Source organism: Rhodanobacter soli, assembly GCF_040548735.1.
Lineage (GTDB): Bacteria > Pseudomonadota > Gammaproteobacteria > Xanthomonadales > Rhodanobacteraceae > Rhodanobacter > Rhodanobacter soli_A.
Genome location: NZ_JBEPSD010000001.1, coordinates 955,774 through 1,067,126, shown reverse-complemented (window position 1 = coordinate 1,067,126; position 111,353 = coordinate 955,774). Strand labels below are relative to the sequence as shown.

The window sequence follows — 111,353 nt, the reverse complement described above, 5'->3', positions numbered from 1 at the left end:
AGCAGGTTGCCGGTCCACGACTCGGTTTCCTGCAGCGGCTTGTGGATCAGGCCGGCGATCTCCTGGATCATGAAGCGGCCCACGCGGGTGCCGGCGTCCACCGTGGTGAGGATGAACAGCGCCTCGAACAGGATCGCGTAGTGGTACCAGAACGCCATCATGCCGCCGCCGGGAAGGATGTTGTGCAGCAGCTGGGCCATGCCCACCGCCAGCGTCGGCGCGCCGCCGGCGCGGCCGAGGATGCTGCCCTCGCCAATGTCCTTCGCGGTCTGCAGCAGTTCGTCCGGGGTCACCACGAAGCCCCACTGGCTGATCGTGGTGGCCGCTTCCTGCACGGTGGTGCCGATGATCGCGCCCGGCGAATTCATCGCGAAGTACACGCCCGGGTGCAGCGAGGCGGCGGCGACCAGCGCCATGATCGCCACGAACGCCTCCATCAGCATGCCGCCGTAGCCGACCATGCGCGCCTGGCCTTCGTTGGCGAGCAGCTTCGGCGTGGTGCCGGAGGCGATGATCGAGTGCCAGCCTGATACCGCGCCGCAGGCGATGGTGATGAACAGGAACGGGAACAGGTTGCCGGCGAACACCGGGCCGGTACCGTCGATGAACTTGGTCACCGCCGGCAATTGCAAGGTCGGCGCGGCCAGGAAGATCGCCAGCGCCAGCAGCGCGATGGTGCCGATCTTGAGGAAGGTGGACAGGTAATCGCGCGGCGCCAGCAGCAGCCACACCGGCAGCACCGAGGCGCAGGAGCCGTAGGCGATCAGTAGCCAGGCCAGCGCCTTGGCGTCGAAGTCGAACAGCGGGGCCAGCGTGGCGGAGTCGGCCACGTGCTTGCCGAACCAGATCGAGGCCAGCAGCAGCACCAGGCCGATGAGCGACACTTCCAGGATGCGGCCCGGGCGGAACCAGCGCAGATAGCCGCCCATCAGCAGCGCGATCGGGATGGTGGCGGCCACGGTGAAGGTGCCCCACGGACTGTGCGTGAGCGCCTTGACCACCACCAGCGCCAGCACCGCCAGCACGATCATCATCAGCACCAGCACGCCGATCATGGCCACGATGCCGGGCACGGGCCCCAGTTCCTCGCGCAGCATGTGGCCGAGCGAGCGGGCGTCACGGCGCAGCGAGAGGCCGAGGATCATGAAATCCTGCACCGCGCCGGCAAACACCACGCCGAACAGGATCCAGATCGTGCCGGGCAGGTAACCCATCTGCGCGGCCAGCACCGGGCCGACCAGCGGACCGGCGCCGGCGATCGCGGCGAAGTGGTGGCCGAATACCACCCACTTGTCGGTGGGCACGTAGTCCAGGCCGTCGTTGCGCAGCACGGAGGGCGGTGCGCGGGTCGGGTCCAGCTTCAGCACGGAGTGTTCGATGAACTTGCCGTAGAAGCGGTAGCCGATCACGAAGACGGCGATCGACGCGGCGACCAGCCAGATCGCATTGATCGGCTCGCCGCGGCGCAGGGCCACCACGCCCAGGCAGAACGCGCCGACGATGGCGATGGCGACCCACAATATCTTGCTGGCCGGACTGGGCTTGGGCATGACGGCGGCTTGCATGGGCGGGTTCTCCTCGACAGTGCCGCAAGAGTCGTCCCGCCGGCCGCGGCGGTCAATCCCAAAACCGGCCAATCGGCATTAGCCTTTGGTCGAATAGTGAAGTCCGCGTCGTCACGCCGTGACGAGGCGGCAGCGCTACACTGGCCGCCTTGCCGACCACAAGGAATTCGTCATGCGCATCGCAGTTCGCTACGGTTTGCTGAGCCTTGCCCTCACGGTTGCCGCGCTGCCGCTGACCGCCGCCGGCTCGGGCCAGTTCAAGGATCTGCTGAACAAGGTCAAGCAGTCGACGCATGCGTCCAATGCCTCGCAGCTCGGCAGCAACCTGCCGAACAGCGACATCGCCGCCGGGCTCAAGGAGGCGCTGGCCAAGGGCACCACCAACGCGATCAACAGCCTGGGCCGCGACGGCGGCTTCTGGAACAACAGCAAGGTGCGCATTCCGCTGCCGGGCAAGCTCGAGCAGGCGGGCAAGCTGGCGCGCCAGCTCGGCCAGGGCGCCAAGGTCGACGCGTTCGAGCTGAGCATGAACCGAGCCGCCGAGAAGGCGGTGCCGCAGGTGGCCGAGATCTTCGGCGACGCGATCCGCAAGATGACCCTGGACGACGCACGCGGCATCCTTGCCGGCGGCGACCATGCGGCCACCGACTTCTTCCGTCGCGTCGCTGGCGATGCATTGACTGCGCGTATCCACCCGATCGTGGCCAAGGCCACCGACAGCGTCGGCGTCACCCAGAAGTACAAGTCGTTCACCGCCGGTGGCATGGGCGGCGAACTGGGCAGCGCGCTGGGCGCATTCGGCGGCAAGTCGGGCAAGTCGAACAAGGGCGCCAGTCCGCTGGACCTGGACGACTACGTGACGTCGAAGACCCTGGATGGCCTGTTCACCACCATCGGCGAGCAGGAGCAGTCGATCCGCCACAACCCGGGCGCCCGCACCACCGACCTACTGAAGAAGGTGTTCGGCGGTCGTTGAAGCCGCTTGCGGCTTCGACAAATCGGTACGAGGCTTTGCCCGGCTTTTTTGCTGTTGAAGCACGGGGCATCGCCGCTTGTACCCGCATCGCATCGACCACAGATCATTCGGTAACAGTGTTCAAGGCGAGGTCCTCATGATCCGTGAAATCCTCAAGATGGGCGATCCGCGCCTGCTGCGCATCGCGCCGCTGGTGCCCACCGCGATGCTGGGCAGCGCGGAACTCGATGCGCTGATCGCCGACATGTTCGAGACCATGCAGGCTGCCGATGGGGTCGGCCTGGCCGCCCCGCAGATCGGCGTCGACCTGCAGCTGGTGATCTTCGGCTTCGAGCACTCCGAGCGCTATCCCGACGCTCCCGAAGTGCCGCGCACGATCCTGCTCAACCCGGTGATCACGCCGCTGTCGCAGGACATGGAGGAAGGCTGGGAAGGCTGCCTGTCCGTGCCCGGCCTGCGCGGCGCGGTGAACCGCTACACGCTGATCCGCTACGAAGGCGTCGATCCCGGCGGCGCCCGCATCGAACGCACCGCCGAAGGCTTCCATGCCCGCGTGGTGCAACACGAGTGCGACCACCTGATCGGCCGGCTGTATCCCTCGCGCATCACCGACTTCAGCAAGTTCGGCTATACCGACGTGCTGTTTCCGGGCCAGGACAGGGGAGACGACTGATGCGCGCGATGTGGAATGACACCGTCCTCGCAGAGAGCGACGATACGGTGGTGGTCGAGGGGAATCACTATTTTCCTGCCGACTCGCTCCGACGCGAGCATTTCCGCGACAGCGATCATCACAGTGTGTGTCCGTGGAAGGGTACGGCGAGTTACTACGACCTGGTTGTCGGCGACGCGATCAATCCGCAAGCTGCCTGGTATTACCCGCAACCGAACGATGCCGCCGCGCAGATCAAGGATCGAGTGGCGTTCTGGCACGGTGTTGAGGTGGTGGGCTGACCACACAGGTTGCCGTGGGCGCAACGCTCGCGGATGATGCGGCACGCCCGAGAGAACGCCACCCGAGATGCCGCCAGCGGAATCAACACGGACCGGGATTCATCCCGACGCCAGCGTCCGCAACGCTGGCATCGACCTGTTGCGCGGGCTGGCGATCGTGCTGGTGGTGTTCAACCATCTCGGCCTGCGCATTCCGCTGAAAAAGACCGCATTGGCCGACGTGCTGCCGACGTGGCTGCTGAGTCGGCTGAACTACAACGGCTACGAGGCGGTCTTCGTGTTCTTCGTGATCTCGGGCTTCCTGATCGCGGGCAATGCGCTGCGCCGCTGGGGCAGCCTGGAGCGAATCGACATGCGCGCATTCTATGCGCGGCGTTTCGCCCGCATCGTGCCGTGCCTGCTGGCGCTGGTGGTGGTGCTGAGCGTGCTGCACCTGGCCGGCGTGCGCGACTACACGATCATCCACGCCAACCAGTCGCTGCCGCGCGCGATCGTTGCCGCGCTCGGCCTGCACCTGAACTGGTACGAGGGGCAGACCGGTTATCTGCCCGGCAACTGGGACGTGCTGTGGTCGCTGTCGATCGAGGAAGTGTTCTACATCGGCTTTCCGCTGGTGTGCCTGCTGACGCGGCGCCGCGCGGTGCTCTTGACGATGCTGGTGCTGCTGGCGTTGTCGTTGCCGTTCACGCGGGCCGTGCTGGACGGCAACGAGATCTGGCAGGAGAAGGCCTACCTGCCCGGCATGGCGGCGATCGCCACCGGGGTGATCGGCGCGTTGCTGGCGGCGCGCTGGCCGGCGCCGTCCGCGGGGCAGGTCAGGGCCCTGTACGCTTTCGGCGTGATCGGCCTGCTGGCCTCGATGCTCGGTGGCCGCTGGCTGTGGCCGCTGCTGCACGACGGCGTGATGCTGTTGCTGACGGCGTCCGCGATGTCGTTGCTGATCGCCTGCCAGGCGCGCCCGCCGCGCCCGCCGCGCGGCTTCGGTTGGCTGCGCGCATGGGGTCGCCTGAGCTACGAGATCTACCTCAGCCACATGTTCGTGGTGTTTTCCGTAGTCCGCTTGTACCGCGTGGCCGACGGCGACCCGCGTTGGGGTTTCCTGTGGTACCTGCTGGCGCTGCCGCTGTGCTGGCTGCTTGGCATGGCAGTGGAGCGCTGGCTGTCGCTGCCATGCGAACGCTGGTTGCGTGCGAGGTTGCTGCGTGCGCCACAGGTCGCGGGAAATCCTTTGCCGGCGACGGTGGTGACGGATTGATGCCCATGCGCAGACGTCGGTTGCGCATGGGCGGTACGGCTATTGCGGTCAGTGGCCTCGGGGCTGCGCGGCCTTCGATGCCGATTCGGTGTCGTCGAACTGCCAGGCGGGCTTGTTCGCCCCGTCCAGGCTCAGCTTCGCGCGGGCATGGCCGTCCTTGCCCTTGAGCTCGATGCTGGCGTGGTCGGTATCGGTGCCCAACTCGATCGCGGAGTCGCGCGCCTTGGGGTCGCCGTAATTGATGTACATCCCGGCGAAGTTCTCCGAATCGTCGATCATCAAGCCGATCGCTTCGTACGGTGGAGTGGCCCGGTCCAGCGCGAGCCCGACGCGACCGCCGCCCATGGAAGCCAGGCCGCCGCGTTCGCTGCCCTTGGTGTCGTAGAGCGTCATGCCGTAGTTGTCGTCGTCGCCGCGGCGCTTGTAGGTCTTGCCGTCAATGTGCAGCGTGGGCAGTTGGCCGACGGCGAGGCGATCCGCGCCGGTCTTGCCGAGGAAGATGATGCCGTCCGAGGCATCGTCCTTGCGCGTGCGGTCCTTGCTGGCCGGTACCGGTGCGCCGATCAGGATGCGGTCGTGCCCCTGCGCATCGGTGATCACCAGGCCCTGTGCCCGGAGAATCGTGTCTGGCTTGGTTGGCGTTTCCGGCTTGCGCAGCAACGACACGGCCGCCAATGCGATTACCGCCAACAGGGCGATGATCACCAGGGTGCGCAAACGCGCTACTTCCCGCTGCAAGCGGTTCCAGTCTTCCACGCGGACATCGGTCTGTTCGGACATGCGTTGTCTTCCTTTTCGGGTTGGGGAGTGCTGCGCCGAGCAACCGCGATCTGACATGCCGCGGACACGCAGCTCCCAAAGGTTACAACGGCCGTACAGGTGCCGAGACACGCGGAAACACCGCCTGAACTTGCGGTGGCGTAAGCTGCATGAGGGCGGATGTCTGCCCGGGAGAGGTTTGGTGAAGAAAGAAGATGAAACCCACATGCAGATCGTCTCTGCGGATATCAGCTCGGAATCGCTGACCGGCATGGTGATCTTCCGGCCGCATTGCGTGTCCCGTGCGGGGCGCAAGCTGGCCGAGGCCAGCAAGAGCGGCAACTGGTATGCCTTGCGCCCCGCCGAGGTACGCAGCTTTGCGCGGGCGCTGCTGGATGCGGCCGATACGCTGGATCTGAAGACGAAGACGCTGCAGGCGGCGAAGACGGCGACGGGCTGACCGCAGTGCCGGCGCGCGACCCCCTCAGCCGCGCCGGCAGCGATTGATGGTGTCGCGCAATCCGCTGGCGGCGGCGCGGGCAGCCGCGGCGAAGTCCTCGCCGTGGCCGGCGTAGAGTATCGCGCGCGACGAACTGATCAGCAGGCCCGTGCCGGCGGCCGTACGGCCGTGGCGCAGCACCGCTTCCACGTCACCGCCCTGGGCACCGATGCCGGGTACCAGCAGCGGCATGTCGCCGACCACCGCGCGCACCTTGCCCAGTTCCTCCGGCCAGGTGGCGCCGGTGACCAGGGCGCAGTTGCCATGGGCGTTCCAGTCGCGGGCGATGGTTTCAGCCACGCGCAGGTATAGCGGCTGGCCACTGCAATCGAGCGCCTGGAAATCCGCGCCGCCGGGATTGGACGTGCGGCAAAGCAGGATCACGCCCTTGTCGGCGCGATCGAGGAACGGCTGGATCGAATCGCGGCCGAGATACGGGTTCAGCGTCACCGCATCCGCCTGGTAACGCTCGAACGCCTCGCTGGCGTAGTGCTGCGCCGTGCTGCCGATGTCGCCGCGCTTGGCGTCGAGGATCACCGGTACGCCAGGATGCTTCGCGTGGATGTGCGCGATCAGCCGTTCCAGCGTGTCTTCGGCACGCAGCGCGGCGAAGTGCGCGATCTGCGGCTTGAACGCGCAGACCAGGTCGGCGGTGGCGTCGACGATGGCACGGCAGAAATCGAACACTGCGTCGGGTGCGTCACGCAGATGTGCGGGAAATTTCGCCGGTTCCGGATCGAGGCCGACGCAGACCAGCGAGTCGTTGCGGGTCCATGCCTGTTGCAGGGATTGCATGAAGTGCATCGGGGTCTCCATCGAGTCGATCGTTGCTGCTGTGCAGTGCTCCTCCCCCTGCCTGCAGGGGGAGGTTGGGAGGGGGTAAAGCTTTTGACTTTGAGATCAAGAGCGACCCCTCACCTGAAGGACTCCCTTCGGTCGCCCAACCCTCCCCTGCTTGCAGGGGAGGGAGCAGGAAGCATTTACGCCAGCTTCTTGTACTTCACGCGGTGCGGCCGCGCGCCTTCCTCGCCGAGGCGACGCTTCTTGTCGGCCTCGTACTCGTTGTAGTTGCCGGGGAAGAACTCCACGTGCGAGTCGCCCTCGAACGCGATGATGTGGGTGGCGATGCGGTCGAGGAACCAGCGGTCATGCGAGATCACGATGGCCGAGCCGGGGAACTCCAGCAGGGCATCTTCCAGCGCACGCAGGGTTTCCACGTCCAGGTCGTTGGACGGCTCGTCGAGCAGCAGCACGTTGCCGCCCTGCAGCAGGGTCTTGGCCATGTGCAGGCGGCCGCGCTCACCACCGGACAGGTTGCCGACGATCTTCTGCTGGTCGGTGCCCTTGAAGTTGAAGCGGCCGATGTAGGCGCGCGACTGGATCTCGAAGTTGCCGATGGTGATGATGTCCGAACCGCCGGACACTTCCTGCCACACGTTGTTTTTCGGATCGAGCGCGTCGCGCGACTGGTCGACATAGGCCAGCTTGGTGGTGAGGCCCAGCTTCACCTCGCCCGAGTCCGGCGTTTCCTTGCCCATGATCATCTTCATCATGGTGGATTTGCCGGCGCCGTTCGGGCCGATCACGCCGATGATGGCGCCCGGCGGTACCTTGAATGACAGGTCCTCGATCAGCACGCGGTCGCCGAACGACTTGGTCACGTTCTTGAACTCGATCACTTCCTGGCCCAGGCGCTCGCCCGGCGGGATGAAGATCTCGTTGGTCTCGTTGCGGCGCTGGTAGTCGACCGAGTTCAGTTCCTCGAAGCGGGCCAGGCGGGCCTTGCCCTTGGACTGGCGGCCCTTGGCGGCCGAACGCACCCACTCCAGCTCCTTCGCGATCGCCTTCTGGCGCGACTTCTCCTGGTTCGCTTCCTGCTTCAGGCGGGCGTCCTTCTGCTCCAGCCATTCGGTGTAGTTGCCCTTCCACGGAATGCCGCGGCCGCGGTCGAGTTCGAGGATCCACTCGGCGGCGTTGTCGAGGAAGTAGCGGTCATGGGTGACCGCCACCACGGTGCCGGGATAGTCGTGCAGGAATTTTTCCAGCCAGTCGACCGATTCGGCGTCCAGATGGTTGGTCGGTTCGTCCAGCAGCAGCATGTCCGGTTTGGACAGCAGCAGGCGGCACAGCGCCACGCGGCGCTTCTCGCCACCGGAAAGCGGCCCGATGACCGCGTCCCACGCCGGCAGGCGCAGCGCGTCGGCGGCCACTTCCAGCTGGCGCTCCAGCGCGTGCGCATCGTTGGCGGCCAGCAGATTTTCCAGTTTCTCCTGCTCCTTGGCGAGCTTGTCGAAATCGGCGCCGTCCTCGGCGTAGGCGGTGTAGACCTCTTCCAGCCGCTTCTGCGCATCGAGGATTTCCGCCACGCCTTCCTCGACCACTTCGCGTACGGTCTTGGCCGGGTTCAGGTCCGGCTCCTGCGCCAGGTAGCCGATCTTGGTGCCTGGCTGCGCGCGTGCCTCGCCCTGGAAGTCGGTATCCACGCCAGCCATGATTCTCAGCACGGTGGACTTGCCCGCGCCGTTGACGCCAAGCAGGCCGATCTTGGCGCCGGGGAAGAACGACAGCGAAATGTCCTTGATGATCTGGCGCTTCGGCGGGACGGTCTTGCTGACCCCGTTCATGGTGAAAATGTACTGCGAGCTCATGCAACCTCCGAAGGCGTGCGCCGCGCCACCTGCTGCTGGGTCGGCACGGAAAGGGAATTCGTCAAACCGCGCATTATAGCGGCTTGTGCCGGCATTCCGCGGGTCAGCCTGCCGATTTGCGGCGCCGGGGCGGCGCGGTTGTCGGCGCCAGGCCGGCCAGCAGCAGGTCGACCAGTTGCGCGAAGGCGGCATCCTCGCCCGGGGTGCCCCACAGGTGGGCCATGCCGGGGTAGTGGAAGCGCGAGGTGGCGTCGAAGATCGCCAGCGCGGTGGCCCTGGCGTCCACCTTGCGGAAGTCGCCGCTGGCCACACCCGCGGCAACGATCGAGGCGAGTTGTTCGCGCAGATGCTCGACGTGCTCGCCGATGACCTCGCGCGCGTCCGCGGCCAGGGCGCCGTAGGTGGCGAACAGTTCCGGTTCGCCCAGCGCCTTGTCGCGCTTGATCTCGCGCAGCGTGGCCAGCCACAGGCGCAACCGCGCCGGCGGTGCGGCGCGGCTGGCGGCGATCGTGCGCAACGGCGCCATCATCCGCTCCAGCCAGCCCCGCAGCACCGCGTCGCGCAGTGCCGCCTTGCTGGCGAAATGGCGGTACACGCTGCCGTGACTGACCCCCAGCGCCTGCGCCACGTCGACCACGGTGGCCTTGCCGGGACCGTAGCGGCGCAGCACGTCCTCGGCGGCGGCAAGGATGCGTTCGGGGGTCAGTACGGAGTCGTTCATGCCGCCGATTCAACCATGCCAAGGCTGGCGCTGACGAGTTCGTCGGCCACGTAGCCCAGTGGAATGTGGCCGCGCACGTGCTCCGTGGTGCCGTTTTCGAAGCCGATCCAGCCGCTGTTGAAGCCGTCCAGCATGGCGATGCGCGGGCCGGTGCGGCCGGCCGGCATGCCTTCGTCGTCGAAGCGCGCCACCCATTGTTCGCGCGGCACCGCGGTCGCCTCGACATCATGCTCGAGCACCGCGGCCAGTGCCTGCGCCATGTCGAGCGGGCTGTAGCGCCGCGGGCCCTCCAGCTCGATCACGCGGCGACCGAACCAGGTTTCGATGAGCGTGCCGGCGATGGTGCGGCCGATGTCGTCGGTGGCGACCATCGGTATCGCGCGATCGAGCGGTTGCAGGTAGCTGACGAGGCGCCCTTCGAACTGCGCCAGCGCCACATCCCAACGCATGTTCTCCATGAACCACGCGGCGCGGACGTGGGCGCGCGGCATGGGCAGCGTGTCGAGTGCGCTTTCCAGCAGGTGCAATTGGGTGATCAGGCCCAGGTCGCGATCGTGCTGGGCGCCGATCGACGACAGCGCGACGACCTTCGGCGGCCGGGCCTGACGCAACGCAGCGGTCAGCGTCCGCACCAGGGCGCGCGGTTCGGCGAAATCGGGGCTGGGCGCGAAGTTGGCCGGCAACATGACGAACGCGCCGTCGACGTTGCTGAATGCGGCGGCCAGTGCATCGACGTCGGACCAGTCGGCGATGGCGATCTCGGCGCCGCGCGCGGCCCACACCGCGGCTTTTGCCTTGTCGCGCACGATCGCGCGGATGCGCTGGCCGTTGTCCAGCAGATGCCTGGCGGTGGCGCTGCCGACCTGGCCGGTGATTCCCATGATGGCGTACATGCGGTTTTCCTCTGGCGAAGCGGGAAGGGAGTGGCGGCGCGCTTCAGCGCGCGCCACGTTCGCTGTCGAGCATGGCCATCTGCGCGGCGGCGTAGCGATCGCCGGCCGCTGCATCGGGTGGCACGGCGCGCTCGATCGCGGCGAGGTCGTCGGCGGAGAGCGTTACCTGCAGCGCGCCCAGTGCTTCATGCAAGCGCTCGCGCGTGCGCGCGCCGACCAGCGGCACGATGTCGTCGCCGCACGACAGCACCCAGGCGATCGCCAGCTGCGCCACGCTGCAGCCGCGTGCGTCGGCGAGTTGGCGCAGCAAGTCGACCAGGGCCAGGTTGCGCTCGAGGTTGTCGCCCTGGAAGCGCGGGCTATGCTGGCGGAAGTCGCGTGCGTCGGTGCCGCGGTCCTTCGACCAGTGGCCGCTGATCAGGCCGCGCGACAGCACGCCGTAGGCGGTGACGGCGATGCCCAGTTCGCGGCAGGCCGGCAGGATCGCCGCCTCGATGCCGCGCGAGATCAGCGAATACTCGATCTGCAGGTCGGCCACCGGCAACACGCTGTGCGCGCGGCGGATCGTCTCCACACCCACCTCGGATAGGCCGAGCTGCCGCACGTAGCCGGCCTGGACCAGCTCGGCGATCGCGCCGACGGTGTCCTCGATCGGCACGTTCGGGTCCAGTCGGGCCGGGCGATAGACGTCGATGTAGTCGGTGCGCAGGCGCTTGAGCGAATACGCCAGGGCGGTCTTCACCGCTGCGGGACGCGCGTCGTAACCCAGCCACGCGCCGTCCGGGCCGCGTTGCGCGCCGAACTTCACGCTGAGCTGGTAGCTGTCGCGCGGGCGGCCGGCCAGCGCCTCGCCCAGCAGCAGCTCGTTGTCGCCCATGCCGTAGAAGTCGCCGGTGTCGAGCAGGGTGATGCCGGCGTCCAGCGCGGCATGCACGGTGGCGATGCCTTCGCCGCGATCGGCCTTGCCGTAGAGGTCGGACATGCCCATGCAGCCGAGGCCGAGGGCGGAAACCTGCAGGCCGTTACGGCCAAGGATTCGATGTTCCATCGTGGTGTCCTGTGCGCGGGGTTGAGTGCGCAGTATGTTGTATTGAATGACAGATTTCAAATATTGTCATTTCGTGATTGAGTGCGAGTTGACGAGTGCCCGTCTTTTGCCCTGCCGCCGCACGGCCCTTGCCATATGGGCGTTCGATCTTCGGCTGTCATCCGACAAGGGGACAGGCACATGGAAACGGGTATGGCGACGATGCGCTGGCGGCGTTTGGCCATACTCGATCGCTGGCTGGCCAGGCGGCTGCGGCCACACGGCTCTGGCTGCTGTTCGTCGCGCTCGCGTGGCTGTTCGGGCCGTGCCAGGTGCATTACCGGATCCGCCGCGTGCATCGGCGCATGCCGCTGCTGCTGGGTTTCGTGCTGGTGGCGGCGTTCATCTGGCTGGCCGAGAACGCCGGCACGCTGGGGAGGGCCTGGCTGTATCCGGCCCAGCGCCATGGCTGGCACATGGTGCCGCTGGGCAAGCTGGGGGCGTGGCTGCTGCTGATGGTGATCAGCTACGTGATGGTGTCGGCGTTGCACCGGCGGGCGGCGGTTGCCCGGGCGGGCGCTGGCCGGTGGCCGCAAGCGCCCGGCAGCGCTACACTTTCCGGCTAATCCCGCCATCACCCGCCGAGGCCAGAATGTTCCCCAAGGATTGCACGATTGCCGGTTACGACGACGAACTGGCCCAGGCCATCGCCGATGAAGGCCAGCGCCAGGAAGATCACGTCGAACTGATCGCCTCGGAGAACTACGCCAGCCCGCGGGTGATGGAAGCGCAGGGCTCCAAGCTCACCAACAAGTACGCCGAGGGTTATCCGGGCAAGCGCTACTACGGCGGCTGCGAGTACGTGGACGTCGCCGAGAAGCTGGCGATCGAGCGGCTCAAGCAGCTGTTCGACTGCGACTACGCCAACGTGCAACCGCACTCCGGTTCGCAGGCGAACCAGGCGGTGTATTTCGCGTTGCTGCAGCCGGGCGACAAGATCCTCGGCATGAGCCTGGCCCACGGCGGCCATCTCACCCACGGCGCCAAGGTGAACCTCTCCGGCAAGATCCTCGACGCGGTGCAGTACGGCGTCGACGAGAACGGCCTGGTCGACTACGACGAAGTCGAGCGCCTCGCCGTCGAGCACCAGCCGAAGATGATCGTGGCCGGATTCTCCGCCTACTCGCAGGTGATGGACTGGGCGCGTTTCCGCGCCATCGCCGACAAGGTCGGCGCCTACCTGTTCGTCGACATGGCCCATGTCGCCGGCCTCGTCGCCGCCGGCGTGTACCCGAGCCCGCTGCCGCATGCGCACGTGGTCACCTCGACCACCCACAAGACCCTGCGCGGCCCGCGCGGCGGCATCATCGTGAGCAAGGGCGCGGGCGAGGAGATCGAGAAGAAGCTGCAGTCGATCGTGTTCCCCGGCATCCAGGGCGGCCCGCTGATGCACGTGATCGCGGCGAAGGCGGTGGCGTTCAAGGAAGCGCTGGAACCCGGGTTCAAGGCCTACCAGGCCCAGGTGGTGAAGAACGCCAAGGCGATGGCGAAGACCTTCATCGCGCGCGGCTACAAGATCGTCTCCGGCGGCACCGAGAACCACCTGATGCTGGTCGACCTGATCGGCCGCGACGTCACCGGCAAGGCCGCCGAGGAAGCGCTGGGCAAGGCGCACATCACGGTCAACAAGAACGCCGTGCCGAACGACCCGCGCAAGCCCTTCGTCACCTCCGGCCTGCGCGTCGGTACCCCGGCCGTCACCACCCGCGGCTACATGGAAGCGGACGTGACCGAACTGGCGAACTGGATCTGCGACGTGCTGGACGCGCCAGCCGACGAGGCGGTGATCGCCCGCGTGCGCGGGAACGTCACGGCGCAGTGCAAGAAGTTCCCGGTTTACGGCTGAGCCACCGGCATGCATGCCCTGCAGGTCGGGTTGATCGGCGACCACAACGATGAAGTGGTCGCCCACCGCGCCATTCCGTTGGCGCTGGACATGGCGGCCGATGCCTGCGGCGTGACGGTCGAGCCGGTCTGGATACCGACCGACCAGGTCGGTGACGGCGCCGCGCTGGCGGAGTTCGACGGACTCTGGTGCGTCCCGGCCAGTCCGTATCGCAGCATGGAAGGCGCACTCACGGCGATCCAGGTGGCGCGCGAGCGGCACGTCCCGTTCCTGGGCACTTGCGGTGGTTTCCAGCATGCCGTGATCGAATATGCGCGCAACGTACTCGGCTGGGCGGACGCCGAGCATGCCGAAACGGCACCACACGCCCGGCGCCAGGTGATCGTGCCGCTGCTGTGCACGCTGGTCGAGGTGACCGATGCCGTGCATCTGGCCGAGGGCTCGCGGTTGGCGCGGGCCTATGGCGTCAATGCGATCGCCGAGGGTTATCACTGCAGCTACGGCTTGAGCCCCGATTTCCGTGAGGCGCTTGCGGATGGTCCGCTGCGGATCTGTGCGGTGGACGCCGCCGGCGACGTTCGCGGCATCGAACTGGAGGGCCACCCGTTCTTTGTCGCCACCCTGTTCCAGCATGAGCGAGGCGCCTTGCAGGGACGGGTGCCGCCCGCCGTGCGTGCTTTCGTGCAGGCAATGGTCGACACTTACTGAGCATGCATTGCCCCTTCTGCCAGCACGAAGACACCCGCGTGATCGACTCACGGCTCACCGAGGACGGCGCCAGCGTGCGTCGCCGGCGCGAGTGCGAGCAGTGTGGCGAGCGCTTCAACACCTACGAAACGGCCGAGCTGAAGCTGCCGACGATCGTGAAGAGCGGCGAGCGGCGCGAGGTGTTCGACGAGCGCAAGCTGCGGGTGAGTTTCGAGCGTGCGCTGCAGAAGCGGCCGGTGTCCAGCAACGACGTGGACAGCGCCATGCGCACCATCATCAACGACCTGCGCCGCAGCGGCGAACGCGAGGTGCCGTCGCGCCAGCTCGGCGAACTGGTGATGCGCGAGCTGAAGAACCTCGACCAGGTCGCCTACGTGCGTTTCGCCTCGGTCTACCGCAAGTTCGAGGACGTGCACGCGTTCCGCGAGGAGATCGAGAAGCTGGAGCGCGACCTGCCCGGACTGGCCGATTTGCAGTTGCCCTTGCTCGGCGGCGGCAAGCGCGAAGGCAAATGACGCGGTGCCTGTAAGAGCGCACCCCGTGCGCGAATGATGTCGCCGCAATGCAAGTTTTTAGCGCACAAGGTGCGCTCCCACAAAGGCGCGGCGTCGTGACCGACTCTTTTTCGGCTGTTGATCACACTCACATGGCGCACGCCCTGCACCTGGCCGAACGCGGCCTGTGCACCACCCAGCCGAACCCGCGCGTGGGTTGCGTGATCGCGCATGGCGACGACGTGGTCGGCACGGGTTTCCACCAGCGCGCCGGCGAACCGCATGCCGAGGTATATGCGCTGCGCGAAGCCGGCGAACGGGCGCGTGGCGCCACCGCCTACGTGACGCTGGAGCCCTGTGCGCACCACGGCCGCACGCCGCCTTGCGCCGATGCGCTGGTTGCCGCCGGCGTCAGGCGCGTGGTGATCGCCGCCGAGGATCCGTTCCCGCAGGTTGCCGGTCGCGGCATCGGCAAGCTGCGCGACGCCGGGGTCATGGTCGATGTCGGCCTGATGCGCGAGGCCGCGCGCGAACTCAACGTCGGCTTCTTCAGCCGGATCGAGCGCGGCCGTCCCTGGGTGCGGGTGAAGCTGGCGATGAGCCTGGACGGCCGCACCGCGCTGGCCAACGGCAAGTCGAAGTGGATCACCGGCGAGGCCGCGCGCGCCGACGTGCAGCGCTGGCGCGCACGCAGCTCGGCGATCCTCAGCGGCAGCGGTACGGTGCTGGCCGATGACCCGCGGCTCACCGTGCGCTTGCCCGAAGGCGAGGCATTCGCGCCGCCGTTGCGCGTGATCCTCGACCGCCAGCTGCGCACGCCGGCCGGCAGCCACGTGCTGGACGGCTCGGTGCCGACCCTGCTCCTGCATGGCGCAGCGGCGTCCGGCGCGGACGAACGCTTCGCGCGGGTCGAGCGGGTCGCGCTGGCCATGCAAGGCGATGTGCTGGACTTGCGCGCGGCGCTTGCCCTGCTGGCCGGCCGCGGTTGCAACGAAGTCCATGTCGAAGCCGGCCCGACCCTGTGCGGCGCGCTGTTCGCCGCCGGCCTGGTCGACGAATTGCTGCTCTACGTCGCGCCCCTGCTGCTGGGCGACGGCGCGCGCCCGCTGCTGCAACTGCCCACGCTCGACGACATGGCCCGACGCTGGCAGCTGCAGGTAGTCGATCAGCGCATGCTGGGCCAGGACATCCGTCTGCGAATGCGGCCGAACTGATTTTCAATGCAGGTAGGCGGGAAAGCGCGGCAGCAGCGCGATATCGCGCGGGTCATGCTGGATCACCACCCGCGCATGCATCCGCGCAGCGATCGCTTCGAACCGATCCATCGACGCCAGTGTGGCGGCACGGTCGATGTTGATCCGGGGCACGCGCCGTAGTTGGCGGGCTTCACGGCTGTGGTAGAGATCGCCACTGAGCAGCACCACGCCGGCGTGCGGCAGGCGCAGCTGCAGAGCCTGATGGCCGGGCGTGTGGCCAGGCAGCAACAGCAGTTGCACGCTGCCATCGCCGAAGACGTCCGTGTCGCCATCGGCGAGGCGGATCTTTGCATTCCGGTAGGCGCTGACCGGCGCCAGTGATTCGAACGGCGGTGGCGTGGGGCCGGTCGCGGCGGCCAGTTCCCGGCGCTGCAATATCCAGGTGGCGTCGCCGAACAGGTTGGCGTTGCCGGTGTGGTCGATGTGCCAGTGCGAGAACGCCAGGTAATCGATGTCGGACGGTCTCAGGCCGATCGCCTTGAGCTGGTCGACCAGCTTGATCCGCACGCTGCCATGGACGCCGGGGGCAAAGTCGATGCCGCCCGGGCGGTCGGCGATGGCGTCGCCCAGGCCGGTTTCCCATAGCAGGATGCCTTTCGGGTGGCGGATCAGGAAGCACGGCACCGACATCGTGCCCGGCTTGCCGTCCAGCGCGCCGCTGGCGTCGAACATGCCCATGTCGCGCACGTCGATCCGGCCGCAGTCGAGCACGTACAGGCGGACATCGGCCGGTGCGCCGGTGGCGTGGGCGAACGTGGCGAATGCCACCAGCAGCATGGACAGCAGGCCGCGCGTGACGCGGGGCAGGGAAGGGAAGACACGCATGGATAGCCCTCAGCGGTCGAAGTCGATGGCGAGCTTGCCGAAGTGGCGGCCGGCGACGAGTTGCTCGAACGCTTCGCGCAGCTGGGCGAAGCCGTAGACATGGTCGATCACCGGTTGCAGGCCGATGGCTTCGACGGCGGCTACCATCTGCTCGTGCGTTTCCAGCGATGCCACCGAAATACCTTGCAGGCGCACGCGCTTTAGCACCATCGGCGTGAGTGGCAATGTCGCCTCGCTGCCGCCGATCCAACCGAGCACGGCGATGAAACCGTGCATGCGCACGGCCTCCAGCGATCGCGCCAGGGTGGCCGCGCCGATCGTCTCCACGACCACATCCACGCCCCTGCCCCCGCTGGCCTCGCGCACCAGCGAACCCCACTGCGGGTGCGTCCTGTAATTGATGCCGACGTCGGCACCCAGCGCCTTGGCCCGTCCCAGCTTCTCGTCGCTGGAGGACAGCACGATCGCCCGCGCGCCACGCGCCTTGGCGAACTGCAGCGCGAACAGCGCCACCCCGCCGGTGCCCAGCAACAGCACGCTTTGCCCGGCGGTGACGTGTGCTGTTTCCAGGATCTGCCAGGCAGTGAGAGCGGCAATCGGGAGCGTGGCGGCTTGCACGCTGGACAGGTGCGCGGGTGCGCGTGCCAGCGAGTACTGGTCGAAGCAGGCCAGCTCGCGCATCACGCCCGGCTCGGGCCCGCCGATCTCGGCGCCTTCCCATTCCGGTCGCATGGCACCGGCGATCCAGCGCGACTTGTAGAACGTGGTGACGTGATCGCCCGGTTTGAAGCGGGTGACCTCTTCGCCGACCTCCAGCACCGTGCCCGCACCGTCGGACACCGGCACGATCGGCAACGGCACGCCGCGATAGAGGTCGCCATTGACCACCATGTGATCGCGGAAGTTGAGCGAGGCCGCCTCCATCCGCACCAGCACTTCGCGGGGACCGGGGCGTGGCGCAGGCAGGTCGACCGGATCGAGATGATCCAGGCCGAACGCGGAAAGCTGGATGGCACGCATGGCACGACTCCTTGAGGTTGGCATGCGGGCATGGTCGCGCCGCGGCGACTCGGTGATAATCCACACGAATGGGCAATCTTCTGTTCCTTCAATGAATCAATCTTTCGACCTCACGCCGACCCGCCTGCGCGAACTGCGCGCCTTCGCCGCCGCCGCGCGGCGCCTCAACTTCTCGCGGGCGGCGCTGGAGGTCGGCTGCACACCCTCGGTACTGAGCCGACGCATCGCGATGCTGGAGGGGGCCGTGGGCGCGCGGCTGTTCCTGCGCACCACGCGGCGCATGGCGCTGACCGCGCGCGGCGAGCAGTTGCTGGCGCAGTGGCAGCGCATGGAAACGGTGATGACCGAACTGGCCGCCGACCTGCGACCGGCGGATGGCGGACTATCCGGCCGCCTGTGCGTGCACCTGCCGGGCAGCTTCGGCCGTCATCGCGTGGCACCGCTGCTGGCCGACTTCATGCGCGAACACCCCGGCATACGCGTCGAGGCGACATACGAAGACACCTATGTCGACATGGTGACCGGCAGGGTCGACCTGGCCCTGCGACTGGGGCGGCTGGCGGATGTGCAACTGGTGGCGCGTAGGGTGGGCACGATGCGCGTGTTTCCCTGTGCCTCGCCCGATTACCTGGCCTCGGCGCCACCGCTGCGCGACCCGGCCGAACTGAAGGCGCACCGCTGCATCACCTTCAGCGGCTATCGCCGCGGCACGCTGTGGTCGTTCAGCCGACAGCGCCAGCGGCGCGCGGTGCGCATCGAGCCGGTGCTCACCTGCAACGACGCGGAGGCCATTCGCGACGCATTACTGGCGGGGGTGGGGGTTGGATTGCAGGGCGACTACATGGCCGACACGCTGGTCGCGGAGGGGCGGCTGGTCGACCTGTTCCCGGACTGGAACCTGCCGTCCTTCCCGATCCACCTGCTGTGGCTGCCCGGTGCAGAGCGCACGCCGGCACTGCGTGCGCTGATCGACCATCTGGCCCAGGGACTGGCGGCGTGACCGTTCGGCCGTGATCGTGCGCATGGGGAAACGCTGCTTCCCAGTGGCGTCGGCGGCTTCGTACTTCGATGGTGCTAGACTTCCGCCGCCGGTGATCCGGCATTGCACGACGTCTTCAGGGCGGGGCGAAATTCCCCACCGGCGGTAGGCCTTTCGAGGCGAGCCCGCGAGCGCTTCCGGCCATGCCGGAGGGTCAGCAGATCCGGTCCGATGCCGGAGCCGACGGTTGGAAGCGGGCGACCGCTTCCTCACAGTCCGGATAAAGAGAAGACGGCACGGCGGGTGCTTCACGCGCGCGCCTGGCCTCATGCCTTGAGGCGTACTCGCTCACACCATGCGGAGTACGTTTCATGAAAGTCATTCATTCGCCAAGCCGCATCGCCCTCCGTCCGGAGGTGCATTGATGTTCACCGGCATCATCCAGGCCGTGGGGCGCATCGCGCGGCTCGAACCGCGCGGCGGCGACGTGCGCCTGCACGTCGACACCGCCGACCTCGACCTTGCCGACGTGCAGCTGGGCGATTCGATCGCCGTGTCCGGCGTGTGCCTCACCGCGATCACGCTGGAGCCGCACGGCTTCAGCGCCGACGTCTCCAACGAGACGTTGTCGCTGACCTCGCTGGGCCAGCTCAAGCCGGGCGACCCGGTGAACCTGGAAAAGGCGCTGCGCCTGGCCGACCGGCTCGGCGGGCACCTGGTTTCCGGCCACGTCGACGGCCTCGGCAAAGTCGTGTCGATCACCCCGGACGGCCGCTCGCAGCGCTGGACGTTCGAGGTATCGGCGGCGATCTCGCGCTACATCGCGGCGAAAGGTTCGGTCTGCATCGACGGCACCAGCCTCACCGTCAACGAAGTCGCCGGGCATCGCTTCGGCGTCAACCTGATCCCGCACACGGTCGAGCACACCGCGTTCCATGCGCGCCGCGTGGGCGACGCGGTGAACATCGAGGTGGACGTGGTGGCACGTTACATCGAGCGGCTGCTGTCCAGCGGCGAGACGCCGCGGCTGGATGAGGCGTTCCTGAAACAGCACGGCTTCGCCTGAACTTTCAACTCCTCCCCCTGCTGGCAGGGGGAGGTCGGGAGGGGGTAACGCTTTTGATTTGACAGACCAGAACAAGAGCCACCCCTCCCCAGCCCTCCCCTGCTTTGCAGGGGAGGGAGAACAGCACTCAAGGAACACCCATGGCTTTCAACACCATTCCCGAAATCCTCGAAGACATCCGCGCCGGCCGCATGGTCGTCATCCTCGACGACGAGGACCGCGAGAACGAGGGCGACCTGATCATGGCTGCGCAGATGGTGCGGCCGGAGGACGTCAACTTCATGGTGCGCGAGGCGCGCGGCCTGCTGTGCCTCACGCTGACCGAGCAGCGCACGCGCCAGCTCGGCCTACGCCCGATGGTCAGCGACAACACCTCGGCCTACCACACCAACTTCACCGTCTCGATCGAGGCGGCCGAAGGCGTCACCACCGGCATCTCGGCGCACGACCGCGCGCGCACGATCCAGGTGGCGGTGAAGTCCGATGCGAAGCCGCAGGACCTGTCGCAGCCGGGCCACATCTTCCCGCTCACGGCGCAACCCGGCGGCGTGCTGACCCGTGCCGGTCACACCGAGGCCGGCTGCGACCTGGCCGCGTTGGCCGGGCTGGAGCCCTCGGCGGTGCTGATCGAGATCCTGCACGAGGACGGCTCGATGGCGCGGCGGCCGGAGCTGGAGATCTTCGCGCAGAAGCACGGCCTGAAGATCGGCACCATCGCCGATTTGATCCGCTACCGCCTCGAGACCGAGAAGACCGTGCAGCGCGTGCACGAGGAGGACGTGGACACCGAGTTTGGCCCGTTCCGCCTGGTGGCCTACCGCGACGCGATCCGCCGTGGCCTGCACTACGCGCTGGTGCGCGGCAAGGTCGGCGACGGCGCGCCGGTGCTGACCCGCGTGCACGTGCGCAACACGCTGTCCGACGTGCTGCATCTGAAGCGCGACGACCTCGGCCTCACCGTGACCTCGGCGCTGCGCCGCATCGCCGACGAGGATCGCGGCGTGCTGCTGGTGCTGTCCGGCGAGGATACCCCGGAGGCGCTGCTGGCCCGGCTCAACCGCCAGCCCAGCAAGCAGGCGCCGGAAGAGGCGCAGCAGCAGGAGTGGCGCCAACTCGGTCTCGGCGCGCAGATCCTGGTCGACCTCGGCGTGCACCATCTGCGCGTGCTGGGTACGCCGCGCAAGATGGTGGGGCTGGGCGGGTTCGGGCTGGAAGTGGTGGAGTACGTGTAATCTCGCGCAGGGCATGAACGCGCCATGCCGCGGCCATGTCCTGCAAACCATACTTGAGCTTTCCCGATCACGACGAGCATGTCCGAGACCGCCATCCGCCTGATTGCCCCTTCGGGTTACCCGCACGATCGCGCCGCGATGGCGCGCGGCGTGGCGCGGCTGCGCGAGGCCGGTTGCGAACTGGACGGGCTGGAGGTGCTCGATCGCAGCGAGCAGCGTTATGCCGGCAGCGATGCGGAGCGGGCCGCCGACCTCAATGCGCTGGCCACGCGGGACGCGTTGCCGGACATCGCGCTGGCGATCCGCGGCGGCTACGGCGCCACGCGCCTGCTGACGCAACTGCATTACGACGCCTTGCGCGAGCGCCTGGGTAGCAGCAGCACCGTGCTGGTCGGCCACAGCGATTTCACCGCGCTGCAGCTGGCGCTGCATGCGAAGAGCGGCCTGTGCACGTTCAGCGGCCCGATGCTGGGCGCCGATTTCGGCGCCGAGACGCTCAGCGAATTCACCTGGCGGCATTTCTGGGACACCGTGCGTGCGCCTGCAGCGCAGGTCGAGTGGGCAACCACCTCCGACGCCGATCATCTCGACGTGGAAGGACCGCTGTGGGGCGGCAACCTGGCCGTGCTGTGCAGCTTGCTCGGTACGCCGTATTTCCCGGCGATCGAGGGCGGCATCCTGTTCGTCGAGGACGTCGGCGAGCCGCCGTTCCGGATCGAGCGGATGCTGTACCAATTGCACCTGTCCGGCGTGCTGGGGCGCCAGCGTGCGCTGCTGCTGGGCGATTTCAGCCAGTGCCGGCCCAGCAGCTACGACAACGGCTACGGCCTGGTCGACAGCTTCGCGCAGATCCGCCGCGCCAGCGCGATGCCGGTGATCGACGGCCTGCCGATCGGCCACGAGCCGGACAAGTTCACCCTGCCATTCGGCGCGCCGGCACGGCTGCAGGTCGCGGGCGGCAGGGCGCAGCTGTCTTTCAGCGGCTACCCCCATTTGCCGCCCGGCGTCTGAGTGCTGCTCCTCCCCCTGTGCGCAGGGGGAGGTCGGGAGGGGGTAAAGCTCTTGCCGAAGATCAAGAGCGACCCCACCCGACCTCCCCTGCAAGCAGGGGAGGAGCTCAAGCGAGCAGGCGGGCCGGCAAACCCGTAAAATGGCCGATCTGCATGGGCCGCGCGTCCAACCAAGGAAATCCGCAATGAAGATCATCGAAGGCGATTTCGCCACGCCGAAAGGCCGCTTTGCCATCGTCGCCGGCCGTTTCAACGGTTTCGTCGTGGAGCCGCTGGTGGCGGGGGCGCGTGACGCGCTGGTGCGTCATGGCGTGAAGGACGACGCGATCGAGCTGGTCCGCGTGCCGGGCGCGTGGGAGATCGCGCTGGCCGCGCACAAGCTGGCCAACTCCGGCAAGTACGCCGCGGTGATCGCGCTGGGCGCGGTGATCCGCGGCGCCACCCCGCACTTCGACTACGTCGCCGGCGAGTGCGCCAAGGGCCTGGCCCAGGCCGCCTACAGCTCCGGCGTGCCGGTGGCGTTCGGCGTGCTGACCACCGACAGCATCGAGCAGGCGATCGAGCGCGCGGGCACCAAGGCCGGCAACAAGGGCGCCGACGCCGCGATCGCCGCGCTGGAAATGGTCAACCTGTACGGCAAGCTGGCATGACCCAGCATCCGCAGGGCCTCGACATGCAGGCGCGCTCGCGCGCCCGCCGCCGCGCGTTGCAGGCGCTGTACGCGTGGCAGTTGAGCGGCAGCCACATGAACGCGGTGATCGAGCAGTTCCGCCACGAGCAGGACATGGAAGTGGCCGACCTCGAATACTTCGAGGACCTGCTGCACGGCGTGGAGAAGAACGTCGACGCGCTGGACGAGGCCCTGCGCCCGCACATCGACCGCGAGGTGGCGCAGATCGATCCGATCGAGCGCGCCGCGCTGCGCCTGGCCGCGTACGAGCTGAAATTCCGTCCGGACGTGCCGTACCGGGTGGTCATCAACGAGGCGATCGAGGTCACCAAGCGCTTCGGCGCCGACCACGGCCACAGCTACGTCAACGGCGTGCTGGACAAGCTGGCCGGCGAACTGCGCGCGGTCGAGAAGCGCGGCTGATGCCGGGCACCGCGGGGTCGCCGGGCGGGCAGGTGCCGGAGATCGAGACCGTGCGGCTGCGCCTGCGCGCACACCAGGCCGGCGATCACGCCGCCTGCACCGCGATCTGGTCGGACCCCGAGGTCACCCGTTACATCGGCGGCCAGCCGTTCACCGCCGAGGAAGTGTGGAAGCGCCTGCTGCAGTACCGCGGTCTGTGGAGCCTGCTTGGCTACGGCTACTGGGCCATCGAGGAGAAGGCCAGCGGCCGCTATGTCGGCGACGTCGGTTTCGCCGACTTCGCGCGCGAACTGCAGCCCTCGCTGCGCGGCATGCTGGAGTGCGGCTGGGTGCTGGCGCCGCAGGCGCACGGCCAGGGCTATGCCAGCGAGGCGGTGGCGGCGATCGCGGCCTGGGCCGACGCACAGTTCCCCGGACGGCGCGTGGTGTGCATCATCGCGCCGGAAAACCAGGCGTCGATCCGGGTCGCGGAAAAAGCCGGCTTCCGCCTGTGGCAGCCGTCGACCTATCGAGACAGTCCCACCCTCGTGTTCAGCCGCTGACCTCGCATGGGGGTTTCCCGATGGAATTCGACCTGATCGAACTGATCCGCCGGCACACCGGGCAAGCGCGCGACGACGTGCGCGTCGGCATCGGCGACGACGCTGCGGTGCTGGCGCCGCCGCCGGGGAAAGACCTCGTGATGGCGATCGACACCCTGGTCGAAGGCGTGCATTTCCCGCGAGGCACCGCGCCGGCCGATATCGGCTGGAAGGCGCTGGCAGTGAATCTTTCCGACCTTGCCGCGATGGGCGCCAGCCCGGCGTGGGCGCTGCTGGCACTGACCTTGCCCAGCGCGGACGCGGCCTTCGTCGAGGGTTTTGCCGAAGGCTTCGCGAAGCTGGCGCAGCCGCACCGGCTGGCCCTGGTCGGTGGCGATACCACCCGCGGGCCGCTGACGATCAGCGTGGCCGTGCACGGCTTCGTGCCGCCGGGCCAGGCGCTTACCCGTGCCGGCGCACGGCTTGGCGATGCGGTGCTGGTGACCGGCACGCTGGGCGACGCGGCTGCCGGCCTGCATGCCTTGCAGCATCCGCCGCGCGAAGACGACGGCCGCACCGTGCTGCGCGGCTTCCTGGTCGAACGGTTGAGCCGGCCGACGCCGCGGCTGGCGGTCGGTACGGCATTGCGCGGGCAGGCCACGGCCTGCGTCGACGTCTCCGACGGTCTGCTCGCCGACCTGGGCCATATCTGCGTCGCCAGCGGCGTCGCGGCGGAGATCGAGACCGCCTTGCTGCCGCGCTCGTCGGCGCTGCTGGAGCTGTACGACGACACCACGGCGCTGCACTTCGCGTTGAGCGGTGGCGACGACTACGAATTGTGTTTCACCGTGCCGGCCGCTCGCCTGGCCGAAGTGCAGGCCGGCCTGGCCCGGCTCGGCTGTGGCGCCACGAAGATCGGCCGCATCGTGGAAGGCGAAGGCGTGCGCGTGCGTGCTGCCGATGGCTCGTCGCTGGCGACGGATCGACCGGGCTGGGAGCACTTCGCGTGAATGCCAGGAAGAGCCTCAGCGCCGTGCAACGCCGCGCCCTGCTGGCTACGCCGGCCGGCTGGCTGGCCTGCGGTTTCGGTTCGGGCCTGGCGCCGGTGGCGCAGGGCACGTCCGGTTCGCTGGCCGCGCTGCTGCCCTGGCTGCTGCTGCGCGAACTGCCGTTGCCGATCTATCTGGCGGTGTTGCTGATCGGTTTTGGCGCGGGCGTGTGGGCGTGCAACGTGGCCAGCCGCGCGCTGGGCGTGGCCGACCACCGCAGCCTGGTGTGGGACGAATTCATCGGCCAGTGGGTCGCCCTGCTGCCGTTGCTGGTGCTGCCCGCGCCGTGGTGGGCGATCGCGTTCGGCTTCGTATTGTTCCGCCTGTTCGACGTGTGGAAGCCGTGGCCGATCAGCTGGCTGGACCGCCGCGTCAAGGGCGGCATGGGCGTGATGATCGACGACGTGGTGGCCGGCGTTTTCGCCGCGGCCGTGCTGGCGCTGGGGCTGTACCTGCTCCGGTAATCGCCTCAGCCGCCGGCCTGCAGCACGATGCGGTAGCGCGCCTTGCCGTCGGCAAGATGCTGCAGCGCCTCGTTGACGTTCGCCATCGGAAACATCTCCACCTGTGGGCGGATGTCGTGGCGGGCGGCGAAGTCCAGCATGCGGGCGATGTCGACCGGCGAGCCGGTGGGCGAGCCGGAGACTTCGCGTTGGCCCATGATCAGCGCGAATGCGGGCACCGGGATCGGCTCCAGCACCGCGCCGACCACGTGCATGCGGCCCTTCGGCGCGAGGGTATTGAGCAACGCGTTCCAGTCCATCGGCACGTTGACGGTGACCAGCAGCAGGTCGAGCGAGCCGGCGATCGCCTCGATCGCGGCGCTGTCGCGGCTGGCGACCACGTGGTGCGCGCCGAAGCCGCGCGCCTCGTCGGCCTTGGCCATGGTGGAAGTGAATGCGGTGACCTCGCAGCCCCACGCGGCGGCGAACTTCACCGCCATGTGGCCGAGCCCGCCGATGCCGACCACGCCGACCCGCGCGGTCGGCTTGATGTCGTGGGCGAGGAAGGGCTTCAGCACGGTGATGCCGCCGCATAGCAGGGGGCCGGCGCTGGCCAGGTCGATGCCCTCGGGCAACGGAATCGTCCACGCCCAGTGCGCGCGCAGCTTGTCGGCGAAGCCGCCGTGGTGGCCGCCGATGGTCGCCACCGACTGTGCGCACAGGTTCTGGTCGCCGGACAGGCACGGGCGGCAGTGCATGCAGCTCTCCGCGGTCCAGCCGATGCCCACGCGCTGGCCCACGCTGAGCCCCTTGGCCTGCGCGTCCAGCGCGACGACCCGGCCGACCACTTCGTGCCCGGGGATGAACGGGTAGCGCGCATTGCCCCATTCGTTGTTGATCATGGACAGGTCGGAGTGACAGATGCCGCAGTAGTCGACGGCCACCTCGACTTCCTCGGCGCCCAGTGCGCCCACGTCGAACGTGGCCAGTTTCAGCGGTTGGCCGGCCGCGCCGGCGGCCCAGCCCGTGATCGAGGACATGGCGAACTCCTGTGGTGGGAAAGACACAAGATTACGCCGTTGTGTCGCGCGCGCGGATTGGACATGCTGGCGGTCTTTCCCGCCACAGGAGCGTCCCCATGCTTTACCGTCGCCTCGGCACCTCAGGCCTGCAACTTTCCGCGCTGTCGTTCGGCGCCTGGGTCACCTTCGGCAAGCAGGTGGGGCGCGCGCAGGCGCGCGAACTGCTGGCGCTGGCGCACGATCGCGGGGTGAACTTCTTCGACAACGCCGAGACCTACAACAACGGCGTGGCCGAGCAGGTGATGGGCGACGTGCTGGCCGACCTGCGTTTCCCGCGAGACAGCTATTGCGTCTCCAGCAAAGTGTTCTTCGGTGCCGTCGACAAGCCGCTGCCGACCCAGCGCGGGCTGTCGCGCAAGCACGTGATGGAAGCCTGCCACCAGGCGCTGCAGCGCCTGCGCGTCGACTACCTGGACCTGTACTTCTGCCATCGGCCCGATCCGGATACGCCGATCGCCGAAACCGTGGCGGCGATGGACACGCTGATCCGCCAGGGCAAGGTGCTGTACTGGGGCACCAGCGAATGGCCGGCCGAGGCGATCCACGAGGCGCACAGGATCGCCCGCGAGAATCATCTGTATGCGCCGGTGATGGAGCAGCCGCAGTACAACCTGCTGCACCGCGAGCGGGTGGAGGTGGAGTACGCGCCGCTGTACGAGGCCTACGGCATGGGCACCACGATCTGGTCGCCGCTGGCGTCCGGCCTGCTCAGCGGCAAGTACAACGACGGCGTGCCGGCCGACTCGCGGCTGGCCCAGCCTGGCTACGAGTGGCTGCGCGAGGGCGTGCTGGGCCACGGCGACGAACGCCTGGGCAAGGTGCGCGCATTGCAGCCGATCGCCGCCGAGCTGGGCACCAGCCTGGCGCAGCTGGCGATCGCCTGGTGCCTGCTCAATCCCCACGTTTCCACGGTGATGCTCGGCGCCAGCAAGCGCGAGCAGCTGGCGCAGAACCTGGATGCACTTGAACTGTTGCCGCGGCTGGATGCGGCGGTGGCGCAGCGGATCCGGCAGGCGGTCGAGGCGGATTGAGCGGGGCCGAGGCGAAATGGTTGACAGTCAAATGAGAATCATTATCATCAAAGGTATCGCCGCTGCCTCCGGATATTCCGATGCCTGTCCTGTCCCTGCGCCAACCGTTGCCGTCATGCCCGATCCCGCGGCCGGCTTTGCCGTCGCCGACTCCGGCAACGGCCAGACGTGTCTCCAGCCACGCGCTGCTGGAAGGTGAGCGCGAGCTGGTGATCCAGCACCAGGGCAGCGAGTACCACCTGCGCCTGACCCGCAACGACAAGCTGATCCTGACCAAGTAGCCACGACGGTCGGTTTCCCTGGCGCAGCGGGCGACAACAGCCCGCGCGTTTCCCCCGAGCCTGGGCGGTCTTCGCCGGCTCGTGTCGCTGGAGGCAGGCGATGTTCATTCCATGGTGGCGACAACGGCAGGCGTGGTACGCGCAAGCCTCCGGCGCGGGCATGTGCCGGCGCTGGCTGCGGATCGCACCGGCGCCACTGGTCGCGGCACTGCCGGCGCTCGACAGCGTGCTGTACATGCCGCTGGCGGCGTGCGGGCCGGAGTTGTCGGCGCTGCCGCGCGGCCTGCTGGTGGAAACGCCGCAGCTGGCCCTGCTGCTGCGGGTGCGCTGGTTGATGGCGGTCAGCGTGATCGCGGTGGACGGGCCGCGCGAATGGGTCGACGGCCTGGATCGAACCGGCCGCCCCCGCGTGCGCCTGCACCTGCTGCCGGACACCGATTATCTGGGCTGGGATCGTCTGCTGGCCGGCGGCGAGCCCGCGGCCGTCATGCCGGATACGCCGCATCTGCCGGCGGTCGACGCGTACGCGCTGCGTTTCCATCGACGCCAGTTGGCTGGCCTCGACGTGCTCCGCGGCGAAGCGGCCTGCGGGCTGTCGCCGCTGGGGCGGCAACTGGCCGGGCGGATCGTCCCTGCGCATACCGGGCAGCGCGATCGGCAGTTCCGCTAGTCGCGTCCGCCGACGGTCGTACCGGTTTTCAGGAAGGTTCCCGCGCCTGCGGCTCGCGCCGCAGGTCATCGGCGTGCGCGGTATGAAAATGCCGCTTGAACGCGACCTCGCCGGAGGCAGGTTCCTCCAGTTCGCGGGCGTAGCGATGGCCGGCGTAGACCGCGTGCGCGATCAGTCCGGGCGCCTCGGCGTCGCCGATGCAACGCAACGATCGCACGCCGGCGGCGGACCATTCCGCTTCGCGCCGCAGCAGCTCCTGGTACAGCGCGTCGTCGGGTACGCGGGCGGTCACCGCGACCACCGCGTCGCAGCCCAGCTCGCGGCGCCGATGGGTCCAGACGTCCTCGACGGCCAGCGTGGTGCCGTCGTAGCCGATGATGTCCTGCGACACCATCGCCTCGATGCCGAGTTCGGCCATCCGTTTGCGGATGTGCCGGTAGTCGAGCGTGTGCAGGCTCCACGGCGCGATGCCGTCGTCCGGGGTCAGGTGGATCACTTCGCAGCCGCGCAAGCGCAGCAGTTCGGCCGCGACGCTGCCGTAGTAGAAGCCGTCGTCGTCGAACACCACCACGCGGCCTTCCGGCAGGCGGCCGTCCATCAAATCGTCAGGCGTGAATACGCGGGGATTGTTGGCGAAGCCGGGAATGGCGAAGCCATGGCTGCGGCCGTAGCCGTCGCGGCGCCAGTGGCAGCCGGTGGCCAGCACCACGTGTTCGGCGCCGAAGTCGAGTACGTCCTGCGCGCTCAAGGCCGAATCGAGATAGACGGCTATATTCGCGAGCTTGTGGATCTGGCCGACGCGCCAGTCGCGCACGCGCGCCCATTCGGCCAGGCCGGGCAGGCGCGCCTCGCGGGTGACGCGGCCACCGAGTTCCTTGCGCGCCTCGGCCAGACTCACTTCGTAGCCGCGCTGACCGAGCGCGCGCGCGGCCTCCAGTCCGGCCGGCCCGGCGCCGACCACCAGCACGCGACTGGGAGAGCGCTTTGGCGCAATGCGTTCCGGATGCCAGCCCTTGCGCCACTCCTCGCCCATGGTCGGGTTCTGCGTGCAGCGGATCGGCGAGATGGTCATGTCGCCGGAGACGCAGATGTTGCAGCCGATGCATTCGCGGATGTCGTCGATGCGGCCTTCCTCGATCTTGCGCGGCAGAAAGGGATCCGCGATCGACGGGCGCGCGCAGCCGATCATGTCGAGCACGCCGCGCTTGAGCTGCGACACCATCGTGTCCGGCGAGGTGAAGCGGCCCACACCCACCACCGGCTTCGTGGTGGTCTTCTTGACGAAGTCGATGAAGGGTTCCTGCGCGCCTTCGCCGGCGAAGCGCGAGGGCACCGAGTCGTTGTACCAGGCGGCAAGATTCACGTCCCACAGGTCGGGCAGCTCGGCCAGCATGCCCACGATCTCCCTCGCCTCGGCCAGCTCCACGCCGCCGGGACCGAGCAGTTCCTCGGTGGCGAAGCGCAGCGCCACGGCGCAGGTGTCGCCGACCGCGTCCCTGGTGTCCTCCAGCACCTCGCGCAGCAGGCGCACGCGGTTCTCCAGCGAGCCGCCGTATTCGTCGCTGCGCTGGTTGCGCCGGCGCTGCAGGAAGTGCATCGCCAGCGACAGGTCGTGCGCCGCGTAGACGTAGATGATGTCCATGCCCGCGCGCTTGCCGCGGATCGCCGCCTCGCGATGCCAGCGCCGGTACTCGCGGATGTCGTGCAGGGTCATCGCACGCGCCTGCGACGGGTAGCCGTATTTGGACGGCTGGTGCGACGGCGCCAGCAGCACCTCGCGCGAATACAGGTTCGACGCGGTGGGGCCGTTGTGGGTCAACTCCAGCGCGGCCAGCGCGCCGTGCGCGTGCACCTTGTCGCACATCAGCGCCAGTGCTGGGATGTCGCGGTCGTCCCACAGCCGCGCCTCGACGTAGGGCGTGAGGTCGCCGCTGGGATGGATCTCGCACTCCTCGGTGGAGACCACCGCCCAGCCGCCCTCGGCCTTGGTCTCGCGCATTGCCGCATGCGCCAGCGGCATCGCATGGCCCATGCCATTGCAGTGCGGCACCTGGAAGAAGCGGTTCTTCGCGGTGACCGGGCCGATCTTGAGCGGGGTGAACAGGATGTCGTAGCGCGGATCTCTCATTCCGGGATGACCTCGACGGGCGGCGCGCTCCTGCGGAACAGGCGCATGGACACATATAGCGGCAATCCTGCCGCGATCAGTCCCAGCGCATACAGGAACGGTTCGTGGCCGATGCCGACGAAGGCGAACACCACGAACGCCACGCAGGTGACCGCGACCAGCAGCACCCGGCGCGTGGCGCACGTTGCGCTGCGCCGCCACCACAGCACGATCAGCGCGAGTGCGCAGCACAGGTAGAGCGGCAGGTTGGCGGCGGTCACCACTCGGGTGAGGAAGGTGAACGCCGACACCAGCGATTTGCTGTAGCTCATCCAGACCATCGCCGAGGCGAGCGCGCCGATCACCAGCAGCGCCACCACCGGTGCACCGTAACGGTTGTTGCGCGCCAGCACCGCCGGCAGCACGCCGTTGACGGCCATCGTGCGGGTCAGTTCGCCGGCGAGCAGGGTCCAGCCGTTGAGCGCGCCCAGCCCGCTGATCACCACGAACAGCGCCAGCCAGCGCCCGGAACCGGCGACGGCGAAGCGGTCCATCAGCAGCGCGAACGGCGCGCTTGCCTCGGCCAGCTCCTGCTGCCGGATCAGCAGCAGCGGCACGGTGGAAACGATGATGTAGATGATCGCGGTGAGCACGGTGCCGGTCATGGTCGAGCGCGGAATCGTGCGTCCGGGGTCGTCCACCCGCGCCGCCGGCACGCTCGCCGATTCGATGCCGAGCATCGCGAACAGGGCGATAGTGGAAGCGGCCATGACGTCGTGCAAAGTCAGCGGTGTCGTCGGTAACTGCGCGGTATAGCTTGCCGGCGAGGTCAGCAGCAGCCAGCCGCCGAGCAGCGCGATCGCCAGCATCGGCAGCAGCTTCAGTGCGGTGGTGACGATCTGCACGCCGCCGCCGGTGCGCACGCCGAACAGGTTGACCACCACCACCGACCACAGCAGGCACAGCGCGAACAGCACCGGCTGGATCGCGCCCAGCGGCGGGAATACCACCGTCATGTAACCGACCACGCCGGTGGCGAGTGCGGCATTGGTCAGCCACATCGACACCCAGTAGGCCCACAACGCCATGTACGCCGGCAGTTCGCCCAGCGTATGGCGGATGTAGCCGTACGGGCCGCCGGCGTCGGGCAGGGCGCGGGCCAGATGCGAGAACACCCGGGCCAGCACCAGGCAGCCGGCCAGCACGATGACCCAGCCGATCAGGGCATTGAATCCGAACGGCGCCAGCGACGCCGGCAGCACGAAGATGCCCATGCCGATGACGTTGCCCACGACCAGCGCGGTGCAGGTCCAGAAGCCGATCTTGTTGCCGTTGCGCATGTCGGCTTCTGCCTGGAGTTCAGTTCGAGAAGAGCGGAGGGCAGGAACGGCGCATGCTCACGCGGATTCGCCGGCGGGGCCGGCATAGGCCGCGCGCAGCAGGTTCTGGAAATGCCAGACGCCGCCCTCGCGTTTCGGATTCAACCGGCCGGGAACGTAGAAGCCGGACGCCAGCCCCTTCTGCACCGCTTCGCAGATCGCGATGTCCTCGTTCTGCACTTCGTCGCTGAAGGCCTGGTCGGCGGCGATGCGTGACTGGGCGCCTTCGTCTTGTGCGTAGTAATAGTCGAACACGATGCGGCAGCGGTCCGGTCCCAGCGGCAGGATGCGGTTGGTCTGCAGCCGTCCGGGCATGATGTTGAGCATCACGTTGGGATAGATGAAGTAGTAGAACGCCTGGCCGTCACCGTAGAGCTCGGTGCTGTCGCGCAGCGGCGAGGATTGCAGCGAATGCCACGCGAACAACTCAGTGTCGTAGGCGCGGTAGTCGAGCACCCGTGACAGGCCCGGGTGCACGTGTGGCAGGTGGTAGCCCTCGAGGAAATTGTCGACGTAGACCTTCCAGTTGCAGTCGATGTCGTAGTTGTCGCGGCGCAGGTAGCGCATGGCCGACAGGTCGATCGGCGCGATGCGCTCGGCGATCCCGGCATAGACCTCGTCGAACGGCGGCACATCCTGCGCCAGCGCCACGAACACTAGGCCCTGCCATTCGCGCACGTGCAGGGGCGGCAGGCGGATGTCCTCGACCTTGAAATCGCAGGCGTCCTGCATTTCCGGCGCACTGCGCAGCTGACCTTCGAGGGTGTAGGTCCAGCCGTGGTACTTGCAGTGCAGGGCACGCGCGCCCTTGCCGTCGCACAGCGCCAGCGGCCCCGCGCGGTGGCGGCAGACGTTGGGGAAGGCGCGCAGCACGCCGTCCGCGCCGCGGACCAGCAGGATGGGCACCCCGGCGATCTGCCCGACGGCATGATCGCCCGGCTCGGCCAGTTGCTCCTGGTGGGCCACCAGCTGCCAGCTGCGCGCGAATACCGCGCGCTGTTCCATCGCCAGCATCGCGTCGCCGGCGTAGTAGCGGGCGGGCAGGGCGTGTGCGCGGTTGAGTTCCTCGACCATGGTGTCGTCAGGCATGAGCAGGTGCGGTCCCCGGATGGATGGGCGCGGCGGGCAGTCGTCTTCCGGAGCTTCCATGTCCCGCCTGCCGTCTCGCCCGCAGCAGTGTTTGCCCGATCCAGCCTAGCGCCTCCGTTGAACCGTGGGCAACCGGTTCCGGCCTGCCATGGGGCGGGATGCCGAAGCCTGACGTGTTTGCCGGCACCTACTATCTACCGGCCGGGTTCAGTTGTAGATTGCAGCGATACCCGTGAGGAGCTGCTGCCGTCCATGCAATGCGCTGTGCCCAGGCTGTGTTGCCGCGCGAGACTCGACCCGCACGGGCAGGGAGCATTGTCACGGCGGGGTCGGCCGTGACGGGTGCGCCGGCCATCGGTACGCTGGAACAGGCACTGGCCCACGCGGCAAGCCTGCTGGAGCGGGACCCGGTACTGGCCGTCGAACAGCTCGAGGAAATTCTGCAGGTGGCCGCCGGTCATCCGCTCGCACTGCAGTTGCTGGCTGCCGCGCGCTCGCTGCAGGGAGACGCGCAAGGCGCGCTCGACATCCTCATTCCCCTGGCGCGGGCCCAGCCGAACTGGGCCATGATCCATTTCGAGCTGGGGCTGGCGCTGGGCCGCTGCGGGCGCGGGCAGGAAGCGATCCAGGCGTTGCACCGTGCGTTGGCGCTGAAGCCCGACTTGCCCCAAGCCTGGCGTGCACTTGGCGACCATCTGATGGCGGCCGGCGAACAGAATGCGGCGGACGCGGCCTACGCCAGCCACGTGCGTCATTCCACGCGCGATCCGCGCCTGTTGACGGCTGCCGTCGCCCTGGTCGAGAACCGCATCCCCGAGGCCGAAGCCTTGTTGCGCGAGCACCTGAAGCAAGCGCCGACCGACGTGGCGGCGATCCGCATGTTCGCCGAGGTCGCTGCCCGGCTGGGCCGCAACGAGGATGCCCTGCACCTGCTGGAACGCTGCCTGGAGCTGGCACCCAGCTTCCAGGAGGCGCGCCAGAACTACGCGCTGGTCCTGTATCGCAGCAACCAGCCGGAACGGGCGCTGGTCCAGATCGAACAACTGCTGGCGGCCGATCCGGGACATCTGGGCAACCGCAATCTCAAGGCGGTGGTGCTGTGCCGGATCGGCGACTACGAGCCCGCCATCCGCATCTATGCCGACCTGCTGGAACACTACCCGCGCCATGCGAAAGTGTGGGTGAGCTACGGCCATGCGCTGAAAACCGCCGGGCACACCGAGCGCGCCATCGCCGCCTATCGCCGCAGCCTGGAGCTTGAACCCTCATTCGGCGAAGTCTGGTGGAGCCTGGCCAACCTGAAGACCTTCCGCTTCAGCGCCGACGAGCTGGCCGCGATGCGCGCGCAGCTGGCGCGCGCGGATCTCGGCGAAGACGACCGCCTGCACCTGGAGTTCGCCGTCGGCAAGGCGCTGGAAGACGCCGGCGAGTACGAGCCGTCCTTCCGGCATTACGCGCGGGGCAATGCGATCCGGCGTACGCAGGTGCACTACAGCGCCGACGACACCAGCGCGCGGGTGCGCTACATCCGCGAGCACTACACACGCGACTTCTTCGCCGCGCGCGCCGGTGCCGGCAGCCCGTCGCATGATCCGATCTTCGTCGTCGGCCTGCCGCGTGCCGGCTCCACCCTGATCGAGCAGATCCTGTCCAGCCACAGCCAGGTCGAAGGCACGATGGAGCTGCCCGAAATCACCTCGATCACGCGCCTGTTGCGCCTGCAGGGCGACGCCGACGAGGCCATGCCGTATCACGGCGCACTGGCGGCACTCGATGCCGAGGCCCTGCGTGCGCTCGGCGAGCGCTACCTCGCGCACACACGGATCCAGCGCAAGACTACGGCGCCGCTGTTCATCGACAAGATGCCGAACAACTTCATGCACCTCGGCCTGATCCACCTGATGCTGCCGAACGCGAAGATCATCGATGCGCGCAGGCATCCGCTGGCCTGCGGCTTCTCGGCCTTCAAACAACACTTCGCACGCGGGCAGGGCTTCAGCTACGACCTTGGGGACGTGGGGCGCTACTACCGCGACTACGTGGCGCTGATGGCGCACTTCGATGCGGTGCTGCCCGGGCGCATCCACCGCGTGGTGTACGAGCGCATGGTCGACGATACCGAAGGGGAAGTGCGTCGCCTGCTCGAGTATTGCGGCCTGCCGTTCGAGGCATCGTGCCTGCAGTTTTTCCGGAATCCGCGGCCGGTACGCACGGCCAGTTCGGAACAGGTGCGCCAGCCGATCTACCGCGAAGGCGTGGATCACTGGCGCCACTACGAAACATGGTTGGGGCCTCTGGCGTCGGCGTTGGGGACGGTGCTGGAGAGCTACCCGGAAGTGCCGGTATTGGAGTAATGGCTGCAACCGATGGATTGTCGTCGACTTGGGAGGGGAGGACGTATGCACACGAATAAATTCAAAAAGGGCATGGGGCTGCAACGGGTCAGGTTGGCCAGGGTGCCGCTGGCGGCAGCGATCTGTCTGGCCATGGCCGCGCCGGCTTTCGCGCAGGATGCCGGGCAGACTGAAACATCGCCCGCGACACCGGCAACGAAACCGAAGACCACGACGCTGAGCGTGGTGAACGTGACGGCGCAGAAACGCACCGAGAACCTGCAGAAGGTACCGATCAGCATCAACGTGCTGGAGACGGACCAGCTCGAGGCGCTGCACGTGCAGAACTTCAACGACTACGTGAAGTACCTGCCCAGCGTCACCTTCCAGCAGGGCGGCGGCGGTATTGCCACCGGCCCGGGCTTCGCCAGCATCTACATGCGCGGCGTGGCCAGCGGCGGCAACACCAACCACTCCGGCTCGCAGCCCAGCGTGGGCGTGTATCTCGACGACCAGCCGGTCACCACGATCCAGGGCCCGCTCGACATCCACATGTACGACATCGCCCGCATCGAGGTGCTGGCCGGGCCGCAGGGCACGCTGTATGGCGCCAGTGCCGAAGCGGGTGCCTTGCGCATCATCACCAACAAGCCCGATCCGAGCGGCTACGCGGCGAGTTACAGCCTGGGCATGGATACGGTTGCGCACGGCGGCATCGGCTATACGGCCGAAGGCATGCTCAATCTGCCGATCAGCCCGAGTGCCGCGATTCGTCTGGTGGGCTGGCGCGAACACGATGCCGGCTACATCGACAACAAGGCCGGATCGCGCACGTTCCCCACGTCAGGCATCACCATCAGCAATGCCCCAGGTTGCACGCCGAGCGGGACCTCGCCGTCCTCGGCGTCCCAGTGCATCGGACATGCCCGGGACAATTACAACGACGTCAATACCAGCGGCGCGCGGGCCGCGCTGAAAGTCGATCTCAACGACAACTGGTCGATCACTCCGATGCTGATGGGGCAGCAAACGCGCTCACACGGCAACTTTGCCAGCGATCCCGTCGTTGGCGACCTGGCCGTCACCCACTTCTATCCCGAACGCGTCAATGACCGCTGGTGGCAGGGCGCGTTGACCGTACAGGGCAAGATTGGCAATTTCGATCTGACCTACGCCTATGCGCACCTCAAGCGCAATCAGGAAGAGCAGACCGACTACACCGATTACGGGTTCTGGTACGACAGCTTGTACGGTTCCGGGGCGTCCTTCTATGACAACAACGGCGCACTGGTCAATCCCTCGCAGCACATCAGCGACCGCGATCGCTACACCAACAACAGTCACGAATTGCGTCTGGTTTCACCGGCGGACGATCGGCTGCGCCTCGTCACGGGCTTGTTTTGGCAGAAGCAGAAGCACGACATCCTGCAGGATTACCAGGTCGATGGCCTGGCCGACGCGCTGTCCGTCACCGGCTGGAAAGACACGATCTGGTTGACCCGGCAAATGCGCTACGACCGCGACGAAGCCGTGTTCGGCGAACTGTCCTGGGACTTCATTCCCGATGTGCTCACCGGCACGGTCGGCGAGCGCTATTACCGCACCAGCAATCAGCTGTATGGCTTCTTCGGCTACGCCGCAGGTTTTTCGTCGAGTCAGGGTGAGGCGGCCTGCGTGTCGCCCGAGCCGTTCATGGGTGCGCCGTGTTCCGACTTCAACAAAAAAGTGAAAGAAAGCGGGAATCTCACCAAGTACAACCTGACGTGGAACATCAACGACACCAAGATGATCTACGCCACCCGGTCCGAGGGCTTCCGCCCCGGCGGTGTCAATCGGCGCGGCACTCTGTTGCCGTATCAGGCCGATTTCCTGATCAACGAAGAACTGGGCTGGAAGACTTCGTGGCTGGGCAATCGGGTGTCGTTCAACGGCGCGGTGTTCCGTGAGACATGGAACGACTTCCAGTTCCCGATCCTCGGCGCGAACGGCCTGACTGAAATCAAGAACGCGAACTCGGCGCGTATCGAAGGTCTGGAGTCGCAACTGAACTGGCAGGCCACGTACAACCTGCAGCTGACCGCGGGGTTTGCGGTGTATCGCGCCAGGCTGAGCGCCAACTATTGCGGGTTCACCGATGCCAGCGGTCATCCGATCACGGATTGCCCGGCCGGCTCGCTCAATCCGCAGGACGGCAGCGTCGTGACCGGGCCGCTCGCACCGAAGGGAACCCAGCTGCCGATAACGCCCAAGTTCAAAGGCAACCTCATCGCGCACTACAGCTTCAACCTGGGTGGCAGCGACGCGTTCGTCCAAGCGGCGCTGGTCCATGTCGGCAGGCGCACGACCGACTTGCGCTTGAGCGAGCGTGCACTGCTCGGCGACCTGCCTGCCTACAATTCGGTCGATCTGTCCGCCGGCGTGCAAAGAGGCAGTTGGTCGGCCGACGTTTACGTCAACAATGCGTTCGACAAACGCGCGGCGCAGTACAAGTACACCGAGTGCGGCGTCGATGTCTGTGGGGCACACGGTGTCGTAGCGCAATATCCGAACGGTCAGGTCTACACCGGTTTCAACCAGCCGCGCACGATCGGCATCCGCTTCAAGCAAGAGTTCTAGCGGGATCGCCCATCCGGCATGGAGAGCCACCAAAGGCCCCGGCGCGAACCGGGGCCTTTCGCGTTTTCCAAGGTTGCGGCAGCTGGCCTAGCCGCGGTCGTCCGGCTGTCCGCACAGTGTCCGCGGACACTGCGCCGACGCAGCGCATGCGCCCCAAGTAGTTGAACAGCATGTGATTATTTTGTTCCTTTCGAGTGGCACGCGGATTGCAAACGTATCCATGCAACCGCGCTGTCCGCGGTCAGGAACGGCATAGATGATCCGCGACACTTCCGCACAAGACCGACTGGTCGAGGTCAAACCCAACCGCAAGCGCCAGCTGATCCTGCTGGGCGCCGGCGTACTCGTGCTGGCGCTGCTGGCCTGGCTGGCGCCGGGCATCGGCCGGCTGTTCTCAGCGTCCGAATCGGTCAGCAGTTCGCGGCTGGCCTTCGCCACCGTCGAACGCGGCCCGTTCGTGCGCGACATTGCTGCCGAGGGCAAGGTGGTGGCGGCGGTCAGTCCGACCCTGTACGCCACCTCCGGCGGCGCGGTGACGCTTAAGGTGCATGCCGGCGACACGGTGAAGATCGGCCAGGTGCTGGCCACCATCGTCAGCCCGGAACTGACCAACAAGCTGGCGCAGGAACAGAGCAACGCCGACGCGATGGAAGTGGAATACCGGCGCGCGCAGATCGACGCGCGCAAGCAGCGTTCCGCGCTGCAGGAAACCTACGACAACGCCACCATCGACCAGACCACCGCCGAGCGCAATCTCGATCGTTACCAGAAGGCATATGCGAAGGGCGCGGTGTCCAACATGGATGTGGACAAGGCCAAGGACGCGCTGGACAAGGCGAAAATCGCCACCACGCATGCCAAGGCCAACCTCGGCCTCGACAACGACAGCCTCAGCTTCGACATCCAGTCGAAGAAGCTCGCGCACGAGCGCCAATTGCTGCTGGTGAAGGACCTGCAGCGCCAGGTCGACGACCTCAACGTGAAGTCGCCGGTGGACGGCCAGGTCGGCCAGCTGTTCATCGCCGAGCGCGCCACCGTGGCCAAGGATGCGCAACTGCTCAGCGTGATCGACCTGTCCGCGCTGCAGGTGGAGATGCAGGTGCCGGAAAGCTTCGCCCGCGACCTCGGCATCGGCATGTCCGGCGAGATCAGCGGCAACGGCCATACCTGGAAGGGCCTGGTCAGCGCGATCTCGCCGGAAGTGGTCAACGGCCAGGTTGCCGCGCGGCTGCGCTTCGAGGGCGAGACGCCGAAGCAGCTGCGGCAGAACCAGCGGCTGTCGGTGCGCGTGCTGCTGGACAAGCGCGACAACGTGCTGACCGTGCAGCGTGGTTCGTTCGTCGACGAATCCGGCGGCAGCTATGCCTACCTGGTGCGCGACGGCATCGCCAAGAAAACCCCGATCCGCGTCGGCGCCTCCAGCATCGACAAGGTGGAGATCCTCGATGGCCTGAAGGAAGGCGACCGCATCGTGATCTCCGGCACCGACAGCTTCAAGGGCGCGGCCACGGTCGCGATCAGCAACTGACGATTTTCTCCCTCCCCTGCTCGCAGGGGAGGGCTGGGGAGGGGTGAAGCTCTTGCTCCCAAATCAAAAGCCTCACCCCTCCCGACCTCCCCCTGCAAGCAGGGGGAGGAGCAAAGCCATCACCACCACCGAGGAACAACCATGCTGAAGATGACCCACCTGTCCAAGGTCTACCGCACCGAAGTGGTGGAGACCTATGCGCTGCGCGATTTCAACATCGACGTGAAGGAGGGCGAGTTCGTCGCCGTCACCGGTCCGTCCGGCTCCGGCAAGACGACCTTCCTGACCATCGCCGGCCTGCTGGAGACCTTCAGCGGTGGCGAATACCACCTCGACGGCATCGAGGTGAGCAACCTCAACGACAACGCGCGCTCGAAGATCCGCAACGAGAAGATCGGCTTCATCTTCCAGGCATTCAACCTGATCCCCGACCTCAACGTGTTCGACAACATCGAGGTGCCGCTGCGCTATCGCGGCATGAAGGCGGCCGAGCGCAAGCAGCGCATCATGGAGTCGCTGGAGCGCGTCGGCCTGGCTTCGCGCGCCAAGCACTACCCGGCCGAGCTCTCCGGCGGTCAGCAGCAGCGCGTGGCGATCGCCCGCGCACTGGCCGGTTCGCCGCGCCTGCTGCTGGCGGACGAACCGACCGGCAACCTGGACACGCAGATGGCGCGCAGCGTGCTCGAACTGCTCGAGGACATCCATCGCGAAGGCGCCACCATCGTGATGGTCACGCATGATCCGGAGCTGGCCGCGCGCGCCCAGCGCAACGTGCACATCATCGACGGCCAGGTGGTGGACCTGTCGGAAGACCCGCGCTTCCACACCGTGCACGTCGCTGACGAAGCCCACGGCTGAGCCCATGCAGGACGCACCCTGCGCGCGATAGCTCTTCGCTTCGGTCTGCATCGGAGCATCGCGCACCCGGTGCGCTCCTGCGGGGTCAATACGGTTACGTCATACACAGGAACCATGCATGTTCGCCTACTATGTCCGACTCGGTCTTCGCAGCCTGCGCCGTCATCCGGCGCTGACCGCGTTGATGGTGATGGCGATCGGTTTTGGCGTGGCGGCGTCGATGATCACCTGGTCGGTGTTCCGCGCAGTGTCGGGCGACCCGATTCCCGGCAAGTCCTCGCAGTTGTACACGGTGCTGGTCGACAACCGCGGCCCGCAATACAACGACGAGGGCGAGCCGCCGGAAGCGCTCACCTACACCGACGCCACAGCGCTGGTCGCAGCGCACAAGGCCACGCGCCAGACGCTGCTTTACGACGTGGCGCCGTCGGTGTTGCCCGAGGGCAACCAGAGCCTGCCGTTCATCGCCGACGGCTACGCCACCAATGCGGATTTCTTCGGCATGTTCGACGTGCCGTTCGAGTACGGCGGCCCCTGGCATGCGAGTGACGACGAAGGGCGCGCCGCCGTGGCGGTGATCAGCCACGAGCTCAACCAGCAGCTTTTCAACGGCGCCGACAGCGTGGGCCGCGAGATCACCATGGACCGGCACACCTACCGCATCGTCGGCGTGACCGCGCACTGGGATCCGAAACCGCGCTTCTACGACCTGTTCAGCGGCAACGCCTTCGGCGACCCGGTGCAGTTGTACCTGCCATTCACTCGCGCGGTCGACGTGCAGATGGATACCGCCGGACGCAACAATTGCGGCAGCAACGTGGATTTCGGCGCCGGCCGCGAGGCCTGGCTGCATGGCGAATGCGTGTGGGTGCCGGTGTGGGTGGAACTGGCCGATCAGGCTGCCGCGAAAAGCTATCGCGAATTCCTGACCCACTACGCCGCCGAGCAGCAACGTGCAGGCCGCTTCCACTGGGCGCCGAACGTGCGCCTGCGCGACGTCAACGACTGGCTCGACCACATGCATGTGGTGCCGCCGGAAAGCCGCATCTCGCTGATGGTGGCGCTGGGTTTCTTCGTGATCTGCCTGGTCAACACCATCGGCCTGTTGCTGGCCAAATTCATGCGCCGCGCCGCCGAAATCGGCGTGCGCCGCGCGCTCGGCGCACCGCGGCGCGAGATCTACCACCAGTTCCTGGTCGAGGCGGGGGCGGTGGGTCTGGCCGGTGGCGTGCTGGGCCTGTTGCTCACCGCGCTTGGCATGCTCGGTGTCGGCCTGCTGTTCGAGCCGGAGATCGCCCGGCTCGCGCATCTCGATCTCTCGCTGGTGGCGATGACCTTGCTGGTGGCGATCGTGGCCACCGTGCTGGCCGCGTTCTATCCCACCTGGCGCGCCGCGCGGGTGCAGCCGGCGTGGCAACTGAAGAGTAATTGAGGGCGATGACGATGCAGATCAAACCCATCCTCACCGCGATGCGCCACCACAAGGCCGGCACCGTGCTGATCGCGCTGCAGATCGCGCTGACCCTGGCGATCGTGTGCAATGCGCTGTTCATCATCCAGCAGCGTACGGCGCGGATGTCGCGCCCCAGCGGCGTGGATGAAGCGAACCTGTTCGTGATCCGCAGCGACTGGGCCGACAAGTCCGACGCGCAGCGCATCGACGTGCAGATGCAGGCCGACCTGATCGCGCTGCGCCAGCTCGGCAGCGTGCAGGACGCCGCGCCGACCAACAGCTTTCCGCTGCGCGGCAATGGCTGGGACAACTACATCAAGCTGCAGCCCGGCCAGATCAAGATGACCACCGACGCGGCGATGTTCTTTTCCGACGAGCACACCCTGGCCGCGCTGGGCACGCACCTGATCGCCGGGCGCAATTTCACCGCCAGCGAAATCGGTGCGCAGCGACCGCGCGACGCGATGCATGCCGCGCAGGTGATCATCAGCAAGGATCTGGCGCAGCGGCTGTATCCCGATGGCTCGGCCTTGGGCAAGACCATCTATGTGTCGATGGGCCAAGTGCCGTCCACCATCATCGGCATCACCGACACCTTGCAGGCGCACATGATCAGCAGCTGGGCCGATGCGTACGCGTACAACGCGGTGCTGGTGCCGGCGCGGCTGCTGAACGACTACACGTATTACCTGGTGCGCGCGCGACCGGGCCAGCTTGACGCCGCCATGCGCGATGCGCCGAAGGCTCTGTATGCGCAAAGCCGCATGCGCATCATCGACCGCAAGGATGGCGTGATGAGTTTTGCCCAGGTGCGCCAGCGCGCCTACGAGCGCGACCGCGGCATGGCGATCCTGATGGGCATCGTCAGCGTGGTGCTGCTGGCGATCACCGCCGCCGGCATCGTCGGCCTGACCAGCTTCTGGGTCGGCCAGCGGCGCAAGCAGATCGGCGTGCGCCGTGCGTTGGGCGCCACCCGCGGCGACATCCTGCATTACTTCCTCACCGAGAACCTGCTGATCGGCCTCGGCGGGGTGCTCGTCGGGGCGGTGCTGGCGATCGGCATCAACCTGTGGATGGTCACCCAGTTCGAAATGGCGCGACTGTCGCTGGCCTATGTAGTGGCCGGCGTGGTGGTGCTGTTGTTGCTCGGCCAGGGCGCGGTGCTGGCGCCGGCGCTGCGCGCTTCGCGCGTGTCGCCGGTGGAGGCGACACGCTCGGTGTGACGAATACCGCCTCTCCCGTCGGGGAAAGGCCAACTCTGGAGATGCGCATGTTCAGCTACTACCTCGAATTGGCGTTGCGCAGCCTCAGGCGCAGTCCGGGCCTGACCGCGCTGATGGTGCTGGCGATCGGCTTCGGCGTGGCCGCGTCGATGACGACCTGGTCGGTGTTCCGCGCGGTGTCGGGCGATCCGATCCCGTGGAAGTCGTCGCAGCTGTTCGTGCCGCAGATCGACAACTGGGGGCCGAACGGCCGCAGCGACGACGGCGAGCCGCCGAACGCGATGGGTTACACCGACGCGATGGCGCTGATGCGCGACCATCGCGCGAAGCGGCAATCGGCGATGTATCAGATCTCGCCGTCGGTGGTGCCGGCGGAGGCCGGCAAGCACCCGCTCAACGTCAGCGGCCATGCGGTCTACGGCGAGTTCTTCCCGATGCTGGACGTGCCGTTCAAGTACGGCAGCGGCTGGAGCGCGAGCGACGACACCAATCGCGCGATGGTGGCGGTGATCAGCGGCAAGCTCAACCAGAAGCTGTTCGGCGGCGCCAGCAGCGTGGGCAAGACGGTCAACATCGAGGGCAAGGATTACCGCGTGGTCGGCGTCCTCGACGACTGGAACCCGCAGCCGCGCTTCTACGACGTGGTCAACACCGGCGGTTTCTCCACCAACGGCGACGACGTGTTCCTGCCGTTCCTCACGGCCATCCAGGCGTCCATGCCGAACGACGGCAACACGAACTGCAATGCGGTACCGGAGGAATCGGGTTTCGTCGGCCTGCAGCATTCCGAGTGCGTCTGGATCGCCTACATGGCGGAGCTGGACAGTGCGGCGGCGGCGACTTCCTACCGCAATTACCTCAACGACTATGCGCGCGAGCAGCAGCAGGCAGGGCGTTTCCGCTGGGCGCCGAACGGCCGTCTGCGCAACCTGCCGGAGTGGCTGGACAACCAGCACGTGGTGCCCAGCGATACCAAGGTGTCGCTGCTGGTGGCGCTGGGGCTGCTGCTGGTGTGCCTGGTGAACACGGTAGGCCTGCTGCTGGCGAAGTTCCTGCGCCGCAGCGGCGAGATCGGCGTGCGCCGCGCACTGGGCGCGCAGCGTGCCGCGATCTACGCGCAGTTCCTCACCGAGGCCGGCATCGTCGGCCTGGCCGGTGGCGTACTGGGCCTGTTGCTCACCGGCGCGGGTGTGGCCAGCGTGGGCTGGGTGCTGCCCAGGGACATCGCCGCGCTGGCGCGGGTGGATGTATCGCTGCTGCTGCTCACCCTGCTGGTGGCCGTGGTCGCGACCATGCTGGCCGGTCTGTATCCCACGTTCCGTGCCTCGCGCGTGCAGCCCGCATGGCAACTGAAGAGCAATTAGTGCGCTGTCCCTGCGCAGGAAAGCGGCCATCCATGGCCGCACTTCTCAGGAAAAGCCGGTCCCTTGGATAGCGAAAGGAAAACCTCATGAAACTGCATCCCATCCTCGCGGCACTGCGCAAGCACAAGGCCGGCACCGTACTGATCGCATTGCAGATCGCGCTGACGCTGGCGATCGTGTGCAATGCGGTCTTCATCATCGGCCAGCGCATCGACCGGGTGAACCGCACCACCGGCCTGGACGAGAGCGACCTGTTCCTGGTCAGCCAGCAATGGGTGGGCGCACCCAACGCCGACAGCGTCGATGGCGTGGAAAAACTGGACGCCATGCAGCGCGAGGATCTCGCCGCACTGCGCCAGCTGCCGGACGTGGCTTCGGTGGCGCCGATCAACTCGCTGCCGCTGCTCAATTCCTCCTGGACCGGTTCGGTTTCGCACAAGCCGGGCGCCCAGCTGGGCGGCAAGGACAATACCCGCACGGCGTACTACTTCACCGACGAGCAGATGCTGTCCACGCTGGGGGCACGCCTGGTGGCCGGCCGCGCCTTCAATGCCGGCGACGTGCAGCACCAGGGTTTCCGCGACCGGCGCGACCGCCCGATCGCCATCATTACCCAGCAGCTGGCGGACAAGCTGTTCACGAAGGGCGATGCGGTCGGCAAGGTGATGTACACCGACGGCAGCAATGCACCCACCACCATCATCGGCGTGGTGGCACGCCTGCAGATTCCCGCCAGCGGCAGCTTTGGCAACGACTTTGCGTGGCACTCGACGCTGATACCGACCCGACTGGACGCGAACTTCGCACGCTATGCCGTGCGCGCCAAGCCTGGCCGGCTGGATGCCGCGATGCGCGCGGTAGCGCCCACGCTGTACAAGGTGAACCCGATGCGTGTACTTGACGACGACAGCGTCAAGCCATTCTCCGACATCCGCGCCAGGGCCTATCGGGCCGACGTGGGCATGGCGATCCTGATGGGCGTGATCTGCCTGATCCTGCTCTGCGTCACCGCCGCCGGCATCGTCGGACTCACCAGCTTCTGGGTCGGCCAGCGGCATCGGCAGATCGGCGTGCGGCGCGCGCTGGGCGCCCGCAAGATCGACATCCTGCACTACTTCCAGATCGAAAACCTGCTGATCGCCGGCGTCGGCGTGGTGATCGGGGTATTGCTGGCGCTGGGCCTGAACCTGTGGCTGATGAGCCACTACGAGATGACCCGCATCCCGCTGCCGTACGTATTGACCGGCGTGCTGGCGATGCTGGCGATCGGCCAGGCCGCGGTGTTCGCGCCGGCGCGGCGCGCGTCCAACGTGCCGCCGGTCGTGGCGACGCGGGCGGCGTGACGGACACATACCCGTGGGAGCGCACCCTGCGCGCGATTGCTCGCGGCATGAAAAGCATCGCGTACAGGGTGCGCTCCTACGGTCGCGAAGGTGATTGATCCTTACGGAGTGGTACCGATGTTCACCTATTACCTCGACCTGGCTCTGCGCAGCCTCAGGCGCAACAAGGCGCTCACCGCGCTCATGGTGGTGGCGATCGCGCTGGGCATCGGCGCCAGCATGACCACGCTTACGGTGCTGCATGTGCTGTCGGGCGATCCGTTGCCGGGGAAGAGCGGCAAGCTGTTCTATCCGCAGCTGGATCCGCAGGATATGGACGGCTACAAGCCGCAGGACGATCCGCCGGAGCAGGTCAGCTGGATCGACGGCATGGCGCTGCTGCACGCCAAGCGCGCCCGCCACCAGGCATTGATGACCGGCGGCGCCGTGCCGATCCAGCCGGCGCAGTCCTCGATCGATCCGTTCTTCGAGGACGCGCGCTACACCACGGCCGATTTCTTTCCGATGTTCGAGGTGCCGTTCCTTTACGGACAGGGCTGGAACGCGGCCGACGATGAGGCCGGCGCGCGCGTGGCCGTGCTCACCCGCGAGCTCAACGACAAGCTGTTCGGCGGCAAGGACAGCACGGGACAGACGCTGCGCATGGACGACGTGGCATTCCGCATCGTCGGCGTGCTGGACAGCTGGCGGCCGACCCCGCACTTCTACGATCTCAACACCGGCAGCTACTCCTCCAGCGAGGGAGTGTTCGTGCCGCTGACCACGGCGACGGACCTGAAGTTCGCCCGCAACGGCTCGACCGATTGCTGGGGCAAGGGCTCGGGCGACAACATGAAAATCGCCACCTGCACCTGGCTGCAGTTCTGGGTGCAGCTGGACACGCCGGCCGAGGCCGCCGCGTACAAGCAGTACCTGGTCCATTACTCGCAGGAGCAGAAGGCGATGGGCCGCTTCCAGCGTCCGCCGAACGTGCGCCTGGACGACCTGATGGGTTGGCTCGACTACAACAAGGTGGTGCCCAGCGACGTGCATCTGCAGGTATGGCTGGCGTTCGGCTTCCTGCTGGTGTGCCTGGTCAACACGGTCGGACTGATGCTGGCCAAGTTCCTGCGCCGCTCGGGCGAACTTGGCGTGCGGCGCGCGCTTGGCGCTTCGCGCCGTTCGCTGTTTGCGCAGCTTCTGGTCGAAGCCGGTGCGGTCGGCCTGGTCGGTGGTACCGGTGGCCTGCTGCTGGCGCTGCTTGGCCTGTGGCTGGTGCGCAGGCAGCCCTCGGACTATGCCGCGCTGGCGCATCTGGATCTGCCGATGCTGCTGGCGACCTTCGTCTCTGCCGTCGTGGCCAGCCTGCTGGCCGGCCTGCTGCCTGCCTGGCGGGCCTGCCTGATTCCCCCCGCGCTGCAACTGAAGAGCAATTGACATGGACATCCTGCCCATTTTCTCGACCTTGCGCCGGCACAAGATCACCGCACTGCTGCTGATCCTGGAGATCGCGCTGACCTGCGCCATCGTCTGCAATGCCGTGTTCCTGATCAGCCAGCGACTGGAACGCAACGAGATGGTCAGCGGCGTGGTCGAGCACGAACTGGTGCAGGTCCAGGTCGCCAACATCGGCAAGCCGACCGACGCCAAGGCACGCGCGCAGGAAGACCTGGCGGTGCTGCGGCAGATTCCCGGCGTGACCGCCGCGGCGCTGGTCAACCAGGTGCCGTTCACCAACAGCTCGTCGAACACCAGCATCAAGCTCGACCCGGCGCAGAAGCTGCCCACGCTCAACGCCACCATGTACATGGGCGAAGGCCTGATCAGAACCTATGGCGCCACGCTGGTGGCGGGGCGCGATTTCAACGCCGACGAGTACCTGGACTTCGACGCCATGCGAAGCGATCCCGACCTGCAGAACAAGGTGGGCTCGGTGATCATCACGCAGGCGATGGCGGAGCGGCTGTGGCCCGGCGAGCAGGCCCTGGGCAAGAACATCTATCTCGGTGAGACCTCGGTGCGCGTGATCGGCGTGGTGCAGGCGCTGATCCGGCCGTCGCTGTTCAACGGCGACGGCACGGCGCAGTGGACGATGATCTTCCCGCTGCGCATGAGCACCGCCAGCGCGTCGCGCTATGTGCTGCGCACGGCATCCGGACAGCGCGAACGCGTGCTGGAGGACGCGGCCAAGGCGCTGCGCAAGGCTGACCCGCACCGCATCATCCTCAAAAAGAAGACACTCGACGACATCCGCAGCAACTTCTTCCAGAACGACCGCGCCATGGCCGGCATCCTGGTCGGCGTCATCATCGCGTTGCTGGTCGTGACCGCGCTGGGCATCGTCGGCCTGGCCAGCTTCTGGGTGGCGCAGCGGCGCCGCACCATCGGCGTGCGCCGCGCGCTGGGCGCGACCCGCCGCAACATCCTCAACTACTTCCAGACCGAGAACTTCCTGCTCGCCACCATCGGCATCGCGCTGGGCATGGTGCTCACCTACGGCATCAACCTGTTCCTGATGACCCGCTACGAATTGCCGCGCTTGCCGGCCATCTATTTCCCGGTCGGTGCGGTCGTGCTGTGGCTGATTGGGCAGCTGGCGGTGCTTGGTCCGGCCATGCGGGCGGCTGCCGTGCCGCCGGTGGTGGCGACGAGGTCGGTGTGATGCAACCCATGATTGGAGTCTGACGGATGCTTGCCTATTACCTCGACCTGGCCTTGCGCAGTCTCAGACGCAACAAGGTGCTCACTACGCTGATGGTACTGGCGCTGGCGCTGGGCATCGGTGCCACGATCACTACGCTGACCGTGCTGCGGCTGCTATCCGGCGACCCGCTGCCGCAGAAGAGCGCGCATCTGTTCTACCCGCAACTCGATCCGAATGCGAAGGATGGCTACATCGCCGGACAGACCAAGCCGGCGCCGACGATGACCTACGTCGACGCGATGAACCTGCTGCACGAGCATCGCGCCACGCGCCAGGCGGCGATGGCGCTGAGCCAGGCGAAGATCCTGCCAGAGCAGGGCGGAAAGCATCCGTTCTTCAGCGACGCGGTGATGACCACGGCGGATTTCTTTGCGATGTTCGATGCGCCGTTCCAGTACGGCGGTGGCTGGACCGCCGCGGACGACGACAGCGGTGCGCAACTGGTGGTGATCGCGAGCTTTCTCAACGACAAGCTGTTCGGCGGTGCCAACAGCGTGGGCAGGACCATCCGCCTGAACGATCGTGACTTCCGCATCGTGGGCGTGCTGAAACCATGGGCGCCGCAGCCGCGCTTCTACGCGCAGGACCTGGGGGGGCGCAGTTACGGCGATGGCGATGCGGCGTTCCTGCCGCTGAGGACGGCGCGCGCGACCGACATGGGCCCGCAGGACACCGAATGCTACGCCGCCGTCACCGACATCAAGCATCTGGAAACGGCGCCCTGCATGTGGCTCGGCGTGTGGGTGGAACTGGCCGATGACGCCGCCGTGGCCAACTACAAATCCTTCCTGTCCAGCTATGCGCAGCAGCAGATTGCGCAGGGCCGCTTCCAGCGCCCCGAGACGGCATTGCTCGATCTGATGGGATGGCTGCGCGACCAGCAGGTGGTGCCCGACGACGTGCGCCTGCAGGCCGGGCTGGCATTCGGTTTCCTGCTGATCTGCGTGGTCAATACGGTCGGCCTGCTGCTGGCCAAATGCCTGCGGCGCTCGCAGGAGATCGGCGTGCGTCGTGCGCTCGGTGCCACCCGGCGCGAGATCTTCACGCAGTTCATGGTCGAGGCGGCCATCGTCGGCATGGCCGGTGGCGTGCTGGGGTTGCTGTTCGCCGAGCTCGGCCTGCTGGGCATCCGTCACCAGCCGGCGGAATACGCCAGCCTCGCGCATCTCGACCTGGGCATGTTCTTTTTCACCTTCGTCGTCGCCCTGGTCGCCAGCCTGATCGCCGGCATCCTGCCGGCCTGGCGCGCCTGCGTGCTGGCGCCGGCCCCGCAACTGAAAGCTGCCTGAGGTGGCCATGGAAATCCGTCCGATCTTCGCCAGCCTGCGCAAGCACCGCATTCCCGCCTGCCTGATCGTGCTGGAAATCGCGCTGGCCTGCGCGGTGCTGTGCAACGCCGTATTCATGATCAGCCAGCGCGTGTCCGACATCCACCTGGGCAACGCGATCGACGAACAGGGTATCGCCACGGTGGTCCTGCGCGGCACCGACGACAAGCTGGTCGGCAGCGACATTCCGCGCAATCTCGCTGCGTTGCGCGGCATCGCCGGCGTGAATGCGGTGGCGGTGACCAGCACGCTGCCGCTCAGCCACAACAACTGGGGCTGGAGTTTCGGCCTCGATCCCGACGCCACCATCAGCGACCAGAAGAGCCACAACGTTTCGCTGTACTTCGTCGGCGAAGGCGCCGACCAGGCGCTGGGTCTGCGCCTGCTGCAGGGGCGTTTCTTCAACGGCGACGAATACGCCGGCAGCAAGTTCGACACGGCACCCCTGCCGGAAACCCATGTGGTCGTCATCACCCAGAGCCTGGCCAAAAAGCTGTGGCCGGGACAGTCGGCGTTGGGCAAGACGCTGTATTCGATGCCGCATTACTACACCGTGGTCGGTGTGGTGGCCGACGTGCTGCGCCCGGCATTTGGCAACCAGGCCGGGCCATACATCTACGACAGCACGTATTACCCGCTCAGTGCCGGCGGCTCCAAGGGCGTGCTGGCCTACTACGTGATCCGCAGTGCGCCGCAGGACCGCGAGCGCATCATGCGCGAGGCCGAGCAGAAGCTGGCGGACCTCAATCCCGGCGCGGTCACCAAGGCCCAGACGTACAGCGACATCCGCGAGAAATATTTCGCCGACATGAGCAGCATGGCCTGGATGCTGGTGCTGGTGTGCGTGGTGATGCTGGCGGTGACGGCCTTCGGCATCGTCGGCCTGACCAGCTTCTGGGTCGGCCAGCGGCGCCGGCAGATCGGCATCCGCCGCGCGGTGGGCGCCACGCGCGGCCACATCATGCAGTACTTCCAGACCGAGAACCTGTTGCTCACCAGCGTCGGCGTGGCCATCGGCATGGGATTGGCCTTCGGCATCAATATCTATCTGATGCAGCACTACGAAATGTCGCGCATGCCCTGGTACTACTTGCCGGGCGGTGCGCTGTCGCTGTGGCTGCTGGGCCAGGCGTCGGTATTCGGGCCGGCGCAGAAAGCGGCTTCCGTGCCACCGGTGGTGGCGACGCGGTCGGTGTGATGCAAATCGTTATTGGAGCCTGAAAGATGTTTGCCTACTACCTCGACCTAGCCTTGCGCAGCCTCAAGCGCAACAAGGTGCTCACCGCGCTGATGGTGCTGGCCATTGCCGTAGGCATCGGCGCCAGCATGACCACGCTGACGGTGGTGCACCTGTTGTCCGGCGACCCGATACCCGGCAAGAGCGGCGTGCTGTTTTTCCCGCAAGTCGATCCGGAGAACCCCGCCAGGGCGGACCACACGGAACCCTATCCCGCCATGGACTATCGCTCGGCGACGGACCTGTGGAACGCACACCGCGCCGACCGTCAGGCTCTCGTCACCAGCAGTCCCGTGAAAGTGCGGGCGCCGGGAACGGGGCGCCCGCCGCTGATCCTGAGCATGCTTTCTACCACCACGGATTTCTTCCCGATGTTCGAGGTGCCGTTCCAGTACGGCGCCGGCTGGAGTGCTCAGGACGATGCGAATCGCGCTCGCGTGGCCGTGATCTCGGCCGATCTGAATGCCAAGCTGTTCGGCGGCGCCAACAGCGTCGGCCGCAGCCTGCGGGTGCGCGACACCGACGTCCGCATTGTCGGCGTGCTCAAACCGTGGCGGCCCACACCGCTGTTCTACGACCCGTGGAGCCAGAACTTCAGCAAGACGGAAGACGTATTCGTACCTTTCACTAGCAGTATGGAAATCAACGAGGGCAACTTCCAGGCCTATACCTGCTGGCATGTGCCGGACGACACGCACCACCTGCAGAACTCGGATTGCGTGTGGGTGTGGCTGTGGGCGGAACTGGACAGCCCAGCGAAGGCCAGCTCCTACGCGCGCTTCGTGGCTGATTACGCGGAGCAGCAGAAGGCGATGGGGCGTTTTGCGATAGGCAAGGAGCACGTCCGGGTGCGCGATGTGATGACGATGCTGACTGCCCGCGGCATGGTGCCGGACGACGTGCGCCTGCAGGCGTGGCTGGCATCCGCATTTCTCGCCATTTGCCTGTTCAACGCGGTGGGTCTGCTGCTGGCGAAATTCCTGCGCCGCAGCGGCGAGATCGGCGTGCGCCGCGCGCTTGGTGCAAGCCGCCGCGCGATTTTCTCGCAGTGTCTGGTCGAAGCTGGCGTGATCGGTCTGCTGGGTGGCTTTTTCGGCTGGCTGCTGACCCTGACCGGCTTGTGGCTGGTGCGTCAGCAGCCGGTGGACTACGCGCATCTCGCGCATGTGGATACCGCCATGTTTCTAACCACCTTCGTGACGGCGGTCGCGACCAGCCTGCTGGCCGGGCTGATCCCCGCGTTGCGGGCCAGTCGCGTGGTTCCCGCCTGGCAACTCAAGGCGCTGTGAGGAGAACGCACATGCAGATTCGACCCATACTCGCCGCCCTGCGCCGCCACCGGCTTGCCACGTTGCTGATCGCGATGGAGATTGCACTGGCTTGCGCGGTGTTGTGCAACGCCTGCTTCCTGGTGGTCCAGCGCTGGAAGCTGATCCAGACGCAGAGTGGCGTCGACGAAAACTCGCTGGCCGTATTGACCGTAAATGGCTTCGAGCCGACCCAGGCTGCGGATGTCAACGCCCGCATGCTCGTTGGCCTGCGTGCGATACCAGGCATGCAGGCGGTAACCCTGATCAACCAGGTACCGTTCGGACCGCAAACAGGCGCTGCAGGCATTTCGCGCGATGCCGACAGTTTCAAGAACACGATTGGTGTCGTGGATTTCGTACTGGCCGAGCCGGGTACGTTCCAGGTCTTGGGTCTGAAACTGGTCGAGGGCCGCATGCCGCAGGCGGACGATTATCGTCCCGCCACCAATTTCGCTCCCATGGACGCGCAGGTGCTGGTGAGCCGCGCGCTGGCAGAACACGCCTGGCCGGGAGAAAGCCCGATCGGCAAGGAATTCTGGTGCGACAAGCTGCACTTCCGCGTGATGGGCGTGGTCGACCATTTTGCGCGTGCGCATCCGCGCGAATGGGGCGCGCAGGCGGCCGAGTGGACGGTGTTCACACCGACGCTGCCCGGAGGTTCACTGGCCGGCACGTATCTGCTGCGGGCCAGTCCGGCCGATCTGCCGCGCGTGCTGCGTACCGCGCGCGATGCCGTGGCGAAGATCGCGCCGGACGTGGTGCTCGATCAGGAAAACAGCCAGACCATCACCGATCTGCGCACGGACTATTTCAAGTCCGACCGTATCATGATCGACCTGCTGATCGGCGTGATCGTCACCATGCTCGGCGTCACCGCGCTGGGCATCGTCGGTCTGGCCAGTTTCTGGGTGCAGCAGAGACGCCGGCAGATCGGCGTGCGGCGTGCGCTGGGCGCCACCCGCGGCGACATCCTGCGTTACTTCCAGACCGAGAATTTTCTGATCGTCACCGGCGGCATCCTGCTCGGCATGCTGCTGGCATTCGCGTTGAACCTGGCACTGATGACGCACTACGAGCTGCCGCGCCTGCCGTTCTATTACCTGCCGATCGGCGCGCTGGTGCTGTGGGGGCTCGGCCAGCTAGCCGTGCTGGGCCCGGCCCTGCGCGCGGCGGCGGTGCCGCCGGTGGTGGCGACGAGATCGGTGTGACAGGCGGGTGCGCTCCTACAGCGTGGTACGTGATTTCAATGGTTGATGGGGGTACACGGAATGTTCGGCTATTACTTCGATCTGGCGCAGCGCAGCCTCAGGCGCAACCCGGTGCTCACCGCGCTGATGGTGCTGGCGATCGGCCTGGGCATCGGCGCGAGCATGACGATGCTTACGGTGCTGCATGTGATGTCCGGCAACCCGTTGCCGGAACGCAGCACGCAGTTGTTCTATCCGCAGCTCGATCCGCGAGGTATGGATGACTATCGCGTAGGCGAAGAGCCGCCCACGCAGATGGCCTGGATCGACGCGACGAATTTGCTGAAGGCGCGCAAAGGCACCCATCAAGCCGCCATGTCGGGTGGTCAGGTGACGGTGCGCCCGGCGCAGGGCGGCAACCGCGCCTTCTACGTCGATGCGCGTTTTACCACGGCGGATTTCTTCGCCATGTTCGACGTGCCGTTTGCACGTGGCGGTGGCTGGTCGTCATCTGACGATGACAAGCAGGCGCGGGTGATCGTGGTCGCGAAGACACTGGCCGACAAGTTGTACGGCGGAGGGCAGGCTGTCGGAAAAATACTGCGTCTGGGTCAAAACGACTTCCGTATTGTCGGGGTGATCGAACCGTGGAGTCCGGTACCGCATTTCTACGACCTTACCTCGGGCGGTTACCAGGACGGCGAGCAGGTGTTCATGCCTCTATCCACCGCATTGGCACTGCATCAAGGGATCGGCGGCAGCCTGGAATGCTGGGGATATATGTCGTTCAACAACCTGGACCGCAAGACGGCCCCGTGTTCCTGGTTGCAGTTCTGGGTCCAGCTGGATACGCCAGCGCAGCAGCGGGCCTATCGCGAATTTCTGGTGAGTTACTCGCAGCAGCAAAAGATGCTGGGACGTTTCGTGCGGCCACCCAATACGCGTCTGCACGATCTCATGGGCTGGCTGGACTACAACAAGGTGGTGCCGGGGAGCGTGCAACTGCAGACGCTGTTGGCACTGGGGTTCATGCTGGTGTGCCTGGTCAACACGGTGGCGCTGCTGCTGGTGAAATTCCTGCGACGCGGCGGTGAGATGGGCGTGCGCCGTGCGATGGGCGCATCGATGCGTTCGATCTTTGCGCAGTTGCTAGCCGAGGCAACGCTGGTGGGCTTGTGTGGTGGCGTGGTCGGCGTGCTGCTTGCGTTGTTCGGCTTGTGGGTGGTGCGACAGCAGCCGGCGCAGTACGCGGGCTTGGCGCATCTGGACGCACCGATGTTGTACGCAACTTTCGTACTGGCGCTATGCACCACCGTACTTGCCGCCATGTTCCCGGCGTGGCGCGCCTGCCGGCTGCCACCGGCGCGCGCGCTGAAGATCCAGTGAGAGCCACGATCATGCATCCCATCCTTTCCGCACTGAAACATCACAAGACCACCGTAGTCCTGGTGATGCTGGAGATCGCGCTGACCTGCGCCATCGTCAGCAACGCGCTGTTCCTGATCGGTGACCGTCTTTCGGATATGCAATTGACCACTGGGGTGGCGAACAATGAACTCGTCTGGGTCAATAGCGACAGTCTTCGCGAGGACGGCAACCCAGCCAGCAGGATGAGTCTGGAACAGGCCGATCTGACTGCCTTGCGCGACATGCGGGGTGTCACAGGAGTGGTCAGGGTCAATTCGTTGCCGCTGTTGGATGCCGCCATGTGGCGCAGCGGTATCTCGGTCCAACCCGGCCTGCCCAAGGCCACGTTCAACAACATCGCGATGTACCTCGGCACGCCTGGCATCGTCGGCGAATTGGGCATCAAGCTGGACCAGGGGCGCGACTTCCTGCCGCAGGAATATGCCGATTACAGCCCTTCCGCGAATCAGGCGCCGCCTTCGGCGGTGATCGTCACGCGCGCGCTGGCCGATCGTCTGTGGCCCAGTCAGAGTGCATTGGGTCAACCGATCTTCATGGGCGAAAAGGGCAAGTACGTCACCCGCGTCGTCGGTGTGACGAGGCACCTGCTCAATCCGACCCTGTCGGGCCGCACCAACAGCGAAGACAACCTGCTGTTGCCGGTACGCTCGATACCCGGCGGCATGTATGTGTTGCGTATGGAGCCTGCCGCACGCGATGCGGTCCTGCGCGACATCCCGGCCGTGCTAGACCGCGTGGACAACGATCGCATCATCACCGGCAGCAACAGCTATGCACGCACCGTGTCGGATTACTTCCACGACGATCGCGCACTGATCTGGCTGCTGCTGGTGGTGATCGGCTGCCTGCTGGCGTTGACTGCGTTGGGCGTGGTCGGGTTGTCCAGCTTCTGGGTGCAGCAACGCACCCACCAGATTGGCATCCGCCGCGCGGTCGGCGCCACCCGCAACGACATCCTGCGTTACTTCCAGACCGAGAATTTCCTGATCGTCAGCGGCGGTATTGCGCTGGGATTGCTGCTTGCTGTCGCGTTGAATTTGTTATTGATGAAGCACTACGAACTGCCGCGGTTGCCGCTGTACTACCTGCCGATCGCCGCGCTGGTCTTGTGGGTGCTTGGACAGCTAGCCGTGCTGGGCCCCGCGCTGCGCGCGGCGGCGGTGCCGCCGGTGGTGGCGACGAGATCGGTATGAAAAGTGGATCTGCGGGTATACGCATGACCATAGTCATGGCAACCTTTCAGGCCGGAGCGGCATCCATGTCCGCATGTGCAGAAGAAAGATGCGAACCGTCCTGATCATCGACGACAACCCGGCCGTGGGCGAGGCGCTGTCGCTGGCGCTTTCGCTCAACGAGATCCGCCCGCTCACCGCGCTGACGCCCGACGAGGGGCTGGCGCTGCTGCAGCGCGAGGCAGTCGACGTGGTGATCCAGGACATGAATTTCACCGCCGACACCACCTCGGGCGAGGAGGGCGTGGCGCTGTTCCGGGCGATCCGCGAGCGGCATCCGGACCTGCCGGTCATCCTGCTGACCGCGTGGACGCACCTGGAGACCGCGGTGGAACTGGTCAAGGCCGGCGCCGCGGACTACCTGGCCAAGCCGTGGGACGACAACAAGCTGCTGGCCACGGTGGAGAACCTGCTGGAGCTGTCCGAGTCGACCCGCGAGGTGAGTCGCAGCCGCCGTGAACGGCGCCAGCGGCGCGAGCAGTTGCAGGGCAAATACGAACTGGACGGCCTGGTCTTCGCCTCCGAGGCGATGGCGCGCACGCTGGATCTGGCCTGCCAGATCGCCCGCTCCGACGTACCGGTGCTGATCACCGGCCCGAACGGCACCGGCAAGGAGCGCATCGCGGCGATCGTGCACGCGAACTCGGCGGTGAAGCGCGGCCCGTTCGTGGCGGTGAACTGCGGCGCGCTGCCGGGCGAGCTGATCGAGGCCGAGCTGTTCGGCGCCGAGGCCGGCGCGTACACCGGCGCGAACAAGGCGCGCGAGGGCCGCTTCGAGCTGGCCGACGGCGGCACCCTGTTCCTGGACGAGATCGGCAACCTGCCGCTGCCCGGCCAGATGAAGCTGCTGCGCGTGCTGGAGACCGGACAGTTCGAGCGCCTGGGTTCGGGGAAGACGCGCCAGGCCAAGGTACGCGTGCTGTCGGCGACGAATGCCGATCTCAAGGCGATGATCCAGGCCGGCACGTTCCGCGAAGACCTGTACTACCGGCTCAACGTGATCGAGGTGAACCTGCCGCCGCTGAGCGAGCGCAACGACGATATCCTGCCGCTGGCCGAATTCTTCCTGGATGGCCGCGCCGAGTTCGGTGATGCCGCGCGCGAGGCGCTGCTGGGCTATCCGTGGCCCGGCAACGTGCGCGAGCTGAAGAACGCGATCGAGCGCGCCGCCTTGCTGGCCGGCGGCCACCCGATCACTCCCGAGCTGCTGAACCTGCCGCAGCATGCGGCAACGGCCGCTGCGCGCAACCTCGACGAACCCAGCCGCGAGGCGGTGGAGACCGCATTGCACAAGGCCGATGGCGTGGTCAGCCGCGCGGCACAGAGCCTGGGCCTGTCGCGCCAGGCGCTGTATCGGCGGATGGAGCGCTACGGCCTGGCGACCACGGCTTGAGCGATATGTGACGGCGATGCTTGTCCTCGACTGGAAGGCGTAGAAAGATGGCTGCATGCATCCAGCAGGGGAGGGGCCATGCGATATCGCCGGATCATGCTTGTTGCCGCCTGGCTGACGGCCGGCGCGGCCTTGGCGCAGGCGCCATCGGGTTCCCGCGAGGACTGGGCGCTGCAGGCCGCCGCCAGCCCGGCCCGGTATCGGCTCGGTTCGCCGGTGGTGCTGGCGGAGTCGAAGAAAAGTCCGTTCAGGTTCAGCGACGGCAGCGATGGCGGCGTGCTGAACAAGCCGCCGCCGCGTCCGATGGATCGGGCCGCGGTACTCGGCACCGAGCGCGCCTGGGTAGGCGGCCGGCCGCCGCTCGACTGCGCGATGACCCCGATGGACGCCAGGTGCCATTGAATCGGCTTTCCCCCGTCGAGGAGAACAGCCGATGTGGCGTCGCCTGAATTCGCTGCAGGGGCGCCTGACCTTTCTGCTGGCCGTGGCCGGCCTGGCCGGTGCGCTGATCTACGCCGGCGTCACCCAGTGGCCGCTGCCGCAGTTGCTGGTGTGGCTGCGCAAGGACCTGGCGCTGTCGATACGTGCGCCCATGCAACTGGGCATCTACGGCGGCCTGCTGGCCAGCGTGATCGTGCTGCTGCCGCTGTCATTCTGGCTGGCCGGCCGGGTGATGGCGCCGGTGAGCCGGCTGCTGCGCGCGCTGGAGGGCGCGGTGGCCAGTTATCGCGACGGCGATTTCACCTTCTCGATCGCGGTCGACCGGCGCGACGAGCTGGGCGAGCTGATCCGCATGCACAACGCGCTGGGGCACACCCTGCGCGAACAGCGCCAGCACCTGGTGCAGCGCGAGCTGCTGCTGGACACGGTGGTGCAGAACACGCCGGTGGCGCTGGTGCTGACCGATGCGATCGGCCGGGTCGCCTACGCGAACATCGCCTCGCGACACCTGTTCAATGAAGGCCGCACCCTGGTCGGGCTGGACTTCGCCGAGTTGCTGGCCGATGCGCCCGAAGCGCTGCGCAAGGCGGTGGACAGCGGCGAGGATGCCCTGCTCAGCGTGGAGATGGACGGCGGCGAGGAAACCTTCCACCTGTCGCAGCGCGCGTTCCGGCTGCAGGGCCGGCCGCATCGGCTGCACCTGTTCCGGCGCATGACGCGCGAGCTGTCGCGGCAGGAGGTGGCGACCTGGAAGCGGGTGATCCGGGTGATCAGCCACGAGCTCAACAATTCGCTGGCGCCGATCACTTCGCTGGCGCACTCCGGTGCGGAGCTGGCCCGCCGCGGCCAGATCGAGCGGCTACCCGGCGTGTTCGCCACCATCGGCGAACGCGCGCTGCACCTGCACCGCTTCATCGCCGGCTACGCCAGCTTCGCCAAGCTGCCCACGCCGCAGCCGGTGGAGATCGAGTGGAAGCCGTTCCTCGACGGGCTGGCGCTGCATTGCCAGTACCGCCTGGCGACGCCGGTGCCGGATCGGCCGGGGCATTTCGATGCGGTGCAGATCGAGCAGGTGCTGATCAACCTGATCAAGAACGCGCACGAGTCGGGCGGGCCGGACGACGAGGTCACGCTGTCGATCCTGGATGTCGGCAACGAGTTGCGCATCGAGGTGGCCGATCGTGGCCCCGGCATGAGCGAGACGGTGCTGGCGCAGGCGCTGCTGCCGTTCTATTCGACCAAGCGCTCCGGCACCGGGCTGGGCCTGGCGCTGGCGCGCGAGATCACCGAGGCGCACGGCGGCCGCGTGCTGCTGGCCAACCGCGAAGGCGGCGGCCTGCGGGTGAGCCTACGCCTGCCGCAGGCAGCTGCCCGATAGCGCTCGAAGCGGTACGGCCTCGCCTATACTCAAGTCTTCTTCAGGACATGGGGTGGGCAATGGGACAGCTACTTGCGTTGGTTATCGTGGTCGTGGTCATCATCGGCGTGGCCAAGCTGGTGCGTATCGTGCCGCAGGGCTTCGAATGGACGGTGGAAACGTTTGGCAAGTACACCCGCACGCTGAGCCCGGGGCTGCATTTCCTGATCCCGATCTACCAGGCGGTGGGTCGCAAGATCAACATGATGGAACAGGTGCTGGACGTGCCCAGCCAGGACGTGATCACCAAGGACAACGCGGTGGTGCGCGTCGACGGCGTGGTGTTCTACCAGGTGCTGGACGCGTCCAAGGCGGCATATGAGGTGTCCAACCTGGAGCAGGCGTCGCTGGCGCTGATCATGACCAATATCCGCACCGTGCTCGGCTCGATGGATCTGGACGAGTCGCTGAGTCAGCGCGATGCGATCAACGCGAAGCTGCTCAAGGTGGTCGACGAGGCGACCCATCCATGGGGCGTCAAGGTCAACCGCATCGAGATCAAGGACATCGCGCCGCCGCGCGACCTGGTCGACGCGATGGCGCGGCAGATGAAGGCCGAGCGCGAGAAGCGCGCCAACATCCTCGACGCCGAGGGCTTCCGCCAGGCCGCGATCCTCAAGGCCGAAGGCGAGAAGCAGTCGGTGATCCTGGCCGCCGAAGGCGAGAAGGAAGCCGCGTTCCGCACGGCCGAAGCGCGCGAGCGTTCGGCCGAGGCCGAGGCGAAGGCGACCACGATGGTGTCCGACGCGATCGCCAACGGCAACGTCAACGCGCTGAACTACTTCGTCGCCAACAACTACGTCGAGGCGCTGAAGGAAATGGCCAAGTCGCCGAACCAGAAGATGCTGCTGCTGCCGATCGAGGCCACCGGCATCCTGGGTTCGCTGGCCGGCATCGCCGAGCTGGCGAAGGAGTCGCTCGGCCAGCAGCAGAAGCCGGCCGCCATCCAGCCGCCGCTGCGCTGAGGGTACGACGATGTGGGAGCTTTCGACGCATTACCTGTGGTGGATCCTGGCGCTGCTGCTGATCGCCGGCGAGTTGCTGCTGCCCGGCTATTTCCTGCTGTGGATCGGCCTGGGCGCCGCCGCGATGGGCGTGGTGCTGTGGGTCGATCCGACGCTGGGCCTGCTGGTGCAGGCGGTGCTGTTCGGCCTGCTCGCGTTCGCCTCCTGCGTCGGCTATGCGCGCTGGCTGCGGCCCAGGCTGGAACGTCGCGTGCCCGGTGACGAGCGCCTGAACCGCCGCGCCGAGCAGTTGATCGGCCAGCGTTACGAGCTGATCGAGCCGATCGTCAACGGCCGCGGCAAGGCCCGCGTGGGCGATGGCCAGTGGCTGGTCAGCGGGCCGGACCTGCCGCTGGGCACCACGGTGGAAGTGGTCGCGGTGGAGGGCGCCACGCTGCAGGTACGCGCGGCGGCATGAGCGCAGGCGAGACCATCAGCCAGCAGCAGTTCGCCACCACGGCGTCGGCCACGCGCATCGCGTTCGTGCTGGAACTGGCGCGGCGGCTGCATCAGTACGGCACCTCGGCGCCGCGGCTGGAGATGGCGATCGCCGGCGCGGCGCAGCGGCTGGGGCTGTCCGCCGATGTCTGGTCCAGTCCCACCGCGATCATCATCTCCTTCGCCGACCTGGCCCATGGCGAGGAAGGCGTGGCGCAGACCACCCAGGTGATGCGGTTGGCGCCGGGCGAGGTGAATCTGGAGCGGTTGTGCCAGGCCGACGACATCGCCGATCGTGCGATCGCCGGGGAGCTTGGCCTGCGCGAGGGCTTCCGCCTGCTGCGCGAGCTGGGCCGGCCGGACACGCGGCGCGAGAAGATCGGCTCGATCGCCAGTTACGGCCTGTCTGCCGCCAGCATCGCGGCGTTGTTCCTGCACAGTTCCTGGGTGGACCTGGTGGTGGCCGGCGCGATCGGCGTGGTCATCGGCTGCATCACCCTGCTCGCAGCCAGCCGGCCGCGGCTGGCGGTGGCCAGCGACGCGATCTGCGCGCTGGTGGCGACCACGGTGACGATCGTGGTGAGCGCGTTCGTGGTGCCGCTGGCGATCAAGTCGGTGGTGCTGGCCAGCCTGATCATCCTGGTGCCGGGCATGTCGCTGACAAACGCCGTGCGCGAGATTTCCAGCGGGCACCTGGTGTCCGGCATGGCGCGCATGGGCGGCGCGATGTCGACCCTGCTCAAGCTCACCTTCGGCACCATCGCGGCGACCCAGCTGTGTGCCGCGGTGGGCATCACGGCCCGCGACTTCGCGCTGCCGGCGTTGCCGACCTGGACCGATTTCCCGGCCCTGCTGGTCGCGGCGATCGCGTTCGCGATCCTGTTCCGCGCGGCCCGACGCGACTGGCCGGTGGTGATCGTGGCGGTGGTGGTGGGCTACCTGGCCACGCGCTGGGGCGGTGCGATCTCCGGCTCGCTGCCGGGCGCGCCGGTGGGCGTGTTCCTGGGCGGCCTGCTTTTGGGCGCGCTGGCGAACGTCTATGCGCGCTTCGCGCATCGCCCGGGCGCGGTCATCCGCGAGCCGGGTATCCTGCTGCTGGTGCCGGGCAGCGTGGGTTTTCGCAGCGTGTCGTTCCTGCTCGAACGCGACACCACGCTGAGCGTCGATACCGGCCTGCTGCTGGTCACCCTGCTGGTGTCGCTGGTGGCGGGGCTGATGTTCGGCGACCTGCTGGTTTCGCCCCGGAGATCTCTTTAAATCAAAAGCGGCCGAAGACGCTGGCGATCTCGTTTGCCTTGCACGTCAAGACGACGAGACTGCACGGCACCTTCGCCTCCTCCACTGCAAGGCAGGGGAGGATTGAGGAGGGGTTGCTCCTGGCTAAGGCCAAGATCAAAAGCCACCCCCTCCTGGCCTCCCCCTGCTTTGCAGGGGGAGGAATCAAGCGAATATGGCCTTGCCCTGGGCCAACAAAAAAGCGCCGGCATCAAGCCGGCGCTTTTCATTGAAGCGGCCAACGGAACAGCGATCAGATCGCCAGATCCTTTTCCTTCTTGCCGGCCTTCAACGCATCATTGAACCAGTGCGGACGCTTGCCGCGGCCGGACCAGGTCTGTGCGGGATTGGCCGGGTTGCGGTATTTCGGCGCGACCGTCCCGGTGCTGCGCTTGGCCTTGCCGCGCGTGCCGCCGAAGATGTCTTCGAAGGTATAACCCTCGGCCTTGATCAAGGCATGCACTTTCTCGCGCAACTTGACGACCTTTTCCTTGCGCAGTTCATTCTGGCGAATCTGCGCCTTGCTGATCAGGTCATTGAGTTGGTTGTGATTGAGGTTCTTGATATCGACGGCCATGATTTGACTCCCGGGGGTAAGTATCGACAATTGAACGGTCTGGCTATGGTCTGGCCATTATTGGGAACAAAGCCGGACGCATTTGAAGTTGTTGCAATACTGATTCTCGCTGATTTGCGGAATCCTTGTAAAGCGCAGTGCACTTGTGAAATGTACTTTCACATTAAGCATAATTAATAGTGTGACCAGTTTCGAATTAGCACAACAAATGCAAAAAAACGGCCGCACTGGGCGGCCGTTTTTGTTAATGCGGCGGCTGGCCGGTTCAGCCGAGCAGGGCAAACAGTTCGTCTTCGCTGAGCGGGCGGCTTTCGCTGTCTTCGCGGGCGCGATATTCCAGGGTGCCCGCGGCCAGTCCGCGCTCGCTGACCACGACGCGGTGCGGAATGCCGATCAGCTCCATGTCGGCGAACATGCTGCCGGCGCGTACGCCGCGATCGTCCAGCAAGGCCTCGATGCCGCGCTGGCCCAGCGCCTGATATAGCGCCTCGGCGGCCGCGCTGACGGCTGGCACGTTTTTCGGATTGATCACGCACACCACGACCCGCCACGGCGCCATGGCTTCCGGCCAGAGGATGCCGGCTTCGTCGTGGCGCTGCTCGATCGCGGCGGCGACGATGCGGCTGACGCCGATGCCGTAGCAGCCCATGGTCATCACCTGCGGCTTGCCGCTTTCGTCCACCACGGTGGCGCCAAGCGTCTCGGCGTATTTCGTGCCCAGCTGGAACACGTGGCCGACCTCGATGCCGCGGGCGAGGTGCAGCACGCCCTTGCCGTCGGGGGAAAGGTCGCCTTCGACCACGTTGCGCAGGTCGGCGATGCGGGTGATGCGCGCATCGCGCTCCCAGTTCGCGCCGGTGCAGTGCGTGCCGTCGACATTGCCGCCGCAGACAAAGTCGGCGAGCACGGCAGCGTCGCGGTCGACGATCACAGGGATCGACGCCGGCAGGCCGACCGGGCCGATGAAACCGGGACGCGTGCCGGTGGCGGCGCGGATTTCCTCTTCGCTGGCGAGCACCGATTCGTCCGGCAGCTCGGCCAGCTTGCCGGCCTTGACCGCGTTGATCTCGTGGTCGCCGCGCAGGCACAGCGCGACCAGGCCGTCGCGACCGCGCACCAGCAGGGTCTTCACGCACTGCTGCGGGCTGACCTTGAGGAAGCTGGCGATGTCGTCGATGGTCTTCTGCGTGGGCGTGTCGACTTGCTGCAGGGCGGCGGCAGGAGCAGGGCGTTGGGCAGTCGGCGCCAGCGCCTCGGCCTTCTCGATATTCGCGGCGTAATCCGAACCGTCGGAAAACACGATGGCATCCTCACCGGAATCGGCCAGCACCTGGAATTCGTGGCTGGCATTGCCGCCAATGGCGCCGGTGTCGGCCTGCACCGCGCGGAAGGTCAGGCCGAGGCGGGTGAAAATGCGCGAATAAGCCTGGTACATCGCCGCATAGGTCTCGGCCAGCGATTCCTGGGTCAGGTGAAACGAATAGGCATCCTTCATCAGGAATTCGCGCGCGCGCATCACGCCGAAACGCGGGCGGATCTCGTCGCGGAACTTGGTCTGGATCTGGTAGAAGTTGACCGGCAGCTGCTTGTAGCTTTTCAGCTCGTTGCGGGCAAAGTCGGTGACCACTTCTTCGTGGGTCGGGCCGTAGCAGAATTCCTGGCCCTTGCGATCCTTGATTTTCAGCAACTGGCCGCCGAATTTCTCCCAGCGGCCGGTTTCCTCCCACAATTCTTTCGGCTGCACCGACGGCATCAGCATTTCGATCGCGCCGGCGCGGTCCATTTCCTCGCGCACGATGTTTTCCACCTTGCGCAGCACGCGCAGGCCCAGCGGGCTCCAGGTGTACAGGCCGGAAGCGAGCTTGCGGATCATGCCGGCGCGCAGCATCAGCTGGTGGCTGGCGATTTCGGCGTCGGCAGGGACTTCCTTGACGGTGGCCAGGTGGAATTGGCTGAGGCGCATGCGGGCGGTTCCGGCGTGAATGAAGACGCCCATTGTAGCGGGCTGCCGTCACCGTCGCAGACCATGGCCGGCACCGGCCGGCCCGATGCCGGCGGTGCCGCAGCCTGGGTGATGGCTTAGCGGACCTGCTGGCAGAACTGGTCGTATTGCGTCTGCGCCGCGGCGGTCTGCTGCTTGCGCTGGGCATCGTCGAGCGCGACGGTCTTGCCGCCCTGCTGCATCACCACCGGACCACCGGCCTGCAGTGCGGTGAGGTTGGCCTTCAGCGTGTCGCACATCTTGCTGCGGTTTTCCGGCGTGTCGGCCACCGGTTTGGCGGGCTCGGCCGTGGCCTCCCTGCTTTCCGCCGTCTCGCTGGGCGCGGGTGCGACCAGCGGTTCCACCGTGCCGGTGGTGGTCACCTTCACATACTTCGTGCCCTGTGCCGGCGGCGCTTCCGAGTAGTGCACGGTGCCGCTGGCGTCCGTCCATTTGTAGACCTGGGCGGCGGCCAGCGGGGCCAGCAACAGCAGCGCCACGGCAATCAGCGAACGATGCATGGTGTTCTCCATGTTTGCGTGAAATATCAGGTTCACCTTGTTATCACCCCGGCGTTCCGGACTCAAGCAGCCGATGGTTTACACTGCGCGCATCCTGTCACGGATTGATTCATGAGCGAGCCACTGCCCGTCCGCCCGCCCCGCCACCGGGGTATCTACCTGCTGCCGAACCTGTTCACCACAGGGGCGATGTTTGCGGGTTTCTACGCGATCATCGCCAGCATCGGCGGCCGTTATACCGAGGCGGCGGTCGCGGTGTTCATCGCCGCGCTGCTGGATGGCATGGACGGCCGCGTGGCACGGATGACCGGCACCCAGACCGAGTTCGGCGTGCAGTACGACTCGCTGTCCGACCTGGTCAGCTTCGGGCTGGCGCCGGCGCTGGTGATGTATACGTGGTCGCTGTCGACGCTGCGCGATTTCGGCCCGCTGTGGGGCAAGCTGGGCTGGGCCGCCGCGTTCATCTACGCCGCCTGCGCCGCGTTGCGGCTGGCGCGCTTCAATACCCAGGTCGGCGTGGCCGACAAACGTTATTTCCAGGGGTTGGCCAGCCCGGCGGCGGCGGCGGTGTGCATGTCCTTCGTGTGGAGCGTGGACAAGTTCGGCCTAGCCGGCAGCGATTTCTGCTTCATCACGCCGGTGATCGCGATCGTGGTCGGCCTGCTGATGGTCAGCCGTTTCCGCTATTTCAGCTTCAAGTCGCTGCCGATGGGCGATCGCCAGCGGGTGCCGTTCGTGTGGATGGTGGTCGCGGTGCTGCTGCTGGCCTTGCTGATCCTGGACACGCCGCGCGTGTTGTTCGTCGGTTTCACGCTCTACCTGTTGTCCGGTCCGGTATGGACCATCTGGAGCCTGGCCACCCATCGGCGCCGGGCACGGCGCAGCGCGGCATGAGCGCCCTGCCACGCCAGCACGTCAGCGCCGACCATCGCGCCCGCGTATTGCGCGCGCTGGGTGTGACGCCATGGCAGCGGCGCGCGGTGCCCGCCGCCGTTACGGCAGGCGAGCAGGAGTACGCGACCGCCGACATGGCGGCGAACGTCGCCTGCGTGGTGGTGTTGCCGCAGGACTGCAGCGCGCGCGAGCTCGACCTGGTCGGCCGCGCCCTGAATGCGTGCGGCGCCGCCCTGGCGCGCGCGGCGCGGGTCACGGTGAGCGGCGGCGAGCTGGCCGCGGGCGTGCCCGAGGCACAGGCCTACCTGGTGTTCGGCGAAGCGCAGGCGCACGCGCTGGGTCGCGCGCTGCCGGCGGCGGTGATGCATCAGGCGCAGATCGTGCTGGCCGACGAACCGGCGCTGGTGCTGACCAGTGCCGATGCCAAGCGACGGCTATGGAACGCGCTGCGCAGCGTGCGCCGCGCGCTGGCCGCTGCGGGCGGCTAAGCGCCATGGTCGCGGTGATCAAGCCGGTGATCCAGGTGCGCGGCATGCGGGCCGAAGACCTGGATACGGTCAGCGCGCTGGAAAATGCCTCCTACGAATTCCCGTGGTCGGCAGGCATCTTCAGCGATTGCGTGAAGGCCGGGCACCCGTGCTGGGTGCTGTGCGTGGACGAGGCGATCGCCGGCTACGGCATCCTGTCGATGGGCGCCGGCGAGGCGCATGTGCTGAACCTGTGCATCGGGCCGGACTGGCGTGGCCGCGGCCTGGGCCGGCACCTGCTGGGGCGCTTGCTGGACATCGCGCGCTGGAACGGCGCCGAGCGGGTATTCCTCGAGGTGCGTCCGTCGAATCCGCTGGCGAAGACGCTGTACGAGTCGGTGGGCTTTCGCGAGATCGGGCGTCGGCCGCGCTATTACCCCGCGCGCCATGGTCGCGAGGACGCGATCGTGATGGCACTCGAGCCCAATCTGGCCGAAGGCCATATTGGGAAATAGATGAAGAGGCTTCGGGTGCTTCGAAGCGCTTGATCCCCTCCCAGCCTCCCCCTGCAAGCAGGGGAAGGGGCGATCATCAACCCTGCAGCTTCGCTGCCTGTTCGCGCAGCGCGCCCAGCGTGGTATTCCAGTCGGCGATACGCTGGCGCTCCTGGGCGACCACCTCGGCCGGTGCGTTGGCGACGAAGCTGGCATTGCCGAGCTTGCCTTCGCACTTCCTGATCTCGACCTCGATGCGGGCGATTTCCTTGGCCAGGCGCGTCTTTTCGGCGCCGAGATCGATCAGTCCGGCGAGCGGGATCAGCACGCGCAGCGTGCCGACCACGGCCGCGGCCGCGGCGGGTTCTTCAGCCCCGTCCTCGATCCACTGCGGCATTTCGGTGCGGGCGAGGAAGGCGATCTGGGCGGCGAACTTCGTCACGCGGGCACGGTCGCCGGCATCGCCGTCGGCCAGCAGCAGCGGGATCGTCTTGCCGGGCGAGATGTTCATTTCGGAACGGATCTTGCGGACGCCCGAAAGCACGTTCTTGAACCACTCGATCTCGGCCGTGGCCGCGTCGTCGGCAACGATGTCTTCGGCACGCGGCCACGGTCGCTGCATCAGGCTGCCTTCGCCGAGGCCGAGCATCGGCGCCACCGACGCCCACACTTCCTCGGTGATGAACGGGATCACCGGATGCAGCGCGCGCAGCACGCTTTCCAGCACCACCAGCAAGGTGTGCCGGGTCGAAGCGGCCGCGGCGGCGTCGCCACCGTTCAAGGCCGGCTTCGACAGCTCCAGGAACCAGTCGCAATATTCGTTCCAGACGAATTCGTACAGCGCCTGCGCCAGCAGGTCGAAGCGGTAGCTGACGAAGTGCTGCTCGACTTCACCCAGCGTCTGCTTGAGGCGGGTGAGGATCCACCGCTCGGCTTCGGTCACCGGCGCACCGGCCGGCGCGGCGATCTCACCGTCCGGCAAATTCATCAGCACGAACCGCGCCGCGTTCCACAGCTTGTTGCAGAACGCCTTGTAGCCTTCGGCGCGCTTGATGTCGAAGTTGATCGTGCGGCTGTAGCTGGCCAGCGCGGCGAAAGTGAAGCGCAGCGCGTCGGTGCCGATCGCGGGGATGCCGTCCGGGTAATCCTTGCGGATGCGCTTCTCGACCTTGGCGCGCACCTGCGGGATCAGCAGCGACCGGGTGGATTTTTCCACCAGCGGCTCCAGCGCGATGCCGTCGATCAGGTCCAGCGGGTCCAGCGTGTTGCCCTTGGACTTGGACATCTTCTGGCCTTCGGCATCGCGCACGATGGCGTTGATGTAGACCTCGCGGAACGGGATGCGGCCGGTGAAGTACTTGGTCGCCATCACCATCCGCGCGACCCAGAAGAAGATGATGTCGAAGCCGGTGACCAGCACCGCGCTGGGCAGGAAGATCTGGTCGTCCTTCCAATTCGCCACGATCTCGCCGCGCTCGTTCTTCACCGGGCCATCCGCCGGCCAGCCCAGGGTGGAGAACGGCCACAGCGCCGAGCTGAACCAGGTGTCCAGCACGTCATCGTCCTGGCGCAGCGCGCCGACCGGCGCGGTGCCGGCATTCGCACGCGCGTCGGCCTCGTTTTCGCCCACGAAGATGTTGCCCGCCTCGTCGTACCACGCCGGGATGCGATGGCCCCACCAGAGCTGGCGGCTGATGCACCAGTCCTGGATGTTGTCCAGCCACTGGGTGTAGGTGGTCGACCAGTTCTCCGGCACGAACTTGATCTCGCCCGAACGCACGGCATCCAGCGCCGGTTCGGTGATCGCCTTGCGGCCGCCGGGACGTCCATCCTTCTGGACGTCCGAAGTCAGATCGACGAACCACTGGTCGGTCAGCATCGGCTCGATCACCGCGTCGGAGCGCTGGCTCACTGGTACCTGCAGCTTGTGCGGCTTCGTCTCGACCAGCAGGCCGGAGGCTTCGAGGTCGGCCAGCACGGCTTTGCGCGCGTCGTAGCGATCAAGGCCGCGGTATTTTTCCGGCGCGTTGTCGTTGACCTTCGCATCCAGCGTGAAGATGGTGATCGGCGCCAGCTGGTGGCGCTGGCCGATCGCGTAGTCGTTGAAGTCGTGCGCCGGGGTGATCTTCACGCAGCCGGTGCCGAATTCGCGGTCCACGTAATCGTCGGCGATTACCGGAATCTGCCGGCCGGTCAACGGCAGGTGCAGCATCTGGCCGATCAGATGGGCATAACGCTCATCCTCCGGATGCACCGCCACGGCCACGTCGCCCAACATGGTTTCCGGGCGCGTGGTGGCGACCACCAGCGACGCGGCGCCGTCGGCAGTCATGTAACGGATCGACCACATGTGGCCATCGCGCTCGACGTTGTTCACTTCAAGGTCGGAGACGGCCGTGCCCAGCAGCGGGTCCCAGTTCACCAGCCGGTTGCCGCGGTAGATCAGACCCGCGCGATACCAGTCGATGAACACCTTGCGCACCGCGGCCGACAGGCCCTCGTCCATGGTGAAACGCTCGCGCGACCAGTCCGCGGCGGCGCCGATGCGGCGCATCTGGTTGGTGATGGTGGAACCGGATTCCTCCTTCCACTGCCACACCCGCTCGACGAACGCATCGCGGCCCAGGTCGTGCCGGGTCTTCTCCTCGACCGCCAGCTGGTTCTCCACGATCTTCTGGGTGGCGATGCCGGCATGGTCGGTGCCGACCTGCCACAACGTGTTGAAACCGCGCATGCGGTGGTAGCGCACCAGCATGTCCATCACCGTCTGCTGGAACGCATGTCCCATGTGCAGCGTGCCGGTGACGTTCGGCGGCGGCAGGAGGATGCAATACGGCGCGCCCTTGCCCGACGGCCGGAACGCGCCGCTGGCTTCCCAGCGCTGGTACCACGTCGACTCGATCTGGGCAGGCTCGAAACTCTTTTCCATCTGAATTGCGCTCGGTGGCGCGCGCGGGACGCGCGCTTTGTCATGGGCTAAAGCGGTAATTGTACGGGGCGGGGGCTGGGCTGCCAAAAAAACGGCCATTGCCGCGGGCACGTTCGGCGCCAAAATGGCTACTTCAGGCGCCGCAGTCGATGGCGGCTCAGGGCAGCAGGTCGATACCGAAGCGCCGCATCAGCAGGGCGAATGCGCCGAAGCACACGACGGTGATCAGCACGCAGGCCAGCAGGGTCGGCCAGAAGCCCAGCCGCGGCAACAGCGCCGGGAAGGCGAGGAACATCGGCAGGGTCGGCACCACGTACCAGAAGGTGTACCAGGCGTGGTTGGCGATCTTGGTCTGCGACTGATGCTCGACGTGCAGCCAGATCAGCGCCAGCACGGTGACCAGCGGCAGCGCCGCGATCAGCCCGCCGAGGCGGTCGCTGCGCTTGGCCGCTTCGGACACGACCACCACCACCGCGGCGGTGATCAGGTATTTGCTGATGAGCCAGGCCATCGGGCGCTCCGCGAAAGGGAAGTCTGCCGGCGGGCGCGAGTCAGTGGGCCGGCGCGGAAAGGCCGCGCAGGAAGGTGGTGAAGCTCGCCAGGTTGGCCTGCCAGCCGCCGGGATCGCGCGCCGCGACCAGGGTCGAGGCGCCGTGCACGCCGACCTTGGGCTGGTAGTGCACGATGTTGGCGCTGTGCGCGTCGCGCAGTACCTCGGCCACGTTGTCGGCCTCGTCCGGGTCAGTGGTGATGTAGAACGGCACGACCACCTTGGCGGCTGCGTGCTTGATCAGATTCTTGTCGTCGAAATATTCGCCCGACGAGAAGCTGGCGATGGCGCTCAGGCCTTGCGGATGTTTCGCGGCCAGCATGATCACCAGCGAGGAACTGTAGGAACTGCCCACCGCGACGATGCGCGCGTAGTGCTGCGCGCGGGCCCAGGCCAGGGCGGCCTCGAGATCGGGCAGCGCGGCCAGGTAATCCGCCGACGCGCCGAGCTTCGCCACGGTTTCGTTGTGGCCGCCGAACAGGTCGCCGCCGGAGCGCTGGTCGATCGCGAGCGTGTCGAAACCCAGTTTCTGCAGCGCCGGTACCACGCTGTCGTACTCGTGCCGGTTCGCGTGGGCCTGATGGAACAGCAGGACGATGCTGCGGCCGTGCGGCTGCGCCCGGCCGAGCGTGCCGTACACGGTCACGCCATCGGCGGCGTGCAGGGTCAGCGGTTCGCCGGCCAGCGCGAGGGCGGGCAGGCAGAGCAGGATCAGGCAGGTCCAGCGGACGAGGCGGGCGTGGCTTGCGATGGTCATGGTCATCACACAGCTCCTCGGGGATACCCGGCGCAGGCTACGTGAGGCGTCGGGCAAAGGCCAGCGGCGGCGCAGCGACTCAGCGCGCGCGCAGCTCGCGGCCGTAGCCGTGCACTTCGTCGACCAGCACCTTCACGTGCTCCGGATTCACTTCCGGGGTAATGCCGTGGCCCAGGTTGAACACGTGGCCGGGGTGGTTGCCGTAGCTGTCGAGCACGGCGCGGGCCTCGCGGCGGATCACCTCGGGGTTGGCGCGCATCACGGCCGGATCGAGGTTGCCTTGCAGGGCGACCTTGCCGGCGACGGCGCGGCGGGCATCGGCGAGATGCATGGTCCAGTCGACGCCGAGGGCGGCGCAGCCGATGTCGGCCATGTCCGCCAGATGCTGGCCGGCACCTTTGGAGAACAGGATCACCGGCAGCTCGCGCGCACGAGTGTCGGCTTTCAGCGCGGCGACGATCTGCGCCATGTAGCGCAGCGAGAATTCGCGGAACGGGGCGGGGCCGAGCAGGCCGCCCCAGGTATCGAAGATCATCAGCGCCTGCGCGCCGGCGGCAGCCTGGGCGATCAGGTAGGCGGCGACGGACTGCGCCAGCGTGTCGAGCAGCTGGTGGGCGAGCTTCGGCTCGTTCCAGCACATCGTCTTCAGCGTGGCGAAGTCGCGCGAGCCGGCGCCCTCGACCATGTAGCAGGCCAGCGTCCACGGGCTGCCGCTGAAGCCGATCAGCGGCACGCGGCCGTGCAGTTCGCGGCGGATCAGCCGCACCGCATCCATCACGTAGCGCAGCTCGCCGTCCATGTCCGGTACGGCGAGTTTCGCGATGTCGGCAGCCGTGCGCACCGGGCGCGCGAACTGCGGGCCTTCGCCGTGGGCGAACGACAGGCCCAGGCCCATCGCGTCGGGGATGGTGAGGATGTCGGAGAACAGGATCGCGGCGTCCAGCTCGAAGCGCTCGAGCGGCTGCAGGGTGACTTCGCAGGCGTACTCGGGGTTCTGCGCCAGGCCCATGAAGCTGCCGGCACGCTCGCGGGTGGCGCGGTATTCGGGCAGGTAGCGGCCGGCCTGGCGCATCACCCAGATCGGTGTGGTGTCGGTGGGTTCGCGGCGCAACGCGCGCAGAAAGCGGTCGTTCTTCAACACATCGGTCATTTCAATCAACGTCCGTACGGGCCTTCCAGCCCCTGGGCAAACATCAGGCGGAAGCCGCGCTTGAGCTGGGCGTCACGGGCTTTCTCGAAGGCGGCGACCGCCTCGTCGCGCTCCAGGAACTGTTCGCGCTTCATCGTGGCGCGGCCGCCCTGGGTGCCCGATTCGCGGTACAGCGTCCAGCCGCCGAGCAGGTCCTGCTCCAGCGTGATCTGGACGTAGCGGGGTGCGTCGGTACTGCCGGGCACGGTTTGCAGATAGAGGCGCATGGGTTCCAGGGATGCAGCACGAACGGGCGCGTAGCCGGACGCCACAGTTTATAGGATTTGCGCGGGCGCACCCGCGGCCCGGCCGGGCCATGTCGTCACACCCGGCGGTTCATCCCGCGGCTTGCAGCACGGCCAGCACGTCGGTCTCGTCCACGCCGCCGACGATCTCGGCCCGCCCGATGCCGCGCCACAGGATCAGCCGCAGCGTGCCGGCGGTGTTCTTCTTGTCCAGCCGCATCAGCGCCAGCAGTTGCTGTGCGTCCATGCCCGGCGGGATCGTGACGGGCAGGCCGAGGGTTTCCAGCAGGCACCGCAGGCGGGCGGTGGCGGCCGGTTCGCTCATGCCCAGGCGTTCGGACAGCCGGGCGGCCAGCAGCATGCCCACCGCTACGCCTTCGCCATGCAGCAGGGTGGTGTAGTGGCCGGCGGTCTCCAGCGCGTGACCGAAGGTGTGGCCGAAGTTGAGCAGGGCGCGTTCGCCCTGCTCGGTCTCGTCGCGGGCGACCACGCCGGCCTTGTACTGGACCTTGCGCGCGATCGCTTCCAGCACGGTGGCGGGGTCACGCGCGGCCAGCGCGGCGGCGTGTCGTTCCAGCCAGGCGAAGAACGGCTCGTCGCCGATCGCCGCGCCCTTGATCACCTCGGCCAGGCCGGCGCGGTATTCGCGATCGGGCAGGGTGGCCAGAGTGTCGATGTCGGCGATCACCGCGCGCGGCTGATGGAATGCGCCGGCGAGATTCTTGCCGACCGGCAGATTCACGCCGGTCTTGCCGCCGACCGAGGAATCGACCATCGCCAGCAAGGTGGTCGGCATCTGGATGAAGTCGATACCGCGCATCCAGCACGCCGCGCTGAAGCCGGCCAGGTCGCCGACCACGCCGCCGCCCAGCGCGATCACGCAGGCGTCGCGGGTGGCGCCGAGCTGGCCCAGCGCTTCCAGTGCGCGGCCGACGTTGGCGAACGTCTTGTGTGCCTCGCCGTCGTCGAGCAGGAAGGACGACCAGCGCAGGCCGTCCAGCCCTGCCTCGATGCGCGGCAGGTACAGCGGTGCCACCGTGGTGTTGCTGACCACCAGCGCATGCCGGCCGCGCAGCATGGCGCGCCAGCGCGCGTGATCGCCGAGCAGGCCGGCGCCGATCCAGACCGGATAGCTGCGCTGGCCGAGGGCGACGGTGATCGTCTGGAATGCCGGGTCGTTCATGCGGTCTGCCTGGGCGAGGCGCCGGGGCGCTGCCAATGATGGTCGATCAGCGCGATGCAGCGTTCGCTGGCGGCGGCGACGCTGCCGTGTTCGCCGGGTACCGCAAGATCGGCGAGTTCGCGGTAGATCGGCTCGCGCACCTGCGCCATTGCCTGCAGCCGTTCGTGGCGGTCGGGCACCGCCAGCAGCGGGCGGCGGTGGTCGCGTTCCAGCCGCTCCAGCTGCTGTTCGATCGTGGTCTGCAGCCACACCACGTAACCGCGCTCGCGCAAATGCTGGCGGTTGTGCGGCGCAAGCACCACGCCGGCGCCGGTGGCCAGCAACACGCCGGGGCGGCGGCTGCATTCGTCCAGCAGCGTGCTTTCGCGCTGGCGGAAACCGGCCTCGCCCTCGATCTCGAATACCGTGTTCACGTCCACGCCGCAATGACGTTCGATCTCCTGGTCGAGATCGACGAAGGTCAGGCCATAATGCGCGGCAAGCCGTCGCCCGATCGAGGTCTTGCCGGCACCGGTGGGACCGATGAGGAACAGGTTGTGCGACGGGTTCATGGGCAAATGCTAACAGGGCGGATCAACCTGGGCAGATCGACAGGAGGGTGGTGGTGAGCGAACGTATCCTGCTGGCCGGATGCGGCGATCTTGGCGAACGCGTGGCGCAGCGCCTGCGTGCGCACGGCGACGAGGTGTGGGCGCTGCGGCGCCGGCCGCCGGCGCGCGGCATGCACGGCATCCATTGGCTGCGCGGCGACCTGACCGATCCGGTCAGCCTGCGCGAACTGCCGGCCGGGATCACCCGGCTGGTCTACCTGCCGGCCCCGGCGACGCGCGACAAGGCGGCGTACCGCGCGATCTTCGTGGACGGCCTGCGTCACCTGCTCGACGCGCTCGATCGCCGCAAGCTGGCACGGGTGCTGTTCGTCTCGTCCAGCGCCGTGTACGGCGAGCACGACGGCGACTGGGTCGACGAGGCTACCCCGACCGACCCGCCGGGATTCAACGGCGCGGTGTTGCTCGAGGCCGAGCAGTGGCTGGCGGAGCAATCGCTGCCGTCGACCGTGCTGCGGCTGGCCGGCTTGTACGGGCCGGGTCGGCTGCAGCTGATCGAACGCCTGCGTGCGGGGCAGCTGCGGGTGCCGCGCGAGACGCCGCACTGGGCCAACCGGATCCACGTCGACGATGCCGCGGCGGCGATCGCGCATCTGCTGCGGCTGAAGTCGCCGCAGCCGCTGTATCTCGGCGTCGACGACACGCCGATGCCGCTCGACGAGCTGTACGATTTCCTGGCCGCCCTGATCGATGCGCCGTTGCCGGCCGAGGGCGCGGCGCCGGCCGGTGTGGGCAGCAAGCGGCTGCGCAATGCGCGGCTGCGCGCCAGCGGCTGGGCGCCGCAATGGCCGGACGCGCGCGAAGGCTACGCGGCGCTGCTCGACAGCTGAACCATCCACCACGGAGAACCGCCATGGCAAACACCGTTCCGCATCACCAGGTCAGCACTGCCAACGAGATTCCCGGCTGCCGCATCGTGCGTTCGTTCGGCATCGTGCGCGGCATCACCGTGCGTTCGCGCAGCGTGGTCGGCAATCTCGGCGCAGCGCTGCAGCCCATCGTCGGCGGCAACATCTCGATCTACACCGAGCTGTGCGAGAAGGCGCGCGAGGAGGCGTTCGAATTGATGCTGCGGCATGCCGCAGCGATGGGCGCGAACGGCGTGGTGGCGATGCGCTACGACGCGAACGAGGTGGCCCAGGGCGTCACCGAAGTGCTGGCCTACGGCACGGCGGTGCAGGTCGAAGCGTCAACGTGAGGTGATTTTGCAGTGCGGCTTGTCCTTGCGCACGGCGGCGGGTCAGACTCGGGCTTCAGGCGGGGGGAACGCAGCGTGCCGTTTGCACGATTCCACCGGAGAGTGTCGCCATGTCGGTAGCCAAGGTCATCGAAATCAACGCGTCGTCCAGCAAGGGCGTGGAAGATGCCGTGCAGCACGGATTGAAGAAGGCGGGGGAGTCAGTGAAGAACATCAAGGGCGCCTGGGTCAACGAGATCAAGGTGGTCACCAAGGACGACGGCACCATCGCCGAGTGGCGCGTCAACCTGAAGATCAATTTCGTCGTCGACTGATCGACCCGGACCAGGGATCAGGATCGGGGCGGCGCCATGCTTCCCCGTCCCGATTCAGCCGTGGCTGAGCCCGGTCACGTGGCGGTCGTCGTCGTATTCCACGCAGGTATCGGCCAGGGCCGGCAAGGTGGCCAGCGCGTGCCGGCTGAGCCGTTCGAAATGCGCCAGGAACCGCTCCATCGCGGTGGCGTCCATCGCCAGCGGCGCGTGCCGCGCCAGCAACTCCTGCTCCTGCTCGCCGCGCCAGCGCCGCACGATCTCCCAGTTCGGCGCCTGCAGCACGATCAGCGCATCGAACTTGCGCCATAGCGGCTGGTAGCCGCGCAGTTGCTTGTTGACCCAGTGGCGCCAGCTGCCGTCGGGGTCTTCGGTGCGTTCCAGTTCGTTGATCGGCCTGGTCAGCGCGGCCTGCAGCTGCGGCCGGATGCCCAGCGCCCAGCCTTCCACGATCACCAGCCGGGGCGGGCGCGTGGTGCGCGGCCAGCGCGACGGCGGGAAGCGGGTATCGCGGCCCTTGTCGAAGCGCGGGTGCGACACCGGCAGCTTGTCCGAGGCGTGCGGCAGGGCGGCCAGCACCGACATCATCAGCTCGATCTCGTGCGTGCCCGGCACACCGCGGGTGCGCAGCAGCGGGTGCACGTCGCGCGCCAGCGCCTCGCGGTCGCTGCGGGCGTAGTAGAAGTCGTCCAGCGCGAGCACCTCGGTGGGCCAGCCACGCGCTTCGGCCTGGGCCTTCATCACCCGCGCCAGGGTGCTCTTGCCGCTGCCCTGCAGGCCGGACAGGCCCAGGATGTAGGGACGGCGCGAGCGGGCGATGCGCCCGGCGTACTGGTCGAGCAGATGGCCGGCGAGGGCCTCGTTCTGCAGGTCGGCGTGGGACGTCATCCGTGGGACACCGTGGTTCCGGGAGGGATTTCCGCCACCGGCAGGCAGCGGCGGCGGGGCATCCCGCAAACGGGCATGTCGCTGCCGCCTTCACATTCCATGAGCGAAAATGGCGTCGCCATCCGGGGTGCGGCGGTACTGGATGAAGGGGGCATTGCACTATTATCGGTCAGGTTCATCCGCGCCATGATGGCGCGTGTCGGCCACGATGCAAAAGGAAAGTTTCAGACATCATGCTCAAATCCGAGATTCTCGACACCTTCCTGCACCTGCTGGACGAAGCCAAGGCCAGCGGCGACCGCGAGCCGACGGCGATGAACCTGGCTACCGTGGACGGTTCCGGCCGGGTCGCCTCGCGCATCGTGCTGCTCAAGGGCGCCGACGAACGCGGCTTCCGCTTCTACACCAATTACGAAAGCGACAAGGGCGGCCAGCTCGAAGCGCATCCGCAGGTGGCGCTGTGCTTTCACTGGAAGCAGGTGCGCGAGGGCGTGCAGGTGCGCGTGGAAGGCGCGGCGCGCAAGCTGCAGGCGGAGGAGTCGGATGCCTACTTCGCCAGCCGCCCGCGCGGCAGCCAGATCGGCGCGTGGGCCTCGCTGCAGTCGCAGACGCTGCCCGACCGTGACAGCTTCGAACAGCGTGTGGCGCGCTACGAGCAGCAGTTCGAAGGCCACGAAGTGACCCGGCCGCCGCACTGGGGCGGCTTCGTGGTCGAGCCGGACATGCTGGAATTCTGGTACGGCGCCGAGTTCCGACTGCACGAACGGGTGCGCTGGGATCGCCACGGCCAGACCTGGACCAGCCGGATGCTCTACCCATGACCCGGGCGCTGCCCGCGCAGCATGTGGCGCAGGGTGGCTTTGCCGTGCACACGCGCGGCCGCGGGTTCAGCGAGATCACCGCGCAGGTCGGCGACGCGGTGGCAGCCAGCCACGTGCAGACGGGCATCGCGCAGGTGTTCACCGCGCATACCAGCTGTTCGCTGCTGATCAGCGAGAATGCGGACCCCGCCGTGCGCAACGACCTGGAGCGCTGGTTCGCCCGTGCCGTGCCGGACGGCGACGCGATCTTCCAGCACGACGCGGAAGGCCCGGACGACATGCCGGCGCACGTCCGTTCGATCCTCACCGGGGTCAGCCTCAGCGTGCCGGTGCACGGCGGCAAGCTGATGCTGGGTACCTGGCAGGGCATCTACCTGTGGGAACACCGCATCGACCCGCACCAGCGCAAGGTCGTGGTGACCGTGTTGGGGAACTGAGCGCATGCATCACGTCGCACCGGATTCCGGCTTGCCGGACCACTTCCCGCAGCGCATCGTCTGCCTCACCGAGGAGCCCACCGAGGTGCTGTACGCGCTCGGCGAGGAGCGCCGCATCGTCGGCATTTCCGGCTTCACCGTGCGACCGCCGCGGGCGCGCAAGGAGAAGCCGAAGGTCTCCGCCTTCACCAGCGCGAAGATCGGCGAGATCCTGAAGCTGGAACCGGACCTGGCGATCGGCTTTTCCGACATCCAGGCCGACATCGCCCGCGAGCTGATCAAGGCCGGCGTCGAGGTGTGGATCAGCAACCACCGCAGCGTCGATGGCATCCTGGCCTACATCCGCCGGCTCGGCGCGATGGTCGGCGCCCACGAAAAAGCCGAAGCCTACGCGCAGCGCGCCGAGCGGCACATCGCCGACATCCGCGCCGCCGTCGCAGGACTGCCGCGGCGGCCGAAGGTGTATTTCGAGGAGTGGGACGAACCGATCATCACCGGCATCCGCTGGGTCGCCGAGATCATCGGCATCGCCGGCGGCGATGACTGCTTCCCCGAACTCGCCCGCGAACCGCTGGCGAAGCAGCGCATCCTGCCGAACGGCGACGAGGTCGTGCGGCGCGCCCCGGACATCATCCTCGGCTCGTGGTGCGGCAAGCGCTTTCGCCCGGAGAAGGTGGCGGTGCGGCCGGGCTGGGACACGATTCCCGCGGTGCGCGATGGCGAACTGCACGAGATCAAGTCGCCGATCATCCTGCAGCCCGGACCGGCGGCGCTGTTCGACGGGTTGGACGAGATCCATCGGATCATCGCGGAATGGGCGCTGCGCTGAGCCTTTCCGCTTTCCGTTTGTTGTGGCGCACTCTGTCCGCAAGGGACTTCCTTCGGTCGTGGCGATGTTCTTGCTCTCGTGGCGTTCAAAGCGAAAAGCATCAGAGGCAAGAGCTTTCGTGCGCCTGCGGCGCTCGAGTTACTTCTCTTTTGCTTGTCCAAAAGAGAAGTAACCAAGAGAAAACGACCCCCCGCTTGGCGCTTGCCGGGCATCGTGCCCGGCAAGTCCGTGAGTCGGGGCCGGGCTTTTCGAGCGGGCGTCGTGCCCGCTCGAAAAGGCGAGTCCATCCATGGACTCGCCCGCTGCGCGGCCTGTCGACCCCGTCTCACCGCCGCGCAAGGGACCCCGGTAGAGCAGCGGGCCATCCTGGCCCGCACTCGGTGATGAAGCGGAAAAGCAGAAGCCACAGCAAAGCGTCGCTTGCTGTGGCTTTGCTCCCGCTCCTGTCTTGATCTGGCTCTTCTGAAGAGTGCGCGCTGGGAGCGCGCTGCTCTACCCGGGGCCCCTATGGCGCGGCGGGTGGGCGAAGGAAAGCCCGCAGGGTGGCCGGCAGGGATGTCGGCCAGTTTGTCGCCAGGGCAGGCGAGGGCATGGATGCCCGAGTTGAGGCAACGCAGGAGCAGTTGCCCGATGCCCTGTCGACAAACCCCGCAGCCCACCCGCGTACCCGGAGGGCAGGATGCCCGTAGGGCGCGTCATCGGGTGGCCTTCTCTTTGGGTTACTTTTCTCTTGGCCACGCAAGAGAAAAGTAACTCGGCTGCCGCAGGCAGACGAAAGCTCTTCGCTTCAAAAGCTCTTACCAACCCATGAGCGAACTAGCGTCCGCTACGAGGGAGAAAGTTCAGGCGCCCAGCGCCAACCGCGCCCCCACATCCAGCAACGGCGCCGCCACCAGCAACCGCGCCAGCAGCAGCACGATCATCACCACCATCGGTGCGAAGTCGATCTGGCCGGCGATCAGCTTGCCGTGCAGCGGGCGCAGCAACGGGGCGACGATGCTGCCGGCGAGTTGCAGCAGTGGATGGCGGCGGTCCACCGAGAACATGCTCAACAGCGACCAGCCGAAGATCAGCACCAGGTAGAACAGCAGCACGAAGTCGAGCAGCTCGGCCAGCGACAGCACGATCAGGCCGAGCGGGTGCGGCATCACGCCCAGCAGGGCGAACAGCAGCAGGCGCTTGACCAGCATCGCCAGCCACGCCAGCAACAGGGCGGCCAGGTTGACCCGGTGCCAGTTCGGCAGCACGCGGCGGATCGGTGCCAGCATCGGGTTGGTGTAGCGGTAGACGAACTGGCTCAGCGGATTGTGGAAGTCCGCGCGGCAGGCCTCGGCGGCCACGCGCAGCAGCAGCAGGGTGACGACGGCATCGAACGCCAGGTCGAGCAGCAGGGCCAGTGCATTCAGCAGATAGCTCACGGCAGTCTGTCCAGTTCGGCAGCGAGTTCCGCGCCACGCCGGGTGGCGGCGGCGACGGCGCGGGCGACGATGTGCGGCAGGCCATCGGCGCTGAAGCTTTCCAGCGCAGCCTGGGTGGTGCCGTGTGGCGAGGTGACGCGCTGGCGCAGCACGGCGGGGTCCTCGCCGCCGTCGACCAGCATGCGACCGGCGCCCAGGCAGGTCTGCGCGGCGAGTGCGCGGGCGGTGCCGCGGGGCAGGCCTTGCGCCACCGCGGCCGCTTCCAGTGCTTCGACCAGGGCGAAGAAATACGCCGGGCCGGAACCGGACAGCGCGGTGACGGTGTCCATCAGCGCCTCATCGTCGATCCAGCGTGTGATCCCGGCGGCATCGAGGATGTGCTGCGCCTGCGCCTTCTGCGCCGGACTGACCCGGCTGTTCGCGCACAGGCCGGTGGCGCCGGCGCCGATCAGCGCGGGCGTGTTCGGCATGCAGCGCACGATCGGCAGGGTGGTACCGAACCAGCGCTCCAGCTGGTCCAGCCGCACGCCGGCGGCGATCGAGATCAGCAGCGGCCGGTTGCGCTGCAGGATGTCGCGCAGGTCGGCGTGGATCGCCGGCATCACCTGCGGCTTCACCGCCAGCAGGATCACCTCGGCCTCCGCCACGGCCAGCCGGTTTTCGGCATAGCAGGCAATGCCGAAATCGCGGCCGAGCGACTGGCGCGCCTCGGCCAGCGGCTCGGCCACGCTGAGGGTGGCCGGCGCCACGCCGGTTTTCAGCAGGCCGCCGATCAGGCTGCGCGCCATGTTGCCGCCGCCGATGAAGGCAAGTCGTGTCATGCAGGGCTCCTCGTCCGTCCAGACCGCGTACCTTACCGGAGCCGGCGCGATCGCGACGGATTTTGCCGTGCGGGGCGCCGGCGGACGGCGGCCGCGGATGCCGTGATCATGGCCGGATGACGATTTTTCGACCGGGTGCGCAAACCGGGTCGACAGTTTGCGTATTGACGGCGGAAAGACTGGCCGCACAGCCGGTTGCGCGAGTAGTATCGACGCGGCTACAGGGGGATTCGGGTAGTTCGTCCAGGTGGTGTCGTGGCGCCGGATGCCATGCGCTGCGGCGCACCACGCCTGCGAATGTCATCCGGCCCCGCATGTGGCATACGAATTCATGCCATCCAGACGATCGGTTGAGGGGAAACGACAGATGGACATTGCCGAACTGCTTGCCTTCTCGGTGAAGAACAAGGCCTCGGACCTGCACTTGTCCGCCGGGCTGCCGCCGATGATCCGCGTCGATGGCGATGTGCGCCGGATCAACATTCCCGCGCTCGAACACAAGCAGGTCCACTCGCTGATCTACGACATCATGTCGGACAAGCAGCGGCGCGACTACGAAGAGTTCTACGAGACCGACTTCTCGTTCGAGATTCCCGGGCTGGCGCGCTTCCGCGTCAACGCGTTCAACCAGAACCGCGGTGCCGGCGCGGTGTTCCGTACCATTCCGTCCGAAGTGCTGACGCTGGAAGACCTCGGCGCGCCGCGCATCTTCAAGGAACTGATCGAGCAGCCGCAGGGCCTGATCCTGGTGACCGGCCCGACCGGCTCGGGCAAGTCGACCACGCTGGCGGCGATGGTCGACCACATCAACAAGAACGAATACGGGCACATGCTCACGATCGAGGACCCGATCGAGTTCGTGCACACCTCGCAGAAGTGCCTGGTCAACCAGCGCGAAATCCACCGCGACACGCTGGGCTTCAACGAAGCGTTGCGTTCGGCGCTGCGCGAGGATCCCGACTACATCCTGGTCGGCGAGTTGCGCGACCTGGAGACCATCCGCCTCGCGCTGACCGCCGCGGAAACCGGCCACCTGGTCTTCGCCACCGTGCATACCAGCTCGGCGGCGAAGACCATCGACCGCATCATCGACGTGTTTCCCGCCGGCGAGAAGCCGATGGTGCGTTCGATGCTTTCCGAGTCGTTGCGCGCGGTGATCTCGCAGTCGTTGCTGAAGAAGGTCGGCGGCGGCCGCATCGCGGCGCACGAGATCATGGTCGGCATCCCGGCGATCCGCAACCTGATCCGCGAGGACAAGGTCGCGCAGATGTATTCGTCGATCCAGACCGGCCAGCAGTTCGGCATGCAGACGCTGGACCAGTGCCTGCAGGATCTGGTCAAACGCGGCCTGGTGACGCGCCAGCAGGCGTTCGCCTACGCCAAGAACAAGGACAGCTTCAAGTGATTGGTGGCCCGTCCCGATTTTCGCTACTCCATTCCCGATCCCCGGGGGCAACGTCATGAGCGACTTTGATTTCACCTCATTCCTGAAGCTGATGGTGCACAAGAAGGCTTCCGACTTGTTCATCACCGCGGGTGTCGCCCCTTCGATGAAGGTGCAGGGCCGGATCGTGCCGATCACGCAGAGTCCGCTCAGCGTGCAGCAGTCGCGCGACATGGTGCTCAACGTGATGACGCCAGGCCAGCGCGAGGAGTTCGAGAAGACCCACGAGTGCCAGTTCGCGATCTCGGCGCAGGGCGTGGGCCGTTTCCGCGTCTCGTGCTTCTACCAGCGCAACTGCGTCGGCATGGTGCTGCGCCGGATCGAGTCGAAGATTCCCACGATCGAGGAGCTGACCCTGCCGCCGGTGATCAAGCAGCTGGCGATGACAAAGCGCGGCATCATCATCTTTGTGGGCGGCACCGGCACCGGCAAATCCACCTCGCTGGCGTCGATGATCGGCTACCGCAACCAGAACTCGACCGGCCACATCATCACCATCGAGGACCCGATCGAGTACGTGCACAAGCACGAGGGCTGCATCATCACCCAGCGCGAACTGGGCATCGACACCGACAGCTGGGACAACGCGCTGAAGAACACCCTGCGCCAGGCGCCGGACGTGATCATGATCGGCGAGGTGCGCACGCGCGAGACGATGGAGCACGCGATCAACTTCTCCGAGACCGGCCATCTGTGCCTGTGCACGCTGCACGCGAACAACGCGAACCAGGCGATGGACCGCATCCTGCACTTCTTCCCGGAAGATCGCCGCCAGCAGCTGCTGATGGACCTGTCACTGAACCTGAAGGGCATCGTGGCGCAGATGCTGATCCCCACCCCCGACGGCAAGGCGCGCCGGGTGGCGGTGGAAGTGTTGCTGGGCACGCCGCTGGTACAGGACTACATCCGTCAGGGCGAGATCCACAAGCTGAAGGAAGTGATGAAGGAGTCCACCCTGCTCGGCATGAAGACGTTCGACCAGAGCCTGGTCGAGCTGTACCACGCCGGCGAGATCAGCTACGAGGACGCGCTGCGCCACGCGGACAGCTCCAACGAGGTGCGCCTGCGCATCAAGCTGGCGCAGGGCGGCGACGCGCATACCTTGTCGCAAGGCCTGGACGGCGTCGAGCTGGAGGAAACCCGCGACGCGCATAACCTCGGTGGCGCCAACTTCCTCAATCGCTAGAGCTGCTGCTGTAGCGACAGATGAAAAAGGCGCCCGCGGGCGCCTTTTTCATTGGCTGCATGTCCCATGCGCCTACTTCTCCGTGGGCGGCATGCCGCCGATCGTCAGGCCGCTGCTGTCCACGCTCTTCACGCCCTTGACGAGCTGGGCGACGCGCTCGGCGCGCTCCTTCTCGGCTTGCGAGGAGACCGTGCCGCTGAGCGTAACGACGCCATCGTGGGTCGAGACCGAGATGTTGGTGGCCGAGATGCCCTTGGTGGTGCCGAACTCGGATTTCACCTTGGTGGTGATCCAGGCATCGGCTGCCTTGTCCGGCACGGTCTGGTTGTCGGACGATTGCTGCATCCGCGCGCCGGCGTCCTGGGCCATGACCTGGCCGAACGGGATGGCCGCAAAGGCGAACATCAGGGTGGTGGCGTACAAACTGTTGCGGATCGTGGAAGTGCGCATGGCGATCTCCTTGGTGTAATGGCGATGCCTGTCGGAGGAAGGACAGACGGGATGCCGTGGTTGCCATGGCAACAGCCGCGTCGTGAACGCCGCGTGGCCGCGGCCGCTGCCGGTTCAGCGCGGGATTACGGATGCGAAGGGTGGGTCACGGCGATGTTGGAATCGCGTTGAATGGCGTGGGCCATGCATGAAAAAGCCGGGGCGCCGCAGCGCCCCGGCTTCTCGTCGAGCGCCGTCGCTTACTTCAGCAAGGTCTGGCTGGTGATCACCATGCCACCGGTGTCGACGCGCATCTCCGCATCGATGCTGTCGACGCGTTCGGCCTGGGACTTCATCGCGGCGAACTGTGCCTTGGAGCGTGCCAGCTCGGCGGCGGCGTCGGCGGCATCGTCGCGGTCGCTGTCGTCGATCGACGGTTCGTCGCTCTTGCTGAGCGTTGCGGTCGCGGCGGCAAGGCTGTCGATCTTCTGTTCCATCAGCTGCAACCAGCTCAGGTACATCGCGCCGCTGATATGCATGCGACCCATTTGGCCGGCGTCGCCGACCGGGGCCTTCAAGGTGTCGCTCAGGCGTGCGTCCTCGCCGGCACCGACGCCGAGCGCGAGCGCCTTTTCGCCCATGGCAATCCACGCCGGCTGGCCCAGCATGCCGACCATCTCCTTCGGCAGCGGCAGCGGCTTGCCGTCATGGGCGGGCTTCAGCTGAGCCAGCGCCGGCACCATCACCTGACCCATCGCGAGCAGGCCTTCGGGATTGCTGGTGCCGAGCACGAGACGCCCGGTGAACGTGGGCAGGCCGGCGTCCTTGCCCGGCGCCAGTGAGTCCAGCACGATGCGCAGGCCGAGCATGTCGCCGAATGGCGGGATCGCCGCCTTCTGCATGGCCGGGCCGAGCTTGGCGAAACTGTCGTTGAGATCGGTCAGCGAGGGGCAGCTGAACGGCTTGGCGGCCACGGCATCGGCCTGGGCCAGCCAGAACGTGCGCACGTTGGAAACCGGCAGCGCCACGCTGAGGTCGAACGGCGCGGCGCCGGCGCTGCCCAGACCAGGCAACTCCACCTTGAGGCCGGCAAACGCCTTGCTGATGTCGTCGGCCAGCGCCACGTCGAAACGTACGTCCTGGTGCTTCGCGTCCAGCTTGGTGTAGCCGAAGCTCACCGCCGGAACGCGCGCGGCGATGCGTGCGGCGTCGGTGGCGCAACTGGGCGAGGTCTGCAGCTGGGTGGCGACCGGCTCGCCGGTCTTGGCGGCGATGGCTTCGGCATGGGCTTTCTGGATCGCGCCGACCAGCGGGTCCTTGCCGCTGACCGCCAACGGCAGCGCGCGGGTCAGGTCCAGTTCGCCGACCAGCCACTTCTGATAGCCCTTGGCCTTGGCCAGCGTGGCGAGCCGGCCGTCATCCTGCAGGCTCTTCTGCGGCCGGTCCAGGCCCAGCGCCTGGCGCAGCATGGCCGGTGAGGCGTTCGCCGGCAACAGCGCAGCCACCGCCTGCTTGTTGACCGTGGCCAGCACCACCTCGGTGCCGGAAGCGGGGAACGCGTACTTGCGGTAGCTCTGCTTGTCCACGTTGGCGACATCGAGCTTCTTGCCGTAGGCGGTTTCCAGCCGGCCGACGAAACCTTCGAACGCGCCCGGATCGCTCAATTGGAAGCGCAGCACCGGTGCCAGGCCCAGGCCATAGAACGCGGAGTAACCCTTGAGGTTCAGGCCGGCACCCTGGGCGAAGGTCTCGATGGTCTTGCCGTCAAATTCGGTGCGCAGCGCACGCAACAGGCGGGCGCCATCGGGATCCTTCTTGGCCAGCCGTTCGGCGCTGGCGTCGAGCTGGGCCAGCTGGGACGGCAATTGCGCATCGGCCTGGGCGAGCAGGGCGCCGCGGGTGGCGTCGTCCATGATGTCGAGGTTGGCCACCACGTACGGCGTGTCCGCCGGTACGAAAGCCAGGGGTGCATCCTTGTCCTTGTGCCCGCAGGCCGCCAGCATGACGCCGGCGAAACCCAGCGCGATGTATCGCGTCGTCGATCGCATGTTGATCCCCAGTGTGGTGAATGGTGCGCCGGTCATTATGCCCGCTTGCCCGGGGCGCTGCCGTGGCCGGCAGCGGGCAACTGCAGGCCTGGCGAAACGGTTCAGCGGGCCAGCACTTCGTTGAGCACGGCCATGCGCACGAACACGCCGTTGCCGACCTGTTCGAGGATGCGCGACTGCGCGCCGTCGGCCACGTCCGAGGCAATCTCGATGCCGCGGTTGATCGGGCCCGGGTGCATCACCAGGCAACCCGGGGCGGCCAGGCCCAGTCGTCGCCGGTCCAGCCCGTAATGGGCGAAATACGCCGCTTCGTCCGGCAGCTCGATGCTGGCCATGCGCTCTTTCTGCAGGCGCAGCATGATCACTGCGTCGACACCGTCGATGGCCTGGTCGAAATGGTCGTAGCGGCGAGCTTGCGGCGCCTCGTCCGCTGCCGGCATCAGTTCGGCCGGTCCGCACAGACGGATTTCCTTCATTCCCAGCGCGGCGAACGCATTGATGTCCGAACGGGCCACCCGCGAATGTTTGATGTCGCCGCAGATGAGCACGCTGAGGTTCTCGAAATCCGGCCGGTGCTGGCGGATCGTCAGCGCATCCAGCAGGCCCTGGGTGGGGTGCGCGTTGTTGCCGTCGCCGGCGTTGATCACGGATACACCGCTCATCGCGTGGTGCACCAGCATCTCCGGCGTGCCCGATTGCTTGTGGCGCACGATGATGGCGTCCAGATGCATCGCCTCGAGCGTGTGCAGGGTGTCGAACAGCTCCTCGCCCTTGCTGGTCGAGGACAGCCCGATATCGAAGTTGATCACGTCGGCGCCCAGCCGCCGTGCGGCCAGCTCGAACGAGGTGCGCGTGCGCGTGGACGGCTCGAAGAACAGGTTCAGCACGGTGCGACCGGCCAGCACGTCGAGCTTGCGGGTGCCGTGCGCGCAGGCATCGCGCAGGGACTCGGCGCGATCGAGCAGGCGCTCGATCGTCTCGCGCGGCAGGTTTTCCAGGGTGGTCAGGTGGCGCAGGCGAGGGCTCATGGCGGCGGGTCTGGGGTGGAAAGGGAAGGTCTGTTCAGTGGCCGGGGTTTTCGGCCACCGGCGAGCCAGCGCTCGAGGATGACCGCGGCCGCTTCGGCGTCGATGCCGGCGGCATCGCGGCGGCGCTTGAGCCCCACCGCACGGGCGGCGGCGAACCGCTGCGCGGCTTCCTGCGAGCTGTGCCGCTCGTCGACCAGCACGACCGGCAGGCTGTAGCGCTGCTGCAACTGGGTGGCGAACTGGCGGGCGCGGCGGCTGGCGGGCTGCTCGGCGCCGTCCAGGGTCAGCGGCAGGCCGACCACCAGGGTGTCGGGCTGCCATTCCTGACGCAGTGTGTCGAGGCGTTGCCAGTCCGGGTTGCCGTCGTCGCGCACGGTGAGGGTGGTCAGCGCGCGCGCGCTGGCGGTGAAGGTATTGCCGATCGCCACGCCGGTGAGCCGGCTGCCGACGTCGAAGCCGAACACACAGCTCATGCGTGACCCGCGTAGCCGGACAGCTGGCGCGGGTCGACCCCGACCAGGCCGGCAGCGGCGCTCCAGCGTTCCTCCAGCGGGGTGTCGAACACCACCCGCCCGCAGGCCTCGGCGGTGAGCCACGCGTTCGCCATCAGTTCCTGCTCCAGCTGGCCGGCGTCCCAGCCGGCGTAGCCGAGCACCATGATCGCCTGACGCGGACCTTCGCCGGCGGCCATCGCGACCAGGATGTCGCGCGAGGTGGTGACCGACCAGTGGTCGTTGATGCGGTAGCTGGAGTCCCAGTCGCCGGGTTCGCGATGCAGCACGAAGCCGCGCTCCTGCTGCACCGGGCCGCCGATCAGCACCGGCGCGTCGGCCAGTTCGCTGTCCATGCATTCCAGTTTCATCTGTGCCAGCACGTCGCCCAGGCGGTATTCGGACAACTGGTTCACCAGCAGGCCGACCGCGCCGTCCTCGTCGTGCTGGCACAGCAGCGCCACGCCACGCGAGAACGGCGGATCGGCCAGGTTCGGCATGGCGATCAGGAAATGCCCGGTGAGGGTCGAGGGCTGCACGGCGGTCATGTGCGCATTGTAAGCGCAGCGCGTGCCGTGCGCAGAAGATCGGCGCCTTCGTTCAGCGAGTCTGCAGCACGTTGTTCGGCTGAAAGCGCCAGGTGCGGGTGATATTGAGCTCGTCGATGCGCTCTGCGCTTCTGGGCGCCGGCGGGAACGGCGCGGCCAGGCGCACGATGCGCTCGGCGGCGGCGTCCAGCACCTTCTGGCCGGAACTCTGGATCACCTCGATGCTCTTGATGCTGCCGTCGAGGCTGAGCACCACCGTGAGCAGCACGTCGCCATGCAGGCCGCGGCGGCGCGCTTCTTCCGGGTAGTTGAGATTGCCGACCCGCTCCACGCGGTCGGACCAGCCGCGCATGTAGGCGGCGTAGGCGTATTCCCGGGTGCTGGCGGTGAGGTACTTGACCTTCGGCCGCTTGGCGTACGCCACCTTCTTCTGGCGCAATTCGGCGGCGAGCTGGGCGATCGCCTGCTGGCGCTTCAGTTCTTCGGCGGTCGGCGCCTGCTCCTGCGGGTCGACCTGGGTACGCGCGGTATCGCTGGTCACGCGGAAATCGGTGGCGCCACTGGTGGTGAGCATGCGCGTCGGGGTGGCCTCGCGCGGCCGCGGCGTGGTGGCTTCGACCGGTTGCGCCGCGATGCCGGGATCGGGCTTCGGAATCGCGCCGGAGAACAAATCCGACGGCCGCGCGGCACGGTCGCTCTGGCCGCCGCCGGCGTTGTTGGCCTGGGCCAGGAAATCCGCCTTGTCCGGCGCCTGCTGGTTGGCCACGTTGACCAGGGTCACGTCCAGGGTGGGCAGGCTCGGCGTGGACTTCACGAAATGGAACGTGATGCCCAGCAGCAGCACGCCGTGCAGCAGCAGCGAGAACAGCAGGGTGGCACCGATCGGGTCGGGTGGAGAGTTGACGGTTGCGGTGGCGCTCACGCTTTGCGGTTTCCGGTGACGTGCTGCTCGATGACGTCGAACAGCTGGCCGGCAATGTTAAGCCCGAACTGCGCGTCGAGTTCACGCACGCAGGTCGGGGATGTGACGTTGATCTCGGTCAGGTAGTCGCCGATCACGTCCAGCCCCACGAACAGCAGGCCGCGCCGGCGGAGTTCGGGCGCCACCTCGCTCACGATCCAGCGGTCGCGCTCGGACAACGGGACGCCGACGCCACGCCCGCCGGCGGCCAGGTTGCCGCGGAATTCGTCGCCCTGCGGGATGCGCGCGAGCGCGTACGGCACCGGTTCGCCATCGACCACCAGGATGCGCTTGTCGCCGGCGCTGATTTCCGGGATGTATTTCTGCGCGATCGCGAACTGTCGCCCGGCACCGTGGGCGTCGCCGCCGAGCAGGGTTTCCAGCATGGAGTTGAGGTTGCTGTCGCCGGCCTTGACCCGGAAGATGCCGCGCCCGCCCATGCCGTCCAGCGGTTTCAGCACCACCTCGCCATGTTCGGCGGTGAACCGGCGCAGTTCACCGGCATCGCGGGAGACCAGGGTCGGGGCGATGCATGCGGGAAACGCCAGCGCGAACAGCTTCTCGTTGCAGTCGCGCAGCGAGCGCGGGTCGTTGATCACCGCCACGCCGCCGCGCTGGGCCGCTTCCAGCACCATCGTGTCATAGATGAACTGGGCGTCGACCGGCGGGTCCTTGCGCATCAGCACCACGTCGAGTTCGCGCAGGTCGCGCCACTGCGCCGGACCCAGCGTGTACCAGCGCTGCGGGTCCTCGCGCACGTCGAGCGGCGCAATCCGTCCCCACGGCTCGCCGTCGCGCAGCGCCAGGTCGCCCTGTTCGAAGTAGTGCAGCGAGTGGCCGCGGCGGCGGGCTTCCAGCAGCATCGCGAAGCTGGTGTCCTTGGCCATCTTGATCGCGCCGATGGGGTCCATCAGCACGCCGACCGAAAGGGTCATCGTGGTTCTCCGTGGGTGGCTTGCCCGTGGGGGCGTGCAGCATCAGCCCGCTATACTAAGACGGATGGCTGCCGAGGCCATCGAATTGCGACAAAGCCGACATCCCTGCCGCTGTCGCCGGTGGCCAGATGGTGCCAATATGGGTCACCTTGTGCGTCGGTGGGTGGTGCGGGCGATTATTGCTTGACAGTCTCGGCGGGCAGGCAGTAAACAACAAAGCCATTGGATTCACCGTCATAGAGCGGCTGCCGGTGTCACGTTTTCGACTTTTTTACATGCGCGCCGTCCGGCATGGCTGTTGCATGTCTTGGTGCCTATCCTGAGCTCGGGGCGGGCCGCAGGGGGAGTAAGTGAATTTGAACATGAGTGCTAATGACTTGGCTGGTCTCAAGGTCATGGTGATCGATGACTCCAAGACCATCCGCCGCACCGCGGAAACCCTGCTGAAAAAAGAGGGTTGCGAGGTATTGACCGCCGTCGACGGCTTCGAGGCATTGGCCAAGATCTCCGACCAGAAGCCTGCGATCATCTTCGTCGACATCATGATGCCGCGGCTGGATGGCTATCAGACCTGCGCGCTGATCAAGAACAATCCGCAGTTTCGCGCTACGCCGGTGATCATGCTGTCCTCCAAGGATGGCCTGTTCGACAAGGCGCGTGGCCGCATCGTCGGTGCCGAGCAGTATCTGACCAAGCCGTTCACGCGGGACGAACTGCTTGGTGCCATCCATCGCCACGTCAGCACGGTATCGAGCCACTGACTGCAGATTCTGAGGGGGACCTGTGGCCACCATTCTCATCATCGACGATTCGCCGACCGACGTGCGCGTGTTCACCACGCTGCTTGAACGGGCCGGGCACCAGGTCGTCGCCGTCAGCACGGCCGAGGAGGGCATCGAGCGCGTGCGCGCCGACATGCCCGACCTGGTCATCATGGACGTGATCATGCCCGGCATGAACGGTTTCCAGGCCACGCGCACGCTCACGCGCGACCCGAAGACCCAGAGCGTGCCGATCGTGATGATCACCACCAAGTCGATGGAAACCGACCGTGTCTGGGGCCTGCGCCAGGGCGCCAAGGCCTTCATCACCAAGCCGGTGAACGAAAAAGAGCTGCTGGCCTGCATCAACGAATTGTTGCCGAGCGAGAAATGAACCAGTCCGTCAACCGCACTCCCTTCGAGATCCTGGCCCATTACGAGCGGCTGTCGCTCGGGCATGCGTCGGATACGCAGGACAAGTTCGAGGCGCCCGGGTTGTGGCGCGGAATCGGTTTCCGGGTCGGTTCGCGCCTGCTGGTCAGCGGCATCGACGAGATCAACGAGCTGCTGGCGGTACCGGTGCTGACGCCGGTGCCGGGCACCCAGCCGTGGTTGCTCGGCGTGGCCAACGTGCGCGGCAACCTGGTGCCGGTGATCGATTTCGGCCGCTTCCTGTTCGGCGATCGCACGCAGCACACCGAACGCGCCCGCCTGCTGGTGGTGCGCCAGGGCGGCGGCAACGTGGCGCTGCTTGTGGACGAGGTATTCGGCCAGCGCACGGTGGACGAAGAACAGCGACGCGAGGCAGGGCGCGAAGACGATCCGCGACTCGCCCGCTTCGTCGACAGCCGCGTGGGCGAGCAGCAGTTGGCCATTTTCAGCATGAACCGGCTGGTGCGCGCACCGGATTTCCGGCAGGCCGCGGCCTGACACCGCGGCAGGCTGCAGTGACATGAAGGGCCGGCGCCCGCGTGGGCCGGAAACTTGGGACAAGCATTCCCTGGCCGGTACCCACTCCGCGGGGCCGGCAGCGTAATCAGTTAGACGGATGAGGTGAACATGAGCACTACAGGGGGCGTCAGCAGGGAACGCGGTTACACCGCACTTATTGTCCTGCTGCTGATTGCGATCGGTTTCGCGGCGCTGGACTTCTTCCTGCTCAACCAGAAGAACGGCGAGGATCGCCAGGCGATCGCGCTGACCACGCAGATCCAGGTGCTGTCACAGCAGACGGCGAAATTCGCGCTGGAATCGGCGGACGGCAACATCGACTCCTTCAAGGAACTCGAATCCACCCGCAATGCGATCGATTCGGCCGTGCAGCGACTGGACAAGGGCGACCCCAAGAGCGGCATGCAGCCCTATGCAGACAACAACGCCACGCCTGCGGGTCGCGCCGTAAGCGCGCTCGACGCTTCCTGGAAGCAGCTCGACGCGGATATCGGCAAGATCCTGTCCAACAAGGCGGTGGTGCTCGATTCCGGGCAGCGCGCGGGTACCCTTGCGCAGCAGATGCCGCTGCTCAACTCGAGCATGGAGCAGGTGGTCAACATCCTGCAGCAGCGCAACGGCAGTTCCGAACAGATGCTGGGCACCTCCCGCCAGATGCTGTCCGCCGACCGCATCATCCGCCGCGTGCAGGAAGTGCTGCAGGGCGGCGACAGTGCCCAGTCGGCGGCCGACGGCCTGTCCCGCGACGCGCAGCTGTACGGCAACGTGCTGAAGGGCCTGATCGAGGGCAATCCCGACAGTGGCGTGAAGCCGATCAACGATGCGAATGCGCGCAAGATCCTCACCGACATGGACGCCAGCTGGGCCCAGCTGGCCGACCCGGTGGCCAAGCTGGTCGCCGCCGCCGGCAACATCGCCGACGTGAAGCGCGCGGGCAACCAGGCCTCGCTGGATTCGCAGACCGTGCTGCTGCGCGCGAACGACCTGTCCGAACAGATCGGCAAGCTGCCGCTGCGCCGGCTGTTCCCGAATGTGTGGTGGGGCCTGCTCGGCGCGATCGCGGCGGTGGCATTCGCCCTGCTGCTGGTCATCACCCTGGTGCGCGACCAGCGCCGCCGGTTCGCCCAGAGTACCGAGCTGAACCAGCGCAACCAGGAAGCGATCATGCGCCTGCTGGACGAAATGGGCTCGCTGGCGGAAGGCGACCTGACCGTGAAGACGACGGTGTCGGAGGACATCACCGGCGCGATCGCCGACTCGGTGAACTACGCCATCGACGAGTTGCGATCCCTGGTGACCACCATCAACGAGACCTCCGAGCAGGTGTCGTCGTCGGCGCAGGAAACGCAGACCACCGCCCGCCACCTGGCCAACGCGGCCGAGCAGCAGGCGCAGCAGATCAGCACCGCGACCTCGGCGATCAACCAGATCGCCAGCTCGATGGATGATGTGTCGAAGAATTCCGCCGAGTCGGCCGACGTGGCCGAACGCTCGGTGAAGATCGCCTCGCATGGCGCCGAAGTGGTGCGCGAGACGATCTCCGGCATGGATTCGATCCGCGACCAGATCCAGGAAACCTCCAAGCGCATCAAGCGCCTGGGCGAATCCTCGCAGGAGATCGGCTCGATCGTGGAACTGATCAACGACATCGCCGAGCAGACCAACATCCTGGCGTTGAACGCGGCGATCCAGGCGGCTTCGGCCGGCGAGGCGGGCCGAGGCTTCGCGGTGGTGGCGGACGAAGTGCAGCGACTGGCGGAACGCTCGACCAGCGCGACCAAGCGTATCGAGACGCTGGTGCAGACGATTCAGTCCGATACCAACGAGGCGGTGAACTCGATGGAGCAGACCACCGCCGAAGTGGTCGCCGGTGCGCGACTGGCGGAGGACGCCGGCAGCGCGCTGGGCGACATCGAGCGCGTGTCGCACGATTTGTCCGCGCTGATTCAGAACATCTCCACGGCGGCGCGCGAGCAGTCCGCAGCGGCGACCGATATTTCGGTGTCAATGAATGCGATTCAGGAGATCACCTCGCAGACCTCGCAGGGCGCAAGCCAGACGGCTGACTCCATCGGTACGCTGGCGCAACTGGCGAGCGATCTGCGGCGATCGGTGGCTCACTTCAAGCTGCCGGGTTGACATCGGCCGTGCCAGTTTTCGGTTCGATTGAGAAAAGCACAAGACAGGGGGCAGTCTCGCTGGTTGCAGGATGCTTGCGTTGTGCAACCGTTGAGAGAGGCGCATGAGACTTCAAGACCACATCGATTTCACCACGCTGCAGTGGGTCAAACCGGAGCTCGACGACACCTTGTCGATCGCCCGCGAGGCACTGGAGTCGTACGTCGACAATCCGGGCAAGCGCGACTACATGCGCACCTGCGCGGATCACCTGCATCAGGTGCAAGGCACCCTGCAGATGGTCGAGCTGTACGGTGCGGCGATGGTGACGACGGAGATGGAGACGCTCGCCATCGCCCTGCTCGAGGATCACGTCGCCTATCGCGAGGAAGCCTACGCCGCACTGATGCGCGGCCTGATGCAGCTACCCGACTACCTGGAACGGCTGTCCAGCGGCCACCGCGACGTGCCGGTGGTGCTGCTGCCGCTGCTGAACGATCTGCGTGCAAGCCGCGAGCAGGAGCCGCTGCCCGAATCGGCGATGTTCCACCCGAATCTCGATGCGTTCCTGCCGGAGCAGGCCCCCGCGGCGATGAGCGAAGCGTATGCCGAAGCGCACCGCGGCGAGCTGGTGGACCTGCGCCTGCGCTTCCAGCAGCAGCTGCTCGGCTGGTTCCGCGGCCAGAATGCCGCGCAGCAGCTGGTCAACATGCGCAAGACCCTGCTGGCGATCACCGCGCGCTGCCATCACGTGCATGGCCGGCGCCTGTGGTGGATCGCCGCCGGCGTGCTGGAAGGCCTGGAACAAGGCTCCCTCAAGGGTCAGGCCGGCGAAGTGCGCCAGCTGATCGGCAGGGTCGATCGCAACATCCGCCTGCTGATCGAGCAGGGCGAAGACAGCCTGCGCGGTGGCGATGCGGACGACGTGGCCTGCAAGCTGCTCTACATCGTGGCCCAGGCCAAGCAGCGCAGCCCGCAGATGGAACTGCTGCGCAGTACCTACGCGCTGGACGGCCTGCTGCCGGATGCCGGCGAACTGGAACACGCCCGCGGCTCGATGGCCGGACACAACCGCGCGCTGCTCGATTCGGTGTCGCGTGCGCTGAAGGACGACCTGCTGCGCGTCAAGGAGGCGCTGGACCTGTTCCTGCGTCAGCAGAACGGCGATCCGGCACAGCTGGCCGCGCAGGGCGAAGTGCTCGAGCGCGTCGGCGACACGCTGGGCATGCTGGCGCTGGCGGTGCCGCGCCGGGTGGTGACCGAGCAGCGACGCGTGCTCGACGAGATCGCCAACCGCATGCGCGCAGCCGACGAGGAGACCCTGCTCGACGTGGCTGGCGCCCTGCTGTACGTCGAGGCATCGCTGGACGACCACATCGAGAGCCTGGGTTCCGAGGACGAGGCGGGTACCGGCGAAACGATGCACGCCCTTCCGCGCAGCGAGGCGCTGGGTGTCGTCACCACGCTGATGCAGGAGGCGATTGCCAATACCGGCAAGGTCAAGGACGCGATCGTTGCGTTCGTCGAATCCGGCTGGGAGCACGACCGACTGGCCGGTGCGCCGGTCCTGATGGACGAGGTCGCCGGCGCGATGCGCATGCTGTCGTCGCCGCGTCCGGCCGAGCTGGCCCAGGGCGTGGGCCGCTTCATCGGCAATGAACTGCTGGAAGACCGGCGCGTGCCGAGCGGTGCGCAGATGGACCAGCTGGCCGATGCGCTGGCGGCGCTGGAGTATTACCTGGAGGCCGCGCGCGAGCACCGCGGTGGCCTGGAACACATTCTCGACGTGGCCGAACACAGCCTCGGACTGCTCGGCTACTGGCCCGTGCCATCGGCGCGCGCGGCGTCCACGGCGGCTTTCGCGCCGGAAGCGGCGGCGCCCGTCGGGTACGCGAGCGAGGGCGAGCAGCATCCGGAGCTGTCCGAGTCCGTCAGCCTGTTGTCGGGCGACGACCTGGGCCACCTCTTCGTCGGCGACAGCCAGACGCCTGCAGCGCCCATGCACGACCTGGACGGGCTGCGCCTGGCGCAGACCGAAGCGACCGCACCGGATCACGACGGGTCCGACGAGCTGGGCGACGACTGGATCGAAGTCGAGGAAGAAGTGGTCGAGCAGGTGCCGGTGCGCGACGCGCTGGCGGCGAACACCAGTTTCAACATCAACGCCGAGGGCATCGACGACGATATCCGCGAGATCTTCCTGGAGGAGATGCAGGAGGAGATCGACAACCTGCGCAGCGCCGAGAAGGTCTGGCTGGCCGATCCCGCGCAGACTTCGTCGCTGGTCGGCATTCGTCGCTCGTTCCACACGCTGAAGGGTTCGGGCCGGCTGGTCGGCGCTGGTGTACTCGGCGAGTTCGCGTGGAAAGTGGAGGACATGCTCAACCGCGTGCTGGACAGCACCATCGAGCCGGGCGCCAATGTGCAGGCGCTGGTGCGGCACGCGATCGATGCGTTGCCGCCGCTGCTGGCCGCACTCAAGGGCGAAGGCGCGCCGAACGTGCCGCTCGGCGCGATCATGCACACCGCCGAGCAGCTCGCCGCCGGCAACCAGGCGCGTCTGGAAGACCATGCGCCGCAGGCCATGGAAACCGTGCGCCGCATCGTGCGCCGGCGCGTGCCGCGTGCCGACATGGCGGCAGAAGCGGCCGAGGCCGCCGTACCCACCGCGAGCCTGACGGATGCGGGTGCCGTATCCGCCACGCCGGAGCCGGCTGAACCCGCGCCGGCCATGGCGATGCCGGTGATGCCGCCGGTGGATCCGGTGCTGCTGGAGATCCTGCGCAGCGAAGTGGCGCAGTACCTGCAGACCATCCGCGCCGCGGTCCAGCGTTGCGACGACGAACTGCCGATCGGCGAAGAACTGCTGCGGGCGGTGCATACGCTGCATGGTGCGATCGCGATGGTCGACATCCCGCTGCTGACGCAGCTGCTGTCGCCGCTGGAAGGCCTGTTCAAGCGCCTGCGCGCCGCCAACCTGCCGCTGTCGTCCGATGGCGTGCGTCTGCTGAGCCAGTCGGTCGACGTGGTCGACCACGTGATGGGCCAGTTCGACGTGGCCGAGCCGCAGTTGCCGAACGCCGACGCGCTCACCGCGCAGATCACCAGCATGCGCGATTACTACCCCGAATCGAAGGTGGCGCACGTCGTGTTCGAGCCGCAGGCCGACGAAGTCGAGCCGGCGGAGGCCGTTACCCCGGCAGATCATGCCGGGGTCGACCAGGCGATCATGGCCGCCTCGCTGGAGGCCGGCATGTCCGAGGCCATGGCGGCGCAGGCTGAGGCAACCGGCGGGGCTTCGGCCGATGCCGGCGAAGCGCAGGAAATCCATCCCGACGAAGCACACCATGCCGAGCTGACTGCCGAATTGGTGGCGGCACTGGATGCCTTCGAACCCGAGCAGGCGGCTGCCAAGCTGGCAGCTGCCGAAAAGCTGGCGGCCGAGCAGGCCGCAGCAGAGCAAGCCGCGGCGGAGAAGCTGGCAGCCGAACAGGCCGCGGCAGAGAAGTTGGCGGCGGAGCAGGCAGCAGAACAGGCTGCAGCCGAACAGGCCGCCGCCGAAAAGCTGGCAGCCGAGCGAGCAGCGGCTGAGCGAGCCACGGCGGAGAAGCTGGCTGCCGAACAGGCTGCCGCCGAAAAGCTGGCCGAGGAACGGGCTGCCGCCGAACAGGCAGCCGCCAACCGTGCCGCGGAAGAAGTGACCGGTGCGGCGGCGCAGGAGCCGGCCTACGCCCTGGCCGGGTCTGGCCAGATCGATGCCGATCTGCTGGAAGTCTTCATCGACGAGGCGCGCGAGATTCTCGACCACGCCGATGGCGTGCTGGCGCAGTGGCACGCCGAACCGGCCGAACTGGTGCATGTGCCGGAACTGCAGCGCGACCTGCACACGCTCAAGGGCGGTGCGCGTATCGCTGGCCTGGTGCCGGTGGGCGATCTCAGCCACGCGATCGAGACGCTGCTCGAGAAGCCGATCCGCGACACCTCGAAGACCGGGCCACTGATCGCCGCCATGGAGGCGAGCTTCGACCAGTTGCACGCCTTGGTGCAGCAGGTGGCGCAAGGCCAGGCCACCGATTATCCGCAGGCCATGATCGACCATCTGCTCGCGCTGGCCGGCGAAACGGCGCTGGCCGACGACGTGGCGCCGGTGCCCATGCCGGTTCCAGCGGCGCCATTGCCGGCGGTTCCCGTCGCGGGCGATCTCGATCTGCCCGAGCTGATGCCGGAGGCAGAGGAGGAAATCCGCTCCTCGCAGGAACAGATCCGCGTCCGCGCCGACCTGCTCGACAGCCTGGTCAACCATGCCGGCGAAGTGGCGATCTACCGGTCGCGACTGGAGCAGCAGGTCGCCGGTTACCGCTTCAACCTGGTCGAGCTGGAACAGACCGTCGCGCGCCTGCGCAGCCAGCTGCGCATGCTGGAGATCGAGACCGAGGCGCAGATCATCGCGCGCTTCCAGCGCGAACATCGCGAAGCGGGCCTGACCGCGTTCGATCCGCTCGAGCTCGATCGCTACTCGCAGCTGCAGCAGTACTCGCGTGCGCTGGCCGAGTCGGTATCCGACCTTGTGTCGATCCAGAACATGCTGGACGAGCTGACCCGCCAGGCCGAGACCCTGCTGATCCAGCAGTCGCGGGTCAGTACCGAACTGCAGGACGGTCTGCTGCGCACGCGCATGCTGCCGTTCGACACGATGGTGCCGAACCTGCGCCGCACGTTGCGCCAGGCCGCCCAGGAGGAGGGCAAGAACGCCCAGCTCCATGTGGACGGCGCCCATGGCGAAATGGATCGCAACCTGCTCGATCGCATCAAGGCGCCGTTCGAACACATGCTGCGCAACGCGATCGCGCACGGTATCGAAACCCCCGCCGAACGCCGCAAGCTCGGCAAGCCGGCCGAGGGCGCGGTGCACATCACGGTCGCGCGCGAGGCCACCGAAGTCGTGATCCGGGTCAGCGACGACGGCCGCGGCCTGAATCGCGAGGCGATCCGCAAGCGCGGCATCGAACGCGGGCTGCTGCGTGCCGAGACCCGGCCCACCGACAACCAGCTGCTCTCGCTGATCACCCAGCCGGGCTTCTCCACCGCCAGCCAGGTCACCCAGCTGGCCGGTCGCGGCGTCGGCATGGACGTGGTGGCGAACGAGATCAAGCAGCTCGGCGGTTCGCTGTCGATCGAGTCCGAGGAAGGCAAGGGCAGCACCTTCATCCTGCGCCTGCCGTTCACCCTCGCGGTGACCCAGGCGATCCTGGTGCGTATCGGCGAGGCGACGTTCGCGATCCCGATGACCTCGGTACAGGGCGTGGCACGGGTCAATCCGGACGACCTGGCCGAATTGATGGCCGAGGACGAGCCGTCGTTCCGTTACGGCAACGAGGCCTACGGCATCCATGATCTGGCCGACTTGCTGGGTCTGCCGCCGGGTCTGCCGACCGAGGAAGAGCAGCAGCCACTGCTGCTGACCCGCGCCGGCGACCTGCGCGCGGCGATCCGCATCGATGCGGTGCTCGGCTCGCGCGAGATCGTGGTGAAGTCGGTCGGCCCGCAGATCAGCTCGGTGCCGGGCCTGCTCGGTGCGACCATCATGGGCGACGGTTCGGTGCTGATCATTCTCGATCTGGCGCCGCTGGTGCGCCACGGTATCATCCGCCGCGAACAGCGCCTGGCCGAAGGCCTCAGCGCGGTCCAGGCGCCGGTGGTCGAGGAAGTGCAGGTGCGGCCGCTGGTGATGGTGGTGGACGATTCGATCACCATGCGCAAGGTCACCAGCCGCGTGCTGGAGCGTCACGAGTACGAAGTCAGCACGGCGAAGGACGGCGTCGATGCATTGGAGAAACTGCACGAGCGCGTACCCGACCTGATGCTGCTGGACATCGAGATGCCGCGCATGGACGGCTACGAGCTGGCCACCCACATGAAGGCGGACCCGCGACTGCGCGACGTGCCGATCATCATGATCACCTCGCGCAGCGGCGACAAACACCGCCAGCGCGCGTTCGACATCGGAGTGGACCGCTACCTCGGCAAGCCGTACCAGGAGGCCGAGTTGCTGGTGCAGATCGGGGAGGTGCTGGAGCAGCGTGCGGTGGAGCCGGTTCATGATTGACACGGTTCCTGCGGTTGCCCTGCTGTTTGACGATACCGAACTGGGCGGCCAGCTGCGCGAGGCGCTGTGCGAACGCGGCGCGCGGATCGTGCATGAAGGCGGGGTAGCCAGCCTCAGCCGCGAATTGCTGCAGCGGGTGGGCGCCGACGTACTGGTGGTCAACCTGGACGACAGCGCCGACGACGCGCTCGACCGCCTCTACGAGGTGATCGACGACGACCGCCCGCGCGTGGTCTTCAACGACGCGCAGGCCAGCCGCGCGCTGGTCGGCTGGGATCGCGCCCGCTGGGCGCGCCACCTGGCGGTCAAGGTGATGGCGGAGGGTGATATCGATCCGCCGCGGCCGGGCGGTGCTCCCGGTGTCGAAGCGCCAGCAGTCGCACCGGCGGAAGCGGCGGCGGTCGAGGCTGCCGCGGTCGCGCAGCCGATGATCGCCGAGGCAGCGGTGGAGCCGTTGGCCGAAACGACGGTCGGTCCGGCCGCGGGTTCCGAACTGGAGCCCGATTTCCTGATGCACGACGACCTCGATGGTCAGCGCGGGCAGATTGCGGCGGCGGAATCGGAGAGCCTGGCGGCAGAACTGGAAGCCTTGCTGGCTTCCGGCGACATGCCGGCGGATGACGACGCGGAATCCGGTCCGGGCCTGCGCTTTGTCGACGACGAGGAACTGCCGCCCCTGCACGATGGAAACTTCGGGGCGCCAGCGCTGGATCCGGCTGCAGCGGCGCCGGTCGAGCCAGCCTCCGCTACGGCGGCCGCGGTACCGTCGGGCGTGACGCCACCGGCGTTCCAGGTGGATCACCTGCAATTGTCGTCATTGACGGACGACCCGGTTGCCACGATACCGGCTTCGGCGGCGCAGCCGGCGGTGGCCGACAGCGCGCCGCACGTGCGTGCGCCCGAAGGCTGGGCGCTGGTGGACGACGATGCTGCGCAGGCCGCCCCGGAAGCTCCCGAAAGGTTCGATGCCGCGGTGTTCGGGGTCGAGAAGCTGAGCGCTGCCGATTTCCTCGCGCCCGACGTCGAGGCAGTCGCCGCCGATCTCGAACCGAGGATGAGTCTCGAGCTGGTGTCGATGGAGGAGGCCATTGCGCCGCAGGCATACGTGCACGAACACGAACACGAACACGCGATGGTGCTCGACGAACTTGGCAGCGCGCTGAGCAGGGTCATATTGCTGGGCGCGGCGATCGACGGCATCGACGCGGTATGCACGTTCCTGGCGGCGCTGCCGGCATCGACGCGGTTGACCTTCCTGCTCACCCAGCATCTGGGCGGGCAGTCGGACGCCTCGCTGGTAGCGGAGTTTGCCGCGAACTGCGCGTTGCCGGTGCGGCTGGCCAAGGGTGGCCGGGCCAAGCCCGGCGAGGTGCTGCTGGTGCCGGCCGGGCAGCAGGTGCGGTTGCGCCGCGACGGCAGCATCGACCTGCAGGCGAACGACACCGAGGCGGCGCCGGAGCCGTCGATCGACGCCAGCCTGACCATGGCCGCGAACGCCTTCGGCCGCGACGCGCTGGCGATCGTGTTCGCCGGGCGCGGCAACGATGCGGTGGCCGGTGCGCAGGCGATCCATGATCGCGGTGGCCAGGTCTGGGTAGAGTCGTCGTCCGGGGAACATTTTGCCGACATGGTCAGTGGAATCTTCGCCGAACGACTGGTCAGTTTTTCCGGTACGCCGTCCGAACTGGCGGCGCACTTGCTTGAGGTGTTTCCATGAGTGATCCGTTGCCGCGTGAAATCCGCTGCGTCCTGGTGCCGGTGGGCAACCTGCGCCTGTTGCTGCCCAACGCCACCATCGCCGAAGTGATCACCCAGAGCACGCCCGAGCCGGTGGCTGGCGCGCCCGCCTGGCTGCTTGGCCGGATCGCCTGGCGCGGCTGGCGCGTGCCGCTGGTGTCGTTCACCGAACTGGCCGGTACCGAGGAAGGCGATGCCGAGCTGAGCGTGCGCGTGGCCGTGCTGAAGGCGCTCGGCGGCAATCCGAAACTGCCGTTCATCGCCGTGCTGACCCAGGGTTTTCCGCGCCTGACCACGCTGAACGCGGAGCTGATCATTCCTACCCACGACGGCAAGCCGCTGCCGCCGGGCGTGCGTGCGCACGTGCTGGTGCGCGACGACGTGGCGATGATTCCCGACCTGGAATGGATCGAGGCCACCTTGCTGGACCTGCTCGACGCCGCCGAGCCGGCGGAGTCCATGGAGTCGTCCGACTCGGACGACTGAAGCCAGCCGGCAGACGGCGGACTAGCCGTCGCCGTGCAAGGCCTGCAGCGCCGCCAGCGCGGCCAGCCCGGCGGTTTCCGTGCGCAGGATGCGCGGCCCCAGCCGCAGGCCGTCGAAACCGGCCGCCGTCAACGCACCGATATCGCGTTCGCCCAGCCCGCCCTCCGGCCCCACCACCAGCAGCCCGCCGGCCGCGGTGAATCGCAGCTCGCGGGACGAGCGACTGGCCGCCGGCAACAGCGCCAGGCGCAGCGCACCGTCACCGGCAAGCGTGTCCAGCCACGCTGCCAGCGGCAGCGCCGGGACGATCTCGGGCAGGCGCGCGCGACCGCTCTGCTCGCAGGCGCTGGCCACCACTGCGCGCCAGTGCGCCAGCCGCTTTTCCGCGCGGGCGGCGTCCAGTTTCACCTCCGAGCGTTCGGTCAGCAGCGGCACGATGCGCGCCACGCCCAGCTCGGTCGCCTTCTGCACGATCAGGTCCATCTTTTCGCCGCGCGCCACGCCCTGGGCCAGGGTCAGCGGCAGCGGCGACTCGTTCTGCAAAGCCTGCTTCGACTCGACCCGCACGGTCACCTCACGCTTGCCCATCGCGACGATGACCGCGGCGTAGTCGTGGCCGTCGCCGTTGAACAGGGTGAGCGGGTCGCCGGGATTCATGCGCAGCACGCGTGCCACGTGTTCGGCGGCTTGTGGCGGCAAGTTCGGTTCGCCGGAGACGGCGAGCGGCTGGTCGACGTGGATACGGATCGTGCGCATCGGAACGGGCTGGGCGGGAACGGCCGCCCAGCATAGCGCGGCGCGCGCCTGACATGTCCCGGCGGATGGCCGCGGGACGACCCGGGGCCTCCGCTTGCACCTGCTGGCGCGTCGTATCAGCATGGACAGCACTCCCCATGCGCGCTCGCCGCATCCCCCAGCGAGCTGGAGGCCACATGTCCAGGTTCGTTTTCGTTTCCGCCCTGCTGCTGGCAGCTTGCAGCGCAAGCACCATGCTGCTGGCGCAGGGTTCGCCGACTTCGCCGCCGTCCGCCGGATCGTCCAGTCAGCAGCCGGCGCAGCAGGCCGTTCGGCCGGACGACCGTAACTGCATCCGCGATACCGGCAGCCGGATTCCGGTGAAAAAGGGGCACTGCCTGCCGGTGAACGGACGCAGTTACAGCCAGCAGGATCTGCAGCGCACGGGCGAGTCCGAACTGGGCCGGGCACTGCAGAAACTCGACCCTCGCATCACCGTTCGCGGGCACTGAACGGCCCCGGATTCAGTCCGCGACGGCGCGCTCGATCCCGGCGATCGCGGTGTCGACCAGCAGGTCGATGTCCGATGCGTCGACTACGTAGGGCGGCATGAAATACACCACGTTGCCCAGCGGACGCAGCAGCACGCCGTGCTGCAGGCCATGCAGGTAGACGCGCAAGCCGCGTCGCTCCGCCGCGGGATACGGTCGCCGGCTGGCCTTGTCGGCGACCAGCTCGATCGCCGCGATCATGCCGGTCTGGCGCACGTCGGCGACGTGCTGATGCGCGCGTAACGGTTCCAGCCGCCGGGCCAGGCTGGCGGCCAGCTGGCGGTTGCGCTCCAGCACCGGCTCGTCGCGAAAGATCGCCAGCGTCTCCAGCGCCACCCGGCAGGCCAGCGGGTTGCCGGTGTAGCTGTGCGAATGCAGGAACGCCTTGCCGGCGCTGTACTCGGCGTAGAACGCCTGGTAGATCCGTTCGCTGGTGAGCACCGCCGACAACGGCAGGAAGCCGCCGGTGAGGCCTTTCGACAGGCACATGAAATCCGGCGTCGCGCTGGCTTGCTCGCAGGCGAACAACGTGCCGGTGCGGCCGAAGCCCACCGCGATCTCGTCGGCGATGAAGTGCACCGCAAACTCGTCGCACAGCGCACGCAGGCCGGTCAGGTAACCGGGGTGATACATGCGCATGCCGCCGGCGCACTGCACCAGCGGCTCGACGATCACCGCGCAGGTTTCGTGTGCATGCCGTTCCAGCAGCGAGCGCAGTTCGCCGAGGCGGCGTTTGGCCGTCTGTTCCGATGACTCGCCGGGCTCGCCTTCGTACGCGTCCGGCGACGGCGCCAGGAACGGGGTCAGCAGCAGCGGCGCGTAGGTCTTGCGATACAACGCCACGTCGCTGACCGAGAGCGCGCCCAGCGTTTCGCCGTGATAGCTGCCGGTGAGCGCGATGAAGCGGGTCTTCTCGCCATGGCCCTGGTTGAGCCAGTAGTGGAAGCTCATCTTCAGCGCCACCTCGATCGCCGCCGAACCGTTGTCGGCGTAGAACACCCGGTCCAGTCCGGGCGGCGTGATCCGCACCAGTTCCTCGGCCAGTTCGATGGCCGGTTCATGGGTGAAGCCGGCAAAGATCACGTGTTCGAGCGTGCGCGCCTGTCCGGCCAGCGCCGCGGCGATGCGCGGGTTGGCGTGGCCGAACAGGTTGGTCCACCACGAACTGATGCCGTCCAGGTAGCGTCGGCCGTCGGCGTCGATCAGCCAGGCGCCTTCGCCGCGCACGATCGGCACCATCGGTACGCTCTCGTGGTCGTGCATCTGCGTGCAGGGGTGCCAGACGTGTCGCAGGTCGCGCGCGGCGAGTGCGGCGTTGCCGCTTGCGGGGTTGTTCATCCGGCTATCATCGGCGCTGCGCGACGGGCGCTCAAGTCCGCGCATGGATCATTCCGGGAATCGATGCTTGAAGCCACTGCGAAAATGCCTGATCGGCCTCGGCATGCTGGCGCTGGCCGCGGCCGTGCTGCTGTGGTTCCTGCCGGCACGCTGGGCGCTGCCGTGGATCGAGCCGCAGCTGCACGGGCTGCATCTGCAGCGGGTGCAGGGCACGCTGTGGCAGGGCCGGGCCGACGAGGTGCTGGCCGTCGACGGGCAGGCGCTGGGGCAGTTGCAGTGGCAGTTGTCGCGTCGCGCCCTGCTCGGTCAGGTGCGGCTGCAGTTGCAATTTGAAGGGCCGCAACTCGCGTTTTCCGGCGGAGTCCGGCGGCTGCCGGACGGCCAAGTCGAGGTGAGCGGCGCGAATGTACGTGCAAAGCTTTCGGCGTTGGCCCATGGCGCGGTGTCGCCCTGGGGGCAGCCACGCGGCGAACTGCAAGTGAGGATCGACCGCGCCCTGCTGCAGGGCGGCTGGCCCCTGCAACTACAGGCGCAGGCGCAATGGCCGCAGGCGCTCATGCGCACGCGCGACGGCGACGTGGTGCTGGGCACGCTGCAGGCACAGGCGAGCGCGCAGAGTGGGGTGATACGAGCGCAACTGCACGACGACGGGCACGGCACGCTGCACGCCGATGGCGAGCTGCAACTGAGCCCGCTTGGCTGGCGACTGGACGCGACGCTGCGCGCCCGACAGACTGACCCGGCATTGCGCCGCTGGCTGGCCAGGCTGGGTCCGCCGGCGGCCGACGGCAGCGTGCACATCCGGCGCCGCGGCGGACTGGCCGGCAGCGCGCCGGCCCCATCCACGAACTGAAGGACGCGAGACGAGCATGAACCCGGATATCGCCGCAACGGCCCTGGCGGCCGCACGCGAGGCCGCTGCGGCCGCGGCCGACGTGATCAGGCACTACTGGCGGCGCGGCGTCGAGGTGGAGCTGAAGTCCGATGCAACCCCGGTGACGGTCGCCGACCGCGAGGCCGAGCAGGCGATCCGGCGGATCCTGCAGGCGGCGCTGCCGCAGGCCTCGATCTATGGCGAGGAGTTCGGCCTGGACGGTGAGCGCGGCGGCCTGCTGTGGCTGGTCGATCCGCTCGACGGTACCAAGAGCTTCGTGCGCCGCACGCCGTTCTTCTCCACCCAGATCGCGTTGATGGATGGCGACGAGCTGGTGCTCGGCGTGTCCAGCGCGCCGGTCTACGGCGAGACGATGTGGGCCAGCGCCGGCACCGGCGCGTGGCTCGACGGTGAACGCGTGCACGTGGCGGATACCACCGGGATGGCGCAGACGTCCATCTCCATCGGCAACGTGAAGAGCCTCACCGGCGACGCCCGCTGGGAGGCGCTGGGCGCGCTGATCCGCGACAGCAACCGGATCCGCGGCTACGGCGATTTCTGCCATTACCACCTGCTGGCGCGCGGCAGCCTGGACCTGGTGATCGAGTCGGACGTGAACATCCTCGACGTCGCCGCGCTGGCGGTGATCGTGCGCGAAGCCGGCGGCGTGTTCACCGACCTGGACGGCGCGCCGCTGACGCTGGACACGCGCAGCGTGCTGGCCGGTACGCCGGCGATCCACGCGCAGGCCCTGCCGCGTCTGCGGCGTTGAGCGGCCCGAGCTAGAATGCGCGGATGCCCAAGCTACCGATCATCCATGCCACGCGTGACGTCAGCGACAGCCGGTTTCTGCAGGTCGAGCAGCTCGACCTGGAGTTCTCCAACGGCGTGCGCCGCACCTACGAACGATTGAAAGGCAGCGGCCTGGGCGCGGTGATCATCGTGCCGATGCTGGACGACGACACCGTGCTGCTGGTGCGCGAGTATGGCGGCGGCGTCGGCCGCTACGAGCTCGGCCTGCCGAAGGGCCGGCTCGATCAGGACGAAACCGCCGAGCAGGGTGCCGAGCGCGAGCTGAAGGAAGAGATCGGCTACGGCGCGCACAAGCTGAAGATCCTGCACAACCTGTCGCTGTCGCCGTCGTACATGACGCACATGGCGCATGTGGTGCTGGCGCAGGACCTATACCCCGAGAAGCTGGCCGGCGACGAGCCGGAAGAACTCGAAGTGGTGCCGTGGAAGATGTCCGAACTGCACACCTTGCTCGGTCGCGACGACGTGACCGAGGGGCGTTCGATCGCCGCGCTGTTCATGGCCCGCGAGTATCTCGCCGGGCGTTTCCAGCGCACATGAGCATGCCGCCCGGAAGTACGCCACCCGAGCTGGCCCGGCAGGTCGGCGCGATCGCCCGTGCCGCCGGCGCGGCCATCCTCGAGGTCTACCACAGCGATTTCGCGGTGCAGACCAAGGCGGACGCGTCGCCGCTGACCGCCGCCGACCTGGCCGCCCAGCAGGTCATCATGGCCGGCCTGGCCGCGCTTGAACCGGTACTTCCGGTGCTGTCGGAAGAAGCGAAGGCCTTGCCGTGGTCCGAGCGCCGGCACTGGTCCCGCTACTGGCTGGTCGATCCGCTCGACGGCACGCGCGAGTTCGTCAAGCGCAACGGCGAATTCACCGTCAACATCGCCCTCATCGACGAGCACCGCAGCGTGCTCGGCGTGGTGCTGGCGCCGGTCAGCGGCGAGCTGTATGTCGCCGCGCTGGGGCAGGGCGCCTGGCTGCAGACACAGGCCGATGGCCCCTGGCAACGCATTCGCACGCGCCCGCTGGGACAACCGCCGCTGGTGGCCGGCAGCCGTTCGCATGGCGGCGCGCAGGGCAGCGTGCTGCAGCGGTTGATCGGCAGCGATTACCAGTTGGTGCCGCTGGGCTCGTCGCTGAAGTTCTGCCTGATCGCGCGTGGAGCGGCGGACGTTTATCTGCGCCTCGGCCTCACCAGCGAATGGGACACCGCCGCCGCGCAATGCGTGCTGGACGAGGCCGGCGGCGCGGTGCTCGACCTGGCTGGCCAGCCGTTCCGCTACAACCGCGGCGAGTCGCTGCTGAATCCCGAATTCATCGCCGTCGGCGACGGCACGATCGACTGGGCCGCACGGTTGCAGGCGCCATGAGCGAACCGGCCCGGCACAGTCTGGACGACCTGCTCGCGATCATGGCGCGCCTGCGCGATCCCGAGCGGGGCTGCCCGTGGGACGTGCAGCAGGATTTCGCCTCGATCGCGGCGTACACGATCGAGGAAGCCTACGAAGTCGCCGACGCGATCGACCGTCGCGACTGGCACGACCTGCGCGACGAGTTGGGCGACCTGCTGCTGCAGGTGGTGTTCCACGCGCAGATGGCGGCCGAGCAAGGCCTGTTCGGTTTTGCCGATGTCGCCCACGCGATCAGCGCCAAGATGCTGCGACGCCATCCGCACGTTTTCGGCGACGTGCGCTATGCCGACCTGGCGGCGCAGATGCAGGCGTGGGAAGAGATCAAGACGGCCGAGCGCGCGGACAAGGGCGAGCCGGCCGACGCCAGCGCACTGGCGGGCATCTCGGCGGGCCTGCCGGAATGGAAGCGGGCGCAGAAGCTGCAGCAGCGCGCTGCTGCCACCGGTTTCGCCTGGCCCGATCCCGCGCCGGTGCTGGCCAAGCTGGCCGAGGAAGTGGACGAGGTGCGCGCGGAGTTTGCCAACGGCGCCGATCCGGCGCGTTTGCAGGACGAGATCGGCGACGTGCTGTTCGTGATGGTGAACCTGGCACGTCACGCCGGCGTCGATTTCTCGCAAGCGTTGCGGCACGCCAATGCGAAATTCGAACGGCGTTTCCGCCGGATGGAGCAGTTGGCGGCGGCCGACGGCGCGGCGTTCGGCGAACGCACGCTGGGCGAGCAGGAACAGCTGTGGCAGCGCGCCAAGCAGGCGGAACGCAAACCCTGAACCTGCGCGATGGCGCCTGGCCATCGCGCAGGTCGTGGACTTTCGTGGAAGTTACTTGGCCGCCGGCGCCGTCTTGTCGGCACGCTGCTGCCAGGCAGCGCGCATCTTCTCGCGCTCGGCACGCATCTTCGCCTCGTTGGCCAGGTTCTCGTCCAGCCCCTTGCGCAGCGTGGCGATCGCCTGGTCGACGTTGGCCGGCTGCGCCTGCAGGCGGGCCAGGCGCTTGTAGACGTAGTCGCGCACGTGCGGATCTTGCGACTTGGCCAGCACGTCGTTGTAGACCGACGCCATCTCCTTGCTGCGGCCGGATTGCATGTACAGCCGCTCCAGGCCGCGTAGGTCGCCGATCACGCCGTTGCGCCGGTGGTCGAAGCGGTGCATGCGCATGCCGTGGTCACCACGGTCGCCGTGATGCGCGCGCATGTCCTTGCCGGCCATCGCGGATGGGGTTGGCGACGGCGCCGGCGGCGTATTCTGCGCCATCACGAACGAGGTCGATCCGGCGATCAGCACGGCCAGCGCGGAAGCAAGCAGGGTTTTGCGGTGCATGGTGTGTCTCCTCGGTAGGTAGACTGGAGAACGCGGCCGGCTCAGGCACGTTGACCGGGGCGTTCATGCTCCCGTCAGGCTTGCAACCCTTTTGCGGCCGGCCGCATCCCAGACAGGTCGACAACCCAAGGAGAGTTCCATGCGCCGTCTTTTCACCGCAGCCCTGCTGCTCGCTCCGATCGCGGCCTTCGCCGCCAGCCCGTGCAGGTACGAGGCACCGCGCAACCTGCAGCTCGATCTCGCCGGCGTACGCAGCGTGCAGATCGATGTGAACAGCCAGGATCTGCACCTGACCGGCAGCGACAGCGCCAGGGGCCTCACCCTCACCGGTCGCGCCTGTGCCTCCGAGCAGGCGATGCTGGACAAGCTGCAGGTCACTCAGCGGCGCGAAGGCGACCAGCTGCTGATCGATATCGGCAACACCGGCGGTTTCAGCTTCAGCCTGTTCGGCGGCAATTCCTATTCGAGTCTCGACGTCACCGTGCAACTGCCGGCCAACCTGCCGGTCACCGTGCGCGTGGGCTCCGGCGACGCCGACGTCAGCGGCGTGCAGCAGCTGCAGACCAGCGTGGGCTCGGGCGACCTGCACGTGCGCCAGGTATCCGGCAAGTTCGGCACCAGCGTGGGTTCGGGCGACGTCAGCGCTACCGACATCGGCAGCCTGGACCTGGGCTCGGTGGGCTCCGGCGACTTCAAGGCCGAAGGCATCAAGGGCGACGCCCGCGTCGGCAGCATCGGCTCCGGCGACGTCACGTTGCGCAACGTGGGCGGCAGCGTGCACGCCGATACGCTGGGTTCCGGCGACCTCGAGGTGAGCGACGTCGGCGGCGATTTCAGCCTCGGCGCCAAGGGCAGCGGCGACGTCAACCACTCCGGCGTGAAGGGCAAGGTCAGCGTGCCGCACGACGACGATTGAGCGCGGGCCGTCAGCCCAGCCAGCGCCAGGCCAGGTACACCAGCGGCGCGCACACCAGCAGGAACGGAATTGACACCAGGTGCAGCAGCCGCAGTCCATGCGGCTGCTTCGCTAGGCGCAGCGCGATCAGGTTCGCCAGCGAACCGATCGCCACGCCGAAGCCGCCCACGTTCACCGCCACCGCCAGCGCGATCGCGTCGGGCGCGCGTTCGAGCAGCAGCACTGTCGCCGGCACGTTGCTGATCAGCTGCGAGGCGACGATGCCGCTGGCGTACAGCGTCAGCGGCTGGCCGAAGTCGAGCCGGTCCAGCGCCTGGTGCACCAGGGGCAAGTTCGCGAAATGGCCGAGGCCCAGGAAGATCGCGGCGAACGTGAGCAGCAGCAGCCAGTCGATCCGCGCCAGGCTCGACCGCGCCAGCAGCGCGAACAGCGCCAGCAACAGCAGCGCGCCCAGCGGCGCCTGGCCGTATTCCATCATCAGCACCATGCCGACCAGCGCGGCCATCGAGCACGCGCCGAGGCGGGTCGAAGCCACGATGCCGTCGATCCGTTCCGGGCTCAACGCCACGCGATCGCGCGGCAACCACAGCCAGGCGAACGCCGCCACCAGCACGAACATCACCGTCGCGGCCGGCAGCATGGCCGCCACGAAATGCAGGAACGGCAGTTGCGAGTGCTGCCACAGCAGCAGGTTCTGCGGGTTGCCGATCGGGCTCAGGGTGGAACCCGCGTTTACCGCCAGCGCCTCCAGCACCACCATGCGCAGCACCGGCAGGTTCGAGATGGCGCCGATCGCCAGGGTCAGCGGCACGATCAGGAACAGGCTCACGTCGTTGGTCAGCACCATCGACAGCAGCGCCGTCGCGGACACCAGCAACAGGCCCAGGCTGCGCAGCGAATGCGCGCGCGCCACCACGGCCACCGCCGCATGCTGCACCAGTCCGCTGTCGCGGATGCCCTGGATCGCGATCAGCAGACCCATCAGGCCGGCCAGGGTCGGCAACTGCAACCAGTGCCGATAGCTCGCCAGCGGCTGCGGGTCGAGCACCGCCAGCGTGATCGCCAGCGCCGCGAACAACCACAGCAGCCACTCCTCCTTGAGGCGCTGTCGTGTGCGGCTTGCAATCATCGGGAAGTCCGGTGGGGCGTCGGCGCACTTTATCAGCCCGTGCTTCGACGCCGGTTCAGCCCTCGCGCAGCAGCCGCATCGGCGGCGTGCGGCTGACCTTGCGGGTGCCGGCCAGGCCCAGCAGCATCACCACCAGTGCCGCGCCGACGGCACCGCCCACCAGCGGCCACAGCGGCGGCACGAAGTTCTCGATGTGGAACACCGCCTGGCCCAGCCATAGCCCGGCGCCGGCGGCGCCGAGTGCGGCGGTGAGCCCGGCGACCAGGCCGAGCAGGGCGAACTCGCAGGCGGCGGCTACGCGCAGC

107 protein-coding genes and 1 riboswitch (2 of these 108 only partly in view) are annotated in these 111,353 nt (G+C 67.3%); of the genes, 69 read left to right on the top strand and 38 right to left on the bottom strand.

All coding sequences use genetic code 11. From position 1 onward, the window contains the following. Positions 1–1,565 carry the 5' portion of a carbon starvation CstA family protein gene (locus tag ABIE04_RS05075; RefSeq protein ID WP_354547483.1) on the bottom strand. The gene continues 511 nt to the left of window position 1, outside the view, so 1,565 of the gene's 2,076 nt are visible here — the first part of the coding sequence; its start codon is at positions 1,563–1,565; its stop codon lies off the left edge, out of view. A 172-nt stretch (positions 1,566–1,737) separates the two neighbouring features. On the opposite strand from ABIE04_RS05075, the gene ABIE04_RS05070 reads away from it, so the two are divergent. From ABIE04_RS05070 to ABIE04_RS05055, 4 genes are all read left to right on the top strand, one after another. Continuing rightward, on the top strand, positions 1,738–2,541 hold the full coding sequence (locus ABIE04_RS05070) for a DUF4197 domain-containing protein (protein ID WP_354547482.1): 804 nt from the start codon (positions 1,738–1,740) through the stop codon (positions 2,539–2,541). A 136-nt stretch (positions 2,542–2,677) separates the two neighbouring features. Next, complete coding sequence (gene def / locus ABIE04_RS05065; protein WP_354547481.1) at positions 2,678–3,214, top strand: peptide deformylase; 537 nt, start codon at positions 2,678–2,680, stop codon at positions 3,212–3,214. Beyond that, positions 3,214–3,495: a DUF427 domain-containing protein gene (locus tag ABIE04_RS05060; protein WP_354547480.1), complete on the top strand. Its 282-nt coding sequence runs from the start codon at positions 3,214–3,216 to the stop codon at positions 3,493–3,495. Before def ends, ABIE04_RS05060 begins: the two co-directional genes overlap by 1 nt. Positions 3,496–3,562: 67 nt before the next feature. Next, entirely contained in the window at positions 3,563–4,750 is a 1,188-nt protein-coding gene (locus ABIE04_RS05055) for an acyltransferase family protein (RefSeq protein WP_354547479.1), read from the top strand. Between the two features lie 48 nt (positions 4,751–4,798). Here ABIE04_RS05055 and ABIE04_RS05050 read toward each other — a convergent pair whose 3' ends face one another. Continuing rightward, complete coding sequence (locus ABIE04_RS05050) at positions 4,799–5,530, bottom strand: hypothetical protein (RefSeq protein WP_354547478.1); 732 nt, start codon at positions 5,528–5,530, stop codon at positions 4,799–4,801. 205 nt (positions 5,531–5,735) lie between these two features. Here ABIE04_RS05050 and ABIE04_RS05045 point away from each other — a divergent pair, with 205 nt between their 5' ends. Further along, a complete protein-coding gene (locus tag ABIE04_RS05045; protein WP_354549776.1) occupies positions 5,736–5,969 on the top strand; it encodes a hypothetical protein in 234 nt (77 codons plus the stop codon). Between the two features lie 24 nt (positions 5,970–5,993). On the opposite strand, the gene pyrF is transcribed toward ABIE04_RS05045, so the two are convergent. From pyrF to ABIE04_RS05020, 5 genes are all read right to left on the bottom strand, one after another. After that, on the bottom strand, positions 5,994–6,812 hold the full coding sequence (gene pyrF / locus ABIE04_RS05040) for an orotidine-5'-phosphate decarboxylase (protein WP_354547477.1): 819 nt from the start codon (positions 6,810–6,812) through the stop codon (positions 5,994–5,996). A gap of 176 nt (positions 6,813–6,988) precedes the next feature. Continuing rightward, on the bottom strand, positions 6,989–8,656 hold the full coding sequence (gene ettA / locus ABIE04_RS05035) for an energy-dependent translational throttle protein EttA (protein ID WP_354547476.1): 1,668 nt from the start codon (positions 8,654–8,656) through the stop codon (positions 6,989–6,991). 103 nt (positions 8,657–8,759) lie between these two features. Continuing rightward, positions 8,760–9,377, bottom strand: coding sequence for a TetR/AcrR family transcriptional regulator (locus ABIE04_RS05030; protein ID WP_354547475.1), 618 nt, complete (start codon positions 9,375–9,377; stop codon positions 8,760–8,762). Further along, the gene (locus ABIE04_RS05025) at positions 9,374–10,270 is read right to left on the bottom strand and encodes an NmrA family NAD(P)-binding protein (protein WP_354547474.1); all 897 of its coding nucleotides are present in this window, start codon (positions 10,268–10,270) and stop codon (positions 9,374–9,376) included. Before ABIE04_RS05025 ends, ABIE04_RS05030 begins: the two co-directional genes overlap by 4 nt. 43 nt (positions 10,271–10,313) lie before the next feature. Then, positions 10,314–11,318 (bottom strand): aldo/keto reductase, encoded by a 1,005-nt coding sequence (locus ABIE04_RS05020; protein WP_354547473.1) that lies wholly within the window; start codon positions 11,316–11,318, stop codon positions 10,314–10,316. 128 nt (positions 11,319–11,446) lie between these two features. On the opposite strand from ABIE04_RS05020, the gene ABIE04_RS05015 reads away from it, so the two are divergent. The 5 genes from ABIE04_RS05015 to ribD all read left to right on the top strand — a co-directional run bounded on the left by ABIE04_RS05015 (position 11,447) and on the right by ribD (position 15,619). Continuing rightward, a complete protein-coding gene (locus ABIE04_RS05015; RefSeq protein ID WP_354547472.1) occupies positions 11,447–11,923 on the top strand; it encodes a DUF817 family protein in 477 nt (158 codons plus the stop codon). 26 nt (positions 11,924–11,949) lie between these two features. Then, a complete protein-coding gene (gene glyA, locus ABIE04_RS05010) occupies positions 11,950–13,203 on the top strand; it encodes a serine hydroxymethyltransferase (RefSeq protein WP_354547471.1) in 1,254 nt (417 codons plus the stop codon). A 9-nt stretch (positions 13,204–13,212) separates the two neighbouring features. Then, positions 13,213–13,911, top strand: coding sequence for a CTP synthase C-terminal region-related (seleno)protein (locus ABIE04_RS05005; protein ID WP_354547470.1), 699 nt, complete (start codon positions 13,213–13,215; stop codon positions 13,909–13,911). A 2-nt stretch (positions 13,912–13,913) separates the two neighbouring features. Then, positions 13,914–14,426 (top strand): transcriptional regulator NrdR, encoded by a 513-nt coding sequence (gene nrdR, locus ABIE04_RS05000; protein WP_354547469.1) that lies wholly within the window; start codon positions 13,914–13,916, stop codon positions 14,424–14,426. Between the two features lie 131 nt (positions 14,427–14,557). Further along, positions 14,558–15,619: a bifunctional diaminohydroxyphosphoribosylaminopyrimidine deaminase/5-amino-6-(5-phosphoribosylamino)uracil reductase RibD gene (gene ribD, locus ABIE04_RS04995; protein ID WP_354547468.1), complete on the top strand. Its 1,062-nt coding sequence runs from the start codon at positions 14,558–14,560 to the stop codon at positions 15,617–15,619. Positions 15,620–15,622: 3 nt separating this feature from the next. Here the strand turns inward: ribD and ABIE04_RS04990 are convergent, their stop codons facing one another. After that, on the bottom strand, positions 15,623–16,486 hold the full coding sequence (locus ABIE04_RS04990) for an N-acyl homoserine lactonase family protein (RefSeq protein ID WP_354547467.1): 864 nt from the start codon (positions 16,484–16,486) through the stop codon (positions 15,623–15,625). A 9-nt stretch (positions 16,487–16,495) separates the two neighbouring features. After that, a complete protein-coding gene (locus tag ABIE04_RS04985; RefSeq protein WP_354547466.1) occupies positions 16,496–17,506 on the bottom strand; it encodes a zinc-dependent alcohol dehydrogenase family protein in 1,011 nt (336 codons plus the stop codon). Positions 17,507–17,597: 91 nt separating this feature from the next. Between ABIE04_RS04985 and ABIE04_RS04980 the strand changes: the two genes are divergently transcribed. From ABIE04_RS04980 to ABIE04_RS04940, 9 genes are all read left to right on the top strand, one after another. After that, entirely contained in the window at positions 17,598–18,506 is a 909-nt protein-coding gene (locus tag ABIE04_RS04980; RefSeq protein ID WP_354547465.1) for a LysR family transcriptional regulator, read from the top strand. Positions 18,507–18,613: 107 nt separating this feature from the next. Then, positions 18,614–18,782: riboswitch (FMN riboswitch) on the top strand. Positions 18,783–18,909: 127 nt separating this feature from the next. Continuing rightward, positions 18,910–19,551, top strand: a complete 642-nt coding sequence (locus ABIE04_RS04975) for a riboflavin synthase (protein ID WP_354547464.1) — start codon at positions 18,910–18,912, stop codon at positions 19,549–19,551. Between the two features lie 140 nt (positions 19,552–19,691). After that, positions 19,692–20,783 carry a bifunctional 3,4-dihydroxy-2-butanone-4-phosphate synthase/GTP cyclohydrolase II gene (gene ribBA / locus ABIE04_RS04970; RefSeq protein ID WP_354547463.1) on the top strand — a complete coding sequence of 364 codons (1,092 nt, stop codon included), beginning with the start codon at positions 19,692–19,694 and terminating at the stop codon, positions 20,781–20,783. A gap of 78 nt (positions 20,784–20,861) precedes the next feature. After that, entirely contained in the window at positions 20,862–21,794 is a 933-nt protein-coding gene (gene ldcA / locus ABIE04_RS04965) for a muramoyltetrapeptide carboxypeptidase (RefSeq protein WP_354547462.1), read from the top strand. Positions 21,795–21,978: 184 nt separating this feature from the next. Beyond that, a complete protein-coding gene (gene ribH, locus ABIE04_RS04960; protein ID WP_354547461.1) occupies positions 21,979–22,443 on the top strand; it encodes a 6,7-dimethyl-8-ribityllumazine synthase in 465 nt (154 codons plus the stop codon). Continuing rightward, on the top strand, positions 22,440–22,886 hold the full coding sequence (nusB, locus tag ABIE04_RS04955; RefSeq protein WP_354547460.1) for a transcription antitermination factor NusB: 447 nt from the start codon (positions 22,440–22,442) through the stop codon (positions 22,884–22,886). The genes ribH and nusB overlap by 4 nt, the downstream gene beginning before the upstream one ends. Beyond that, complete coding sequence (locus ABIE04_RS04950) at positions 22,886–23,428, top strand: GNAT family N-acetyltransferase (RefSeq protein ID WP_354547459.1); 543 nt, start codon at positions 22,886–22,888, stop codon at positions 23,426–23,428. The genes nusB and ABIE04_RS04950 overlap by 1 nt, the downstream gene beginning before the upstream one ends. A gap of 20 nt (positions 23,429–23,448) precedes the next feature. Continuing rightward, positions 23,449–24,417 carry a thiamine-phosphate kinase gene (thiL, locus tag ABIE04_RS04945; protein ID WP_354547458.1) on the top strand — a complete coding sequence of 323 codons (969 nt, stop codon included), beginning with the start codon at positions 23,449–23,451 and terminating at the stop codon, positions 24,415–24,417. Then, positions 24,414–24,920 (top strand): phosphatidylglycerophosphatase A family protein, encoded by a 507-nt coding sequence (locus tag ABIE04_RS04940; RefSeq protein ID WP_354547457.1) that lies wholly within the window; start codon positions 24,414–24,416, stop codon positions 24,918–24,920. The genes thiL and ABIE04_RS04940 overlap by 4 nt, the downstream gene beginning before the upstream one ends. A gap of 5 nt (positions 24,921–24,925) precedes the next feature. On the opposite strand, the gene ahr is transcribed toward ABIE04_RS04940, so the two are convergent. After that, positions 24,926–25,939, bottom strand: coding sequence for an NADPH-dependent aldehyde reductase Ahr (ahr, locus tag ABIE04_RS04935; RefSeq protein WP_354547456.1), 1,014 nt, complete (start codon positions 25,937–25,939; stop codon positions 24,926–24,928). Positions 25,940–26,037: 98 nt separating this feature from the next. Between ahr and ABIE04_RS04930 the strand changes: the two genes are divergently transcribed. The 3 genes from ABIE04_RS04930 (at position 26,038) to ABIE04_RS04920 (ending at position 27,963) form a co-directional block, all read left to right on the top strand. Then, a complete protein-coding gene (locus ABIE04_RS04930) occupies positions 26,038–27,012 on the top strand; it encodes a potassium channel beta subunit family protein (protein WP_354547455.1) in 975 nt (324 codons plus the stop codon). A gap of 80 nt (positions 27,013–27,092) precedes the next feature. Next, the gene (gene hemP / locus ABIE04_RS04925; RefSeq protein WP_354547454.1) at positions 27,093–27,293 is read left to right on the top strand and encodes a hemin uptake protein HemP; all 201 of its coding nucleotides are present in this window, start codon (positions 27,093–27,095) and stop codon (positions 27,291–27,293) included. A gap of 100 nt (positions 27,294–27,393) precedes the next feature. Beyond that, the gene (locus ABIE04_RS04920; RefSeq protein WP_354547453.1) at positions 27,394–27,963 is read left to right on the top strand and encodes a hypothetical protein; all 570 of its coding nucleotides are present in this window, start codon (positions 27,394–27,396) and stop codon (positions 27,961–27,963) included. 28 nt (positions 27,964–27,991) lie between these two features. Here ABIE04_RS04920 and ABIE04_RS04915 read toward each other — a convergent pair whose 3' ends face one another. Genes ABIE04_RS04915 through ABIE04_RS04905 form a run of 3 tightly spaced genes read right to left on the bottom strand, consistent with a single transcriptional unit; the run spans position 27,992 to position 32,538 of the window. Then, positions 27,992–30,091, bottom strand: coding sequence for an FAD-dependent oxidoreductase (locus tag ABIE04_RS04915; protein ID WP_354547452.1), 2,100 nt, complete (start codon positions 30,089–30,091; stop codon positions 27,992–27,994). Further along, a complete protein-coding gene (locus tag ABIE04_RS04910; protein ID WP_354547451.1) occupies positions 30,088–31,410 on the bottom strand; it encodes an amino acid permease in 1,323 nt (440 codons plus the stop codon). The genes ABIE04_RS04915 and ABIE04_RS04910 overlap by 4 nt, the downstream gene beginning before the upstream one ends. Before the next feature lie 57 nt (positions 31,411–31,467). After that, entirely contained in the window at positions 31,468–32,538 is a 1,071-nt protein-coding gene (locus tag ABIE04_RS04905; RefSeq protein ID WP_354547450.1) for an aromatic ring-hydroxylating oxygenase subunit alpha, read from the bottom strand. Between the two features lie 335 nt (positions 32,539–32,873). Here ABIE04_RS04905 and ABIE04_RS04900 point away from each other — a divergent pair, with 335 nt between their 5' ends. The 22 genes from ABIE04_RS04900 to ABIE04_RS04795 all read left to right on the top strand — a co-directional run bounded on the left by ABIE04_RS04900 (position 32,874) and on the right by ABIE04_RS04795 (position 61,611). Beyond that, a complete protein-coding gene (locus tag ABIE04_RS04900; RefSeq protein WP_354547449.1) occupies positions 32,874–34,892 on the top strand; it encodes a tetratricopeptide repeat-containing sulfotransferase family protein in 2,019 nt (672 codons plus the stop codon). Positions 34,893–34,937: 45 nt separating this feature from the next. Further along, positions 34,938–37,487, top strand: a complete 2,550-nt coding sequence (locus tag ABIE04_RS04895) for a TonB-dependent receptor (protein ID WP_354547448.1) — start codon at positions 34,938–34,940, stop codon at positions 37,485–37,487. A 256-nt stretch (positions 37,488–37,743) separates the two neighbouring features. After that, a complete protein-coding gene (locus tag ABIE04_RS04890) occupies positions 37,744–39,015 on the top strand; it encodes an efflux RND transporter periplasmic adaptor subunit (protein ID WP_354547447.1) in 1,272 nt (423 codons plus the stop codon). A gap of 141 nt (positions 39,016–39,156) precedes the next feature. Then, entirely contained in the window at positions 39,157–39,873 is a 717-nt protein-coding gene (locus tag ABIE04_RS04885) for an ABC transporter ATP-binding protein (RefSeq protein WP_214555613.1), read from the top strand. 118 nt (positions 39,874–39,991) lie between these two features. Continuing rightward, positions 39,992–41,305, top strand: a complete 1,314-nt coding sequence (locus ABIE04_RS04880) for an ABC transporter permease (protein ID WP_354547446.1) — start codon at positions 39,992–39,994, stop codon at positions 41,303–41,305. Positions 41,306–41,310: 5 nt separating this feature from the next. After that, positions 41,311–42,549, top strand: a complete 1,239-nt coding sequence (locus ABIE04_RS04875; RefSeq protein WP_354547445.1) for an ABC transporter permease — start codon at positions 41,311–41,313, stop codon at positions 42,547–42,549. Positions 42,550–42,596: 47 nt separating this feature from the next. Continuing rightward, positions 42,597–43,913: an ABC transporter permease gene (locus tag ABIE04_RS04870; RefSeq protein ID WP_354547444.1), complete on the top strand. Its 1,317-nt coding sequence runs from the start codon at positions 42,597–42,599 to the stop codon at positions 43,911–43,913. Positions 43,914–43,999: 86 nt separating this feature from the next. Continuing rightward, on the top strand, positions 44,000–45,256 hold the full coding sequence (locus ABIE04_RS04865; protein ID WP_354547443.1) for an ABC transporter permease: 1,257 nt from the start codon (positions 44,000–44,002) through the stop codon (positions 45,254–45,256). Between the two features lie 117 nt (positions 45,257–45,373). Further along, positions 45,374–46,672, top strand: coding sequence for an ABC transporter permease (locus ABIE04_RS04860; protein WP_354547442.1), 1,299 nt, complete (start codon positions 45,374–45,376; stop codon positions 46,670–46,672). 1 nt (position 46,673) lies between these two features. Then, positions 46,674–47,897, top strand: coding sequence for an ABC transporter permease (locus ABIE04_RS04855; RefSeq protein WP_354547441.1), 1,224 nt, complete (start codon positions 46,674–46,676; stop codon positions 47,895–47,897). A gap of 26 nt (positions 47,898–47,923) precedes the next feature. Next, entirely contained in the window at positions 47,924–49,228 is a 1,305-nt protein-coding gene (locus tag ABIE04_RS04850; RefSeq protein WP_354547440.1) for an ABC transporter permease, read from the top strand. Between the two features lie 7 nt (positions 49,229–49,235). Continuing rightward, entirely contained in the window at positions 49,236–50,465 is a 1,230-nt protein-coding gene (locus tag ABIE04_RS04845) for an ABC transporter permease (protein WP_354547439.1), read from the top strand. Positions 50,466–50,491: 26 nt separating this feature from the next. Further along, positions 50,492–51,793, top strand: a complete 1,302-nt coding sequence (locus ABIE04_RS04840; RefSeq protein WP_354547438.1) for an ABC transporter permease — start codon at positions 50,492–50,494, stop codon at positions 51,791–51,793. 11 nt (positions 51,794–51,804) lie between these two features. Continuing rightward, positions 51,805–53,022 (top strand): ABC transporter permease, encoded by a 1,218-nt coding sequence (locus tag ABIE04_RS04835; RefSeq protein ID WP_354547437.1) that lies wholly within the window; start codon positions 51,805–51,807, stop codon positions 53,020–53,022. A 60-nt stretch (positions 53,023–53,082) separates the two neighbouring features. Further along, the gene (locus ABIE04_RS04830; protein ID WP_354547436.1) at positions 53,083–54,387 is read left to right on the top strand and encodes an ABC transporter permease; all 1,305 of its coding nucleotides are present in this window, start codon (positions 53,083–53,085) and stop codon (positions 54,385–54,387) included. Further along, on the top strand, positions 54,339–55,622 hold the full coding sequence (locus tag ABIE04_RS04825) for an ABC transporter permease (protein ID WP_354547435.1): 1,284 nt from the start codon (positions 54,339–54,341) through the stop codon (positions 55,620–55,622). The genes ABIE04_RS04830 and ABIE04_RS04825 overlap by 49 nt, the downstream gene beginning before the upstream one ends. Positions 55,623–55,710: 88 nt before the next feature. Continuing rightward, positions 55,711–57,054, top strand: coding sequence for a sigma-54-dependent transcriptional regulator (locus ABIE04_RS04820; RefSeq protein WP_354547434.1), 1,344 nt, complete (start codon positions 55,711–55,713; stop codon positions 57,052–57,054). Between the two features lie 78 nt (positions 57,055–57,132). Beyond that, complete coding sequence (locus ABIE04_RS04815) at positions 57,133–57,456, top strand: hypothetical protein (protein WP_354547433.1); 324 nt, start codon at positions 57,133–57,135, stop codon at positions 57,454–57,456. A gap of 31 nt (positions 57,457–57,487) precedes the next feature. Further along, a complete protein-coding gene (locus ABIE04_RS04810) occupies positions 57,488–58,873 on the top strand; it encodes a sensor histidine kinase (RefSeq protein ID WP_354547432.1) in 1,386 nt (461 codons plus the stop codon). A gap of 59 nt (positions 58,874–58,932) precedes the next feature. Beyond that, complete coding sequence (locus ABIE04_RS04805) at positions 58,933–59,877, top strand: SPFH domain-containing protein (protein WP_354547431.1); 945 nt, start codon at positions 58,933–58,935, stop codon at positions 59,875–59,877. A 10-nt stretch (positions 59,878–59,887) separates the two neighbouring features. Next, the gene (locus ABIE04_RS04800; protein WP_354547430.1) at positions 59,888–60,334 is read left to right on the top strand and encodes an NfeD family protein; all 447 of its coding nucleotides are present in this window, start codon (positions 59,888–59,890) and stop codon (positions 60,332–60,334) included. Next, complete coding sequence (locus tag ABIE04_RS04795) at positions 60,331–61,611, top strand: threonine/serine ThrE exporter family protein (protein WP_354547429.1); 1,281 nt, start codon at positions 60,331–60,333, stop codon at positions 61,609–61,611. The genes ABIE04_RS04800 and ABIE04_RS04795 overlap by 4 nt, the downstream gene beginning before the upstream one ends. Before the next feature lie 271 nt (positions 61,612–61,882). Here ABIE04_RS04795 and ABIE04_RS04790 read toward each other — a convergent pair whose 3' ends face one another. The 3 genes from ABIE04_RS04790 to ABIE04_RS04780 all read right to left on the bottom strand — a co-directional run bounded on the left by ABIE04_RS04790 (position 61,883) and on the right by ABIE04_RS04780 (position 64,708). Further along, the gene (locus ABIE04_RS04790; RefSeq protein ID WP_354547428.1) at positions 61,883–62,206 is read right to left on the bottom strand and encodes an H-NS histone family protein; all 324 of its coding nucleotides are present in this window, start codon (positions 62,204–62,206) and stop codon (positions 61,883–61,885) included. 265 nt (positions 62,207–62,471) lie between these two features. Further along, positions 62,472–64,169: a proline--tRNA ligase gene (locus tag ABIE04_RS04785; RefSeq protein WP_354547427.1), complete on the bottom strand. Its 1,698-nt coding sequence runs from the start codon at positions 64,167–64,169 to the stop codon at positions 62,472–62,474. Positions 64,170–64,285: 116 nt separating this feature from the next. Further along, positions 64,286–64,708 (bottom strand): DUF4124 domain-containing protein, encoded by a 423-nt coding sequence (locus tag ABIE04_RS04780; protein WP_354547426.1) that lies wholly within the window; start codon positions 64,706–64,708, stop codon positions 64,286–64,288. A gap of 111 nt (positions 64,709–64,819) precedes the next feature. Between ABIE04_RS04780 and ABIE04_RS04775 the strand changes: the two genes are divergently transcribed. The 3 genes from ABIE04_RS04775 to rimI are packed head-to-tail and all read left to right on the top strand — an operon-like array spanning position 64,820 to position 66,584. After that, positions 64,820–65,602: a CDP-alcohol phosphatidyltransferase family protein gene (locus ABIE04_RS04775; RefSeq protein ID WP_214555593.1), complete on the top strand. Its 783-nt coding sequence runs from the start codon at positions 64,820–64,822 to the stop codon at positions 65,600–65,602. Then, the gene (locus ABIE04_RS04770; protein ID WP_354547425.1) at positions 65,599–66,090 is read left to right on the top strand and encodes a hypothetical protein; all 492 of its coding nucleotides are present in this window, start codon (positions 65,599–65,601) and stop codon (positions 66,088–66,090) included. The genes ABIE04_RS04775 and ABIE04_RS04770 overlap by 4 nt, the downstream gene beginning before the upstream one ends. Positions 66,091–66,095: 5 nt before the next feature. Then, a complete protein-coding gene (gene rimI / locus ABIE04_RS04765; protein ID WP_354547424.1) occupies positions 66,096–66,584 on the top strand; it encodes a ribosomal protein S18-alanine N-acetyltransferase in 489 nt (162 codons plus the stop codon). A gap of 76 nt (positions 66,585–66,660) precedes the next feature. Here the strand turns inward: rimI and ABIE04_RS04760 are convergent, their stop codons facing one another. From ABIE04_RS04760 to ABIE04_RS04730, 7 genes are all read right to left on the bottom strand, one after another. Continuing rightward, positions 66,661–69,492, bottom strand: coding sequence for a valine--tRNA ligase (locus tag ABIE04_RS04760; RefSeq protein WP_354547423.1), 2,832 nt, complete (start codon positions 69,490–69,492; stop codon positions 66,661–66,663). Between the two features lie 157 nt (positions 69,493–69,649). Further along, positions 69,650–70,003, bottom strand: a complete 354-nt coding sequence (locus tag ABIE04_RS04755) for a DUF3147 family protein (RefSeq protein WP_354547422.1) — start codon at positions 70,001–70,003, stop codon at positions 69,650–69,652. A gap of 40 nt (positions 70,004–70,043) precedes the next feature. Further along, positions 70,044–70,805 (bottom strand): alpha/beta hydrolase, encoded by a 762-nt coding sequence (locus ABIE04_RS04750; protein ID WP_354547421.1) that lies wholly within the window; start codon positions 70,803–70,805, stop codon positions 70,044–70,046. Positions 70,806–70,878: 73 nt separating this feature from the next. Further along, complete coding sequence (gene hemE, locus ABIE04_RS04745) at positions 70,879–71,949, bottom strand: uroporphyrinogen decarboxylase (protein ID WP_354547420.1); 1,071 nt, start codon at positions 71,947–71,949, stop codon at positions 70,879–70,881. A 5-nt stretch (positions 71,950–71,954) separates the two neighbouring features. Beyond that, a complete protein-coding gene (locus ABIE04_RS04740) occupies positions 71,955–72,215 on the bottom strand; it encodes a WGR domain-containing protein (RefSeq protein WP_056387319.1) in 261 nt (86 codons plus the stop codon). Between the two features lie 109 nt (positions 72,216–72,324). Then, positions 72,325–73,416, bottom strand: coding sequence for a 3-dehydroquinate synthase (gene aroB / locus ABIE04_RS04735; protein WP_354547419.1), 1,092 nt, complete (start codon positions 73,414–73,416; stop codon positions 72,325–72,327). Continuing rightward, positions 73,413–73,967 (bottom strand): shikimate kinase, encoded by a 555-nt coding sequence (locus tag ABIE04_RS04730; RefSeq protein ID WP_354547418.1) that lies wholly within the window; start codon positions 73,965–73,967, stop codon positions 73,413–73,415. The genes aroB and ABIE04_RS04730 overlap by 4 nt, the downstream gene beginning before the upstream one ends. 53 nt (positions 73,968–74,020) lie before the next feature. Between ABIE04_RS04730 and ABIE04_RS04725 the strand changes: the two genes are divergently transcribed. The 3 genes from ABIE04_RS04725 to ABIE04_RS04715 all read left to right on the top strand — a co-directional run bounded on the left by ABIE04_RS04725 (position 74,021) and on the right by ABIE04_RS04715 (position 75,536). Then, positions 74,021–74,854, top strand: a complete 834-nt coding sequence (locus tag ABIE04_RS04725; RefSeq protein ID WP_354547417.1) for an SDR family oxidoreductase — start codon at positions 74,021–74,023, stop codon at positions 74,852–74,854. Between the two features lie 23 nt (positions 74,855–74,877). Continuing rightward, positions 74,878–75,222 carry a YbjQ family protein gene (locus ABIE04_RS04720; protein ID WP_354547416.1) on the top strand — a complete coding sequence of 115 codons (345 nt, stop codon included), beginning with the start codon at positions 74,878–74,880 and terminating at the stop codon, positions 75,220–75,222. 110 nt (positions 75,223–75,332) lie between these two features. Beyond that, on the top strand, positions 75,333–75,536 hold the full coding sequence (locus ABIE04_RS04715) for a dodecin family protein (protein WP_214555582.1): 204 nt from the start codon (positions 75,333–75,335) through the stop codon (positions 75,534–75,536). A 54-nt stretch (positions 75,537–75,590) separates the two neighbouring features. On the opposite strand, the gene ABIE04_RS04710 is transcribed toward ABIE04_RS04715, so the two are convergent. Continuing rightward, positions 75,591–76,421, bottom strand: coding sequence for a kinase (locus ABIE04_RS04710; RefSeq protein WP_354547415.1), 831 nt, complete (start codon positions 76,419–76,421; stop codon positions 75,591–75,593). Positions 76,422–76,654: 233 nt separating this feature from the next. Between ABIE04_RS04710 and pdxH the strand changes: the two genes are divergently transcribed. Genes pdxH through ABIE04_RS04695 form a run of 3 tightly spaced genes read left to right on the top strand, consistent with a single transcriptional unit; the run spans position 76,655 to position 78,508 of the window. Then, entirely contained in the window at positions 76,655–77,242 is a 588-nt protein-coding gene (pdxH, locus tag ABIE04_RS04705; RefSeq protein WP_354547414.1) for a pyridoxamine 5'-phosphate oxidase, read from the top strand. After that, positions 77,239–77,679 (top strand): secondary thiamine-phosphate synthase enzyme YjbQ, encoded by a 441-nt coding sequence (locus ABIE04_RS04700; protein ID WP_354547413.1) that lies wholly within the window; start codon positions 77,239–77,241, stop codon positions 77,677–77,679. The genes pdxH and ABIE04_RS04700 overlap by 4 nt, the downstream gene beginning before the upstream one ends. A gap of 4 nt (positions 77,680–77,683) precedes the next feature. Beyond that, a complete protein-coding gene (locus tag ABIE04_RS04695; protein WP_354547412.1) occupies positions 77,684–78,508 on the top strand; it encodes a cobalamin-binding protein in 825 nt (274 codons plus the stop codon). An 842-nt stretch (positions 78,509–79,350) separates the two neighbouring features. On the opposite strand, the gene ABIE04_RS04690 is transcribed toward ABIE04_RS04695, so the two are convergent. Together ABIE04_RS04690 and proC are read right to left on the bottom strand one after the other, a co-directional pair. After that, positions 79,351–79,926: a YggT family protein gene (locus tag ABIE04_RS04690; RefSeq protein ID WP_354547411.1), complete on the bottom strand. Its 576-nt coding sequence runs from the start codon at positions 79,924–79,926 to the stop codon at positions 79,351–79,353. Beyond that, positions 79,923–80,747 carry a pyrroline-5-carboxylate reductase gene (gene proC / locus ABIE04_RS04685; protein WP_354547410.1) on the bottom strand — a complete coding sequence of 275 codons (825 nt, stop codon included), beginning with the start codon at positions 80,745–80,747 and terminating at the stop codon, positions 79,923–79,925. The genes ABIE04_RS04690 and proC overlap by 4 nt, the downstream gene beginning before the upstream one ends. Positions 80,748–81,114: 367 nt before the next feature. Between proC and ABIE04_RS04680 the strand changes: the two genes are divergently transcribed. Together ABIE04_RS04680 and ABIE04_RS04675 are read left to right on the top strand one after the other, a co-directional pair. After that, entirely contained in the window at positions 81,115–82,152 is a 1,038-nt protein-coding gene (locus ABIE04_RS04680; RefSeq protein WP_214555575.1) for a type IV pilus twitching motility protein PilT, read from the top strand. Positions 82,153–82,207: 55 nt separating this feature from the next. After that, positions 82,208–83,377 carry a PilT/PilU family type 4a pilus ATPase gene (locus tag ABIE04_RS04675; protein ID WP_354547409.1) on the top strand — a complete coding sequence of 390 codons (1,170 nt, stop codon included), beginning with the start codon at positions 82,208–82,210 and terminating at the stop codon, positions 83,375–83,377. Positions 83,378–83,449: 72 nt separating this feature from the next. Here the strand turns inward: ABIE04_RS04675 and ABIE04_RS04670 are convergent, their stop codons facing one another. The 7 genes from ABIE04_RS04670 to gshB form a co-directional block, all read right to left on the bottom strand. Beyond that, positions 83,450–83,827 (bottom strand): BON domain-containing protein, encoded by a 378-nt coding sequence (locus tag ABIE04_RS04670; protein ID WP_354547408.1) that lies wholly within the window; start codon positions 83,825–83,827, stop codon positions 83,450–83,452. Positions 83,828–84,066: 239 nt separating this feature from the next. Next, positions 84,067–85,854 carry a hypothetical protein gene (locus ABIE04_RS04665; RefSeq protein WP_354547407.1) on the bottom strand — a complete coding sequence of 596 codons (1,788 nt, stop codon included), beginning with the start codon at positions 85,852–85,854 and terminating at the stop codon, positions 84,067–84,069. A 101-nt stretch (positions 85,855–85,955) separates the two neighbouring features. Beyond that, positions 85,956–86,882: an aspartate carbamoyltransferase catalytic subunit gene (locus tag ABIE04_RS04660; RefSeq protein ID WP_354547406.1), complete on the bottom strand. Its 927-nt coding sequence runs from the start codon at positions 86,880–86,882 to the stop codon at positions 85,956–85,958. Then, entirely contained in the window at positions 86,879–87,355 is a 477-nt protein-coding gene (gene ruvX, locus ABIE04_RS04655) for a Holliday junction resolvase RuvX (protein ID WP_354547405.1), read from the bottom strand. The genes ABIE04_RS04660 and ruvX overlap by 4 nt, the downstream gene beginning before the upstream one ends. Next, positions 87,352–87,921 (bottom strand): YqgE/AlgH family protein, encoded by a 570-nt coding sequence (locus tag ABIE04_RS04650; RefSeq protein WP_354547404.1) that lies wholly within the window; start codon positions 87,919–87,921, stop codon positions 87,352–87,354. Before ABIE04_RS04650 ends, ruvX begins: the two co-directional genes overlap by 4 nt. Positions 87,922–87,973: 52 nt before the next feature. Continuing rightward, entirely contained in the window at positions 87,974–88,843 is an 870-nt protein-coding gene (locus ABIE04_RS04645; protein ID WP_354547403.1) for an energy transducer TonB, read from the bottom strand. Next, the gene (gshB, locus tag ABIE04_RS04640) at positions 88,840–89,817 is read right to left on the bottom strand and encodes a glutathione synthase (RefSeq protein ID WP_354547402.1); all 978 of its coding nucleotides are present in this window, start codon (positions 89,815–89,817) and stop codon (positions 88,840–88,842) included. The genes ABIE04_RS04645 and gshB overlap by 4 nt, the downstream gene beginning before the upstream one ends. A 362-nt stretch (positions 89,818–90,179) precedes the next feature. Here gshB and pilG point away from each other — a divergent pair, with 362 nt between their 5' ends. The 7 genes from pilG to ABIE04_RS04605 all read left to right on the top strand — a co-directional run bounded on the left by pilG (position 90,180) and on the right by ABIE04_RS04605 (position 101,976). After that, positions 90,180–90,578 (top strand): twitching motility response regulator PilG, encoded by a 399-nt coding sequence (gene pilG / locus ABIE04_RS04635; protein WP_056389115.1) that lies wholly within the window; start codon positions 90,180–90,182, stop codon positions 90,576–90,578. 22 nt (positions 90,579–90,600) lie between these two features. Beyond that, on the top strand, positions 90,601–90,972 hold the full coding sequence (locus ABIE04_RS04630; RefSeq protein ID WP_214555566.1) for a response regulator: 372 nt from the start codon (positions 90,601–90,603) through the stop codon (positions 90,970–90,972). Further along, positions 90,969–91,508, top strand: a complete 540-nt coding sequence (locus tag ABIE04_RS04625) for a chemotaxis protein CheW (RefSeq protein WP_354547401.1) — start codon at positions 90,969–90,971, stop codon at positions 91,506–91,508. Before ABIE04_RS04630 ends, ABIE04_RS04625 begins: the two co-directional genes overlap by 4 nt. Positions 91,509–91,637: 129 nt before the next feature. Further along, positions 91,638–93,668 (top strand): methyl-accepting chemotaxis protein, encoded by a 2,031-nt coding sequence (locus tag ABIE04_RS04620; protein ID WP_354547400.1) that lies wholly within the window; start codon positions 91,638–91,640, stop codon positions 93,666–93,668. A gap of 103 nt (positions 93,669–93,771) precedes the next feature. After that, complete coding sequence (locus tag ABIE04_RS04615; protein ID WP_354547399.1) at positions 93,772–99,753, top strand: Hpt domain-containing protein; 5,982 nt, start codon at positions 93,772–93,774, stop codon at positions 99,751–99,753. Continuing rightward, positions 99,746–101,470, top strand: a complete 1,725-nt coding sequence (locus ABIE04_RS04610; protein WP_354547398.1) for a chemotaxis protein CheB — start codon at positions 99,746–99,748, stop codon at positions 101,468–101,470. Before ABIE04_RS04615 ends, ABIE04_RS04610 begins: the two co-directional genes overlap by 8 nt. Continuing rightward, a complete protein-coding gene (locus tag ABIE04_RS04605; protein ID WP_354547397.1) occupies positions 101,467–101,976 on the top strand; it encodes a chemotaxis protein CheW in 510 nt (169 codons plus the stop codon). The genes ABIE04_RS04610 and ABIE04_RS04605 overlap by 4 nt, the downstream gene beginning before the upstream one ends. A gap of 21 nt (positions 101,977–101,997) precedes the next feature. On the opposite strand, the gene ABIE04_RS04600 is transcribed toward ABIE04_RS04605, so the two are convergent. Continuing rightward, positions 101,998–102,732: a 16S rRNA (uracil(1498)-N(3))-methyltransferase gene (locus tag ABIE04_RS04600; protein ID WP_354547396.1), complete on the bottom strand. Its 735-nt coding sequence runs from the start codon at positions 102,730–102,732 to the stop codon at positions 101,998–102,000. Positions 102,733–102,908: 176 nt separating this feature from the next. Here ABIE04_RS04600 and ABIE04_RS04595 point away from each other — a divergent pair, with 176 nt between their 5' ends. Beyond that, positions 102,909–103,223, top strand: a complete 315-nt coding sequence (locus tag ABIE04_RS04595; RefSeq protein ID WP_354547395.1) for a hypothetical protein — start codon at positions 102,909–102,911, stop codon at positions 103,221–103,223. Between the two features lie 12 nt (positions 103,224–103,235). Here ABIE04_RS04595 and ABIE04_RS04590 read toward each other — a convergent pair whose 3' ends face one another. Beyond that, the gene (locus ABIE04_RS04590; protein WP_354547394.1) at positions 103,236–104,600 is read right to left on the bottom strand and encodes an adenosylmethionine--8-amino-7-oxononanoate transaminase; all 1,365 of its coding nucleotides are present in this window, start codon (positions 104,598–104,600) and stop codon (positions 103,236–103,238) included. A gap of 67 nt (positions 104,601–104,667) precedes the next feature. On the opposite strand from ABIE04_RS04590, the gene ABIE04_RS04585 reads away from it, so the two are divergent. From ABIE04_RS04585 to mazG, 5 genes are read left to right on the top strand one after another with little or no spacing between them, the layout of a single operon-like run. Continuing rightward, positions 104,668–105,453, top strand: a complete 786-nt coding sequence (locus tag ABIE04_RS04585; protein WP_354547393.1) for a type II secretion system protein N — start codon at positions 104,668–104,670, stop codon at positions 105,451–105,453. A 16-nt stretch (positions 105,454–105,469) separates the two neighbouring features. After that, a complete protein-coding gene (locus ABIE04_RS04580; RefSeq protein WP_354547392.1) occupies positions 105,470–106,246 on the top strand; it encodes an inositol monophosphatase family protein in 777 nt (258 codons plus the stop codon). 23 nt (positions 106,247–106,269) lie between these two features. Continuing rightward, positions 106,270–106,827: an ADP compounds hydrolase NudE gene (gene nudE / locus ABIE04_RS04575; protein WP_354547391.1), complete on the top strand. Its 558-nt coding sequence runs from the start codon at positions 106,270–106,272 to the stop codon at positions 106,825–106,827. Further along, positions 106,824–107,645, top strand: a complete 822-nt coding sequence (gene cysQ, locus ABIE04_RS04570) for a 3'(2'),5'-bisphosphate nucleotidase CysQ (RefSeq protein WP_354547390.1) — start codon at positions 106,824–106,826, stop codon at positions 107,643–107,645. The genes nudE and cysQ overlap by 4 nt, the downstream gene beginning before the upstream one ends. After that, positions 107,642–108,454 (top strand): nucleoside triphosphate pyrophosphohydrolase, encoded by an 813-nt coding sequence (gene mazG, locus ABIE04_RS04565; protein ID WP_354547389.1) that lies wholly within the window; start codon positions 107,642–107,644, stop codon positions 108,452–108,454. Before cysQ ends, mazG begins: the two co-directional genes overlap by 4 nt. Positions 108,455–108,505: 51 nt before the next feature. Here the strand turns inward: mazG and ABIE04_RS04560 are convergent, their stop codons facing one another. Further along, positions 108,506–109,003, bottom strand: coding sequence for a hypothetical protein (locus ABIE04_RS04560; RefSeq protein ID WP_354547388.1), 498 nt, complete (start codon positions 109,001–109,003; stop codon positions 108,506–108,508). Positions 109,004–109,142: 139 nt separating this feature from the next. Here ABIE04_RS04560 and ABIE04_RS04555 point away from each other — a divergent pair, with 139 nt between their 5' ends. Next, complete coding sequence (locus ABIE04_RS04555) at positions 109,143–109,919, top strand: DUF4097 family beta strand repeat-containing protein (protein WP_354547387.1); 777 nt, start codon at positions 109,143–109,145, stop codon at positions 109,917–109,919. 10 nt (positions 109,920–109,929) lie between these two features. On the opposite strand, the gene ABIE04_RS04550 is transcribed toward ABIE04_RS04555, so the two are convergent. Beyond that, positions 109,930–111,048 (bottom strand): SLC13 family permease, encoded by a 1,119-nt coding sequence (locus tag ABIE04_RS04550; protein ID WP_354547386.1) that lies wholly within the window; start codon positions 111,046–111,048, stop codon positions 109,930–109,932. Positions 111,049–111,103: 55 nt separating this feature from the next. After that, positions 111,104–111,353: the final stretch of an ABC transporter permease gene (locus ABIE04_RS04545; RefSeq protein WP_354547385.1), read on the bottom strand. It continues 2,234 nt past the right edge of the window; the window shows 250 of its 2,484 coding nt (coding positions 2,235–2,484); its start codon lies off the right edge, out of view; the stop codon is at positions 111,104–111,106.

Excerpts from the sequence above, each read along its gene's own strand:
- ABIE04_RS04610 (WP_354547398.1), top strand. The coding sequence starts at position 99,746 with ATGATTGACACGGTTCCTGCGGTTGCCCTGCTGTTTGACGATACCGAA.
- ABIE04_RS04990 (WP_354547467.1), bottom strand. The coding sequence starts at position 16,486 with ATGCGTGTCTTCCCTTCCCTGCCCCGCGTCACGCGCGGCCTGCTGTCC.
- ABIE04_RS04555 (WP_354547387.1), top strand. The coding sequence starts at position 109,143 with ATGCGCCGTCTTTTCACCGCAGCCCTGCTGCTCGCTCCGATCGCGGCC.
- ABIE04_RS04890 (WP_354547447.1), top strand. The coding sequence starts at position 37,744 with ATGATCCGCGACACTTCCGCACAAGACCGACTGGTCGAGGTCAAACCC.
- ABIE04_RS04605 (WP_354547397.1), top strand. The coding sequence starts at position 101,467 with ATGAGTGATCCGTTGCCGCGTGAAATCCGCTGCGTCCTGGTGCCGGTG.
- ABIE04_RS04730 (WP_354547418.1), bottom strand. The coding sequence starts at position 73,967 with ATGAACCCGTCGCACAACCTGTTCCTCATCGGTCCCACCGGTGCCGGC.
- ABIE04_RS04715 (WP_214555582.1), top strand. The coding sequence starts at position 75,333 with ATGTCGGTAGCCAAGGTCATCGAAATCAACGCGTCGTCCAGCAAGGGC.
- ABIE04_RS05050 (WP_354547478.1), bottom strand. The coding sequence starts at position 5,530 with ATGTCCGAACAGACCGATGTCCGCGTGGAAGACTGGAACCGCTTGCAG.
- ABIE04_RS04590 (WP_354547394.1), bottom strand. The coding sequence starts at position 104,600 with ATGAACAACCCCGCAAGCGGCAACGCCGCACTCGCCGCGCGCGACCTG.
- ABIE04_RS04885 (WP_214555613.1), top strand. The coding sequence starts at position 39,157 with ATGCTGAAGATGACCCACCTGTCCAAGGTCTACCGCACCGAAGTGGTG.
- pilG (WP_056389115.1), top strand. The coding sequence starts at position 90,180 with ATGAGTGCTAATGACTTGGCTGGTCTCAAGGTCATGGTGATCGATGAC.
- thiL (WP_354547458.1), top strand. The coding sequence starts at position 23,449 with ATGGAATTCGACCTGATCGAACTGATCCGCCGGCACACCGGGCAAGCG.
- ABIE04_RS04620 (WP_354547400.1), top strand. The coding sequence starts at position 91,638 with ATGAGCACTACAGGGGGCGTCAGCAGGGAACGCGGTTACACCGCACTT.
- ABIE04_RS05025 (WP_354547474.1), bottom strand. The coding sequence starts at position 10,270 with ATGTACGCCATCATGGGAATCACCGGCCAGGTCGGCAGCGCCACCGCC.
- ABIE04_RS04980 (WP_354547465.1), top strand. The coding sequence starts at position 17,598 with ATGAATCAATCTTTCGACCTCACGCCGACCCGCCTGCGCGAACTGCGC.
- rimI (WP_354547424.1), top strand. The coding sequence starts at position 66,096 with ATGGTCGCGGTGATCAAGCCGGTGATCCAGGTGCGCGGCATGCGGGCC.
- ABIE04_RS04710 (WP_354547415.1), bottom strand. The coding sequence starts at position 76,421 with ATGACGTCCCACGCCGACCTGCAGAACGAGGCCCTCGCCGGCCATCTG.
- ABIE04_RS04695 (WP_354547412.1), top strand. The coding sequence starts at position 77,684 with ATGCATCACGTCGCACCGGATTCCGGCTTGCCGGACCACTTCCCGCAG.
- proC (WP_354547410.1), bottom strand. The coding sequence starts at position 80,747 with ATGACACGACTTGCCTTCATCGGCGGCGGCAACATGGCGCGCAGCCTG.
- ABIE04_RS05030 (WP_354547475.1), bottom strand. The coding sequence starts at position 9,377 with ATGAACGACTCCGTACTGACCCCCGAACGCATCCTTGCCGCCGCCGAG.
- ABIE04_RS04865 (WP_354547443.1), top strand. The coding sequence starts at position 44,000 with ATGAAACTGCATCCCATCCTCGCGGCACTGCGCAAGCACAAGGCCGGC.
- ldcA (WP_354547462.1), top strand. The coding sequence starts at position 20,862 with ATGTCCGAGACCGCCATCCGCCTGATTGCCCCTTCGGGTTACCCGCAC.
- ABIE04_RS04660 (WP_354547406.1), bottom strand. The coding sequence starts at position 86,882 with ATGAGCCCTCGCCTGCGCCACCTGACCACCCTGGAAAACCTGCCGCGC.
- ABIE04_RS04805 (WP_354547431.1), top strand. The coding sequence starts at position 58,933 with ATGGGACAGCTACTTGCGTTGGTTATCGTGGTCGTGGTCATCATCGGC.
- pyrF (WP_354547477.1), bottom strand. The coding sequence starts at position 6,812 with ATGCACTTCATGCAATCCCTGCAACAGGCATGGACCCGCAACGACTCG.
- ABIE04_RS04665 (WP_354547407.1), bottom strand. The coding sequence starts at position 85,854 with ATGCGATCGACGACGCGATACATCGCGCTGGGTTTCGCCGGCGTCATG.
- aroB (WP_354547419.1), bottom strand. The coding sequence starts at position 73,416 with ATGAACGACCCGGCATTCCAGACGATCACCGTCGCCCTCGGCCAGCGC.
- ABIE04_RS04760 (WP_354547423.1), bottom strand. The coding sequence starts at position 69,492 with ATGGAAAAGAGTTTCGAGCCTGCCCAGATCGAGTCGACGTGGTACCAG.
- ABIE04_RS04795 (WP_354547429.1), top strand. The coding sequence starts at position 60,331 with ATGAGCGCAGGCGAGACCATCAGCCAGCAGCAGTTCGCCACCACGGCG.
- hemE (WP_354547420.1), bottom strand. The coding sequence starts at position 71,949 with ATGACCGATGTGTTGAAGAACGACCGCTTTCTGCGCGCGTTGCGCCGC.
- nudE (WP_354547391.1), top strand. The coding sequence starts at position 106,270 with ATGCCCAAGCTACCGATCATCCATGCCACGCGTGACGTCAGCGACAGC.
- ABIE04_RS04595 (WP_354547395.1), top strand. The coding sequence starts at position 102,909 with ATGTCCAGGTTCGTTTTCGTTTCCGCCCTGCTGCTGGCAGCTTGCAGC.
- ABIE04_RS04975 (WP_354547464.1), top strand. The coding sequence starts at position 18,910 with ATGTTCACCGGCATCATCCAGGCCGTGGGGCGCATCGCGCGGCTCGAA.
- nrdR (WP_354547469.1), top strand. The coding sequence starts at position 13,914 with ATGCATTGCCCCTTCTGCCAGCACGAAGACACCCGCGTGATCGACTCA.
- ABIE04_RS04615 (WP_354547399.1), top strand. The coding sequence starts at position 93,772 with ATGAGACTTCAAGACCACATCGATTTCACCACGCTGCAGTGGGTCAAA.
- ABIE04_RS04930 (WP_354547455.1), top strand. The coding sequence starts at position 26,038 with ATGCTTTACCGTCGCCTCGGCACCTCAGGCCTGCAACTTTCCGCGCTG.
- ABIE04_RS05020 (WP_354547473.1), bottom strand. The coding sequence starts at position 11,318 with ATGGAACATCGAATCCTTGGCCGTAACGGCCTGCAGGTTTCCGCCCTC.
- ABIE04_RS04650 (WP_354547404.1), bottom strand. The coding sequence starts at position 87,921 with ATGACCGCCGTGCAGCCCTCGACCCTCACCGGGCATTTCCTGATCGCC.
- ABIE04_RS04985 (WP_354547466.1), bottom strand. The coding sequence starts at position 17,506 with ATGCGTGCCATCCAGCTTTCCGCGTTCGGCCTGGATCATCTCGATCCG.
- ABIE04_RS04720 (WP_354547416.1), top strand. The coding sequence starts at position 74,878 with ATGGCAAACACCGTTCCGCATCACCAGGTCAGCACTGCCAACGAGATT.
- ribBA (WP_354547463.1), top strand. The coding sequence starts at position 19,692 with ATGGCTTTCAACACCATTCCCGAAATCCTCGAAGACATCCGCGCCGGC.
- ABIE04_RS04845 (WP_354547439.1), top strand. The coding sequence starts at position 49,236 with ATGGAAATCCGTCCGATCTTCGCCAGCCTGCGCAAGCACCGCATTCCC.
- ABIE04_RS04785 (WP_354547427.1), bottom strand. The coding sequence starts at position 64,169 with ATGCGCCTCAGCCAATTCCACCTGGCCACCGTCAAGGAAGTCCCTGCC.
- ABIE04_RS04675 (WP_354547409.1), top strand. The coding sequence starts at position 82,208 with ATGAGCGACTTTGATTTCACCTCATTCCTGAAGCTGATGGTGCACAAG.
- nusB (WP_354547460.1), top strand. The coding sequence starts at position 22,440 with ATGACCCAGCATCCGCAGGGCCTCGACATGCAGGCGCGCTCGCGCGCC.
- ABIE04_RS04950 (WP_354547459.1), top strand. The coding sequence starts at position 22,886 with ATGCCGGGCACCGCGGGGTCGCCGGGCGGGCAGGTGCCGGAGATCGAG.
- ABIE04_RS04880 (WP_354547446.1), top strand. The coding sequence starts at position 39,992 with ATGTTCGCCTACTATGTCCGACTCGGTCTTCGCAGCCTGCGCCGTCAT.
- ABIE04_RS04670 (WP_354547408.1), bottom strand. The coding sequence starts at position 83,827 with ATGCGCACTTCCACGATCCGCAACAGTTTGTACGCCACCACCCTGATG.
- ABIE04_RS04830 (WP_354547436.1), top strand. The coding sequence starts at position 53,083 with ATGTTCGGCTATTACTTCGATCTGGCGCAGCGCAGCCTCAGGCGCAAC.
- pdxH (WP_354547414.1), top strand. The coding sequence starts at position 76,655 with ATGCTCAAATCCGAGATTCTCGACACCTTCCTGCACCTGCTGGACGAA.
- ribD (WP_354547468.1), top strand. The coding sequence starts at position 14,558 with ATGGCGCACGCCCTGCACCTGGCCGAACGCGGCCTGTGCACCACCCAG.
- ABIE04_RS04920 (WP_354547453.1), top strand. The coding sequence starts at position 27,394 with ATGTTCATTCCATGGTGGCGACAACGGCAGGCGTGGTACGCGCAAGCC.
- ABIE04_RS04905 (WP_354547450.1), bottom strand. The coding sequence starts at position 32,538 with ATGCCTGACGACACCATGGTCGAGGAACTCAACCGCGCACACGCCCTG.
- ABIE04_RS04800 (WP_354547430.1), top strand. The coding sequence starts at position 59,888 with ATGTGGGAGCTTTCGACGCATTACCTGTGGTGGATCCTGGCGCTGCTG.
- ABIE04_RS05055 (WP_354547479.1), top strand. The coding sequence starts at position 3,563 with ATGCCGCCAGCGGAATCAACACGGACCGGGATTCATCCCGACGCCAGC.
- ABIE04_RS04680 (WP_214555575.1), top strand. The coding sequence starts at position 81,115 with ATGGACATTGCCGAACTGCTTGCCTTCTCGGTGAAGAACAAGGCCTCG.
- ABIE04_RS04870 (WP_354547444.1), top strand. The coding sequence starts at position 42,597 with ATGTTCAGCTACTACCTCGAATTGGCGTTGCGCAGCCTCAGGCGCAGT.
- ABIE04_RS04820 (WP_354547434.1), top strand. The coding sequence starts at position 55,711 with ATGCGAACCGTCCTGATCATCGACGACAACCCGGCCGTGGGCGAGGCG.
- ABIE04_RS04550 (WP_354547386.1), bottom strand. The coding sequence starts at position 111,048 with ATGATTGCAAGCCGCACACGACAGCGCCTCAAGGAGGAGTGGCTGCTG.
- ABIE04_RS04895 (WP_354547448.1), top strand. The coding sequence starts at position 34,938 with ATGCACACGAATAAATTCAAAAAGGGCATGGGGCTGCAACGGGTCAGG.
- ABIE04_RS05045 (WP_354549776.1), top strand. The coding sequence starts at position 5,736 with ATGCAGATCGTCTCTGCGGATATCAGCTCGGAATCGCTGACCGGCATG.
- glyA (WP_354547471.1), top strand. The coding sequence starts at position 11,950 with ATGTTCCCCAAGGATTGCACGATTGCCGGTTACGACGACGAACTGGCC.
- mazG (WP_354547389.1), top strand. The coding sequence starts at position 107,642 with ATGAGCGAACCGGCCCGGCACAGTCTGGACGACCTGCTCGCGATCATG.
- ABIE04_RS04850 (WP_354547440.1), top strand. The coding sequence starts at position 47,924 with ATGCTTGCCTATTACCTCGACCTGGCCTTGCGCAGTCTCAGACGCAAC.
- ABIE04_RS04910 (WP_354547451.1), bottom strand. The coding sequence starts at position 31,410 with ATGCGCAACGGCAACAAGATCGGCTTCTGGACCTGCACCGCGCTGGTC.
- ahr (WP_354547456.1), bottom strand. The coding sequence starts at position 25,939 with ATGTCCTCGATCACGGGCTGGGCCGCCGGCGCGGCCGGCCAACCGCTG.
- ABIE04_RS04770 (WP_354547425.1), top strand. The coding sequence starts at position 65,599 with ATGAGCGCCCTGCCACGCCAGCACGTCAGCGCCGACCATCGCGCCCGC.
- ABIE04_RS04750 (WP_354547421.1), bottom strand. The coding sequence starts at position 70,805 with ATGACCATGACCATCGCAAGCCACGCCCGCCTCGTCCGCTGGACCTGC.
- ABIE04_RS04855 (WP_354547441.1), top strand. The coding sequence starts at position 46,674 with ATGGACATCCTGCCCATTTTCTCGACCTTGCGCCGGCACAAGATCACC.
- ABIE04_RS04740 (WP_056387319.1), bottom strand. The coding sequence starts at position 72,215 with ATGCGCCTCTATCTGCAAACCGTGCCCGGCAGTACCGACGCACCCCGC.
- ABIE04_RS04915 (WP_354547452.1), bottom strand. The coding sequence starts at position 30,091 with ATGAGAGATCCGCGCTACGACATCCTGTTCACCCCGCTCAAGATCGGC.
- ABIE04_RS04780 (WP_354547426.1), bottom strand. The coding sequence starts at position 64,708 with ATGCATCGTTCGCTGATTGCCGTGGCGCTGCTGTTGCTGGCCCCGCTG.
- def (WP_354547481.1), top strand. The coding sequence starts at position 2,678 with ATGATCCGTGAAATCCTCAAGATGGGCGATCCGCGCCTGCTGCGCATC.
- ABIE04_RS04810 (WP_354547432.1), top strand. The coding sequence starts at position 57,488 with ATGTGGCGTCGCCTGAATTCGCTGCAGGGGCGCCTGACCTTTCTGCTG.
- gshB (WP_354547402.1), bottom strand. The coding sequence starts at position 89,817 with ATGACCCTTTCGGTCGGCGTGCTGATGGACCCCATCGGCGCGATCAAG.
- cysQ (WP_354547390.1), top strand. The coding sequence starts at position 106,824 with ATGAGCATGCCGCCCGGAAGTACGCCACCCGAGCTGGCCCGGCAGGTC.
- hemP (WP_354547454.1), top strand. The coding sequence starts at position 27,093 with ATGCCTGTCCTGTCCCTGCGCCAACCGTTGCCGTCATGCCCGATCCCG.
- ABIE04_RS05070 (WP_354547482.1), top strand. The coding sequence starts at position 1,738 with ATGCGCATCGCAGTTCGCTACGGTTTGCTGAGCCTTGCCCTCACGGTT.
- ABIE04_RS04755 (WP_354547422.1), bottom strand. The coding sequence starts at position 70,003 with ATGGCCTGGCTCATCAGCAAATACCTGATCACCGCCGCGGTGGTGGTG.
- ABIE04_RS04600 (WP_354547396.1), bottom strand. The coding sequence starts at position 102,732 with ATGCGCACGATCCGTATCCACGTCGACCAGCCGCTCGCCGTCTCCGGC.
- ABIE04_RS04835 (WP_354547437.1), top strand. The coding sequence starts at position 51,805 with ATGCAGATTCGACCCATACTCGCCGCCCTGCGCCGCCACCGGCTTGCC.
- ABIE04_RS04775 (WP_214555593.1), top strand. The coding sequence starts at position 64,820 with ATGAGCGAGCCACTGCCCGTCCGCCCGCCCCGCCACCGGGGTATCTAC.
- ribH (WP_354547461.1), top strand. The coding sequence starts at position 21,979 with ATGAAGATCATCGAAGGCGATTTCGCCACGCCGAAAGGCCGCTTTGCC.
- ettA (WP_354547476.1), bottom strand. The coding sequence starts at position 8,656 with ATGAGCTCGCAGTACATTTTCACCATGAACGGGGTCAGCAAGACCGTC.
- ABIE04_RS05005 (WP_354547470.1), top strand. The coding sequence starts at position 13,213 with ATGCATGCCCTGCAGGTCGGGTTGATCGGCGACCACAACGATGAAGTG.
- ABIE04_RS04580 (WP_354547392.1), top strand. The coding sequence starts at position 105,470 with ATGAACCCGGATATCGCCGCAACGGCCCTGGCGGCCGCACGCGAGGCC.
- ABIE04_RS04840 (WP_354547438.1), top strand. The coding sequence starts at position 50,492 with ATGTTTGCCTACTACCTCGACCTAGCCTTGCGCAGCCTCAAGCGCAAC.
- ABIE04_RS05060 (WP_354547480.1), top strand. The coding sequence starts at position 3,214 with ATGCGCGCGATGTGGAATGACACCGTCCTCGCAGAGAGCGACGATACG.
- ABIE04_RS04875 (WP_354547445.1), top strand. The coding sequence starts at position 41,311 with ATGACGATGCAGATCAAACCCATCCTCACCGCGATGCGCCACCACAAG.
- ruvX (WP_354547405.1), bottom strand. The coding sequence starts at position 87,355 with ATGAGCTGTGTGTTCGGCTTCGACGTCGGCAGCCGGCTCACCGGCGTG.
- ABIE04_RS04860 (WP_354547442.1), top strand. The coding sequence starts at position 45,374 with ATGTTCACCTATTACCTCGACCTGGCTCTGCGCAGCCTCAGGCGCAAC.
- ABIE04_RS04700 (WP_354547413.1), top strand. The coding sequence starts at position 77,239 with ATGACCCGGGCGCTGCCCGCGCAGCATGTGGCGCAGGGTGGCTTTGCC.
- ABIE04_RS04815 (WP_354547433.1), top strand. The coding sequence starts at position 57,133 with ATGCGATATCGCCGGATCATGCTTGTTGCCGCCTGGCTGACGGCCGGC.
- ABIE04_RS04625 (WP_354547401.1), top strand. The coding sequence starts at position 90,969 with ATGAACCAGTCCGTCAACCGCACTCCCTTCGAGATCCTGGCCCATTAC.
- ABIE04_RS04560 (WP_354547388.1), bottom strand. The coding sequence starts at position 109,003 with ATGCACCGCAAAACCCTGCTTGCTTCCGCGCTGGCCGTGCTGATCGCC.
- ABIE04_RS04790 (WP_354547428.1), bottom strand. The coding sequence starts at position 62,206 with ATGGCCGTCGATATCAAGAACCTCAATCACAACCAACTCAATGACCTG.